The organism is Bacillus cereus group sp. BfR-BA-01331 (genome assembly GCF_022663915.1).
GTDB lineage: Bacteria > Bacillota > Bacilli > Bacillales > Bacillaceae_G > Bacillus_A > Bacillus_A mycoides.
Map to the genome: position 1 here is coordinate 1 of NZ_JAKUGJ010000010.1, position 115,343 is coordinate 115,343.

A 115,343-nucleotide genomic window follows, 5' to 3' on the forward strand; every position below is an offset into this window, starting at 1 on the left:
ATTAGGCACGCCGCCAGCGTTCATCCTGAGCCAGGATCAAACTCTCCAATAAAGTTAGTTTGTCTAGCATCTAAAAATAAAAATTGACGTTCACGTTGTTTGTTTCGTTCAGTTTTCAAAGAACTTGTCTGCCGCTTCAAAAGCGACTTCATCATATTAACATCTTCATTTTTCGATGTCAACTATGTTTTTGAATTTCTTTTTTGTCGTTTTCTGCGTTTCCGCATCGGCGACGTTTATTAATATACCATCATGGTTTTTAAATAACAAGTATTTTTTATAAAAAAATACAAAAAGTTATCCATCCTACTTTCTTCTATAGAAAGAACCCTTATCCTTTCTACTAAAAACATTCATTTTGATTGTATACAAGTTACTATACACTGTCATCCACCAGGCAGTATTTCACAATAACTTCCTAACCTTTAGTCTTCTCCTTTTTTAATTTTATAATTACCATAGTTCTACTTAAGAAAGACAAATAATCATTTAAATGTAGAGTAACAAAAAACGTGGCCACTATACTAGAGCAAAACTTTAATTCCTGATTTTTCTCTCCAATCAGGAATTTTGCTTCCACAAATAACAAACTTCCCCTCGAAATATTAAATTAAGATTATTGTTAGAATTTTTTTACATTTAATTAATGAAAGATATCCAATTTTTGTTATATAGTAAGAAAGTGCCCACAAAACTATAAATAAACTAATGGAGGAATTATTTTATGGATAGGTTAACAAAATTTTCATTAAAAAACCGAGCCGCTATTATTATCATGGTTTTTCTCATTTCCATACTCGGTGTTTATTCCGGCTCTAAATTACCTATGGAATTTTTACCAAGCATCGATAACCCTGCAATAACTGTTACGACATTATCTCAAGGGCTCGATGCTGAAACGATGACCAAGGACGTAACTGATCCCCTTGAAAAACAATTTCGTAATTTAGAACATATCGATGGCATCACTTCTTCCACACATGAAGGATTATCACGCATCGACATTGCATATACATCCAAGGCAAATATGAAAGACGCGGCACGCGAAGTCGAAAAAACAATTAATACGATTAAATTACCTAAAGATGTAACTAAACCTGTTGTTAGCCAATTAAACACTTCTATGATTCCACTCGCTCAAATTACCATCCAGAAGCAAAACGGATTTTCAAAAGCTGACGAAAAACAAATTGAGAAAGAAATCGTACCTCAACTCGAAAGCATTGATGGTGTTGCCAATGTTATGTTTTTCGGAAAATCAACTTCCGAATTATCCATCGTACTTGATCCTAACCAACTAAAAGATAAAAATGTAACATCACAGCAAGTATTAACAGTTTTACAAGGAAAAGAAACTTCCACTCCAGCCGGAGCAATTACCGTTAATAAGGCAGAATACAATCTTCGTGTCATCGGGGATATAAAAAATGTAAATGACATAAAGAACATCACCGTTACACCTCAAGTAAAATTACAAGATGTTGCTCAAATTGAATTAAAACAACATTACGATACAATCTCGCACATAAACGGGGAAGAAGGAACAGGATTAATCATCATGAAAGAGCCGAGTAAAAATGCGGTTGCAATCGGAAAAGAGATTGATAAAAAGATTAAAGATATAAGCAAGCAATATAAAAATCAATTCTCTATTAAACTTTTAGCTTCAACTCATGAGCAAGTTGAAAATGCTGTTACTAGTATGGGAAAAGAAGTAATCCTTGGGGCAATTGCTGCAACTCTCATTATCTTAATCTTTTTACGCAGCTTCCGAACAACACTCATCGCTGTCATTAGTATTCCATTATCTATTTTATTAACACTATTTTTACTCCATCAATCTAACATCACACTTAACATTCTAACTCTTGGTGGCTTAGCCGTTGCAGTTGGACGTCTCGTCGATGATAGTATCGTTGTCATCGAGAATATTTTCCGTCGTTTACAAAAAGAATCTTTCTCTAAAGATATTATTCTCGATGCAACAAAAGAGGTCGCCGTCGCAATTACCTCTTCTACTTTAACGACAGTCGCCGTTTTTTTACCTATCGGTCTCGTATCGGGAGTAATCGGAAAACTAATGTTACCTATGGTGTTAGCAGTTGTGTATTCTATACTTTCTTCCTTAATTGTGGCATTAACGGTCGTTCCACTTATGGCTTTTTTACTGCTCAAAAAAACAAAACGTCGCAATTCACATTCTTCACCGCGATATGTCGCTACATTAAAGTGGGCTCTTTCTCATAAGTTTATCATTCTACTCACTTCTTTTTTATTATTTGCAGGATCAATTGCAGCCTACATACTACTTCCGAAAGCGAACATAAAGTCTGAGGACGATACAATGCTTTCCGTTAACATGACATTTCCAGGTGATTATGATTCTGAAGCTAAAAAACAAAAAGCCTTTGATTTCGAAAAGAAACTCCTCTCTAATTCTGATGTAACAGATGTTATTTTGCGAATGGGATCTAGCGCAGAAGATGCACAATGGGGACAGACAACTCAAAACAATCTTGCAACTATATTTGTAGTCTTTAAAAAAGGATCTGACATCGACCAATATATTAAAGAATTAAAAAAGGATCATACAGCTTTCGAACCAGCTGAACTTGATTATATAAAAACGAGTTACTCTGATTCCGGAGGCGGAAACAACTTACAATTTAACGTAACCGCTACTAACGAAACAAATTTAAAAAAGGCCGCTAACATCGTCGAAACAAAACTAAAAGGTATGGACGATCTCTCTAAAGTAAAAACAAATATGGAAGACTCTAAAAAAGAATGGCAAATTCATATCGATCAAACAAAAGCGGAACAACTAGGTTTAACACCAGAATTAGCAGCACAACAAGTATCATTCCTTATGAAGAAATCTCCTATCGGGGAAATTTCAATCAATAATGAAAAAACAACTATTATGATAGAGCATAAAAAGGCATCCATTAACAAACAAGAAGATATTTTAAACACAAACATACTCTCACCTATTAACGGACCTATTCCTTTAAAAGACATTGCAACTATTTCAGAAAAGCAACTTCAAACGGAAATCTTCCATAAAGATGGGAAAGAAACGATACAAATTACTGCAGAAGCTTCAAGTGAAGATTTAAGTAAAGTAAGCGCAGAAGTAAATAAGGCTATAACCGACTTAGATTTACCTAACGGAGCAAAAGTAAATATCGCAGGCGCTACCGAGTCTATGCAAGAGAACTTCACAGATTTATTCAAAATTATGGGGATTGCAATTGGGATTGTATATTTAATTATGGTTATCACCTTCGGGCAAGCACGTGCTCCTTTCGCGATTTTATTCTCTTTACCATTAGCTGCTGTCGGCGGTATTTTAGGATTAATCATTTCAAAAACACCTGTTGACGTAAATTCATTAATCGGCGCATTAATGCTAATCGGGATTGTCGTTACAAATGCTATTGTATTAATAGAAAGAGTGCAACAAAATCGGGAAAACGGTATGGAAACAAGAGAAGCCTTACTAGAAGCAGGATCTACTAGATTACGCCCAATTATTATGACAGCTATAACAACAATCGTCGCTATGCTACCACTCCTCTTCGGGCAATCTCAAGCAGGAAGTATGGTATCGAAAAGTCTGGCCGTCGTTGTAATCGGTGGTTTGGCAGTCTCAACCGTTCTTACATTAGTAGTCGTTCCCGTTATGTATGAACTATTAGATAAAATCGGGAGAAAAAGACGTTCCCGTAGAAAAATAAGTACTTCTACAGAAACACCTGATATTTAAACTAAAAGGCGTTATCTTCAATTATGAAGATAACGCCTTTTTTATCCCTCTACCTATCCATAATATAATCCATCACTTTTTTACCATAATTCTCTCGCGGCTCTCCAGAATCCACAATAAGATATTCACCATGTAAAGGCCTTTTACTGCCAGCCAGACATTTTTGAAATGCTACTTCTGATTCTACTTTTGTAATTTGACTTATCTTACGTTCACGGGTTTGTAACCTACGATTAATTTCTTCTATATTATTAAGATAACATTCAATATATTTATATGTAGCACCATACTTCCGACATAAATCTATTCCTTTTTTAACCATCCCTTCGTAGAGACACGGACTATCTAATATCACACTGTGCTCTTGCTCCAACAAAAAATCGATCAGTTCCCACTCAATATCATAGGAGATTCCCCCAACCACTTTTGGTTCAACACCTTTTTCCTTTAATGATTTTAATAAAGCTGATTTCACGACGTCATGATCTACAATAACAGCACCTGTTAATTTAGCGATATACTTAGAAAGTGTCGATTTCCCAGATCCAGGAAACCCCGACATTTGCAGAAAAAACACTTCCAACCCCCTCCCTATTTTCAGCCGAATTTCTATATATTAAGTTACCTATTCGGTCACTCTTCTTCTTTTCCTGCCAACAACAAAATGACCGTAAAAAAACTCCCTGTTTTATAAACAGAGAGTTTTCATCTTCAAATTATGCCACTTTTACCTTCTTCGTCGTTTTACTTTTTCTTTTCGCTCCTGTAAAACGCTTGTGTAATACAGATGCTACGAAACGAGAAATGATATTAAAGAGTAATACCATAATAATTAATACAGCTGCAGATTTTGTTGCAATTAACTTCGCATCTGGGATAATCCCTTCAGAGTTTAATTTCCAAATGTGAACAGCTAACGTTTCAGCTGGTCTAAATGGATTTAAAGGATGCGAGGGGCTCGAGAAGTCCGCTGCTGAATTTAAAATAGGTGATGTTAAACCCGCTGTATAAATTAGCGCCGCAGCTTCACCGAATATACGGCCTGCCGCTAAAATAATACCTGTAATGATTTGTGGTAACGAAGACGGGATAATGATGCGGGCAATTGTTTGCCATTTCGTTGCACCTAGTCCAAGACTCGCCTCTTTTACATTATGAGGAACTTCAGAAATCGCATTTTCACAAACACGTGTTAAACCAGGCAAATTCAAAATAGTTAAAGCAAGAGCTCCACCCATTACTGTATATCCCCAGCCTGTCATGGTAACAAATACTAATAAGCCAAATAGTCCAACAACAATAGAAGGTAAAGACGCCATTGTTTCAATACATAAACGAACAAAACTTAAAAAACGACCTTGTTTTGCATACTCCGCTAAATATATTCCAGCCCCTAATCCAAGAGGAATAGATATAATAAGTGTTATAACAAGCATGTAGAAAGAATTGAATAACTGTGGACCAATTCCCCCACCAGCTCTTGTATTGCTTGGTTCTCCGAATAAGAAACTAGGATCCCAAAATCCCCATCCCTTTTGTAGAATTTCGTACATTAAAAAAGCCAGCAAAGCTACAACTAAAGCTGCAACCCCATAAAAGATACCTGTCCAAACTTTATTTACCGTTCTTGCATTCATTATTATCGCTCACCTCTTTGACCAATCGCTCGAATTACTAAAATAAACAGGAATGAAATAACAAGTAAAATCATTGCTAACGTCCATAGCGCATTGTTCCAAGCTGTTCCGTTCAATGTATTCGTCATATCCATTGTTAGAATACCAGTTAACGTTGCTGTTGGACTATATATTCCTTCCGGTAATTTAATCGTGTTCCCGATTACCATTTGAACCGCTAACGCTTCACCAAAAGCACGCGCTAACCCTAAAACTATACCTGTTAAAATTCCTTGTTTTGCAGCAGGAACAATAATTCGGCTAATCGCTTGCCATTTCGTCGATCCTAGACCGTAAGAAGCTTCCAAGTAATCAAACGGAACAGAGCGTATCGCATCAGAGGCAATACTAGCAATAGTAGGTAAAATCATAATACTCAGGACAATAATACCCGCAATTAAACTAAAGCCCACTCCACCGAATGAATCACGTAATAGAGGAACCAAAATCGTAACCCCTAATAATCCGTATACAACTGATGGAATACCAACTAATAATTCTAAAACAGGCTTTAATACTTTATTCCCAAACTTCGGCGAAATTAAATTCATGAATATAGCAAGAGCTATAGCAATTGGTGCACTAATGATAACAGCACCTAACGACACAAGTGTCGAACCGACAATAAAGATTACAGCACCATACGTACCTTGATCAGCATTTGGATTCCATTTTGTCGAAGTTAACACCTCAGAAAACGAGATACCACTTTGCGTGAAAGATTGAATTCCTTTGCCGCAAATAAACGCAATAATAGCTAATGTAATAAAAACAATAAAGATACCGCAAAACGTAACAAGTGATCTACCTATATATTCACTCTTTACGTAATTAATTTGTTTTTTCCCCTTCATCACAGGACAGACCCCACTTCATAGATTGCATTGAACAGGACTGACCTTGCAGCCAGCCCCATAAAATTTTATTACTTATTTAATTTAGACATTGGGATGTAACCCATATCTTCTACTTGTTTTTCGAAATCTTTACCTTTTACATAATCAATGTAAGCTTTTGTCGCTTCTTTTGCCTCACCTTTAGTTACCATGTACTCGTAAGACCAGAATGGATATTTACCAGCAGAGATGTTCTCAATCTTCGGTTCAGCACCATCAATTTTCACAGTTTGCAATGCACCTTTCTTATCGCCAACCATGTAAGACATTGCTAAATAGCTGATTGAACCTGGAGTAGAGTTAATCGCTTGTTCTACTGCACCGTTAGAATCTTGTGTTGTACCAGTTCCATCATTAATTTTAGCTTCTTTCATAACTGTTTTTTCAAATGTAGCACGTGTACCAGATGAAGCTGGACGATTAATTACATTGATTTTTTCATCTTTTCCGCCTAACTCTTTCCAGTTCGTCACTTTTCCAGTGAAGATATCTTGTACTTGTTTTGCTGTTAAGTTATCAACTTTTACATCTTTATTTACGACAAGCGCGAATGCAATACCCGCTACCTTGTTATCTACTAATTCTTTTGCTTTTTCAGCATCTTTTATTTTATCTCCAGCTGGAACATCTGAGTTACCAATTTGTACCGCACCAGATGCTACTTGGTTAATCCCAGTTCCACTACCGCCACCTTGAACTTGAATAGAAACTTTTGAATTTTTCTCCATGAATTTCTTTCCAGCTTCCTCCGCAAGAGGTTGAAGAGCTGTAGAGCCAGCCGCTGCAATCGTACCTGATAATTCTTGTTTTGCATCGCTACCTTTAGCAGCTTCCTTATTATCCGTACTTTCTGCTTTTCCACATCCAACTAATGCACCTGCAACAACTAAAGCCGCTAAAGAAAATTTAATACCCTTTTTCATAACCATGTCTTGTACCCCCATTTGGATTATCACTTTTCGAATTCATCTTCTTTCGAACACAAATTCATTGTAGGACAACAATATTATGTGAGTGTTAAGCAATTTTTAAGTTTAAGTAAATAGAGATAACATCCCCTAAAAGCTAGACATTCCAACATTTACAGTTGAAAAAGCCAACAAAACCCACACTAAACACGTAGTATTGTAAATTTAATCTTAACAATGTAAATTCAATGTAAATGATTTTCTTTATTTTTCCCTTTAGGTTAAAACTATATTTACAATTCCCCTATATTTTTAAGCTTTTACACTCTTACTTTATTTACATTAAGAAGAATTCCAATAATATTTTTCGGTACAACTAAATAAATTGGAACAATTCTAAAAATATTTGAATATTTTTAAAGTACTAATTGACAGCATCATTAAATGTAGTCTACTATATTAGTATCAAAAAGTTTACCTAAGGAAACTTTTTAAACTAACACTAAAAATATAGAGATGAGGTAACTTTTATGGTATCGGCTAATACTAAACCCCTTTCCGAATTCAGAACAGGGGAATTTGTACAAATTGAGAAGATACAATTAGAAGGAACTATGAAACGACGTTTATTAGATTTAGGCTTTTTTCCTGGAGCGACAATTAAAGTATTACAACGCAGCCCACTTGGAGACCCAGTCGCTTATCAAGTAAGCAACACAACTATTGCACTGCGTAGTGAAGAAAGCTCCCTTATTTTCGGGGTATTAATAGGAGATGATTTCAGATGAGTAACCATCGCATTGCGTTAGCTGGTAACCCGAATACCGGGAAAAGTACATTATTTAATACTTTAACAGGCTTAAAACAACATACTGGAAACTGGACGGGAAAAACTGTTTTAAAGGCTGAAGGGGAATATAAGCATGGCGGAAATATATATACAATAATAGATTTACCTGGAACTTACTCACTGTATTCAAATTCGGCAGATGAAGAAGTAGCACGAGATTATATTATATTTGAAAAACCAGAAGTAACTGTAGTTGTTATAGACGCAACTGCAATGGAGAGAAATTTAAATTTAGCACTCCAAGTGATGGAAATGACAAACGATGTGGTCATTTGTATTAACTTAATTGATGAAGCGGAGAAAAAAGGAATCATTATTGACGAAAAGAAATTAGCAAAATCACTCGGTGTACCTGTAGTGAAGATTTCCGCTCGCAACCGAGTAGGCATTGGTCATTTGCTAAATGTCATCGCTAAAGTAGCAAATAAAAAACTCATTCCAACACCAATTAAAATTACTTATAATGAAAAAATCGAAAATATGATTCAAGAATTAGAACCACAAATTTATAAAGTGTTCGGTGATACGTATCCAGCACGTTGGATTGCGTTACGTATATTAGATGGAGATAAAAATTTCTTAACTACACTCCAAAAACACCATAATGAACCACTTGTAAGGGAGGTCGTAATGAATGGAATCTCACTCAGCCAGTAAAGCACTTCCATTAGACTATATTATTCAACATGCACAGACACTCTCAAAAGAAGATATACGAGATGATATTGTCGGAGATATTTATCGAACATCTGCAAGCATATGTAAAGAGTCTGTTCAATATACAAATACTGATAAACTGTATCGTTCTGAAAAACTAGATAAAATTTTCACATCTCCCATCTGGGGATTCCCAATTATGCTCGGTATTTTATCTATTATTTTTTATCTTACAATTGCAGGCGCTAACGTACCCTCTGATATGATTGCTGAATTCTTCGGATGGGCAGAAGGATATTTAACATCTTGGTTCCAAGCAGCGCATGCACCTGAATGGTTACATGGCATTTTAATACTTGGTTTATTCCGTGGTATCGGTGCTGTTATAAGCGTTATGTTACCACCTATGGCAATCTTTTTCCCTATGTTCGCGCTATTAGAAAACTACGGATATTTACCACGTGTCGCATTTAACATGGACCGCTTATTCAAACGATCTGGTGCACATGGCAAGCAATCTTTAACAATGGCAATGGGATTCGGTTGTAATGCAGCTGCCATTATGTCAACACGTATTATTGAATCACCACGTGAACGTATGCTTGCAATCTTAACAAACAACTTCGTTCCATGTAATGGGCGCTGGCCTATGTTAATTTTAATGGCTTCACTATTTATGGCTGCTGGTTATACCGGTAGTATGCAAACACTTGTTACTGCTGGCGTTGTAGTTGGAATGGTTGTAATTGGTGTCATTATGACATTAACCGTTTCTTGGGTACTATCAAAAACAGCTTTAAAAGGCGTTCCGACTCACTACACACTTGAGTTACCACCGTACCGTAAGCCAAAAGTTTGGAATACAATTGTACGCGCAACACTCGATAAATCAATATATGTTTTAAAACGAGCTGTAGTTGTAGCTGCCCCTGCAGCTGCATTAACTTGGTTACTTGCTAATATTTTCATCGGTGACACAAGCTTACTTATGTATTTTGTAAACTTCCTAGATCCATTTGCTAAAATGTTAGGACTTGACGGGTTTATTTTAGCTGCATTCATTCTTGGGCTACCAGCTAATGAAATTGTCATCCCGATTTTATTAATGTCTTACTTATCAACTGGCGCTTTAACTGAAATAGATGATTTTAATCAAATTAAAAATCTATTCTTAGAAAATGGTTGGACTTGGTTAACAGCTTTAAACACAATGTTGTTCTCACTCCTTCATTTCCCGTGTGGAACAACACTAGTTAACATATATAAAGAAACAAAAAGTGCAAAATGGACATTCTTATCGTTCGCAATCCCTACTGTTATTGCCATTGTTGTGACATTCCTCTCTACACAATTGGTACATTGGTTAGGGCTTGTATAAAAAACAAAGCATACATAGAAGGTATCCCCCTTCACATATGCTTTGCACGAAAGAAACCTGAAATTATTCAGGTTTCTTTTTTTCTTTCCACGGCTGAGCTCCATACGTTGTGATTTTTTTATGAATGGAGTATATGGCTCCCGGAAGAATCGCCATTAATATCGTGCAACTAATTCCTAGTCCAGTAAACAACTTAAATCACCTTATTTCACTCTCTTCGGTAAAGCTGAACCTGAATGCTCAATTGTCGGATGAACATGAACAGTAACCTCAGCATTACTAAAATAATTTTCACCTTGATCCCAATTCTTATCTATCTTCTTCCATTCTTTATAATTATGCCGCTTATATACTTCCCCTAACGCTAATACATCTACCTTATATTTTTTTTGAACAAGCTTAATAGATTTTTGGATACGCTTCTCCATTTCCTCCGCAATGGTTTTCTTTAATCGCTTTTCATTCATAATTTGTTTATGATCACTAAAATGCAACTCTGCTAAGGTCCCTTCCAAAGATAAATGGATATCAAACTTCGGTTTTGTAGCATTTTCCATAGATACTTTAATCTTTCGGTGCATCTTATGAATTTCGTATGTAACAAGCTGACCTTGTTTACGGATAGTATAGAACCCTCCAATTTTTTTACCTATTACATAATTCATTCCTAATGTTTCTTCTCCATTCAAACTACCTACACACTTATTATCTTTTCCACGAAACAACGCTGCCCCGTTCATTTGTACCCCCTGCTTTGTTAGTTCGAGAATAGGTAATACGAAACTTTGGTTAGTAATCATTTTTTGCTGTACCTCACCAATTCTTGCAGCTTCAATCATTTGAGCATTTTTCGGAGGATGCTCAGCTAACATATCAATATACTGTGCCGGTAAGTTCTCAGGCTTGGCACTCTGCTTTAAAATAGCTTCTGCATTTTTCTTAGAAACGAACAAACGAATATTTCTTCTCATCTCGTGATCACGAATATATACATCTAACGTATTTTGTAAAACATATGGATTCGCTAGTAAATCTTTAGAAAAAATTATCACTTGTATATGCGGAAAGAATAATGAGCGACTAATTTTTTTAGCAATAATTCGTATTTGCTCAAAGACACTATCTGCTTTCGCACTAACATTAATATAATTTTCACTATCTCCACCGCCTTGGCCACCTTGTTGTGCTAACTTACTCGGAAGTACCATCTGATACGTCCCTTTCATAATTGGATTTGATTTCTTTGCCTTCACAATATCGTAAGCTGCGCCTACTACAAATCCTCTTTCTTCTATTTCTTCTAGCTCAGAGCACCCACTTATAGATCCAGCTAAAACCATAACCATTATAATTTTAAGAAGGTGTTTCATTTCTACCATTCCTTCTTTTTATTTTATATACAATAAAAACTAACAAAGGCGCTAACACGACAAACCCCATATCTATCCAAGCTAAATAAGTCCCATAACTTGACAAAGCATTCAAATTACTAGGTATCATATTCGCCATAAAAATAATCGGAGCACTTACAAAAATGAAAATATGTTTCTTCACTTTCGGAAACATAGCACAAAATAATAAAGATGCGACGTCATAATACATTGCTGTAGTGTTATAAATAGTGATAATCCAAGTAGTAAAAAAAATGGCATCAAATCTTTCTAAAAAACCTCCACCAATTTCAATTTCTTTACCCAATTCAATTGTTGGATACGTCAATCCACGGGTTGTCATATACGTAAAAACGCTAATACAAGTTACATAAATTAAAATGTATGACAGCACATTTACCATCACTGCTTTTGCAACTGCCATTGGCGCTTTTTTCGCTGTCTTATCGTTCAACATCACAGCATAAAACAGAGCTACCTCAAATCCGATAAATGTGAAAATAGAATTTTTAACTCCTATAGCATATTGAGTTGCGTTCGTTTGAAAAGCCGGTAGTAAATTGTTTATTTCCATTAAATTTACATTCAATAAAGAAAGCAACACTATCGCAATGAACACGATAGGTAAAAATAGAACATTTAACCTTACTAAAGCCGCTCTCGATCCCGCTACTCCATAAATAACAACTAATAAGAAGAAGAAAGAGAGTAGCTGTATTGGTGTATCACTAAATAAATATGTTTGTGAAATAATTGCAATCATTCGCGATTCATATGCGGTCAAAGCAGCAAATGTTAATACTAAAATGCTACTAATTGTGTATGCAACAGGCTTCGTCAAATGTGCACTTGTATATTGAACAAAGTTTTGTTTTGGGAATAAAATAGCTATCCTCGTTACAAACCAACCTAAAACCGCACATATCAATCCACCCAAAAGCAAAATAATCCAACCATCCGAAAATAAAGTTTGGTCAGCAATATCTCGAGGCATAGATAATGCACCTATACCGATAATTGTTGACGATACCGCAAAACCAAGTTCCCGAGATCCAATTTCTTCATCCCCATATTCAAATGGCTTCAATTACTCTCGCTCCTTTGGACGTAGTGTAGAATCTTTCGTTTGTAAATATTCTGGCCTCTCTTTTAACATTGATTTTGGTAGACGAACCAATTCTTCTTCCCAATCTTTATAAAAAGCAGGGGCAATAGGTGTTGTATACGGTACCCCAACACTCTTTAAATTTGTAATATGGATCGCAAGTGCAATAAGAGCTAAAATGATTCCGTATAACCCAAAAGCAGTTGCAGCTAACACGAAGACGAAAAGTAAAATTCGAAATGTAATCGTAATGCTATATACAGGAAGTGAAAATGTAGCAATTGCGGTAACCGCAATAATAATTACTAAAAATGGATTTACAATCCCCGCATTTACTGCCGCCTCTCCAATTACAAGACCGCCTACGATGCCAATTGTTTGTCCCATCGGTTTCGGAAGCCTAATCCCGGCTTCTCGTATTAATTCCATCGTTAATGCCATCATTAACGTTTCTATATAAGCAGGAAACGGTACCCCTTCTCTCGCTCCCGCAATGGAATAAGCTAGTTTAGATGGAATAAGCCCTTGATGATACGATACAAGCGCTACGTACATGGCAGGTAATAAAACAGCAGCAATACCTGATCCCATGCGTAACATTCTTAATAACGTTCCAATTATCCAACGCTCATAATGATCTTCTACAGATTGAAAAATATCAACAAATACTAGTGGAGCTATAAGAGCAAATGGTGACCCATCTACTAAAATGGCCGCTTTCCCTTTCGCCAATGCAGCCACTATATTATCTGGTCTTTCTGTATTTAAAAACTGCGGAAACGGCGATAAATTATTATCTTGAATTAATTGCTCAATCGTTCCTGTCTCAAAAATGACATCTGTCACTATTGATTGAAGACGCCGATCTAGCTCGTTTACGATGTAAGGGTTAATAATATCCTCTATATATACTAGGGTTACTTCTTTCTGCGATCGCTTCCCCATAATATAAGATTGAAACCGTAACTTCGGATCACGTAAACCACGGCGAATTAACATTTTATTCACATTAATATCTTCATTTAACCCAACCCTCGGTCCACGAATTAAATCTTCTGTCACTGGCGGTTCTAGACTTCTTTTCTCCCAAGCCCTACTGTTAACAACAATAGCCGTTTGAATATTATCAATTAATATGACTGTATCTCCTGCTAAAACCGCATTTATAATATCTGGAAAAGTCGTCTTCATACCGACTTCTGCAATAGAAATAAAACGATCCAATAATGTCTGAACCACAGCTGCTTCATTTGGTATTTCTTCATATTGAAGTGTACGAACTACATATTTATAAACATTATCCTTATCTGTCAATCCACATAAGAAAACAACCGCACAACGTGTAAAACTACCAGCAAGAGCAACTTCTCTAATTGTTAAATCATTAGGTGAACCTAACTCATCTCTAATTTCCTTCATAACTTCAAACAAGTTACCTTTTAGCTCTAACAATTTCCCCACCTAACTTCCTTTTCAACAAGTTTTTAGTTAGATTCCGCTAATAGAAGAAAATATATACAAAAAAGAGCTATCTCTTTTCGAAGATAGCTCTAACATACGAATTACTTTTCTACTATTATATTGTCGGTCTTTACAGATACATTTCTTGTGAATCCACTAACTACAAACATCACAATAATGTTAACTAACAACGCGACTATACCTACATTCAAATCTTTCATATACTGCGGGACACCCGGGAACATCGTAGCTATAGTAGAACCAGATAAGGTGATATATGCGACAATTAACAACCCAATTACCATCCCCGCAATCGCACCTTGTTTCGTAATAATTTGACGAGGAAACAAACTACATACAAGCGCAGGGAAAAGTTGCGTAACTATACTGTATCCCATTAAAAGAAGAGCCCCTATCGTTTCTCCCCCTTTAAATGTAAACAATACTGCAACAAGCGTTACAACAGGTACAAATAACTTAGCTACTTTTGCAACTTGTCTATCTGAAGCAGATGGCACCATTGTTCGGTAAATATTTTTTGCTAACAACGTAGATGCCGCCATAACAAGCATGGAACCTGGAACTAATGCCGTTAACACTCCTGCACTACCAATAATCCCAATAAACCAAGGATCAAACGTTTGAAGAGCCAGACGGAATAATGAAAGATCTACATCCGCTCCCTTTAACCCTGGAACTTGCAAGATAGCAGCAAAACCTGCAAAGAACACAAAAAGCAAAACTAAAGAATAGAGAGGCATAATTGCTGCATTTTTCCTAAATACTTTTTCACTTTTCGCTGAGAAAGCTGAGGCAAATGTATGAGGCCACATATAAAAACCGAGAGCCGTTAATATAATAGTAGAAACAAACCAAGAAATACTCATTCCCTTTTCAGGTAAAGATAAAAAACCCGGTTTTGCAGCTTCTACAGCTTCAAACATCGGTTGAAATCCTCCGTAATAGTGATACGGTAAATATATACCTAAAAACATAACGATGAATAGTATCATAATGTCCTTCAAAGCAGCTGTCCAAGCCGATCCATGTATACCTGAAACCATTACATAAATAGTTATAACAATAGCACCAATCCATACCGCAATAACAGGTGTCACTCTTCCATAGGAAGCTTCCGAAACGATAATTCCTAATCCCTTTAATTGCAAAACAAGATACGGGATAATCGAAATAACACCAATAATTGAAACAATTACCCCAAGCGTCTTACTCCTGTATTTCTTCGCAAAGAAATCTGATTGTGAAATGAGGTTATGTTCTTTTGCATACTTCCAAATTGGAGGCAATAAGAAATACGATAAAATATAAGCTAATGCACCATACCCTAAAATATAAAATGTAGGAGCTCCTTTACTATAAGCCCAGCCACTTCCTCCTAAAAATGTGAACGTCGTATAAATTTCCCCTGCCATAAGGAGAAAAACGAAAATAGTTCCAAATCCTCTTCCTCCAACTGACCATTGTTCTAAATTCATATCTTTTCCATGTTGTGCCCGAATTCCTAAAAATAGTGCGAGAAACAAAAATATAATAATGATAAATAATGCAGTCATTTTACGTCCCCCTTATTAGCAGGATCGAATACGTACACAAGACCCATACAAAGAGACGTAATGAGCACTGATAATAGTACCCAAAATAATAAAAATGGCATCCCCCATACGTAAGGAGTGACCGAATTTGCAAATACTGGTCCAACTACTAAACAAAGAACTGGAATAAGTGCTAGCACGTGTATTTTCTTCATCTCATTCTCCTTTACTTATAAAATTCATAATGGATGATACAAAGACTTCCACTCCAATTGGTAATGCGTCTTCGTCAATTGTAAAACGAGGGTGATGATGCGGATATACAATTCCCTTCTCTTCATTTCCTGCCCCTATAAAAAAGAACGTCCCTGGTGCCTTTTGTAAAAATGCTGAAAAATCTTCTCCTGCCATCGTTGGTTGTAAACGAACAACCCTTTCTCTTCCATAAAGCTGTAATGCTGTATGTTCAATAAGCTCTGTAACTTCATAATCGTTCACAACTGGGCGATATCCATATTCATAAGAAAATGTATACTTAGCACCGTAGGATTCTGTAATATGTTTTACAATCCTTTCAAGCTTCTTCTTTGTTTCTTCTCTTAATTCATGCCTTAAACTTCTCACTGTCCCTTCAATCTCCGCTTGTTCCGGGATAACATTATGAGTTGTCCCAGAATGAAATTGTGTAACAGATACTACGAGAGAATCTAACGGATTCGTGAGGCGAGATACAATTTGCTGAATTTGCGAAACTACTTGCGCACCAATGGCGATACTATCAACTGTTTCATGCGGAATTCCAGCATGCCCACCTTTTCCCTCTATCGTAATTTTAAAAACGTCCGGCGCCGCCATCGCAGGACCATAAATTACACCTACTTTTCCAACCTCTAATGACGCCCAAAGATGAGCACCAATAATGTAATCCACACCTGTCATCACTCCCGCTGCGACCATTTCCTCTGCACCGCCCGGAAAGTTTTCTTCTGCATGTTGAAATAAAAAGCGAATCTCTCCTTTAACTTTCTCTCTTTCCTCTACCAACTTATGTACTACACCAAGCAATATTGCCATGTGACCATCGTGACCACACGCATGCATCACACCTGGATATATAGAAATAAAATCAAACTTATTTTCTTCATGAATAGGAAGAGCATCCATATCAGCACGAACCGCGATAGTTTTACCAGGCTGCCTACCAATTAACCTTGCCATTACACTATATTTAGTAGGCCTTGAGACTTCTAAATACGGGATTTCCCGAAGTATGTCGAATACAAATTGAGATGTTTTTTCTTCTTGAAAAGATAACTCTGGATACTTATGAAAATGCCTTCTCCACTCAATCAACTGATTCTTTGATAAAACAAGTTCCTTTGCGACATCCATTTCTCTTCTCCCCTTCTTTACCAAGTTAAATGTTATTATAGCGTGAATTGTTAACTTCTGAAAGAATTTTCAGAATTTTCTATAACGAATATTCAAAAAGAAAAAGCCATCTCAAGATGACTTTTCATTTTATCCCGCTATTTGTGGGCAGTAAAACTCCCAACTCAAAATTCGGCTGGAGCAAAGAAGCTAGGTGGGAGATTAACTGCCCGTAAACGCCCGATTGGTGAGGGCTGATAATCAGTGGGGGATGAACAAAACCCCCACTGATTATAGTTTCATTTTATAAAATAGTAATTGCTTGTTTCCCCATTTGCTCCCATGCCTTTTCAAATTCAGCACGAGGAACAGCTTTTCGTGGATTGTTTGCAAGAGGATCATTTACGTATACAAAGTTTTGATCATATCCAATTACTACAACACTATGCTCATAATATGTAATTTTCACTTCACCTGAACTCGTATTCCATGTTTCAAAACTACTTTCGGCTAATGGTTTAAACGTTGTATTAATAATTACCCATACTGGAGAACCAGAACTAATTACTTTATATAGATCTTGCACGTCTCTACCCGTTAAATTAATTACTTTTTCAGGAACATACTTTTCTGCTAAATTAAAAATCGGTTGATTATATACACCGTATCCCGGCTCAGCTTTCGTGTAAATATTTCCAACGAATCCCTCATACGGATTTCCATGCAAACCATCTTGTTTAAATGGAACGCGATGAATTTCACTAGCAAGTTGCATCTTATCTACTTGTACACCTTTATGTTGTAGTAGCATAGTTAAACTTGTCACTTCACAACCTCTAGGTAATTCAGGTAACTGTCTAATAAACGGAACCTCTGTAATCATTGCACTTTCTTTCATCTCAGAGAAAAGGTCTAACCGAAATTCTTGTGCCTTTTTCATAATTTTATCTTTCTCGAAAAAGAACACGACAGCAAATATAATACCGAAAATAAAAATATATTTTAACTTTTTCATCATAAACCAAACTCCATTATATCAATTATTTTAAAGGCACAACTCCTATCATTGTACCTTTCTTCTTACTAGTTTGCTAGAAAGATTCTGTGAATTATTATTCACAAATACCTTTTTAAAATTCCGATTGTTTGAAATAGAAAGAAAAAATATAATTTTTCAGAATTTTTTACTAGAAAACAAAATTATTAACCTAGTGAAAGAATCACGTTTCCTTCACTAGGTTAATAAACATTCTAAGGTATTTAGTCATAGTTAGTTTTTCCTTTACATACTCAGTTCACAACAAAATAAACCAAGTATGTTTTTCACCCCCACTAATGATTAAAAGCACCGAATAAAATCTAGTTAAAACATACAAAAAAATATGGGGGGAGGGACATATGAATCAACAAGTAGAACAAGCAGAATTAAAATACCGCACACCACTTTATCCAATAGTTCCAATCGTAGCTTTCTCACTCAATTTCCTTACATTTGTTAGTTTAGCTTTCATTCCAGATCAGAGAATTGCTCTTTATTGCGGGGTTCCATTTATGATCATTTGTTACATTTATACCGAGTTAAAGTTTCGGAAAGTTGTCACATTTGAGCAAAAAAGAAATATAACTTAGGTAACAAACTGAATATATTAAAAATTCAGTAATTTTCCTTATGATAAGATAATTTTTTTCTATTTATTGGGTATGTTGGTATAACTTTATTTATCTTAAAATTCTCACAATCACGTTTTTATTTGGAAAATAGTTTACAATGTTATCAAGTTACAAATGATATTCACCTTAAAAAGCGTGCATTTGTGTCTATTTTTTAACAATATAACAAAAACTATTGCCATCTATAAATTAATAGGTTTATATTGTTTTATTGGCATAGTTTCAATCCAAGGAGAAAGGAGATTTTCAATCGTGCAACTAAAGAAAGCATTTTGGAAGTTGGCTTCGCTTCTTCCGTTATCATTACTTCTGTTCCTCGGTGGCTGTGATAAAAAACTCGCAGTATTAAATCCGCAAGGACCTGTTGCAAAAGCACAGTATGATTTAATTGTTTGGTCATTCTTGCTTATGTCATTAATTATCGCAATTGTATTCATCTTGTTTACAGTCATCTTGATTCGTTATCGTGAAAAACCAGAGAATATGGACTATGAGCCACCTGATCAACATGGTAACACATTATTAGAAATCATTTGGACAATTATTCCTGTTATTATCGTTATCGCATTATCGATTCCAACAGTTAAAGCAACTTATGCTTCGGAAGAGGTTCCGCAAGAGTCCAAACATATTAAACCAGTTGAAATTTATGTTACATCTGCAAACTGGAAATGGTTATTTAGTTACCCGGAGGAAAAAATTGAAACCGTTAACTATTTAAACATCCCAGCTGGTGTACCAATTCAATTTAAACTGACTTCTGTAGGTCCAATGAATGCTTTCTGGGTACCAGAACTTGGTGGTATGAAGTATACAATGGATGGCATGATCATGGACTTATATTTACAAGCTGACAAACCAGGTTCTTACCTAGGTCGTAGCTCGAACTTCTCTGGTGAAGGATTTACTCACATGGAATTCGAAGTTGAAGCAAAAACTAAAGAGAAATATGATAAGTGGGTAAAAGAAGTACAAGAAACTGCCCCTAAATTATCAGAAAAGAAATACAACGAAATTATTAAACCTGGTGTAGTGGGGCGTATGACGTTCTCTAGTCACCACTTAAGTTATGTAGATCCAAAATCACTTGAATATTGTGATTACAACTACTACAAAAACAAAAAATAATAGCTATTATTCCAACAGATTGGAGTGAACACAGTGAAGCTTGATGAATTTTTTGTCACAGGTGACCCGATTATTTACGGAGCTGACGCTTCTATCGTTCTTGTGACATTAGCGATTCTTTTCGTACTAACAAAGTACAAAAAATGGAGATGGCTTTGGGATGAGTGGTTGACAACTGTTGACCATAAAAAAATAGGGACCATGTATATTATCTCTGCCGTTATAATGTTATTCCGTGGTGGTATGGATGGTTTAATGATTCGTGCCCAGTTAACATTCCCGGAAACAACTTATTTAAACGCTGAACACTATAACGGAATCTTTACAACACATGGTACGGTAATGATTCTTTTCATGGCAATGCCATTCGTTATGGGATTAATGAACCTTGTAGTACCATTACAAATTGGTGCTCGTGACGTTGCATATCCGTTCTTAAATGCTTTAAGTTTCTGGTTATTCTTTGTCGGAGCAATGTTATTCAACATCGCTTTCGTAATCGGTGGTTCTCCAGACGCTGGGTGGACTTCTTACTTCCCAATGGCAGGTACAGAGTTTACTTCTGGTGTAGGAAATAACTACTACGCAATTGCATTACAGATTTCAGGTCTCGGTACGCTAATGACCGGTATTAACTTCCTTGTTACTATCTTAAAAATGCGTACACCTGGTATGAAATTAATGAGAATGCCAATGTTTACTTGGTCAATCTTAATTACAACAATTATCATTATTTTCGCTTTCCCAGTATTAACAGTTGCTCTTGCATTAATGACATTTGACCGTCTATTCGATGCTCACTTCTTTACGATGGCGAGCGGCGGTATGCCAATGTTATGGGCCAACCTATTCTGGGTATGGGGTCACCCTGAAGTATATATTGTTATTTTACCGGCATTCGGTATTTTCTCTGAAATCATTAGTACATTCTCACGTAAACGTCTATTCGGTTACAGTGCGATGGTGTACTCGATGGTTGCAATTTCTTTACTAAGTTTCGTCGTATGGCTTCACCATTTCTTCACTATGGGTGCAGGTCCAGCGGTTAACTCATTCTTCTCGATTTCGACAATGGCGATTTCGATTCCAACCGGTGTTAAGATCTTTAACTGGTTGTTTACACTGTATAAAGGACGTATTCGTTTTACAGTTCCAATGCTTTGGTCATTGGCATTTATTCCAAACTTCGTAGTTGGTGGAGTTACAGGGGTTATGCTTGGAATGGCAGCAGCTGATTATCAATACCATAACAGCTACTTCCTAATTGCTCACTTCCACTACGTATTAATCGCAGGTACAGTATTCGCTATGCTTGCTGGATTCACATACTGGTATCCAAAAATGACAGGTCATATGTTAAATGAACGCCTAGGTAAATGGACATTCTGGATCTTTATGAGCGGATTTAACATCTGTTTCTTCCCAATGTACTTCTTAGGTTTAGACGGTATGACTCGTCGTATGTACACTTACTCTGAAAGTCTTGGATGGGGCTGGCTAAACCAAATCGCATCTGTTGGTGCTGTAATGATGGCTATTGGCTTCCTAATCCTTTGCTATAACGTAATTTGGAGTGCACGTCACGGTGAGCGTGACACAACTGGAGATCCATGGGACGGCCGTACACTTGAATGGGCAACTCAATCTCCTGTACAACATTACAACTTCGCGAAACTTCCTGAAATTAAAGAAGCTGATGCTTTCTGGTTCATGAAAAAACGTGGAGAAACAATTACACCAACAGCAGATGAATTAAAACCAATTCACATGCCAAGTAATTCTGGTGTGCCTATTATTGCGTCTTTATTCTTCGGTCTTGCAGGTTTTGCATTAGTATTTAGCTGGTTCTGGATTGCAGCAATCGGTGGTATTGGTATTTTAGGTTGCTTAATCTATCGTTCATTCGATTATGATGATGGCTACTACGTAAGCGTTGATGAAATTAAAGAAACAGAACATATAGCATGAGAGGTGAAATGACATGGCGGCTTTAGATAAAAGCTTACCTTTGGAATATCAATCCGAGCAAAGTAGATTGAATATCCTAGGATTCTGGATTTTTCTTGGGGCTGAAATTATGCTGTTCGCAACACTTTTCGCCTCTTATCTAGTCCTTGCTGGTCGTACGGCTGATGGCCCAACACCAGCGCAATTGTTTGAAGTTAAAACACTTTTAATTCAAACACTGTTACTTTTAACAAGTAGCTTTACATGTGGGATCGCAATTCACGAAATGCGTAAACACAATCAAAAAGGAATGTTAGCTTGGTTTATCCTGACTTTACTTTTAGGTGCAGGCTTCCTATTCTTTGAAATTGAAGAATTCATTTTGTACGTTGGTGAAGGTGCAACGATTCAAACAAGTGCTTTCTTATCGGCATTCTTCGTTCTTCTTGGAACGCATGGTGCCCACGTAACAGGTGGTATCATCTGGGCAACTTGTGTTATTATCCAAATTTTAAAACGAGGTTTAACACCAGTTACAGCTCGTAAAGTATTTATTATCAGCTTATACTGGCATTTCCTTGATCTTGTTTGGGTCTTTATTTACACACTAGTTTACTTGAACGGGATGGTGGCGTAAATGGGTCAAAATAACAACCAAGCAAACGAGCATGGGCATAGCGGATTCCCATGGTCACACGTTTTCGGATTTATTTTATCGCTTGCACTAACGTTTCTAGCGTTATACGTGGCACTTTACACAAACCTGCCACTTTCAACGATATTAACAACTATCATCATAATGGCAGTTGCGCAAGCGTTATTACAATTAATTATGTTCATGCACTTAAAAGAAGGAGAAGGAAGAATTCAAGTTCTTACAATGATATACAGTTTCTTCGTTGCAACTGCAACAGTTGGTCTTACTGTATGGATCTTCTTCTCAATGTAATTTGCATGAAAAAGACTGCTGGGATTCCTCAGCAGTCTTTTTTTATCCCCTATTAACGAGCAGTAAGACCCCCACTGATTAAAGTTTCACTTTATCCCCTCCCCTATTACATCCACATTACGGAATTAACAACAAAATCATGAAAAATATACTTATTATGACAAATGTTAAGAAAACTCTTTCTTTATGAAATCGAAACCATATCCGTTGCTTTTCTTCCTATTATATGGCTAAATAGTTACTATATTTATTTGAAGGGAGAGAACGCAATGGAACATCATTCTTCTGTTCTATCACTTATGGTTGTCGTCGCAATCGCGTTTTTCGTTCCCCTTTTGTTACAGCGCTTTAAATTAAACGCACTTCCTGTCGTTGTTGCAGAAATCATCGCAGGAATCTTTGTAGGTAAAAGTGGATTTAACATCATTGAGCCAGACATGTGGCTTCAAGTCTTATCAACACTAGGATTTATCTTCCTAATGTTTTTAAGTGGTTTAGAAATTGACTTTTCGATCTTTAAACAAAAAGGGAAAAAGAATACGACAAACGAACCGAACACATTCCAAGCAGCAAGCATTATCTTCTTGTTTATTTTCATTTTATCTTATGCCCTATCATTAATATTCGTATGGCTAGGATTCGTAGACAATGCAATGTTCATGACTTTAATTATTTCAACTATTTCTTTAGGTGTTGTCGTACCAACATTGAAAGAAAATAACTTAGGAAAAACCGCAATCGGGCAAATCATTTTATTAGTCGCTGTTATTGCAGACTTAGTTACAATGATTTTACTCGCTGTATTCGTCGGATTAAATTCCGAAAGTGGCCAAAGCATGTGGCTTCTACTTCTTCTATTCGGTGCTGGTATTGTAATTTACTTTGTCGCAAGACGTTTTAAAAATATTCCATACCTAGAAAGCTTAAAAGCCGGTAGTGTACAAATTGATACACGAGCTGTTTTTGCACTCATCTTAATATTAGTTGGATTATCTGAATCTGTTGGGGCAGAAAATATTTTGGGAGCCTTTTTAGCAGGTGTACTCGTATCTTTATTATCACCAAATGAAGATATGGTTGAAAAACTTGATTCCATCGGATATGGCTTCTTCATTCCTATTTTCTTCGTAATGGTTGGTGTAAATCTAGAAGTATGGTCTATTTTTAACGAGCCTTCTAGTATGCTAATGATCCCAATTCTAATTGTGGGACTCTTTATTTCAAAACTGTTGCCATCACTCGTCTTACGAAAATGGTACCCACGCAATATCGTACTCGGAAGTGCTATTTTGTTAACATCAACACTTTCTTTAGTTATCGCGGCTGCACAAATCGGTGAAAAGCTAGGCATCATTAGCCCAAGTTTATCAGCATCTCTTATTTTAAGTGCAGTTATTACTTGTATTTTTGCACCTATATTATTTAAAAAGATGTTTCCAAAAGTCGAAACACCAAAACCGAAAGTATCTATTATTGGTGCAAGCAGAATTACCCTTCCGTTATCACTTGATTTAAAACGTGAAGATTATGACGTGACACTATATATGATACGTCAAAATAAAATAAATGATGAGGAAGCGAAATCTCATGACTTCCCTATTGTAAAATTAGATGAGATTACTATTCAATCTTTAATGGAGCAACAAGCTTTCGAAGCAGACCGTGTTGTTGTTGCGACAAGTGATGATGAACAAAACTTATTATTAGCAGAACATGCAAAAGAATTAGGTGTTGAACACGTCATCGCAAGTGTAGAAGATCCCCTTCTACAAGAAAAAGCGACTCAAGAACATATCGCTGTATTCTCGACTATTAACTCTACACGTATTTTATTACGTGCACTTATTGATAAACCGAGTCTCGTTCGCTTGATTACAACAGCAAATGAAACGGTGCGTGAGGTTGAACTACGAAGTAATAAATATAATGGCTTAGCACTTCGTCGCCTTCCGTTTCTAGGTGATGTACTTGTCATTCAAATTTACCGTGGTAATAAAGCATTAATACCACATGGTGATACGAAGTTACAGCATGGCGATACTTTACTTGTAACGGGTTCAAAAGAACATATTGATACAATGAAAAACATATTAGAATAGAAAATGTCCCTCACATAAATGAGGGGCATTTTTTTCAATTTCATATGGTAAAATGTTACTATCACATATTATGGGGATGAATCACATTATGTCTATTTCAACTTTAGCTCTCTTATTATTAGCAGAAGTACTCGTCGCCATTATTCTCATCGGTATTAGCATTGAAATTTGTAGTTATGGATGGAAAAAATCGAATGGAATTAAGTACTTTTGTCTCTTAATTTCACTCCTTCTCGGAACAGCTAGCATACTAGGACTTCTCGTTGCACCCGCATATTTCTTCTTACAACTTATAGAAAAAGGCTTATAAGAAAGGATGATATTATGATTACAGTGAAACATATTGATGCATCTGAAACATACTTATTACGTCAAAAGGTTTTGCGTCCCAATCAATCATTAGAAGATTGTAAATACGATTCAGATTACGAAACAGACGCCTTTCATTTAGGTGCATTTTTATATGATGAACTTGTTAGTATCGCCTCTTTCTCTAAAGAAATACATCCTGATTTACAAGCTGGTACCCACTATCGTCTACGAGGAATGGCAACATTACCTAATTTCCGAAACCAGCATGCTGGCAGCTCCTTAACCCGTAAAGCTGAACAAGTCCTCCAAGAACGCGAAGCAAATATTCTATGGTGTAATGCCCGAATTACCGTAGCGGATTATTACAAACGATTAGGCTTCCATGAGCATGGTGAAATCTTCGAGATTGATCCAATAGGACTACATAAAGTAATGTATAAAGAAATATAAGAAAAGCTTTCTGCATATTGCAGAAAGCTTTTCTTATATTTCATTTTCACTTTTTATTTTTTTCATATATATGTATATAAACAAACTAGGAACTAAAAAACAAGCAAACATAATAAGTCCTGTTATACTAATTTCCTTCATTGAAATATCCGGCGTTACAATGATACAAATAGCTAACAGTCCAATAACAATCCCTACTGGAATGAATAATAGTTTCATAAAATAACTACGGGATACTCCCCCTGTATGTTCATACACTTCCACCGAATTTTTTAAGTTTAAAAAATTAATAACTATTATCCCGCCCATAAATACCATTAATAAATCCGAAACACTTTCATATCCTGCCCCTTGCAAGACATAGCGGTAAAAAACAATACTTAGTATTACGATATTTTGTAAGATGAAAGCCAATCTAACATGTTTTAACCCCTCGATCATTAAACGTTCATCTTTCATGATTTTCACCCTATCACTCCTTTTCCTCCCAAAACAAATCATTCAATGTTTTATCTACCACATAACAAATTTTCAAACATAAATCTAAAGACGGGTTGTATTTCCCCTTCTCAATTAAACTAATCGTTTGCCTTGTAACGCCTACTTTTTCTGCTAATTGTTGCTGTGTTAAATCTAACTGAACACGCGCGACTTTTATTTTACTTACAGCCATTCATGTTCCTCCTCTACCTTTATAGTAACATATATATTCCATTAAGTAATTTATATTTTACGTAATTGATTTGTTTTTTTCACTTTATTATACACAAAAAAGGAGCCCCTCATAAGAAGCCCCCTTTCCTATCTCTATACTATAAGAATAAATGACATCCAAATAAAATTGTAAATAAATATAGTAACGGATGTACTTCCATCCCTTTCCCCTTCACAATTTTTAATACTGGATACACTAAAAATCCAATTGCAATTCCATTTGCAATACTAGACGTTAACGGAATACCAACGAAAATTAAAAATGCTGGTAATGCATCTTCAAATTCATTCCAATTAATATCACGAATGCTTTGTGCCATTAAACTACCTACAATAATTAATGAAGGAGCTGTAATAGCAGCTACACTTGATAAAGACGCGATAACAGGGCTGAAAAATGCCGTTATAATCGTTAGACCAACAACTACAATACCTGTTAATCCAGTTTTACCACCTGCAGCAATACCAGCTGACGATTCAATCGTTGCTGCTGTTGGGCTTGTTCCGAAGATAGAACCTGTCGTTCCGCCAATCGCATCTGCAATAAACGCTTTGCCAAAACGTTTCTCTGTATTATCTGTAATTAAACCAGCTTGTTTAATTAAACCGAGTAATGCACCTGTCGTATCAAATAAAAGTACAAGTAAAAATGAAAATACAACACCATATAATCCATACTGAATTACATCTGAAAAAGCATTGATTGGATTTGAAACGATAATACCTTCTGGTAAATGAGGCATCGCTACAATTTTATCCTCAAACTTCAGTTGCCCCGTAAAGAAGGCGATAATTCCTGTTACAATCATACTAATAAATAATGCACCACTCACACGTAATACCATTAATACTGCCGCTAAAATTAAACCAATTAAAGTTAAAATAACGGCTGGAGAATGAAAATCACCAATCGTAACTAAGTTAGATGGATGATCCACGATAATTCCAGATAGACGTAATCCAATAAAAGCAATAAATAGTCCAATTCCACCTGCAATTGCATGTTTTAAACTGTCAGGAATTGCGATAATTAGCTTTTGCCTAAATGAAGTGAAAGATAATAAAAGAAAAATGATACCTGTTACAAATACTGCCGAAAACGCAATGACATACGTAATCCCCTCTGCCTGTTGAACGACAGAATAAGCAAAATATGCATTCATCCCCATAGCTGGAGCAATAACAATTGGATAGTTAGCTAAAAACGCCATACATAGCGTCCCAATAACTGTCGCAATAATAGTTGCCGTAAACGCTTGATCAAATGGTACACCTGCATCAGATAATATTTTCGGATTGATGACAAGAATATACGCAAATGTAAAAAAAGTTGTGATGCCCGCTAAAAGCTCTTGCTTCACAGAAGTGTTATATTTTTGTAATTGAAACATGGCTATGTACCCTTCCTACACCTGAATTATTATCACACATTCTTTTCTTACTAGTATGTGAGAAAATATAATACTTAATCTTAACAATCAATAAAAAGAAGAGTCAATATATTCTCTAATAGTGAGAATTTTAAGTTTAAGTCTGACAAGTTCAGATGTAGTACAGTTCATTTTGATTATTTTTGTAGCATAACAGATAGAAATGTTTTATAATTTGAAATAGTTAAATATTTAGGTAGCTCATTCTACAAGGGGGATTCTTCTTATGCAGCACACAAACAAATCTGGAACTTTAAATCGAGGTTTAAAAGAACGACATATTACTTTAATGTCACTCGGTTCGGCTATTGGCGTTGGGCTATTTTTAGGATCTGCTTCTGCTATTAAACTAGCTGGTCCTTCCATCTTACTAGGTTATATGATCGCTGGACTCGTTATTTTTTTCATTATGCGAGCGCTCGGAGAAATGGCAATTGAACAACCGGTTGCCGGCTCTTTTAGTAAATATGCTAATGATTATATCGGCCCACTTGCTGGCTATATTACTGGTTGGAACTACTGGTTCTTATGGGTTGTTACTTGTATGGCTGAAATTACGGCGGCTGGAATTTACATGCAGTACTGGTTCCCAGATATCCCGCGCTGGACTTGGGCACTACTCGCTCTATTATTAATGAGCGCTTTCAACTTCTTATCAGTAAAAGTATTTGGAGAACTTGAGTTTTGGTTTGCTCTCATTAAAATTGTCACAATTATCTGTATGATAGTGATTGGCTTTGGTATTATTCTATTCGGATTTGGAAATGGCGGCGTTGCAACTGGAATTTCAAATCTTTGGGAGCATGGAGGTTGGTTCCCAAATGGCTTCTCTGGATTATTGCTTTCCTTACAAATGGTATTATTCGCTTATTTAGGGGTCGAACTTATCGGGGTTACAGCTGGTGAAGCTCAAAATCCAAAAAAGACACTTGCAAAAGCAATTGATAACGTATTTTGGAGAATTTTATTATTCTACGTTGGAGCTCTATTCGTTATGATGGCAATTTATCCTTGGAACGAATTTGGTGAGAAAGGAAGCCCCTTCGTACTAACGTTCCAGCAAATCGGTATTGCAAAGGCAGCAGGTATTATTAACTTTGTCGTTTTAACAGCGGCTCTTTCATCTTGTAACGGTGGTTTGTTTAGTACAGGGCGTATGCTATTTACTTTGGCACAACAAAAGAAAGCTCCTGAAAGATTCGGTCGTTTAAATAAAAATGGCATTCCAAGTCAAGGTATTGTAGCAACTGCGATCGTTTTACTTATTGGCGTTATATTAAACTATCTCGTTCCTGCAAAAGTGTTTACATGGCTAACTAGTATTTCAACTTTCGGAGCAATTTGGACTTGGGGTATAATATTAGTCGCTCAAATTAAATTCCGTAAAGGATTGCCAACTGAGAAAAAAGACAAGCTAACGTATAAAATGCCTTTACATCCATTAAGCTCTTACTTCTCACTTGGCTTCCTTGCACTTGTACTAGGTATTATGGCGTATTCAGAAGATACACGAATTGCATTAATCATTGGCCCAATTTGGCTTATCGGCTTAGCTATCGTGTATTACATGAAAGGGTTTCATAAGATCGATGAAACACCTAATTCAAAAATTAGTTAAACCTATGGTCTCTTCCTAATTTACTAGGGAGAGATTTTTTCATTATTCACACAAATATTTCTCAATCGAATTAACGTTATCTTTACACTATTTAATATTTTCTATCTTTATTTTTACAGAAAAATAAATTACATTATTAAAGCACATATATTTATTATTAGGGGGATTCTTCTATGAAGAATAAAAAATGGATTCAATTTTCTTTAGCAACAGCAATTACAATCAGTTTAGGAAGCGCTTATGTTCCATCTACTTATGCCGAAAGCTCTGTAGATCCAGCTCCTGAAATTGCTGCAAAAATTGTAAATCAAAACAATGGGAAAAAAGTATTATTCGATAATACGCACGGTCAAACTGCCGGGACGGCTGATTGGGTTATTGATGGCGGCTTTTCTGATTTCGGAAATGGCATTGCCCAAAACGGATATCATGTAAAAGAACTTCGTAAATCAGCACCTATTACATACGAAGATTTAAAAAACTACAATGTGTTTATCGTTCCAGAAGCTAATATTCCTTACAAAAAATCTGAACAAGATGCAATGTTACAATACGTGAAAAATGGCGGCAGTATCTTCTTCATTGCCGATCATTATAATGCAGATCGTAATAAAAACCGTTGGGACTCTTCCGAAGTATTCAATGGATATAGACGCGGTGCTTGGGATAATCCAGCAAAAGGAATGTCAAACGAGGAAGCAAATTCACAAGCTATGCAAGGAGTCGAAAGCTCTGATTGGCTATCCAATAATTTCGGTATTCGCTTCCGCTATAACGCACTTGGTGATGTTTCAGCTAAAAATATTGTTTCACCTGAACAATCATTCGGAATTACAGAAGGTGTATCATCTGTAGCCATGCATGCCGGCTCTACTCTTGCAATTACAAATCCAAAACTAGCGAAAGGCCTTGTATATCTTCCAGAAAATCCATCAAAATGGAATAACGCTGTTGATAGCGGCGTTTATAACGGTGGTGGCGTTGCAGAGGGTCCTTATGCTGCTATCGCAAAAGTAGGACTTGGAAAAGCTGCCTTTATCGGTGACTCTTCTCCAGTTGAAGATGCGACGCCAAAATATGTTCGTGAAGATTCTGGCCAAACAAAGAAAACTTACGATGGTTATAAAGAAGAAAACGATGCTGTTCTATTAGAAAACATCGTGAATTGGCTAGCGAAGCAAGAAACATTTACAAGCTTAGATCAAGTAAGTGGTTTACAACTTGATGCACCTACAGCTCTACAAACATTTGAACAACCAAGTTTATCAACAGAACCACAACCAGAACCTTGGAGTGCACCAAGTCAAGGTTACCAGTGGTTCAATACAAATACTTTCAAACCAGGTTCATACGGCTATAACGGTGCAGTGACAACGAGTGATTACGTAATTACTCACCCTAGCATTCTACCAAACAATGAAGTGTTCCAAATGACGATTCAAGTAAATAACTTATTACCAAATACAACGTACAATAATTATTCTTTAGGTATTTTCACAACTGGCGGAACACAGGTAGCAAAAGTTCAAAATACAAATGGCACTTGGCCATCTGCTTTTGGATATAGCAGTACATTCTCTTTCATAACAAATAACCAAGGATCTGCTGAAAAAATTGTGAACGTACAACTTGCCCCAAATACAACTGGACAAGCAACACTTCGCCTAAGACAAAACACAACAGCTAAATATAATGAGGCTGTAACGATTGGTAAGAAGTAAAGTAAAGTAAAAGAAAAGGCAATCCGTAAAGGGATTGCCTTCTTCTCACTTCTCTTCTTTTGAGAAAAACATTCTTGAAATAACGATACCTATACTACCTACGATTAAGAATAACACCGCTCTAATCATCATCGACACCTCTGGTAGGTCGAGAAGGAATAACTTCCCTACTGTTACTACTAATACGACTAAGCCCGCATATAATATTTCGTTCATCTGTCTATAACGGCCAAACCAAACTGCAAATAAAGCATATACCATCCATAATAATGATACAGATACGCTAATTATACTTCCATCTGTAGAAAGAACTTCACCGATCCTAGTAATTGTAATAAATACAATAACCATTAACGAGTAGAGCGCTATAGAGTACACATATTTACCAAAACTCGCTAACACTTCTTTCGCTTGTCTCATGCAATAATAGAACGTTCCTATTAAAATAATATGAGCGACAAACCCTGCTGAAATGAACTCATCAAACGGGCTAAAAATCGTCTGTACCATTCCAATCGCATAAATCGTTGCACCTACATACAACTTAATATTTTGCTTTAATTTAATAGCAGTAACCATACCGAGGAAACCTTGTAACAATAATACGATCGCTGCATTCACCAAACTATACTCGTATAAAATCGCTAAACTAAATGATCCCATTGCAAAGCCAAATATTAGATTTGAAAATACAGAATGTTTATTCTTCCTATATTCAAGTACAAACATAACAGCATGCACAAATGCACTTATAACTAATCCCCACGTTGTAAATTCAGGAATTTGAGAAATGGCTAAAATAAAGAAAACTGCATTCGCACTAAATATCGCCAATCGTGCTTCTTGTATAAAACTTCTCTCCGAAAACATATGCCAAAATAATAGTAAATGAATTGCACCGTATACAACTGTTAACTGTACTTGCACATTCTCTACTAATATTGACATAACAACAAAGAAGACAAATAGGACAATTGCCGCAACAACATAAGAAATCATATACAAGTACTTATAACGGTTTCTCAATGCATACCATAATAGGCTAATTGTTAATATCGTCTCATAACTAAAGAAAATATACGTATTAGGAGTCGTACTATTTAACAAGAAAGGAACAAAAAATGCTCCCACCGCCACGAAAATAGCGAGATATTCCGATCTATATCTTTTCGCTAAATAAATCCCTAAAATAACCCATACAATATTACAGATAAACGCAATACTTGCAGGAATAAACTCATATAAATAATGTGCCGCAAACGTTGTTAAAACAATTCCCGTAATACTTCCTCCAGCTAATACTAACCCTAACGCTTGCCGCTCTCTTTTAATTTGTATATCTCCTACGTAATACAAACCGGCAGATAGTACTATACCAAACAAAACTCGTATCGCTGGTGTCAATAATCCGGCATCTACCCCTGCTTTGAATAACCAAATAACGCCAAGTAGCATAATACCGACAAATATGCGTGGTAACCACGTTTGACAAAACTTTATAATATTAAATGGTTCTGGTTTAAATGCAGATATATCTACTTGTTTCACCTCTGGCTCTTGCATGGACTTCCTCGTCTTAACTACATCTTCTTGTAACTTTTCATTACTTACCGCTTCAATATATTCTTTCTTTTCCTTATTAACATTTTGCTGAACTTTATCTACTTCTATTTTTCTTTGTTTCGCTTTCAATTCATAAAGTGTCTCTTGCATCGTTTCAATTGCCGTTTCGAGTGCTTCTATTTTCTTGTTTAAATCCTCCTTCATATGCTCCCCCCTCATCACTCATGTAAAAGCTATATATTACCAATTACCTTTATCATACTATTAGTCTATTCATGTTCGATACCATTTTTCCAAAAAAGAAAGGTGTTTTCCGAAATAGGAAAACACCTCTTACTTATTTCTTCTTATTTATAGCAATACTAGCAATCATACCGAGGCAGGCACCTACAAATGCCGGAACGATCCAACCTACACCTTCTGTATAAAACGGAAGCATTTTTAGTAGTGGTGTCCATTTATTCATCAGTACACTTTTGTTTAAAATATCAATCGCACTAAATACCGCTACGAGTCCAATCGTTACCGAATATACGTATACATACTTTCCAATATACTTATGGAATAACCCTAAAATAATAAGCGTTAGTGCAACTGGATAAATAAATCCAAGAATCGGTACCGATACTTTTAAAATTTGCGTTAATCCTAAATTAGCTAAAACCATACTAACAAAACTTAATATAAATGCCCAAACTTTATAAGATACTTTCGGAAATACACTTGTGAAAAATTGACTACAAGACGTAACAAGTCCGATTGAAACACATAGACAAGCGACAGTAAAAATAAGACCTAATAAAACTAACCCACCTTGTCCAAATAATGTAGTCATAACTTGTGCTAACACTTTCGCACCGTTATCAAATGTACCCAATGAACCACTAATTGAACCAACATATCCAAGAATGACATAAATAATAGTTAGTAATAGTCCTGCTCCAATACCAGCAATACTCATATATTTCGCTAAACCTTTATCATCCGCTACACCTTTTGCACGCAGAGCATTTGCAATAACAATCCCAAATATTAAAGCTGCTAACGCATCCATCGTTAAATATCCATCTAAAAATCCTTGGAACATAGGAGCTTGTCCATAATTTCCTGCAGGCTCTTTCACACTGCCTACTGATGTAAACATACTTTTTATAAATATAATAGCAATCATACATAATAATAAAGGCGTTAACACCTTTCCAAACAAGCCCATTAATTTAGACGGTGATAAACTTAACCAGTAAACAATACTAAAGAAAATAGCCGTGTACAATAACAAAACTACACTACCCGTTTCTGGGAACAACTGGCCTGGCCCCATTTCAAAAGCTAAACTTCCTGCACGTGGTATACCAAGACCTGGTCCAATAAATAAGTACACAATACACGGAAAAATAATTGCAAATGAAGAATGAACCCTGCCTGCTAACGTTTGAAAACTCCCTGCTTTCGCAATAGCGATAACACCTAATATAGGAAGCCCTGTTGCTGATATAATAAAACCTAACAATGCAATCCATACATGTTCTCCTGCTTCATATCCAAGGAAAGGTGGAAATATAAGATTTCCGGCCCCAAAGAACATAGAGAATAACATAAGACTAATAAGCAAAATTTCTTTTTTCTGTAACAATTTCATTTCTTTCTCCTTCTTCAATTTTACCTTACATGAAATCAATTCCACAAATAAAAAATGCGGTAATCCGCTTCCTTACAAAGAAAACATAGTCCATAGTCTATCACAAAAGAAACACCCATTCTATAGCTATTTCCCTTTTCAAATTTCTTCTGAAAAATCAACCTTTATTGACTTATAATAGTTAATAAGGTAAAATATTAATCATACAATACTATTAACTTTGTTTTTTGCTTGTGTCAGGAGGAAAATATTATGGAATCAGCGATACAACTAGAAAGAGAACAACAAAGAAAAAAGAAACATCCTCCAGGTTTATACCTACTCTTCTTTACAGAAATGTGGGAAAGGTTTAGTTACTATGGATTACGAGGATTATTAACATTATATTTAACAACAGCTTTAGTAAGTGGTGGTCTTGGGTTTAGTCCCGCTTGGGCACTCTCTATTTACGGATTTTATACTGGTGCTTGTTATTTCACACCATTGATCGGTGGATACTTAACGGACCGTTTTCTAGGCAAACGAAAAGCCATCACAATTGGTGGTATAACAATGGCAATCGGTAACCTTACACTATTTGCCTTGCAAAACCAAGTCGGTCTATACCTCGGATTAGCGCTTATTATTATTGGTAATGGATTCTTCAAACCGAATATCTCTACACTTGTTGGAGAATTATACGAAGAGCACGATCCAAAACGTGATAGTGCATTTACAATATTCTACATGGGTATTAACGTCGGTTCATTTTTAGCTCCACTCGTTTGCGGATTTTTATCAGAAAATTTATTTAAAACAACAGTGGACGGTGTTGTTCATTTCGGATTCCGTTACGGTTTCTTAGCCGCTTCAATCGGAATGATCATTGGACAAATTTTATTTACAACACTATCAAATCGCTTCCTTGGTGATATCGGTAAAAAACCAACTCGCGATTTGCAAACGGCTGCTGGACAACAAACAATAGGAAATACACCGTTAACAAAAAAAGAAAAACAACGTACAACAGTTATCGTCATTTTAACATGCTTTGTTGTCTTCTTCTGGGCTGGATTTGAACAAGCTGGTAGTTCGTTAACATTATATACAAACAAATTTGTAGACCGCTCTGTGTTCGGATGGGAAGTTCCAACATCTTGGTTCCAATCGGTCAATCCGTTATTTATTATTTTACTTGCACCAGCTATTTCAGCATTATGGGCGAAACTGGCAACTAGAAAAAATGGTGACATGAAAATCCCAACAAAAATGGGACTTGGTATGATCTTACTCGGTATCGGTTATATTGTTCTTGTTATCGCTACGTTAAAAACAGGCAGTGACGAACATAACATTACAGAAAAAGCAAACTTACTATTTATCGTCTTTACGTATCTTTTCCATACGTTAGGTGAGCTATTCTTATCACCTGTCGGGCTATCAATGGTTAGTGCTCTCGCTCCAGTAAAACTTGCTTCTTTATTAATGGGAGTATGGTTAGCAAGCTCAGGTATTGCTAATATTTTAGGCGGACAGCTTGCAAGCTTCACAACTTCACTTGGATATGCTGAAGTATTCACAGTTATTGGCGCTGTGGCGATCGTTTTAGGTTGTGTTTTATTATCAATTTCTAAGAAATTAGTGAAATGGATGGATTAAAAAAGAAGGTTCACTCTTTAAAGAGTGAACCTTCTTTTTTCTTTATTTCTTAGCCTTTGTTCCTACTAAATCACCAGCAACAACGTAACGCTTAGAATTATCCTTAACGGATACACATGTAATAAGCGTTATTTCATCTTTCCCATGATCCTCGACAACTTCCCATTTATCAGGAGTTACTTCAGATACACCAGTAACCGCATATTCATATTCGTTTTCATTATCATACAAATACATTTTATCGCCTTTTTTTAAAGAGGCTACATCACTAAATAAAACACCTTTTTTAGACATGTTATGTCCTGCTAATGCATAATTCCCTTTTCCCATTACTTGATTTTCTTTTACTGTTGCTGCACCTGATAATAGGTTTTTCTCAGTAGAAGATTTTAAAACAGGAAGTTCTAATGAAACACTCGGAATCGAAATACGACCAATTACTTGTTTCTTATCTAATGATGCACTCGCTACTTCTGCCAAGTCTGGTTGATCAATTTTCGAAGCATCTACAAATTCCGTCTCATGTTTTTCATAATCCATTTTTTGAACAGCTTGCACATTCGCTGTCTGCTTCTTTTCAGCCTGATATCCATCATAAAATGGCTTTCCGATTAACACACCACCTACAACAAATAGAAGGATTGCTACTATACTATAAATTCTTTGCTTATTCATATACAATTCCTTTCCGTTACAAAATCTTACTCTATATAAAATGATAAGATAATATTGCTATATGTACAAGTGTAAGATGAAAAGAAACCTTCTTGCCGATGCAAGAAGGTTTCTTTTTAAGCGATTTTATTTCGATATAAGGATACGTGAAAAATCGTCATTTGAATAAAGAAAATACTAAATGCAATATATATTGGATATGCAGGAACATATAGATTAGCAATTGGAGAAAGAGTTAAAAAACCAACCGCACAAGGCAACACGTACCATAGTGACATAAATGTAGTACGACAAGCCTTTTCTGTAATTGCCTTTTCTCTCTCATCCTCTTGAGGAAATAATAGTGGAAACATCCAATACGAGAGCTCTTTATATTTTTTCTTTTGAATTTTATAAAGAACAGTCGATACAATACCAAATATTAAAAGTAATCCTAGCGGCATTAAACTCAGTGAAATTTCAGATGGTACTCTCTCCGTTTGAATAAAATTAGCGACTTCAATAGTAAAATAATACAACTCAATAAACGCCCAACCTGCTAATACCATTAAAAGTACATTTAGCATATAAGAAAATACGAGTCTACTCATCCTCTTCCCCCTCCTTATTTAAAACAAACACATCTTCCATCTTTAACTCGAATACATCACAAATCGTCAATGCTAGTAACAATGAAGGAACGTAATCCCCCTTTTCAATTGCTGCAATTGTTTGTCTCGTCACTCCGACTTTTTCCGCTAATACACTTTGTGTAAAATTAAAACGCGCTCTTAATTCCTTCACCCTGTTTAAAATGGTCAATTTTACCACCTCTCACCATTATTGTATGCTATTCTTAACAAAATGTAAACTCAACTTAACATTATTTCCACAAAAAAATCCAACTCTACGTATTGTAAAGTTGGATTTCGTTTTAGTTTAAAATTGTAACTTTAACATTTTTTCTGCCCCAATTACTAGACGAAGCTTTATCCGGCATTAAAACATCGATTTTGTGACCTTTAATCGCGCCACCAGTATCTGCTGCAATTGCAATTCCATAGCCTTCAACATTTACAGTAGATCCTAATGGAATAACAGATGGATCCACCGCAATTAATTTCATTCCTGGGTTTGCAGTTAGATTATAACCTCCCCATGCAGAATATACTTGTTGACCTGCTGCATAACCATTTTCAGATGGATCTGCTGTATAAGCTGTTGCGTGTACATACATTTCTTTTCCGCCAGCAGTTACTTTAGGCTGTTCAGGCTCTACTTTCGAACTATTATTAGCAACTGGTTCAGCTGGTTTATTAGCTTTTTCTTGCTTTTGCTTTTCAGCAACTTCCGCTTGCGCTTTCGCTAAAGCTTCTTGCTCAGCCTTTGCAGCTGCTTCCGCTTTTGCACGCTCTTCCGCTGCAATTCTTGCCGCTTCTTGTTCACGAGCGATTGTTTCTTGTACTGCCTTCATATTTGATTCAATTTTAGCCTTTTCTTCTGCTGCTAAATTAAGTTGGCTTGCAACCTGATTATATTTAGCTTGAACTGTTTGTAAGTTATCTTGACGTTTTTTCAAGTTATCTTGCAAATCAGCTTGTGCTTTTGCTAATTTTTGTTTATCTACTACTAAAGATGCTTCTTTTTCATCAATCTCTTTTTTATCTTCTTCAATTTGACGAAGATCTTGTTCTTGTAGACGTAAAATTTCTTTATCTGCTTCTAGAATAGTCGTAACTGCGTTCATACGTTGTATGAAATCTGCAAAGTTTTTTGATTCTACAACAACTTCTACTACTAAACTCGTATTTGAGCTATTTTGAACAGAAACCATACGTTTTTTCATAATATCCTTACGAGCAAGGACTTTATCTTCTAAAACGACAATTTCGTTCTTTTTTTGTTCAATCTGCTTATGTGTTTCATCGATTTTCCGTTGAATAGCAGCTTGATCCTCTTTATTTTTTGCAATTGTATTATTTAAATTATGTAGTTCATTTTCGATACCTTGAATTTCTTTACTAACAGCTTGCTTCTCTTGCTCTTTCTTCTGCATATCTGCATCGTTTTGCTGCAATTGCTGTTGCATGTTGTTAAGTTTCTCGTCGTTTGACTCTGCTTTTACAGCGACTGTACTAGAAAGAACGATAATTCCTGCTAATACTAGACTACTGATTCGCTTAAAATAGTTCATAATCCGACTCCCTTCTTATACAGTTATACATGATTTATTTTACAGTTTGTTTACAGGACCATTAAATACAGTTTATTTTTCATGACAAAAAAAGAGAATTGTGAACAAAATGTAATAGATTCTTAAATATTTAACAATTCCTATATTTAAAAATTATAAAAGATGCTAAAATCCAAATATAGAGAAATTAAAAATCCCAAAGGCGGTTGAATTAAATAAAATGTTTACTCAAAAGAAATCACTCCAACATAAAATTGATCAACTAGAAACTCATATACATGAACTAGAAGCAGAATTAAAACAAAAAGATGTGGAAAAACAAGAAATTATATCTTCTATCCATAATCGTGTAAAAAGCGTTATGCAAGAGCACGAACTTGTAAATAGCCAACATCATACACTCCAAAACTTAATTCAACAATTGAACGCATGCTTTGAAAATGTTTCTATGCGCACTACACATTCCAACGAATTAAATAACGAAATGCTACAAAAAGAGCAAAGCTTAATTCAATCTATTGAAGAAATTATCGATTGCTCTAATGAAGGAAAAGAATCCGTTCATCGCTTACTCATTGTAATTAATAGATTAGGTGAACAATCTCAACGTACTTCTAATAGTATGAATCATTTAAGCGAACGCTCTAAAGAAATTGAACAAATTGTAGAAGTGATTCAAAACATTGCAGCACAAACAAATTTACTAGCGTTGAATGCAAGTATTGAAGCTGCACGTGCTGGAGAACACGGTAAAGGATTTGCTGTTGTTGCTAATGAAGTAAGAAAACTAGCTGAAAGTACAGCTGAAAGTACAAAAAACATCGGTAACTTAACGAAAAAAATTCAAGAAGAAATTGAAAAAGCATATGAAAATACAAAAGATAATTTACATTTAGTTGATGAAGGTGTTGAAATGAGCGCTGATACTAACGCTAGAATTGAAAATATTTTAATGATGATTCAAACATTACAAAGTGGCGCTACAAATGTTATTAAAGCTATCGAAAACCAAAAATCTTGTAACGATGATATATTACGAGAATTTGCAAACACACAACAAATGTTCCAAAAATTAAACACTACTATTATGAATCATATTAATGATGCTGAAAAAGTCGATGTTCAATTATCAAAAAGTATTCAAAAAATAGTAGGTTTTCAGTAATGTAAAAAACCCCCTATGACGTCATAGGGGATTTTTATTATATTTCGAATATTATTTTCTTCTCAATATTCACTCTCTCTTTTGTTATAATAGAAAAGTTATTTCTTTCGACTAATACACAAGGAGGATGTTATGGAACAATTTTATTACATTTTAAAATATTTAATTCTTGGTCTATTCCAAGGACTAACAGAACCAATTCCGATTTCTTCAAGCGGTCACCTCGTTTTAGCACAGCATTTGCTAGGACTAAAAATAGAAGGGTTTAGCTTTGAGCTACTTGTTAATTCAGCTTCATTATTAGCTGTATTACTTATTTATAGAAATGACTTAATTCGTCTAACAAAGAATGGTCTATCTTATATATTCACAAGAGCAGAAGATGCAAAATCAGATTTCTTCTTTATTATTTACCTTGTTATTGCAACCATTCCAGCAGGTGTAATTGGAGTTTTATTTAAAGATTATATCGACCACTATTTAAAAGGTGTTAAAATGGTTGGGATTTCCCTTCTTATTACTGCTATCGGCCTTTGGATTATTCGAAACTTGCGTGGACGTAAAAATGATGGCGACCTTTCTATGAAAGATGCAATCATTATTGGTCTAGCACAAGCTTGCGCACTAATTCCTGGTATAAGCAGATCAGGTGCTACAATCGTGGCAGCAATGTTACTTGGTATGAAGCAAGAAACAGCTCTTCGCTTCTCATTCTTACTATACATTCCTGTTAGCTTAGGTGGTTTATTGTTAAGTATTACAGACATTGCAAACGATCCAAATTTAGATACATTATTTGTACCTTATATTGTTGCTTTCATCGCAACATTTGTCATGACATATATTTCATTAAAATGGTTTATGAACATTATGGCAAAAGGAAATTTAAAATACTTCTCTTTCTACTGTATTATCGTAGGTGTGCTAACTATCATTTTCTTATAAAATGAAACTTTAATCAGTGGGGGTTTTGTTCATCCCCCCTGCTGCCTAACTTCTTTGCTCCACCTGAATTTTGAGGTGGGAGTTTTACTGCCCACAAATAGCGCGATAAAAAACCACTTACTGCCCTCATACAGTAAGTGGTTTTTCCTTATGCATAAACTTTCTTTTCCTGACAATACAAGCGAATAACATGTGTATTTTTTTGAAATAAATCATGTGTTAAGCGAATAATAATAAAATTTCGTTTTGTATTATCATCATGAACAAAAATCTGTTCCCCCTCTTGAAAACGCCATGTGCTTTCAAAAGTTGTAATATGATCCCCGCTTACCGAAAAAAGCTCATATTGCATATCATGTACCCTCTTTCAACTTGTATAATCATAATATCTTTATATTAAACTTATTATAGCTTAATCTATTTTAAATTTGTAATTTTTTCTATTTCGAGCTATTTCAACTTTGTTTTACATTCTTTTAAGCGCTATAATGATAAACGAAATTTCATTGAAAGGAGCTTCATTTTGACTGCATATTTATTTCCAGTAAAAACAGCTTTTATTTTATTTCCTATTTTAGCAATGTTTCTATTAATTCCTTTTTTAATATTTAATTATCGAAAATATGGTTATTTAAATAAATGGCGCTCATTTATTTTATACTCATTATTACTTTACTTATTAAATGCCTATTTTCTTGTTATTTTGCCGTTACCACAAACGTATGATACTTGTAGCCTACAACCCGCTAATACACAGCATATGCAACTCTCACCATTTTATTTCATACAAGAGATTAGTAATCATACATCGGCAATTTTAACGAAACCTACTACTTATTTCTTGTTATTAAAAGAATCTGCATTTTTACAAGTTGCTTTTAACGTTCTATTAACCGTTCCATTCGGTATTTACTTACGTTATTATTTCCAACGTAGTTTCTTCCAAACAGTGTGCATTTCTTTTTGCCTTTCACTGTTCTTTGAATTAACACAAGTAACTGGATTATATGGTATTTATAATTGTGCATATCGCTTATTCGATATCGACGATCTGTTTTTAAACACACTAGGCGGCGTAATCGGTTTTATCATTGCGCCAATATTTACGTACTTCCTGCCAAAAACAAGCGAATTAGATAGTCATATTGATTTGGAAACGAAACCAGTCGGATTCGTTCGTCGTCTCATCGCTATGCAAATTGATTGGATCTTCTTATCTATCGTTGTACCTTTCATTAAAAACAAAGGAAACTCACTATTTATTTCTAACATCCAATCTTATACAAATGTATACGAACTCCTTTTCATCGCATGTTCAATCTTAATTTACTTTATTATCATCCCATACTTTACAAATGGAAGAACAATAGGGAAAGCGTTGCTTCGTATTTACATTAAAGGACAAGCAGAGCGTATTACACTAAAAGAATTATTCATTCGTTACGGTATATTCTATTTCATTTTAGGTGGAATCAATTACATTCTTTCTAGTAGCTCTATTTTAAATCATACAGAGTCTTTAGTATTACTAGTTATACTGTTATTCCAATTTGTAATTAACGGGCTATTTATTATTCATGTTTTATTACATGTATTTAGTAGTGATAAATTACTATTTTACGAGCGTATTAGTCATACAAGAAATGCAATTACACTTAAAAAAGCTGACAAATACTAATTTGTCAGCTTTTTTTCATAATCGTAAATAACTTTTCTGTATAAGGGCTTAAAAATATTCCTGTTTCATCTAGTGACTTCCTCACTTTTAGAAACGAATGCAATTCTGGATATATATTTTGCAATTTTTCGTACGTTAACGTATGCATTTTCCCCCAATGTGGGCGCCCTTCATACTTTAGAAAAATTTTCTCCACTTCACCAAAATAAGCGGCATACTTCATACCTTTATACATATGAACAGCTATATACGCTGAATCTCTTCCATATGCTGGACTGAGCCATATATCATCACCTCTCACGTAGCGGCATTCAATCGGGAAGTGCACCTTATACTTTTTCTTTTCAATAAGATTTGAAATTTCTTCTACAACAGCTCTCATATACTTTGAAGGGACACTGTACTCCATTTCATAAAATGGAACTGTACGTGATGTAGCGAACACTTCATAGCTTGGTCCAATTATTTTCGTGTTCGGTACAGCCTTAGCTGATAATCGGCTTACTCCTTTACTTATAGAAGGAAACCATTTACACCCTTTAGATAATAAAGAGAACATCCTATTTTCAAGTAACTCCACCTTTAGTTTATGCCATTTCAAATCACTTTCTTTACTCGTTGTTTCGTTTGTAAATTTCACTTGTACTTCATCTGAATAAGGAAAAACGAAAAATTCAAAATGACGATTCTTCTTATATTCTTCTAGTTTGTTCATTACAGTAGACAATGATTGTTTTTCACTTTCATAAACAAGCGAGTACGCTGGGATAACCTTCAATTTTATCTTTACAATGATACCTAGCATTCCAAGCGACAACTGAAATGCTTTCCAATATTCAGCGTTCTCGGCTTCTGAACAAACTATACTCTCACCTGTTGATAAAACTGCCGTGATCTCTATAACTTGTGTTGATAAACTCCCAAATGTAACACCCGTCCCATGAGTCCCCGTACTAATCGCTCCTGCAATAGATTGTGAATCAATATCCCCTAAATTTTCTTGCGCATAACCTTTTTCCTGAAGTAACTTCCCTAAATCATGTAGCTTTGTTCCCGCCCATACTTCGGCAACCTTCTTCTCTGCATCAATATTCACAATGCCCTTCAATTCATCTAAAGAAACTAAAATTTCTTCCGTTTGCACAAGAGGTGTAAACGAATGACCTGAACCGACAACACGAATTTTCTTTCCTTTTTTTCGTGCAAGCCCCACAACTTCTACTACATCTTGTATACTTTTTGGATACATCGTATAATGCGGCGTTCCTTCTACATTCCCTGTCCAATTTCTCCATTTTTGTCCCTTTATAGAAAGCATTGTCCATCCCCCCGATATGTTGAATACTCTCCAACAATTTCCCCTTGTTTAATGCGATACAAAATAGGAAAACGCTCACATAACTCCCCAGCTTTACTATGACGAAACAAGATAGAATCTCCTATATCCACTCGTTCCTCGCCGTTATAAAAAATTGGCGTTTGCACTTCACCAGCACCTTCTAAAGCTAATAGTTTTGCACCATGCGGCATCCAAACCTCAGGCTCTTTATCTTTACCAACTGCACCTGAGGCAATATATCCGCCACCTAGGCAAGTATAAATAAAAGGATCCGGTTTACGTACAACTGGTAAAGCAAATCCGGCAGCTGGCTGAAATTTTACTTCTTTATAATAATCAAACAGTTTAGGAGAGTAAAAGGCGGATCCTACAGTCATCTCCGTAACTGCGTTATCTTGCTCAGTTGTTTTTATACTTCCCGTTCCTCCCCCATTTACAAATCTTAGTTCACTACCAAGGTTTTGTATTTCTTTTACGATACGTCCTCTTCTTTCTTTAACCTCTAACACTGATTTCTTCTTTAAATACGAAACAGCTTTACTTTTCATCCATTGATTCGGTATATGATCCCCCACCCCGGCAATTTGAGCTTCATATCCCATTACACCATCTAGTATTAAATATGATGAGCCCTTCACCTTTTCTACTATTTTCAAAGCGCTCTGCACATCTTTTACCGGGGATCTTTTTACACCAAAATGAATTTTTAAAAAACGACTACTCATATCAATATCCAAACAAACGCGAAAACACCCTTTAGACTTCTCAGCAATCTTTTCTAAATAAGTAATATGGTCTTCACAATCCACCATACAAGTTATAATGTGCCCTTGCTTTGTTAGCAAACTAATTTCATGTAAAGCTCTTTCATCATAAACAGGATATCCGAGCAATAAATCATTAAATCCTTGTTCAATTAAAAACAAAGCTTCTCTAGGAGAAAAACACATAATACCTTGAAACCGATTATTTGCAGCTAAAATCTTTTTCATAACTGGAACAGAGCGTAATGATTTACTCGCTATACGAATTTTCTTATCTCCACTTAACTCTATAATCGATTGAATATTCCTCTCTAAAGCCACTTCATCTAAAAATGCACACGGTAATGGAACTTCCTTAAAAATTCCTCTATCCACATTTTTCTCTCCTCTTCTATATATGTCTTATACATATTGGAAAGAAAAAATGATTTTCCTGTTTTCAAATAAAAAAAGTTTCTTCTTCACGAAGAAACTTTTTTAAGACTACTCTACTTCATAGAAATAGTCGCCTCTACTGGATAATGATCAGAATAATCATCATACGTATATTTTTTGAACCATGATGTAACAGACCACTTTGGAGATTTCACTTGTAATACGTTATTCTCTACGAATGATGGATTCGCATGATCTTTACTCGCAATAATATAATCTAAATGTTCAGCAGGTGCATCTGGATAATTGTATTTCGCAATACTGTTTGTCGTCGCATCCCAAGTTGCTGTATGTCCTATATAAGATGGAACAGACGCATGTAATGTTTTAAACATCGATGCATACTCTGAATTGCTATTATTCTCAGCATTTATTTTATTTACATTCATATCACCACCAATTAACACATACTCGTTATTTGGTATATTTTTATTTTTAATAAACTCTTGAATTTCTCGTAGCTGTTTTGTACGTACAGATGCTGGCGAAGTATTTCCACACATACTATCTTCAGCTTGTAAATGAGTCCCAATCACATGTACAAAACGATCATTTTTCTTAACTTTTGTGTATACAAATCCTTTATTTGATAAGTTATCTGGTCCACAGCCTTTTTCAAATAAATATTGAATCTTTTCAACAATTGGCCATTTACTCACAATCGCTACACCTCCATCTTCAGGAGTCGAAGATGAATAATTTCCTAACGTCTTATCCCACTCACTTCCACTACTACGACCTAATACTGCCGTTTGATTTGGATATTCTTTCTTCAAATTTCCTAATAAGCGATTTGAAGCACTATTATCAAACACTTCATTTAATATAACAACATCCTGATTCTTTATATAATCTGCCGCTCCAATTAAATCAGCACGCTCATTTTGTCCCCAGTTCGGATATAAGTTTGTTGATAGCATGTACACATTATGCGTCATCACTTTCAAAGTATTATTTTGATTTGTAGACGTTTCTGCTTGAGCTGAAGATCCTCCGTATAAAACTCCTAAACCAATCCCAAAGCTAAGTACACCTTTTAGCAATTTACTTTTCACAATTCATATCCTCCGTTTACTGTATAGTGATAAAAAGGCCAAATACTCTATTCTGAGATTTGACCTTTCTCCAATACTTAACGATTTCCGTACGTATCAAACCAAAGCTGAATGTATCCAGCAGTTACACGTTGCGCTTCCATTAATCGCTTACCAGTCATTGGTGTAACTTCAGCGCGCCATTTGTCGGCATAACTTTGTGATACAGCAGCTTGCACGAACCAACTTTTCGTATTACTATTTACGATACTAGGGAAATCTTGTTTCGCAGCTACCGCAGCACCATGAATCCAATCTTCAGGGTTTATACCTTTCCAATTCCAATATCCATTTCCGTCCGTTACTTTGTAATTATCTTTTATCGTATCTACAAAGTTTTCATATTTAGAATGGAATCCTTGTGGATAAGAAATATTCGTAAAGTTTGCTGCATGCATCGGTTGATTTACATCCCCTAAATAATGAAGAGATAACCCTAAATAGAAGAATGCTTGTTTCATATCTTTATTTTTATAAGATTCACCAGCTAATTTAAAATACTTAGCTCCAGTTTCCTTCGCTTGCTTTGCAAGTGGAATGTATGTACTTCCATCGTCTGGATCATAGAAATGTGACGCAAATGTACTATTGTCATAATAAGGATTTTCATAATCAGCAGAATAAATGCCATTTTCTAAATCTGTGCGCCATTCATTTAATAGCGCTACTTCATCTTGTCTTACAAGTGTTGTATTACGAGACATAATATCAATAGCACGGTTTACAATCCATAAATGAGAATTTACACCTTCTGAGTGTTTATCTTCCGCAGACCAATACTGAGTAATAATCGCTCTACTTTCTTCATTCTTTTCATGTGCAAAAGCTACATTTTGTAATGGCGCTACTAACGTAATAGCTGCTGCTAAAGCAAGTACTTTCTTTTTCATCTGAAATCCTCCATTTTATAATAGAATTATTGTAAAGATTTTTGTTAGGATCCTACGATGTCTTACGGTTAACCTATGACTAGAATATCCCACCTTTCGTGAAAATTCTATCAATAAATTAAAATATGCAGATGTTCATATCATTATAACTTTATACATAGTGAATATAATGAATGAATGCTCTTATATTGTAATAAAGTATTGTTAATCTACTGCAAATGATTGTCTAAACTAATGTAAAAAAAGAGTAAAGCATCCACATGCTTTACTCTTTTTTTCTATTCGATAATATACTTGGCAGCTGTACATTAACTGCCAATTTATGAATAAATCCAAATACTAGTCCAATCCCAATAAATATGTATAAGATTGTAAATACCTTTCCGAAATCAGTTTGCGGACTAAAATTCCCATCACCGACAGTCGTCAACGTGACCACACTAAAATATAAAGCATCAAGAGGACGTAATCCTTCAACTGTACTATAAAAAATCGTACCAGATGTTAATGTTAAAAATGTTAATACGAATAATACTTGAAATTCTTTATCTTTCCACGCTCGTAAACAAGCTTTTAACATCCGTTTCAATGTCAACATAAATGAAAGCATTAGACTTCCCCTTCCAAACAAAATACCTTTAGTTAAAGGAAAGTCTATCACCTTTCTGTATAGAAAAAAAGTAGCCCTCTTCTATTTCTAGAAAAGGGCTACTTTTTACTATTCTCTATTATTTAGGTGAAACAAGAATTTTCACTTGTGTTTTATCTTTTACAAGTGCTTCAAATCCTTCTTCAACAACTTGATCCACTGTGATTTTTTTCGTAATTAATTTCTCTGCTTGAATTTGGCCAGAGCTAATTAATTTAATAACAGCTGGGAAGATATGACGGTATCCAAGAATACCGATAACTTCTTTTTCTTTTAGTACAAGGTTGTTTGGCGTAATTGTCGCATCTTTTTCCCACACACTAACAATTACAGTTTGTCCTTCAAAACTTGTACTTTCAATCGCTTGACGAAGTACTACTTCGACACCTGTTACTTCAAAGCTCACATTTACACCTAAACCATTTGTTAAGTTACGAATTTCTGCTAGTACATCTTGAGTTGCTGGATTTAATACGTAATCAGCACCTGCTAATTTAGCTACCTCTTGACGTTCTTTAGAAAGTTCCACTGCGATAACAGGAGTTGCTCCTGCTGCTTTTGCTGCTTGGATTACAAGAAGCCCAATCGGACCACAACCAAATACCGCTACAGCTTCTCCCTCTTTTAATTTACTTTGACGTACTGCATGAACTGCTACTGCTGCTGGTTCTACAAGTGCACCTTGTTCATACGTCATTTCATCAGGAATATGGTGGACCATATCTTCTGGTACTACTGTATATTCAGAGAAACCGCCGCCTTCTCCACCAAGACCGTGGAAAACAAGTTGTTCACAAACATTGTAATGTCCGTGTTTACAAGCTTCACATTTACCACAAGAATAAATTGGTTCTACAACGACGCGATCTCCCACTTTATGAGAAGTAACGCCTTCACCGATTTCAACTACCTCACCACTAAACTCATGACCTAAAATAACCGGTGCTTTTACGTGTGTTAATGGGTGCTCTTCTGTTGGAATAAAAATAGGTCCTGCTAAATATTCATGCAAGTCTGTTCCGCAGATACCACACCATTTAACTTTAATCTTAACTGCTCCTGGTCTTACAGTTGGTTCTGGTACTTCTTCTACTCGTACATCACGTTGATTATGCCAAAGTAGTGCTTTCATTTTATACATCCCTCTCTACGTATATACTTAACCTGGTGAAGTTTACAAATCTATTATAATACTTCTATCCATATATTTCAAAAAAACAATCTCATTTCCACTAAATTTTAACAAATAACGTTCAATATTTTGTCACTTTGTACTTTTTTCCACATCTGTTAATGCTAATTTCATTGCGGTTGAAATTAGCATTATGCCATAATAGCATAGGAGAGGTGAATATCGCTTGAAATATTTTATTTACTTTATTGTTATCGTAGCGTTTTTAGATACATTTTCACAATTACCTATTATGAGTACTTTCGCTCAAAGTCTTGGAGGAACCCCTCTTGTTATCGGGCTAGTTATCGGTATGTACTCATTCGCTAATATGATCGGTAATATTATCGCTGGAGCCGCTGTCGATAAATTTGGTGCAAAAAAAATCCTTTATATAAGCATGGGAATTACGAGTTTCATAGTCTTGTTATACACCGTTGTTCAAAGTGGTGAACAACTATTAGTTGTGCGCTTTATGCACGGTTTTAGTGACGGATTTTTAATTCCTGCTGCCTTTACGTTTTTATCAAAGCAAACGAATTCAGCAAGGCAGGGTAAAGCAATGGCTCTATCTGGTGCCGCTGTTGGAACAGCTGCAATCGTAGGACCTGCTTTCAGCGGCATTATGAAAGCAACAGCTGGTATAGAGTGGGTGTTCATTACTATTTCTATTTTAATGGTCCTTGGTACAATCGTATCTCTATTCTTCTTACCAAATAACGTATCAAGAAAAGATACATCAAGAACACAAATGATGAACAAAGAAGATATGATGGAACTATTGAAATCAGAACCGTTATTACAAGCATATATTGGTGCTTTCACACTAATGTTTTCACAAGGGATTGTCACTTATATGTTACCAGTAAAAGTTGAGGCATTAGCACTTAAAGCATCTACAACAGGCATGATGTTAAGTGTATTCGGCATTACCGCTATCCTCTTCTTCTTACTGCCAACAAATCGCATTTACGATCGATTTAATCGTTCCAAACTAATGCTAATCGGGATTGCAGTAATGGCACTAGCGTTATCTTTACTCGGATTATTTACAACAAAAGGCATGCTCTTTATCGTTATGATGATTTATGGAATTGGATTCGCTATCCTCTTCCCAGCAATTAATGCTTTACTTGTTGAAAATACAACAGATAGTAACCGAGGGAAAGCATTCGGATTGTTTTATGCATTCTTCTCGTTAGGAGTTGTTGCTGGCTCCTTTACAGTCGGAGCAATCGGGGCATCGCCTAGCGTCAGCTTCGTTATCGGAACTGCATTCTTGTTAACATTTGCTGGAATGATTTTTGTAAGAAGCAAAGTAAAAAAGACAATGATGGGTTAATTCCATCATTGTCTTTTTTTAAAATGCATATTGATATAATCCGTAATATAACGGAAAAGTTGGGATAATGCCAATTAATTTAAATACAAAAGGTAATGGCTCATCTTTCTCTTCATATAATCGTAAAACAAAAACTGCAGTTAACGTCCAAATGATGCTAAATACGAAGATGCATTGCCAAACGATCGGCGTCAATATTTGTACATCAAAAACAAATCCAAATAGTCCTATCCATGTAATAATAGACACTACAAAATCAAACTTTTGAATCGGTGTTTGAAACATCCCTCTCACTAGCGAAGTAATAGCTAATATCGCTACAATTACCAAATAAATTTTCCACAACATAATGATAATCTCCTATTCAATTCAACTTTTAACTTTCAATAAACCATATTTAATGAATAATATGGCATTATATTTTTCATAGAAATAATACAACGGATAACAAAATAAGAAGAAAATAAGTACGGTTGGTACATTGTCTATAATAGAAAAATGTTTTACTAGCAATTCTTTAATACTCTCTCCAATAATAATAAACAGTGGGATAACACAGATTGCCGCTAATATTAAACATGGTGTTATCCTCATTTCTTTCAGCTTCACCTTACAATGCGGACACCTTAATGAAAAAGGATGTGGGATGTCGATAATATGTTGTGCAGTAATATTCTCTTCACATTGTGGACATGCAATTGTTTCTTTCATTTGTCCCCCCTCCTTTCTACTCATCAAAAAAGAGTTCTATTAAATAGAACTCTTTTTATTGCCTAATATATATTACTTTTGTATATAACCAAATATCAATGTAAATAAACTTGCATATAAAAGCAATACTACTTTCTCCTTTTAAAAAAGAAAATGAATAAATATCGACGATACTTCGACAATTTCCTCGGAAATATTTCTTTTCCACACATAATTTGATACACTACATATGGATAAACACTTGTATTACATAAGCTAAAATAATAACTTAATGTACAAATAAAAGGGCACACTCTTCATATGAAGAGTGTGCTTTTATTTTATCCCGCATTAACGTCTAATCCAAACAGCACCTGCAGACTTATCATCTGCTTGTCCAACAACTTGGAATTTAAGGCCAAGGTTTGGAACTTTGCGTCCTGCGTCAGCAATTTGCTTATTACTGTATACCTTTGAATCATCAAACGTTGTAACACCTTGTAATCCAGTATAATTAAACTGTCCTCGTGTAAATGAATTTACACTCCATGAAGGTGTTTGATCAAATGAAAATGCAGCATCTGCAATTTGAATTCCAGTATTACCGTATGCTGGTTTCCCACCTAAATTTCCAACAATCGCTTCTGGATGAGAATCTACAACACCAAGGAAGCCTTCACCTGGATGTAACCCAACCCAGTTATCTTTGAAACTATCATCTGCATACCAAACGACAAGACCTGTATTATATACCGGACCTTTTCCCGCTTTTAATCCATTATCTGATCCAGCATAGTTTCTCCACTCTAGATAATAATAATGAGGTTTCTGTTCTGTCCCATCAGAAACAACGAATCCATTTAACTTCATTTTAGACTGTCCTTCTGCGTCATCTGAAAATACTACTTGTCCATCAACTGTTACATTTACATTATCCATTGCGAAACCTTTATATGTTAAAGCTGGATCTGTAATATAGTCGAATTGTAGTTTAACTCTCTTCCCTTTAAATTGACTTAAATCATATGATTTATCAATCCATTTTCCATCTGTTGTATCTTTATTTTCTTGGACTATGTTTTCTCCCAATCTATCAATTAATGTTTTCGTTCCATCTTCAGTTACAGCATGTACTTCGATGAAATCACACTCTGCTTCTAGTTCATAATTCGCTTTATAATCAAATTTCGCATTTGTTCCTTTTGTTAAATCAAAGAATGGTGTTTCTAATGTCGTATGCATATCATCTCCTCTTGTACTATAATATGCATGCTTTCCAAACTCCGGTTTAATTGTTTCAACACTTTTACCTGGTAAGTTAACACGTACGACACCTGGACGATTGGATTTCGTAACACTTTGATCAATATATGTAGGAACGCCTACACCACTCTTAATTTTATCGTAATCTACTTCTAAAATTTTCGCCCAGTTTCCACCCATATTCTTTTGTAAGAAATCTTTATTTTGTGGTGAAAAACTAGTTGGCTCTGTTCCTGCGATTTTTCCTGTCCAGCTACCTCCACTCATTAATGACCAAGCTTCGACAGGTGATCCCATTCCAGTATAATTCGTATCATACTCATCTGGTAAACCAAGGTCATGTCCAAATTCATGTGCAAACACACCTACTGCACCGTCTTCTGGTTCAATTGTGTAATCATGAGCCGCTACTTTTCCACCAAAGTAATCTACCTTTGATTTTGTACCTTCAATCGCTACTGGATCTGTTGCTAATTTTGAACGATGTGACCAAATCGCATCATCACCTAATTTACCGCCACCAGCTTCTTGACCAACACCAGCATGGATTACCATTAAATGATCAATTACACCGTCAGATTCATTTTGATTACCATCACCATTTGTATCATATCTGTCAAATTGATCAAATTGAGATAAATCTAATCCTTTATCCGCTGCAGCTTTTAATGCTTCTTTCACTAAATCACGCGCACCTTTTGGTCCTTTATTATCGTGACCGCTACTACCATCAGCACCATAATCAGCGGCTTTACCTGGAACAGTTAACCACTCTGTTACATATCCGTCTGTCGTATAACTACCACCAGACTGTTCTTCATAATATTGCTTAAATGTTTTTACTTTCGAACCATCAAACAATGTGTAAGGCTCATTACCAAATAACATTTTTTGATAATGCTCTCTACTAAAGTCTTTCGAATACATATAACCTGGTGTTTGCTCAATATTATTATGTTTATAATCACTAAATTCAACGAGTAACACTAACACTTTATCATTGCGGACAGGTCCACTATATGGAGCTTGTTTCGCCTTAGAAGTTGGAACTTTCCCATCTAATTGCTTTTTATTTGGCTCTGGCTTTTGCTCAGGGCTAACATTTTTTTCAGCTTTCTTTACTTTTTCCTTTTCTTCCATCTTCTTCTCTTTTACCTTTTTCACGAAATCAGATGCTTCTTGATTCGCATCGGGAAGAATCTCTTTATTCGCCTGATCCCCTTGTTTCTTTTCAATATATTGTTCTACGGCCTTTTTTGTCTCTTCTTTAGACGATGCTGGATTAATTGTTCCTCTTTCTTTCAGCGCTTCCGCTAAACGATCTTCTTGAATTAAGTTATGATCAATTGGCGTTGTAGACACACCTTCTTTTGCTGACGTTTCTGCATATGCTAACGGAGCACTCATTACAGCTGAGCATCCGATGAGTGTTGCGATCGTTAATGATGACAACACTTTAAATAGCGCTTTTTTTCTCATTTTAATCATCCCCTTGTATCAATCTTAAACTTCAGATAAAAATATGTAATCTATCCTCCCTTGTATAATAAAAGACATGATTCTATAAGAAATAAGCTTTCTGTTATAGAATCATGCCCTCCAGTTTTCTGGTCAGACCCTCTATCTTTTTATGTCGAAATGTGAAAAATAAAGAGTGATTTGTATATATTAAATAGCTTATATTAAAAATTTAAAAGACAATATGCAAAATTGCATGAAAATTCTTTCAAACGAAAAAAGAACCCAAGTTAATTAAACTTGGGTTCTCCATTTCGTATTATTTCTCTTGTGTTTTTTCCCAATCAGCTAAGAATTTCTCAATTCCTTGATCTGTTAATGGGTGCTTCACTAATGAAGCGATTACGTTTGCTGGAATTGTTGCAATATGTGAACCGTTTAATGCTGCTTCTGTTACGTGAACACTGTGACGTACAGATGCTGCAATGATTTCTGTTTCAATGCCGTGAATTGCAAAGATTTCTGCGATTTGGCGAATTAAGTCCATACCGTTATGACCGATATCATCTAGGCGACCTAAGAACGGTGAAACGTATGTCGCACCAGCGCGAGCTGCAAGTAATGCTTGCACTGCTGAGAATACTAATGTAACGTTTGTACGAATTCCTAAATCTGAGAATGCTTTTACTGCTTTTAAGCCTTCTGTTGTCATTGGAACTTTTACAACAACATTTGGAGCGATTTTTGCTAACTCTTTTCCTTCTTCAATCATTTTATCAGCTTCTAAGCTAATTACTTCTGCGCTTACAGGTCCTTCAATAAAGCTGCAAATTTCACGAATACGCTCATGGAAATCTACGCCTTCTTTTGCTACAAGTGATGGGTTTGTCGTTACTCCAGCTACTACGCCTAATGCATTTGCCTCTTTAATTTCGTTAATGTTTGCTGTATCAATAAAAAATTTCATTTGTTATTCTTCCTTCCTAATTTTCATTTTATATTTATTTATTTTTTCTTAATAAGCTCTAATTCAATCGGAATAAATTTGTCCACTTTTTTACCTTGTGTTATCTCTTTTGCTGTTTCCATCGCCTTCTCTCCGATTAATTCCGGTTTTTGAGCGACTGTTGCTGCCATACGCCCATCTTTAACCGCTTTTACAGCATCATCCGTTGCATCAAATCCAACAACGACTACATCCGTTTTACCAGCAGATTTTAATGCCTCAATTGCGCCTAATGCCATTTCATCATTATGAGCAAATACCGCTTTAATATCGCTATTTGCTTGCAAAATATTTTCCATAACGGATAACCCTTTTGCACGATCGAAATCAGCTGCTTGTTTTGCTACTACTTTTAAAGACTTATCAGCTACGTTATGGAATCCTTTCCCACGCTCACGAGCAGCAGACGATCCAGGTATTCCTTCTAACTCAGCGACATTTGTTCCTTCACCAACTACTTCCCGAATGTAATCACTAGCCATTTGACCACCTTCTACATTGTTGGAAGCTATGTGAGAAACAACTTTACCTGAATTTGCAACTCGGTCTACTGTAATAACAGGAACATTGGCCGCATTGGCTGCACTTACCGCTGAAGCAACAGCATCTGAGTCGGTTGGATTAATAACAATTACATCGACACCTTTTTGAATTAAATCTTCAACATCGTTTGTTTGCTTCGCTGCATCATTTTGTGCATCAACAGCAATTAATTCAATGCCGCTATCTTTTGCTTTCTTTTCTGCACCTTTTTTCAACGTGACGAAAAATGGATTATTTAAAGTTGAAACAGAAAATCCAACTTTAATAGTTTTATTTCGACCTTTATCGCTAGAATCCTTTGCCCATTCTGGTGGCTCCATTGAACAACCAGCAGTAACTACCATGATGCATGCAACGAGTATCAGTAACCATTTTTTCATGAATTGCCCCTCCATTACGCTTCTTTTCGACGATCAATTAGTACAGCTAGTAAGATTACAAGTCCTTTTACAACTTGTTGGAAGAAAGAAGATACACCTAATAAATTTAAACCGTTATTTAGTACACCAATAATAAGCACACCGATGAATGTACCAACAATCCATCCTCTTCCACCTGAAAGACTCGTTCCTCCTAACACAACTGCAGCAATTGCATCCAATTCGTAAGAAGTACCAGCAGTCGGCTGTGCAGAATCTAACCTTGATGTTAAGACAATACCTGCAAGCGCTGCCAAAATTCCGGAAAGACCGTAAATCATTACTTTAATTCTCGTAACATTAATACCTGATAAAGCTGCCGCTTCTTCATTTCCACCAATCGCAAACGTACGGCGACCAAACGTTGTTTTCTTTAAAATAAAGTACAGTACTGCAAAAGCGATCATCATTGTAACGGCTGGCACAGGAATACCAAGGAAATAACCACGGCCAAACATTTGGAACATTAAATGATCACCAAGACCAGTGATCGGACGTCCGTCCATATAAACAAGCGTCAACCCACGAAAAATAGTCATTGTTGCTAAAGTTGCAATAAACGGAGCTACTTTTCCCTTCGCAATAATGATACCGTTTACAATCCCCATTGCAAGACCTGCTAATAATCCAACTGCCATTGCAAGGAACGGATCCATGCCACTTGCCATCATTCCGGCAACAAGTGCACTTGATAATGCTAAAATAGAACCTACCGATAAGTCAATACCCCCTGTTAAAATAACGAAGGTCATTCCAAATGCAATGAGTGCATTAATCGATACTTGGCGCAGTATATTAAATAAATTTGGAATTTCAATAAATGCTGGATTTAAAGCTGTAATTACTACGATAATTAATACTAATCCGATTAAAGAACCAAGTTGTTGTAATACATTCCCCTTCTTAGCCATATCTTACTCTCCCCCTGTAGCTAGTGCCATAATAGACTCTTGCGATGCCTGATCTTTCTCTAAAATACCACCGATTTTCCCTTCATGAATGACGAGAACACGATCACTCATTCCTAAAACTTCTGGAAGCTCAGACGATACCATAATAACGGAATCTCCTTGCTCGGTAAGCTTATTCATAATAGAGTAAATTTCTTTTTTAGCCCCAACATCTACACCTCTCGTTGGTTCATCTAAAATGAGTAACTGCGGATGAATACCTAACCATTTTGCAATTACAATCTTTTGCTGATTTCCACCCGAAAGAGATTTTACAGCTTGCTCTCCGTTTGCTGCTTTCACATTAAGAAGCTTCATCATATCCTCTGTAAATTGCCGTTCTAAACCTTTATTAACAACGCTTCCCTTTGAAAGACTTTCTAAATTTGGTAAAGCTAAATTTTCACGAATCGAAAAATCTAACACAAGCCCTTCAGATTTTCTATCCTCTGTAATAAAGGCAATTCGTTGTCTAATCGCATCAATTGGACTATCAATTTTTACTTCTTGTCCATTCATAAAAATCTTTCCTGAATCGAGCGGTTCATATCCAAATATTGCTTTCATGATATCCGTGCGACCAGCTCCCATCAAGCCCGCAACACCAAGGATTTCACCTTTTCTAACTTGAAACGAAACATTTTCAAATTTCCCCTTTTTCGTTCCGTTACGCATTTCAAAAATCACTTCGCCAATTTGACTATTTCGCTCTGGATAACGTTGACCAATACTGCGCCCCACCATCATGCTAACTACTTCATCAAATGATGTTTCCGGAATTAATCTCTTCCCTACATATTCTCCATCACGCAAAATCGTAATGGCATCACATATTGAAAAAATTTCTTCCATCCGGTGTGAAATATAAACGAATGAAACGCCCTCTTTACGTAATTTATTAATAACAATAAACAGCGTTTCAATTTCGCGATCTGTTAATGCTGCTGTAGGTTCATCCATAATAATAACGCTCGCCTTTGTCATTAATGCTTTAGCAATTTCAATAATTTGCTGTTGTCCAACAGATAATTCACCTGCTAGCATAGCGCCTCTCACATGTAGACCAAGATCTGCTAATTGTTGCTGGGCAATCGCATTCATTTGACGCGTACGTAAAATGCCCGTTTTCCCATACATTAACTCTTTGCCAAGAAACATATTTTCAGCTACCGTTAAATTCGGTAATATGTTCAACTCTTGATGGATAAATGCAATACCATACTCTTCAGCTTCTTTCGCATTTTTAAAAGTTCGTTCTTTCCCATCAATCATGACTGTTCCACTGTCTTTTTTATATACACCTGTTAAAATCTTCATGAGCGTCGATTTCCCCGCTCCATTTTCCCCCATCAATGCATGGACTTCTCCTGTTTCAATCATAAACTGTGCGTTTTTTAGAACAGGATTACCACTGAACGCTTTTGAAATGTTCTTCATTTCAATATGCATTCTCATCACATCCCTCTATTAAAAAATCACGCCTGCATGTAAAATAACATTCGCATAAGGCGTTGCTTCTCCTGTACGAATAATCGCCTTCGCTCTCTTTGTATGCTCTTTAAATTCCTTATGAGACACATATTCAAATGCTGGCTCTATTAATCGCATCTCAATTTCTTTATTTACCTCTGCATTATTCATAATAACTTCTTCTGCTAACGTCACTTTTTCAATTGCCATATCATCAGCAACAACTTGTAATACGTCTAAAAAACTAGGTTTTCCGATTTCAACTGCTAAATCAATCCGTTTTACTCCATCAGGAATAGGTAACCCGCAGTCTGCAATTACAATCGTATCTGTATGTCCAAGTGAAGCAAGGACCGCCGCAATTTCACTATTTAATACACCGTGTTTTTTCATCCGACAATCACCTGCACTTCACGTACTCTATCTCTCGTTGGCATACCGCCCTGTGCCCCAAGTTTCGTTACAGAAAGACCACCAGCAATGTTCGCAAAACGAATTGCTTTTTGAAGTATTTCTCCTTCAGAAAGTGCAACTGCTAGCGCGCCGTTAAATGTATCACCAGCTCCAGTCGTATCTACTACGTCTACAGCAATACTTGGAACTTGAACAACTTCCGTTCCGTTATGGAAACGAACACCGTTAGACCCTTCCGTCATCAATAGCTTATTTGGATATTTCGCAAGTAACTCTTCAATTGGTGATGTGAAATCATTTAATACGATGCGACATTCATGTTCATTCGGCGTAATATAAGTCGCTTTTTCTAAAATATCTTCTGATAAGATTTGTGCTGGAGCCGGATTCAACATAACTGGAATTTTATGCTCCTCACAAATAGCTAGAACGTATTTTACTGTTTCAAGCGGAATCTCTAGTTGAAGAACAACCATATCTGCTTTTACAAGAAGGTCTTTTGAACGATCTACAATCGACTCATTTACAAGAGCATTTGCTCCTTGTACGACAACAATACTGTTATCCTCTTCTGCTAAAACGATATGAGCGATTCCTGTCGTCCTATCTGTAACCGGTACCACATAGTCGATAAAAATGCGTTCGTTCTCCAAATTTTTTCTAACTACTGTTCCGTAATCATCATTTCCTACTGCACCAACCATCGCTACATTTGCTCCTAATCTAGCTGCAGCAACTGCTTGGTTGGCCCCTTTTCCACCTGGGATCGTATGAAACGCTTCACCAATTACCGTTTCTCCTGCTTTCGGCCGTATTTTTGAAACAGCCACTAAGTCCATTGAAATGCTACCTACTACTGCAATATTTGGCATCTGTCTCATCTCCTTACTTCGTTGTATTTCTTTCTATAATTTCAATCGGTAAACGATAGTGTTTCTCTTCTAATGGATTTCCTTCCATCTGCTCTAACAACAATTCTGTTGCAATTTTCCCCATCTCATAAATTGGCTGTGCAACAGTTGTAATAGATGGATACATCATTTCTGTTAAAGAAATTCCATCGAATCCGATAATTTGTAAATCGTTTGGAATAGAAATTCCCTTTTGAAGTGCAGCCTTTACAACGCCAATTGCAATTAAATCATTCCCAGCAACAATTCCATCAATATGCGGATATTCTTCTAATAATTCCACCGCTACCCGTTCACTATTAGCTGGATCGAATGTACTCTCTGCAATCATATAAGAAAGATTATTTTGCGTAATAACGTCTACAAAACCTTCAAAACGTTCATTGGCTGTACTCACATCACGAGGTCCACGAATATGTGCAATATGCTTACACCCTTTGTCTATTAATAACTTTGTCGCCGCCTGACTCCCTGCATAGTTATCTGCATATACAGTAGGAATGCGCTCATTAAACATACGGTCAATCGCAACAACTGGAATAGACAAATTCATGTAATTAACACTATTTTGTGGATTCGTTGCTACAATAAATCCGTCCACATTATTTTGTCTAAGCACATCAATGTATTGCTTCTCTTTTTCTAAATTTTCATCAGAGTTACAAAGTACAACTGTGTAACCTTGCTTATGTGCTACATCTTCTACAGCACGTGCAACTTCCGGAAAGAATGGATTCACGATATTTGGAACAACTAAGCCAATTAAACGAGACTTTTTATTATATAAAGAACGCGCTACTGTACTAGGTTTATAATCTAGCATTTCAATTGCTCGCTCTACTTTTTTTAATGTATCCTCATGAACATATCCATTTTTATTTAACACTCTGGAAACGGTCGCAACAGATACCCCTGCTAATTTTGCAACGTCTTTAATCGTACTCATTCTCTTTTCTCCTCACTTCATGTAACCGTTTACAGAAAATAATATAACGCATTTATAAAAATACGTCAATCATTTCTAACTAAAAAGCTTTTAAGGTTATACTCAAAAAAAGCATCGCCTTATGGCGATGCTTTTTTATTACGAATATGATACAGTTTTTTCCTTTTCTTCTACAGCAGGCTCTTCAGCACCTTTTTTACGATCAGACAGTTTAATTTTCTGTAAGAAAATCGTAAAGATAGCACCTACTACGATAAATACCAATCCTGTTAAGAATACAGTATGAAGTGAGTCCACTAAAGAGCCTTTCAAAATTGGTACGATGCTATTAGAAAATGCTTCTGGCATTTGTTTTAATGCCTCTGGACTAAATAGCATAGAATATAAACTTTGTGGATCTGTATGAATCATATCTTTAAATTTTGTTACCATTTGTCCCGCTTCTTTTGGGAATGTGTCTAATACAGGTACTAATTTATTTGTTAACGTTGTGCCTGAAGTGTTATTCATAATTGATCCTAAAATTGTAATCCCAAACGTTCCACCGATTTGACGGAAGAATTGACTTGATGATGTTACAACGCCAAGATCTTTTTTCGGGAAGCTTTCTTGTAATGCTAATGTTAATATCGGCATAACAAGACCCATTCCTAAACCGATAACCATCATATAAGAAGTAGCGGTAAGCTTAGTTGTGTGCATATCCATCGTTGTTAATAACCAGAAACCACTAGCCATAATAAGCATCCCTGTAATAATTTGTGGTTTCACACCAATTTTTAATACAAGCTGACCACCAATAATACTCATAACGATCATTGTAATCATCATCGGTGTCATAATCGTTCCTGATTCAGCAGCACTTACGCCTACAATTCCTTGCATAAAGAACGGTACGAACATAATTGCTCCAAACATTCCGATACTCATAAAGAAACCGATCGCATTCAGTAGTGTAAATGTGCGGTTTTTAAAGAAGTGCATTGGTAAAATTGGTTCTTCAGCCTTCGTTTCAACGATAACAAAGCTAACAATACCAATGGCAGCTAGTGCAAATAACCCGATAATTTGCCAAGAACCCCATGCATAATCTTTCCCGCCAAATGTTAACGCAAGTAATAAACTTACAACACCGAGAATCATCGTGAAGATTCCAGCGATATCAATTTTAATTGGTCCTGTTTGTTTATGTGCTTTTAATCCCATTGCAATGAAGATTGTCGCTAAAATACCAACTGGTAAGTTAATATAGAATACCCATCTCCAGTTCACTGCGTCTACAATCCAACCACCAACTTGTGGTCCAATTACAGAGGCAAGACCGTATAGAGCTCCAAAAATACCTTGCCATTTAGCACGTTCTTTTCCCGTGAACATATCTCCGATAATAATCATAGCCATTGGCATCATAATACCGCCACCAAGACCTTGAATACCACGGAAAATAATTAATTCTGTCATACCGTTTGCCATACCACATAACGCTGAACCAACCATAAAGATAATTAATCCTGCTATATATACGTTACGACGCCCAAGTAAATCCGCTAATTTACCTGCAATCGGTACAACCGTTGTTGATGTTAACATGTAAGCTGTTGTTAACCATGTCATTAAACTTAATCCACCTAGTTCACCGACGATACGCGGCATTGCTGTACCAACGATTGTTCCGTCCAATGCAGCAAATAGCATTGCGATTACTAAACCGATTAACAACAACTTTCTATTCTGATTTTCTTGTTGCTCCATGTAATCTCCTCAATTCCTCTTAGTTTTTCTCTTTTTTCTCTTTTTTCTCTTTTTTCTCTGGTTTCCCACAAATAATTGTTTCTAGCTTTTCAAAGAGGCGCAACAAATCTTCCCTCTCTTGTAATTCTAAGTGTGAGAAATATTTTGCAATATGCTCATTACGAGCCGCCATCGCTTCTTCTACTGTAGCTTTCCCCTTCTTCGTTAGCTCAATGACAACAACGCGGCGATCATTATCGTCGTGATAGCGCTCTACTAACCCATGATCAATTAAACGATCAGTCATTACTGTAATCGCACTCGGTTTCACGTACATTTTCTCCGCCAATTGTGTCGCTCTTGAAGCTCCGTAATGATCTAAAATCTTTAAAATATAAAACTGCGGTGGTGTAAGTCCTGATGCTTGCATTTGTTCTAATAGCTCTGTTTGCATTTTCTTTCCTATAGCGAATGTAAGAGCTTGAATCTTATCAATATGAGTCATATCATTTGGCATGTTATCCACCTCTTATTTAAGCAATAAAATATTTAACGTATTTAAATATTAATCCCACAAACAAAATACGTCAACAACTTTCTTTATAAAAACGTTTACATTATTGTCACAAAGTTGTATAATTTTCGTCGAAGTTAATATTGACAGTCACGGAGAATCGGAGTATATGGCTATGAATCATAAAAAAGGGAACTTTTTTATATTTCATAGCCTTTTTGTATTCTCTCTGTCTTAAAACGCTTCCAATTAATTAGGGGAGGATTTTCATTTTATGTTTTTCACACAATTATTTAAACCTGCGCCCCACGCAGAACGCTTACCAGCTGATCGCACTGATAGCGAATACCGCAAATTGCGTTTGCAAGTATTCTTAGGCATCTTCATCGGTTATGCGGGTTACTACTTTGTTCGAAAAAACTTTTCACTCGCAATGCCATACTTAATCGAACAAGGCTTTAGTAAAGGGGAACTTGGGGTTATCCTTTCAGCAGTATCTATCGCTTACGGATTAAGTAAATTTCTTATGGGTATCGTATCCGATCGTTGTAATCCTCGCTACTTTTTAGCAGCTGGGCTATTTTTATCCGGTATCATTAATATTATTTTCGGCTCATTTTCTTTCATTACAACGAGCATTATACTTATGTTTGTACTTCAGTTTTTAAATGGATGGGTACAAGGTATGGGTTGGCCTCCTTGTGGCCGTACGATGGTTCACTGGTTCTCCGTTAGTGAACGTGGTACAAAAATGTCTATTTGGAACGTCGCTCATAATGTCGGCGGCGCGCTTATGCCCTCTCTCGTTACATTAGGCTTATATTTCTTTGCAAATGACTGGAAAAGTATATTTTACTTCCCAGGTATTCTTTCAATTTTAGTGGGGATTTATGTATTAATTACGATGAGAGATACACCTCAATCTTGCGGATTACCTTCTATTGAAGAACATACTGGGGAATATCCATCAGATGAAAAAGTAGCGGACCGTGAACGCGAACTTTCGGTAAAGGAAATTTTATTTACATACATATTAAACAATAAGTTTTTATGGTACATCGCTATCGCTAACGTTTTTGTTTATTTCGTTCGTTACGGCGTTGTAGACTGGGCTCCTACTTATTTAGTAGAAGAAAAAAGCTTTACTCATAGTAGCTCACGTACAGCTTATGCTCTATACGAATGGGCTGGTATTCCAGGTACACTTCTTTGCGGATGGATGAGTGATAAACTATTTAAAGGGCGCCGCGCACCTGCTGGTATTCTATTTATGGTCGGTGTATTCATTGCCGTTCTTGTTTACTGGCTAAATCCTGCTGGGCATCCAATCATTGATAGTATCGCACTTGTTTCCATTGGATTTTTAATTTACGGACCTGTTATGCTAATTGGTCTTCACGCGCTTGACTTAGCACCCAAAAAAGCTGCTGGAACTGCCGCTGGGTTAACTGGGTTCTTCGGTTACCTAGGGGGAGCTACTTTTGCTAGCGCAGCTATGGGCTTTATTGTAGATGGATTCGGATGGGACGGCGGATTCATTTTGCTCCTTGCTTCTTGTGTGCTTGCAATGTTCTTCCTTGCTCTTACTTTAAATACAGGATCTACAAAACAAAAACAAGCTTAAACACTAATATTATACTTACAAAAAAAGAGAGACAGTTCTTTCCAGAACACCTCTCTTTTTTCTACATATAGTACTTTTTTATTACAAATAATTTATCAATCCAACCCATAATTGTGAGCGTTTTAAAAGGGTTTTTATCCTTATATTACTGCATCCCATCTCTATATAAAAAGATTTTTGAATATTTACTCTTGTCAAACATTGTCACTTTATATTAAAATAGCAACAACATACTAAATATTTAGTCTTTTCAGAAAAGATGGAGGGATAACCATGAAGAATCCACTTCTTCGCATTGAAAACTTACAGACTTCCTTTCGCATACAAGATCAATATCATGCAGCAGTTGATAACGTTTCGTTAACTGTCCATGAAAATGAAATTGTCGCGATAGTTGGTGAATCCGGTTGCGGAAAAAGTGCACTTGCCCTTTCCATTATGCGACTGCATAATGAAGCAAATACAAAATTACAAGGGCAACTTAACTATAGAGATAAGGATTTACTTACTATGTCGACCGCAGAGATGAATAAAGTACGCGGATCAAACATCGGTATGATTTTCCAGGAACCTCTTACAGCACTCGATCCTCTTATGACAGTTGGAAAACAAATCGAAGAAAACTTAGACTACCACACAAACCTTTCGAAAGCAGAAAAGAAAGAACGCACCTTAGAACTACTCCATCAAGTTGGTATTCCAAAACCAGAATTTACATATAAACAATACCCTCACGAATTATCTGGCGGAATGAGACAAAGAATTGTTATCGCGATTGCGATTGCTTGTAACCCAGCACTCATTATTGCGGATGAGCCAACAACGGCTCTTGACGTAACCATCCAAGCACAAATTTTAGACTTACTAAAATCTATTCAAGAACAAACGAAAATGGGCATCATTTTAATTACACATGATTTAAGCGTTGTTGCCGAAACAGCTGATCGTATTGTCGTTATGTATGCAGGACAAGTTGTAGAAACAGGAACAGTAGAAGAGATTTTTAATAACCCGCTTCACCCATATACTCGTTCTCTATTAAACTCAATTCCATCTGCGTATGCGGAAAAAGAAAAATTGCATGTAATTCAAGGCGTGGTTCCTTCGTTAGCGAAGCTTCCTCGCACTGGATGTCGATTCCAAGCTCGAATCCCTTGGGTTAGACCAGATCAACATGAGGAAAATCCTGTTTTACATGAAGTAAAACCAGACCATTGGGTACGTTGTACCTGCTATAAGCACTTCAACTTCCAACATAAGAAAGGAGATGACGTAACTCATGGCACTGCTTAAAGTAGAAGATTTAAAAGTACACTTTCCAATTAAAGGTGGTATTTTCGGTCGCACATTAGACTACGTACGTGCTGTTGATGGCGTAAGTTTTGAATTACAACCTGGTGAAACGTACGGAATCGTTGGTGAATCAGGTAGTGGTAAATCAACAACCGGTAAAGCAATTATGCACTTAACGAAAGCGACAGGCGGTAGCATTCATTTTAATAATAGAGATTTAACGAAATTAAGTCGCTCTGAGTTAAGAGAACAACGAAAAGATATTCAAATGATTTTCCAAGATCCATATTCATCTTTAAATCCAAAGAAACGCGTTATGGATATTATCGCTGAACCACTTCGGAATTTTGAGAAGCTCTCACCAGATGAAGAGCGTAGAGCTGTTCAAGATTATCTTGATAAAGTTGGGTTAAATCCTGAGTCTATTTATAAATACCCACATGAATTTTCCGGTGGACAAAGACAGCGGATTGGTATTGCACGCGCACTTACATTAAAACCAAAACTTATTATCGCGGATGAACCAGTATCTGCACTTGACGTGTCGGTACAAGCGCAAGTTTTAAACTTCTTACAAGATTTACAATCTGAACTAGGATTAACGTACCTATTCATAAGTCACGATTTAGGAGTAATTCGCCATATGTGTGACCGCATCGGTGTTATGTATCGCGGGCGCATTGTTGAAGAAGCAACTAGTGCAGAAATTTATAATAATCCACAGCACATCTATACGAAACGCCTAATATCAGCTATTCCTGATATTCGTCCAGAAAACCGCGAACAACAACGTAAATTACGTCGTGAAGTAAGTACGGAATACGAGAGATCCTACGAAAATTATTTCAATGAAAACGGTCGTGCTTACGATTTAAAAGCAATCTCGCCAACTCACCGGGTGGCATTACCATAAGGGAGTGATAAAACATGTGGAAATTTATATTACGCCGGGTTTTAGTAATGATACCGCAATTATTCATATTAAGTGTACTCGTCTTTACACTTGCTAAGGCAATGCCAGGTGATGCATTAAGTGGCGCTGAGCTAGCAAACCCAAAAGCGGATCCAAAAGTGATTGAAGAACAACGTGAGAAACTAGGTTTAAATGATCCTCTTCCTACTCAATATGTACACTGGATTTCAAATGCTGTACAAGGGGATTTCGGTATTTCTTATGCTCATAAATTGAAAGTAACAGATATTATTGGGGAACGTCTTGGCAATACAGTACTGTTAGCTCTTCTTATTCTTATTCTTACTTACTTAATTGCTATTCCACTTGGGGTTATAAGTGGACGTTGGAATGATACATGGGCTGATCGACTCATTACACTCTATAACTTTTTAGGATTCGGTACGCCACTCTTTATTTTTGGATTAGTAATGTTATTCTTATTCGGCTTTTTATATCCAATTTTCCCTACGAGTGGTAGCGTTGATCCACAAGTTGCAGCCGGATCATTTGATTACTATTTAAGTAAATTCAATCATATGATTTTACCAGCTTTATCTGGGGCATTAATTGGAACAGTAGGAACTGTACAATATTTACGAAGTGAAATTATTGATACGAAACATAAAGATTTTGTACGCACGGTAAAAGCAAAAGGTGTACCAGAATCTAAAGTATATTCCAGACATATTTTACGAAATTCATTTTTACCAATTGCAGCATTTTTAGGATATGAAATTACAGGTTTAGTTGGGGGCTCTATTATTCTAGAAAATATTTTCGGCTACCCAGGAATTGGACAACTATTTTTCCAATCTATCACTCAACGTGATTTCAGTGTCGTAACTGCTCTTGTATTATTTACTGGATTCGCAACGCTACTCGGGACTCTTCTTTCCGATATTATTCTAAGCATCGTTGATCCACGTATTCGTATTGATTAATGGAGGTGAAGAAACGTTATGTTAGCAAATCCTGAAAAACAAACTGAAGTCATTCATTACGAAAAGAGCCCTTCTGGTTTCTCCATTATGTGGCGAGAATTTCGTAAAGATAAACTAGCAATGTTTTCCCTATTCTTTTTAGCTTTAATATTAATAGCCGTTTATGCAACTTCATTTATTATGAAGCAAGAAGATATCGTCCGAGTTGATCTGTTTGCTATTTATGATCCTCCTTCTGCTGAACATTGGTTAGGAACTGATTATGGAGGCCGCGATATTTTCGGACAATTAATTATTGGTACACGTAACTCCTTTACAGTGGGTTTAGCCATCACTCTTTTAGCAACCCTTATTGGTCTTACGATGGGACTAATTGCTGGCTATTTTGGAGGTATTGTAGATAACATCATTATGCGTTTCATCGATTTCATGATGATTTTACCATTCTTAATGATTGTTATCGTGTTTATCTCACTCGTTCCAACTTTCAATATTACAACATTTATTCTCATAATGACCACCTTCTTATGGGTCGGAAAAGCAAGACTTATAAGATCTAAAGTATTGACTGAGAAGGAACTTGATTATGTATCTGCATCAAAAACGTTAGGAACACCAAATTGGAAGATAATCTTCCAGCAAATATTACCTAATTTAAGTTCTATTATCATCGTAAATATTACATTAAATCTTGCTGGTAACATCGGGATTGAATCTAGTTTAACTTACTTAGGTTTCGGTCTACCAGAGAGCACACCAAGTCTTGGTACACTTGTAAGTTACGCAACAAACCCAGATGTATTGCAAGAAAAGTGGTGGATTTGGTTACCCGCATCAATCATGATTTTAGTGTTGATGCTGTGTATAAATTTTATTGGTCAAGCGTTAAAGCGTGCGGCTGATGCGAGACAAAGAAAAGGATAAGGGGTGGAGAAGTTATGAACAAACCAAAACTGTACAAAGTATTAAGTACACTTGCTGCTTCAACATTATTACTATCTGCATGTGGGGGTGCTGATAGCGGTAGTAAAAAAGCAAACACAAAAAAAGTAGAAACAAATAAATTTAGTGCTGCTGTAAAAAATGACGGTAAAGAAATTAAAGACGGATCATTAACTTATGGACTCGTTTCAAATTCACCTTTCGCTGGTGTTTTAAGTAGAGTATTGTATGAAGTTGCTCCAGATTCAGAAATTATGGATTTCTTTGATGAACAATTATTAGCTACAGATAAAAACTGGGAAATTACAAATGAAGGTGCTGCAACTTATACAATTTCTGAAGATAAAAAAACAATTACAATTAAAATTAAAGATAATGTAAAATGGCATGATGGTAACCCTTTAACGGCTGAGGATTTAGAATATTCTTACTTAATTATCGGTAATAGTAAATATACAGGTATTCGTTACGATACACAAATGCAAATGATTGAAGGTATGGAAGAATATCACACTGGAAAAGCTGACAAAATTTCTGGTATTAAAGTAGTCGATCCAAAAACAATTTCCATTACTTATAAAGAAGTAAACCCTTCACTGAAAACTGGTATTTGGACATATCCTACACCTAAAAAATATTTAGGTGATGTACCAATTGAAAAACTAGCTGAATCAGATAAAATCCGTCAAAATCCAATTGGATTCGGTCCATTTAAAGTGAAAAAAATCGTTCCTGGTGAATCAGTTGAGTATGAGCGCTTTGATGATTACTGGGGTGGCAAACCTAAGCTAAAAAATGTAACATTAAAAGTTGTAAATCCATCTATTGTTAGTGCATCTCTGAAAAAAGGTGATATTGATATTGCATCAATTACTGCTGATCAATATCCGAACGTAAGTAAATTAAAAAACACACAACTAATTGGTAAAACTGACCTTGCTTACACTTATATCGGATTTAAGTTCGGACATATGGACAAAGCAAAGAATGAAGCTGTAATGGATAACGATAAGTTCAAAGACGTTCGTTTACGTCAAGCGATGGCATATGCAATTGATAGAGAAAAATTAGGAGAAAAAGTATATCACGGACTTCGTGTTCCAGCTAACTCTCCAATTCCACCATCTATGCCAAAGTACCATAATAACAGTGTTGGCGCATATAACTTAGATGTAGATAAAGCGAAAAAAATATTAGATGAAGCTGGCTATAAAGACAAGAATGGTGATGGATTCCGTGAGGATCCAAAAGGTAATGAATTTAAAATTAACTTCCTAGCTAGTAACGGTAGTGAGACAAGTGAACCACTTGCAAAATTCTATATTCAATCTTGGAAAGATATCGGCTTAAAAGTAGAACTTCTTGATGGACGCTTACACGAATTTAATGCTATGCGTGATATGATTAAAAAAGATGATCCGAAGGTTGATATTTTCTCTGGTGCTTGGAATACTGGCTCTGACCCTGACCTTTCTGGCCTATGGGGCAAAAATGCCGGATTCAACTACCAGCGCTGGGTAAATGATGAAAATACGAAGTTATTAGACGCAGGATTATCAGAAAAAGCTACTGATGAAAAATATCGTAAAGAAATATACGATAAATGGCAAAAATTAATTCATGACGAAGCACCGATGATTCCAATTCATTACACATTTGATTTAACAGGTGTTAATAAGCGCGTAAAAAATTATGATGTCAACACTGAAGTAAATCAAATAACTTCACATTGGAAAGACGTTACTGTAACAAGTGAGAAGCCAGAAGTAGAAAAATAATCATAAAAATAGCTCTTAGCATCTACATACATGCTAAGAGCTATTTTTTATTTACAATCCTTTTCTTACTATTTATAACAACCAATTCCTTCCCTACTATAAAATCAAAAAATTTGATGAATCATCTTTATTAAAACAGCTAACGTAACAGATCCAGCAAATCCACCTAAACAAATTAAACTTACCCCTTGGCTATAAGACAAATTTTGAAATGATTTCATACCTTCCATCCTCCCTATGTCCCCATTGATATTCTTATTGTATCAATGGGAAAAATTTCATAACATCGATTTCGCTGACAACTAACTTACAAATTTGTAAGTTAGCAATTTCCCTCTAAACTTATATCTAGTATTTCCATAATCTCCCCCTCTATACATCAAAAAAGACCTCGAATTATATCAAGGTCCTGCTTACACTACAGAATATCTCACTTTATTTTATAATCATAACCGGGCATTTCACACGCTTTGCTATTTTATGACTTACACTACCAAGCACCATTTCTTGCAGTGTATTTAGCCCTCTACTCCCAGCAATAATAAGATCTATATCCCCTGTATTTACATATTGAACAATCGTATCTCCTGGATCGCCATGTAGAATCGTAATTTTGTAGGAAATGTTCTCTTTCTTTAATAAACCCTCAATCTCTTTTAATTTATCTTTTCGACTAGCTGATATTGTTTCTAAATCCGTTTGTCCTTGTATAATATCTGACTTTGCCGTTCTATTATCTACTACGTACACAACTTCAACATGTGTTTCTTCGTTAAATTTCGCAATATATGTTGCATGCTCGGCTGCTCGAAGTGCATGTTCAGAACCATCGCATGCTAATAAAATTTGTTTGTACATATGCTGAATCCCCTTTTCGTTATCCTACCCGTATTATATAATAAAGCCCCCTAAAAAGGAGGCTTCTAACTAGCAATTCTCTTATTATAAGTAGCTAAATTCGCAACGAGCTTCGAGCTACGTTCATTTAACCCTGTGATCCTTACTTTCACACCGCTTTGTTCATACTTCATTATAACTTTATCAATTGCCGCTACCGCTGAATCATCCCATACGTGTGCGTTAGTAAAGTTCATCTCAATTTCTTTCACATCTTCATTGTATGAAAAAGCATTTATATACTCTGCCGTAGATGCGAAGAATAGTTGGCCGTGAATTTCGTATATTTTCTTATTTTCAATATACAAATGTTTCACGTGAATCTTTGCCATATTGAATGCAAATAAAACTGCACTAATTATCGTTCCGATAATTACACCTAATCCTAAATTATGTGTAATTAGGACAATCACAACTGTTACGATCATAACAAATGCGTTTCCTTTTGGTACTTTATGAATCGTCGCTACAGAGTTCCAATCAAACGTCCCAATCGAAACCATAATCATAACTGCAACTAAAGCTGCCATCGGAATATGAACAACGTAATCACCTAAAACAAATAGCAATACGATTAAAAAACCACCGGCTACAAGCGTCGATAATCTCCCTCGACCACCTGATTTAATATTAATAACAGATTGTCCAATCATTGCACATCCTGCCATTCCTCCAAAAAACCCAGCAACAACGTTCGCAATCCCTTGTCCACGTGCCTCTTTATGCTTATTACTTTCCGTATGTGTCATATCGTCTAAAACCGACGCCGTTAATAATGACTCTAGTAAACCTATAACCGCTAGCATAACTGAATACGGTAAAATAATTGCTAATGTCTCAAGTGTAAATGGAACATCAGGAATACTAAAGAACGGTAATTCTTTCGGTAAGCTTCCCATATCCCCTACTGTTTTTAACTGTAATCCGCTCATAAGTGCAATGCTTGTCACAATAATAATTGAAATAAGTGTAGACGGAACAGCCGTCGTAATACGTGGAAATAAATATATAATTGCAAGTCCTAATGCGACAAGTGCATACATTTGCCAAGTTACATTTTTAAAATGTGGCAGTTGTGCAGTAAAAACTAAAATTCCAAGTGCGTTTAAAAAACCACTCATAACAGATTTAGGAACAAACTTCATAAATGAGCTAAGTTTGAACACTCCGAAAATAATTTGAACAATACCTGTTAATATTGTCGTAGCAAATAAATATTGCAAACCATGATCCTTTACAAGAGTGACCATTAATAACGCCATCGCACCCGTTGCCGCCGAGATCATCCCTGGTCTTCCGCCGACAAACGAAATTGTAACCGCAATACAAAAAGCGGCGTATAACCCAACGGTCGGATCTACACCTGCAATAACAGAAAAAGCTATCGCTTCAGGAATTAATGCTAAAGCAACAACAACCCCCGATAGCACGTCCCCTCTCATATTTGAGAACCATTCATTTTTTATAGTTTGAAACAAAGTAACACTCCTCTACTCTTTTATCATTTGATTTTCTCCATAAGAAAATCAGGGCCGACTGCACGAAGGCTATTATATAACGAGCAAAGGATGTTGTGCTATGTAAAAGTTTCCTAAAGAAAAGACGCTACCTTAGCAGCGTCTTTTCTCATTTCATTAATGTCCACCGTGACCTTGACCACTTTCCTGAACAATTTCTAACCTCTCATCCAATATACCTTGTGTTTCAAATGAAATATCACTACTACTTCCTAATAGGAAACCATGGTTATATGGTCCAAGTGTTGGATCATCTTTAAACTTCGGCTGAATAGTAGCAAGGAAGTCATAAACTGGTTGTGAAGCTTTTCCTTCCTCAAGCAAAACAACAGGGGCATGCTTACCCATATGTGAAAACGGTGCTCCCGCAATTGCTAAGTCTGGTGTTTTGCTTGAAACAAATGACAAACCGTGACCTGGTTTTGTGAATCCCCAGCCAAATTTCGTTTTTTCATCTTTAAATTTCGCAAATGCAACTGAATTTTCTGTTGGAGTCTCCCGACTAATACGGGTCACTTTTCCGTATTTATTTAACTCTTTTTCTACTTCTTTCGAAACGATTTTTTCTGGTCCTAACACATATATATTTGCTTTATCTTTTCTCATTTTTAATGCCTCTATCGTCGCTTCTGGCACCTTATCTTTTTCTACATATAAAAGTGGTTCTGGCATATGAGAAATCCAATTTACAGCTGGTGTTGTATATAAACGTCCTTCTTCTTCAGACGAACCGATAATAACGCTATTTGGATAATTTCCTGTTATATCGGCATATTCTTTATCAACATCTTTAGCAAATTTAGCTGGGTCCGTTTCTTTTATTTGCTTTACTTTATATTCTTTTAATTGCTCTAGGCTAGCTGCCCCTACATTCCCCATCACCATAATTTGCGTTCCATCTTTCGTTCCGAGCGGATTTAATCGTTTTATTTCTTTTAACGTCATTTCGGGTACCTTTTCTTTTTCTATAAATAAAATCGGTCCGTTATTCGGATGATGAATAAGATCCGCACTTGCAATACCTAATTGCCACTCGTTCACTGGCACTAAAATAATAGCGCCTGGCTGATTCTCTTTATGCGTTGCTGGCCATATCGTTTGCGAAGTTAATACTGCCATTTGCAGAGGATCATTTGTATTTAATCTCGTTACATTTTTTAAACTTGTCGTTAATAAATCATTCGATGCACCTTGATTCATTTCTTTCGGCGCAGTTACCTCCTGATTCATTTTCATCTCCTTTTGCTCTGTTTTCTTCTCTTCTGTAGATTCATGATTTTTATGATCTGTGTTCGTTTGTCCGCATGCCGCAAGACCGACTGCTGCAATTATTGTTATCCCAAAAATTCGGGTCATCTTTTTCACTATATCGCCTCCGTATTATTCGTTTTCGAGCCAATATTATTACCTAAAATGGAATTTCAACTTTACAATAACAAGCAATTCTGAAGAAATTATGCAGATGCATTATAATCTGCACCATTTCTTCATGATTTTGACTTACAATTTAAGTAATAACTACAAATGCGGAGGTACTCTATGATCGATATACTACTCGTAGATGATGAACCGAGAATGCTTGAATTATTAACGCTTTATCTTACTCCAATCGGATATAACTGCGTATGTGCAGTATCCGGAGAAGAAGCTATTTCACATATAGAAAATCGAAACTTCAAATTTATTTTACTCGACATTATGATGCCAAAGATGGATGGGTGGGAAACGTGCAAAAGAATTCGATCATTTAGTAACGTTCCTATCATTATGGTAACTGCTCGTGATCAAACGGTAGATGTCATCCAAGGGTTAAAACTTGGAGCAGATGATTACGTGACGAAACCATTCCACGAAGAGGAGCTCTTCGCAAGAATTGAAGCTGTTTTACGCCGAACCAATCAACATGCACAAATCCAATATCACGGCATTTTATGGGATGAGGCCAAGCATTTCATTTCTGTCCATAATGAAGAACTTCTTCTCACCCCAATCGAATTCTCTTTACTCGGATTATTTTTACGTCATGTGAACTACGTATTAAGCCGTGATCAGCTCATTGAACGAATTTGGGGGTTAAATACAAATACCGAAGATAGAACAGTCGACTCACATATTCGTAACTTACGTGATAAATTACGAAAAGTAAATTTCCCTATTGATCACCATTTAAAAACTGTTTACGGAGTAGGATATCGATGGATTGATATTGAAAACTAAGGAGCAAAACGATGAAGCGAATTTCTATTCAACTCGGATTTTATTTTCTAATTGTTACACTTTTAATCGAAAGTGTTCTATTTGTCTTGCTCTATTATAGCCTTGTAAACAATAGAGTAAATGAAGAAATGACTGCTTTATTAAAGCGCGGAAATAGTCACCGAGATGTCCTTGAAAAATATTTTGACAGGCAAACAATCTCCCATGTTGCTTTAATGGAATCCGAAGCTGAAACAACTGTTATTATTACAAATGCAAATAAGGAAATACTAGCTAAATCCAATGAAATAAATACTACTATAAAAAAACATATTGAAGGAATGCAAACACGAACAGATCATGATGGAGCAATTATAGAGAATCATTGGAAAACATCTAATTATATATGTACAGTTAGCCCAATTGTAGTGGCAGGAAAAACGGAAGGCTATGTATATATGTTTCTCGGGACGGAATCAATCGAAGAAATGGTTAACGGGCTCACACGGCAATTCATTATCGCTGGAGTCATTACTTTCCTATTAACAGCCATCACCATTTTTCTATTATCACGTTTGTTAACAAAGCCATTGTTACACATGAAACAAGCGACTGAAAAAATGAGTAAGGGCGATTTATCCGTTTCATTAACAACTACTCGAAATGACGAAATTGGTGAACTAGCACAATCTATCCAAACTCTCGCAAATGATTTACATTATATGAAAACAGAGCGAAGTGAATTTCTAGCAAGTGTTGCTCACGAATTACGAACACCATTAACGTACGTAAGAGGTTATGCTGACATTGCATTAAAAGAAAACACACACCCAGAGCAACGTTTACGATACTTATCCATTATAAAAGACGAGTCTGATTATATTACAAACTTAGTTCAAGATTTATTTTCACTCGCTCAAATGGAAAAGCATAACTTTTTCATTCAAGTACAGGAAGTGAATTTACACACCTTCCTTACTCGCATCACTGAAAAAATAAATGTGATGTACGGAGCAAAACAAATTAAAGTTGTTTTCACATGTCCTTCCTCATTCTTAGTAAAGCTAGATGAGCAACGCTTTGAACAAGTTATGGCTAACATTTTAAATAACGCGTATAGACATTCAAAAGAACATTCTCATATTAATATTTCTGTTACAGAAGAACATAAACATATTTCCATCAAAATTAAGGACAAGGGAGAAGGTATTCCCCCTGAAGACCTCCCTCACATTTTCGATCGCTTTTACCGTGTTGATAAAGCGCGCTCTAGAGCTACAGGAGGCACTGGTTTAGGGCTCTCCATCGTAAAAGAAATTGTAGAACTACACGGCGGGAATATTACTGTCACAAGTGAAATTGATCACGGATCTTGCTTTACAATTTCATTGCCATCTATATAGAAACACGACTATCATCAATAGTCGTGTTTTCTTATCCTTTAGGACTTTACTTTATAATATAAATTTACGAATTGGCCAAAACGTCTCGTATCCGTTAAAGTTAAATGAATTTCCGGGTTCTCTTCTTTAAATAACGGAACTCCAGAACCTAATATGTGAGGTGTAATCGTAACAACATATTCATCAATTAAATTATTCTTAAAAAATCCTCTCAGTAGACTCCCTCCGCCGACCATCCATATTTTAGATCCTTCCTGCGATTTCAACCTTTTTGTAAACTCCACTACATCTTCATTTACAAACTCTACATGTCCGTTTGAACCTTTTTCTGAATTAGAAAACACATAACATTTTTTATCTAGATACGGGAATGTTTCTGTATGCTCTACCACATAATCGTACGTTCTCTTTCCCATAATTATCGTATCAATTGTTTCGTACATTTCTGTATAACCGTTGTCTCCCTCACCTTCTGTTTCCATTAACCACTCTAAATCATCATCTTCTTTCGCGATAAATCCATCTAAGCTCGCTGCAATAAATAAAACAATTTCACGTGACATATCTTTTCCTCCTTACAGCTTCTATTGATAAAATCATCTTATAAGCACTATACTAACCATAAAACATGACAACTTATGTCATGTTAAAAAAGAAAAAGGTGATATCCTTGTCAAAAGCAAAACGTTTACTAGACATTCTTATATTTGCTTCTGCGAAAAGAAAATTTACAGCTCAAGAAATAGCTGATGAATTTAATATTTCCGTTCGTACGGTCCATAGATATATTTTAGATTTAAGTGATATGGGATTACCCATTTACGCTGAACAAGGTCGTAATGGGGGATATAAAGTATTAACAAGCAGCATGCTTCCCCCCATTTTATTTACCGAAGAAGAAGCGGTCTCCATCTTTTTTGCTTTCCAATCTTTAAGCTACTATCGTAACTTGCCTTTTAATACAGAAATCAATTCTGTTACTCATAAACTGTATAGCTCTCTACAAAATGATGCGAAAGCTAAAGTTGATAAAATACGTTCTTATATCGCTTTTTGGAATCCGAAGAGAACAATTGAGACAACTTTTTTAAACGAAGTATTAACAGCGGCTATTGAAAATAAAAACTTACACTTTCAATACGAGTCTAAATCGGGGATTAAAACAAAACATGTTCATCCTATCGGTGTATATGCCCACGATGGTTTATGGTACTTGCCATCCTATGACTATAGTCGAAACAAAGTATTACTGTATCGCGTTGATCGTATTCTTTCTATATTATCAACAGAAGAAAATAAAGATACGTTCATGAATTTAGAAGAATGGTTCGAATCTAACTCTAACGTAGTACACACTCCTATCCAATTACATGTTTTACTAACGACAGAGGGCGTGCGCCAGTGTAAAAGCGTTCCCTACCTTGAAGAGTTCGTTATAGTAAACGAAGATGGGACAGGATATATAAATACAACAATTGATAAAGGAGAAATCAACTTTATTACCCCTTTATTTTATAGACTTGGAAAAGATGCAAAAGTTTTAGAACCGAAAGAATTAATAGATGGTTTACGCATACGCGCGAAAGAAGTTTTACATATGTATGAAGACTGAAAAAGCTGCTAAATATAAGCAGCTTTTTAGTCCCGTTGTTCCTATTATTTTATTATTGACGAATGTCAAACCACCAACGATTTTTCGAATTCATATTTTCAGTGTCACCAATCCCTCTGTAATTGAAAGCATCCAAAAAGATTGAATCTAGTTTATCCTCATCTACAAAATAACCTAAGTTAACTTTTACCGTTTCCCCTGGTGTGATACTGCCAATATTGTAAAAGCTTTTCCCATCTCCGTGAGGTTCTAAATAATCAACTTCGCCCGTCATAATATTTTTCTCTGCAATTCCATCTTCTTTAGCGTAGTTCCATGCATTACCTTCAGATTTAAGCAGTTTTATAGATGGATGCATATAGATTTCTTCTGTCGACTTTGTACCAATATTTTTCACTGTCGTTGTCAGGTAGACAAATTTAGGATGAACTAATTTTGTCTCTACTAATTTATCAATTGAATCTTTACCATTTCCAACTTTATATTTATCCCGTCTATATGGTATCAATTGTCCTGCTTGATCCAAAGCTTGATTCTCGCTTAGTCTTCCTAATCCCATTTCATTAAAGTTTTCTTGCTTAAAATCTTTGATCGAATCAAAAACTTCAACTTTTTCTATAACATATTCAAGTTTACTGTTATCCGTAATTTGCTCTATCGTTACTGGAATCTTTTTCCCTATATTAAATAGTCGTTTGCTATCTTTTTTCAAAGGAATAACCTTAGTTTTTTTAGGTTCATCTGCTTGACTAAAATACTTTTTATCATAATCTGCTATATGTGATGCCTTTTCTTTTGATGTGGGCTCAAGTGAAATGTTCCCTAACACATCCATCATTTGTTGTTCGTTTATATCGTTTCCAATATAACTTTGTAACATAATTCCCTCTTCCTCAAAATAGAGAAAAATCACTCTATTAAACATTAAATCTTTATTACCAGTTTCTCTATGGACAATTACTGCCTTCTTACCATTTATCTCTTTTTCTTCATAACTTTTCGAGTACAGAGTTGGAAAATCTGAATTCCCCCCCACTCTCCAAAGAGCGAATGAAAATCCACCCATTGCGTAGTTATCTTTAAATGAATATTTCATAGCAGAGTCATCGATTGCTTCCATATTTTCTGGTAATTTACCAACCTTCAACTTATACCACTTATCAATATTTTTCGATTCCTTATTCGTTACTGAAACATTTACTTCGTAATTTTGTTTTTGAACAATCATATTGTAGACTTTCACTGCACCAAAAACTGTTGTCGGCATGCCAATCAATAAGCAGGCAGCAGCGATTAACATGCGATGTCTTTTACGCTTTGTCTGTGGTTGCTCGCCTTTCAGCTTCATTTCCTCCATAAACAATTTCTTTTTGTGCGTATATGTATGTGAAAATTCATGTTGTTCATCCAATTTATCAAAATCATCTAAAGCAATTTTTTCAGCAAGGTCATACATTTCTTTGGAGTTCTTTGAATTCGTCATTTTGTATACCTCCTATAATACTTTGTACTCGTTTTCGAGCGCGCTCAAATTGCTTGCGGACATTAGCCTCTGTTATCCCCATTACACTTGAAATTTCTTGATACGTTAAGTTATAGAAGACTTTGTACTTAAACACTTGTCTGTTAGATTCATTTAGCTCTTTTAGCAATGTATCAATCTGAACCTCAGACATTATACGTTTTTCCCACTCTTCAATATTTTCATCTACCACCTCTGTTGATTCTCGTTGATATTCTTCTAAAAATGTTTCATGTCGTTTATTTTTCCGGTAACTATCAATCGCCTTGTTTTTCGCGACCCTCAAAATGTATCGTTTAAGCTCTTCAGTGCTCAAGCTATGGAGCTTTTCCAAGTTCTTATAAAGAGTAATAAACGTCTCTTGAACCGCATCTTCAGCCTGCTGAATATTATTTAAAATAGAATAAGCTACATAATAAATTTTTTGTTCGTACAACTCATATAGCTCTTCCATCTTTTCGTAATCTTTGTTTGTAACTTTCATATAATTCCTCCTCTCATTCTATATAACGAATGAGCGATATACTTTGTGACACTGCAGAATTCTTTAATAGATAAAATTAAATAATAGAATAAAGAAAAGCCCAATTTCTCTATTTTAACTGAGAAATTGGGCTTTTTAATATTAGAATTTTCCTGAATGTTCCCTTAAGAACATCCCTCTTACGCCTTTTTAGTAAGCAGTATTTGCTCTATCGCTTCTTTTAACAAATTCTGTGTCTCTTCAAAATTATAATTCTTCTTTTCTCCCGATTGCACCGTATAAAACTCAGCAAACGAACGCTCTTTATATCTCGGCACAACATGCATGTGATAATGAGTTAACTCGTTAAAGATTCCACCATTTTGGCAAATTGTAACTCCGTCTGGTTTATATAATAACTTAATAGCCTTTGAAATAAGCTTAGAAGCGTCCATAATCGCTTGCGCTACACAATCATCTAATTCGTCCACTTCTACAACATGCAGCTTTGGAACGATTAAAGTATGCCCTGTATAGAAAGGCGCATGATCTAAAAAACAAGTTACATAATCATCTTCATACACTTTATATATAATTTCTTCTTCATTTACTAATTTACAACCTAAACATTCCATCATTCTTCCCCCTCTGCCAAAAACATAAAAACGTGAGCGCCCTATTCTCACGTTTTTATGTTTCACTTTACTAATTCAATTGTTTCTGTAACTTTTATACTATCCTTTACAGATTGAACAATTGTGCAATTTTTCACCGCAAGTTGCAGTGCCTTGTCTAATTGTTCTTCTGTAATGTTCTCTGCTTTAATTTTATAGTACAAATGAACACTTTCAACTGGTTTTGATAAAGCTTCACTTCTACCAATTTCAGTTTCAATTGTAAACGTATCGTATGTAATACGTTTCTTTTCTAAAATTGTTTGAAAGACAATTGCACTACATCCTGCGATAGAAGAAACGAGTAATTGTAACGGTGAATACCCATTTTCTTTTCCAATCGCTAATGGACCATACGATAAATCTGCCTCTATATCATCATGCTTAATTTTTATTTTCATACTTCGCTTCCATCTCCACTTTCATCGGCTTCTTCCGTTTCTTACTCATATAATAATATATATAGCAGAAAATGATAAATGGAATACCACAATATAACGCCATTCGTTGTTCTGGAATAAACGCTAAACTAATAACAACGATGCTATTTGTAATTAAAGCTAAAATTGGAACAAGCGGGTATAGTGGTGTTCTATACTTTAAGTCCTCTAATTTTCCTCCGCCTTTTAAATACTGACTTCTAAAACGAAGTTGCGATAAAGCAATAATGATCCAACTTGAAACAGCAGATAAACCAGCTATAGATAATAAGTACATATATACTGTATCTTCTGCAAGGAAGCTTGTTAATAAAGAAAGGCCCGCTACTGCAATTGTTACGACTAACGCTGTAATCGGAATACCACGTTTATTTACTTTCTTGAAAGAAGTTGGTGCCATTCCTTCATTTGCAAGTGACCATAGTATACGCGTTGCTGCATATAACCCTGAGTTCGCTACAGATAGAAGAGCTGTAATAATAACGAAGTTCATAATATCAGCTGCATATGGAATACCGATTTTATCAAATACAACTACGAATGGGCTTTCAATTATCCCTGCTTCTTTCCAAGAAATTAACCCTACTAAAATTGTCATTGTTAAAATGAAGAATAACATAATGCGCCATACTGTATTACGAATTGCGCGTGGAATTGTTTTTTCAGGATTCTGACTCTCTCCTGCTGCAATCCCGATTAACTCTGTTCCTTGGAAGGAAAAGTTAACTGTAATCATCGTAAGAAGCACTGCGGCTAGTCCATTTGGGAATAGCCCACCATCACTTACAAAGTTAGAGAAAAGAGGCGCTGCTTCTTTTCCGTCATATGGTAAAAATCCTAGTAATGCGCTACCACCAAGTAGAATGAATGCAATAATTGTAACTACTTTAATACTAGAGAACCAAAACTCTAATTCAGCATAACTCTTCGCTGATATTGCATTTGAAGCATATAAAATAACTCCGAATACGAGACACCATACCCAAACATCAACATTCGGAAACCATCTTTTCATCATTAAACCGATCGATGTTAATTCTAATCCTACTGTTACTGCCCATCCAATCCAGTATAGCCAACCGATCATAAATCCAGTTCCTGGTCCAATAAACTTCGTCGCATACTTTTGGAAAGATCCTGAAACTGGCATTGCTACCGTTAGCTCTCCAAGACAAAGCATTGTTAAATACATAATAAATCCGCCCACTAAATATGAAAGGATGGCTCCCCCTGGTCCAGCCTGATTAATGGTGTAACCTGAACCTAGAAAAAAACCAGTTCCGATTACACCACCTAGTGCGATCATAAATAAATGTCTACTCTTCATCGTACGATGTAATTGCTCATTCGTTGTTTGCTGCATCTTAATCCTCCCCCTACAAGTACCCCTATCTCTTTTTAAAATTTTCTGATAATAAAAATATACACGAAAGCGATTACAATTTCCATATAAAATTAAAACTTTTCTGATAAAACAATATAAAAATTCAAATATTAAGAGCTCGCAATACTAATTTGAGGAAAAAAAGGATTTATAAGGAAAAAACTCTTACATTTTTTTGTAAGAGTTAACGTATTTCTAATCTTCTAGATAAAATTGATAAACCGTAGTTTACAACAAAATACATACAGGCTGCTAGTATAAATGTCGGAATCATATAATTTACATTCTGCCCGCTAATAATTTGAGCATTATGCATAAGCTCTGGCAATGATATAACAACTGCTAATGACGTATCCTTTAACAATGAAATAAATTGACTAACAAGCGGGGGGACCATTCTTCTTAATGCTTGCGGCAAAATAATATGCCAAAGCGCTTGCACATACGTTAATCCAGAAGACCTTGCAGCCTCAATCTGCCCTTTTTCGATAGATAATAGACCGCTTCGAACAATTTCAGATATCATTGCCGCTTCAAATATTGTTAAAGCAACAATTGCAGCTGTTATAATTTCTAACTTCAATCCCGCTTCCGGAAGTGCAAAATACGTAAAAAATATAATTAAAAGTAGCGGTAAATTTCGAATGACTTCCACGATAAAGCCTAATATTTGTGAGACGACAGGTATTTTCGTATAGCGCAATATTCCTATTACACTACCAATAATAAAGCTAAGTACAATTGCTATGAGCGCTACCTCTAACGTTATGAGTAATCCTTTTAATAAAAAGAGGATATGATCACCTGTTATCGCTCCTTTAAAATCCATTTATACCGCCTCCTTTGCCAAGCGTTTTTCTAAATAACGCACTAGCATACTTAGCGGAATTGTTAATACTAAATAAAACATCCCGACAAATATATATACATCAAACGTAACGAACGTCTTCGTTGAAATTAAGTCTCCTTGATACATTAAATCCGTTCCAGCAATAATTCCGAGTATTGAAGAGTTTTTTACTAAATTGAGAAATTGATTTCCTAGAGGAGGAATGACGATTTTCATCGCTTGAGGTAAGACGACATGATACATCGCTTGCGTATAAGTTAATCCTGAAGAACGTGCTGCTTCCATTTGACCTTTCGCGACTGATAAAATACCAGCACGAATTACTTCCGCAATAAAAGCCGCTGTATAAACTGTAAGCGCAACTGTCCCTGCTACAAAACCGTTGAAAGTAATTCCTATTACAGGCAAAGCAAAATAGAAAATGAATGCAATTAATACGAGTGGAATATTTCTAACAAACTCTACATAGGCAGAGCCAATCCAATTCAAAATACGAATAGGTGAAATTCGCATCACTGCCATAATAATTCCTAAAACAAAACTTCCTATTAGCGCAACTACACTAGACATAACCGTATATTTAAATCCTTCTAAATACATATCAATGTTATTCGTTAATATAGAAAAATCAGGCACATATTCTCCCCTCTTTCTTTACAAGAAGAGGATGAGTACTCTCATCCTCTCACTCTTACTATTCATCACGAGAAATAAAGTTTTATTTTACTTCTCTTGTTTTTGACCAATCCATTTTTCATACAATTTATCGTATTCTCCATTCGCTTTCATATCTTTTAATAAACTATTAATCTCTTTCGTTAAATCGTCTGCACCTTTTTGTACTGCAATTCCATATGGTTCATCCGTGAAAATTTTCCCTACAACTTCATAATTAGAATCTTGTTTTGCCATTCCGTAAAGAATCGCATTATCTGTAGTTAAAACATCGCCTTTACCTGCTTTTAACGCTGTAAATGCCTCACTATAATTCTCAAACTCTAATACTGTTGCTTCTGGTGATTTTTGGCGAATGTTATTTGTAGATGTTGATCCTTTTACAGCTAATACTTTAACGCCTTGTTTTATATCATCAATGCTCTTAATATTGCTTCCTTTTTTCACAAGTAACGATTGTCCTGCTTTAAAATATACATCTGAGAAATCTACTTCTTTTTTGCGTTCTTCCGTAATTGTCATTGTCGCAATAATTGCATCAATATCACCATTTTTCAGCATCGGAATACGTGTTTTAGACGTTACTTCTTTCAGCTCTAGTTTCTTTTCATCACCAAGAATTTTTTTCGCAAGTGCCTTCGCGATATCAATATCGAATCCTTCTACTTGCCCTGTTGAAGGGTTTTTCAATCCAAATAAATTCGTATCATTCTTCACTCCAACTACTAACTTCCCGCGCTTCTTAATTTGCTCAACAGCTCCGCCTTGCTTCGTATTCGTTTCTTTCGCCTCGTCTTTTTTCCCCCCGCACCCAGCAACAATAAACACGAATAAACATGAGAATACGATTAGGGTAAACAACTTTTTCATCTTAAGCATGAAATTCCTCCTTTAATGATTTAATACCCGGCTTAAAAATAGACGTGCTCTTTCTTGTTCAGGATTTTCAAAAAATTGTGATGGTGTTGTATCTTCGATAATTTGACCGTCATCCATAAATAAAATTCTATCTGCTACCTCACGTGCAAATCCCATCTCATGTGTGACGACGACCATCGTCATTCCTTCTTTAGCCAGCGCTTTCATAACATCAAGCACCTCTCCGATCATCTCTGGATCAAGAGCGGACGTAGGCTCATCAAATAGCATAATTTTCGGTTGCATCGCGAGCCCTCTAGCAATAGCTACCCTTTGCTGTTGACCCCCGGATAATTGATGAGGATATACACCTGCCTTCTCCGGGATTCCTACTTTCTCTAAATAAACCATCGCTGTTTTTTCTGCTTCTTCTTTTGAAGTTTTATTTACTTTAATTGGTGCTAGTGTAATATTTTGCAGAACTGTTTTATGTGGGTATAAGTAAAAATGCTGGAAGACCATACCAATATTTCGGCGTAATTCATTCATATCTGTTTTTTTATTGTGTACGTCTGTATTTTGTACGATTAACTCTCCATCAGTAATCGCCTCTAACTGATTTATACACCGAAGCAATGTACTTTTTCCTGATCCTGAAGGACCAACAACTACTACCACTTCACCTTTTTTCACTTGCACATTAATATTTTTCAAAACTTGGAAGTTACCATAATATTTATTTACATTACGAAACTCTATCACCATACTCCCCCCTCTCCTAAACAAAGCATGTACATTCTTTTTATATTCAAAAATAGGCAAAAAAATAACTTTCATCTTCATTTTGTCCATAAAAAAGAGCAAAGGGATTTCCCTTTGCTCCTTCATTTCTATTCTCTTAAGATACTTCTTCTTTCTTGTCTTTCCCGTATTCATGCTCCCAGAAATCAGCATTTTTAATTCCTAATTTCTGCGGATCGAACACTGGATCTTTTCCTTCTTTTTTCTGCTTTTCATAATCCTTTAATGCGATCAATGCCGGTTTTTGTAATAATAGAATCGCAATAATGTTAACCCATGCCATAATTCCTACACCAATATCTCCTAAAGCCCATGCTGTTTCTGCTGTTTTTACACAACCGTAGAATACAACTCCTAAGAATACAAACTTTAGTACGATAGACATCCAAGGACGGTCTTTATCACGATTTAAGTAAGCTATATTCGTTTCTGCAATGTAGTAATAAGCCATAATTGTTGTAAATGCGAAGAATAGTAAAGAGATTGCTACGAAACCGTTTCCAAATCCAGGGAAAACAGATTCTACTGCTGCCTGTGTATAACCAGGACCTGGCTGTGCACCATTTAATTTATTGACGATAAAGTTTTTTCCGCTTGCATCAAATACGTTATACATGCCTGTAATAATCATCATAAATGCTGTTGCTGAACAAACAAATAATGTATCAATGTAAACGGAAAATGCTTGTACTAACCCTTGTTTAGCTGGATGCGATACTTCAGCAGCAGCTGCTGCATGGGCCCCAGTTCCTTGCCCTGCTTCGTTTGAATAAATACCACGTTTTACACCCCAAGAAATTGCTAAACCAATAATCCCGCCAAAAGCTGCTTCTAATGCAAATGCACTTTTTAAAATTAACATGAAAGCGTCTGGTAGTTTTTCGATATTCATACCTACAATTACACAAGCTACTAAAATATAGCCAAGCGCCATAAACGGTACTACAACTTGCGCTACGTTAACAATTCGCTTAACTCCACCAAAAATAATAAGTGCTAATGCCGCTACTAATACCGCCCCGGATACAGAAGTATTAATACCAAAAGCTGTTTCTAGACTTACAGCAATACTATTCGCTTGAACACCTGGAAGCAGCATTCCTGTTGCAAGAATTGTCGCTGCGACGAACACTAATGCGTACCATTTAACACCTAGTCCTTTTTCAATGTAATAAGCAGGACCACCGCGGAATTGCCCTTGATGCTTCGTCTTATATATTTGTGCAAGCGTCGATTCTACATATGCAGAACCAGCTCCTAGAAAGGCTACCGCCCACATCCAAAATACAGCGCCTGGACCACCAAAGGCAACAGCCGTTGCAACACCGGCAATATTTCCGGTTCCAACGCGCCCTGATAACGAAAGTGCTAACGCTTGGAACGAAGAAACACCCGCATCAGACTTTTCTCCCTTAAATGTAAGCTTCACCATTTCCCCTACATGTCTTACTTGTAAAAACCTTGTTCGAATGGAAAAATATAGACCTACTCCTAAACATAAATAGACAAGTGCTGGACTCCAAACAATATTATTTATCCAACTTACGATAGCTTCCAACTTTCCCCCTCCTCCTTTATAAAGAATATTCAGAATATATATAAAATTATAAGTGTATACCGAATCTATAACAATATTATTTTAATAAAGTAAACATATTTTTGTATAAAAAAACAAAGTATATATTTATTTTATATACTTTGTTCCCTTATATCTGTATTATATATTCACTATTGCCTCTTGCTTTATAATTCTTTCATACAACTCATCTGATAACTTTTGAAAATCCTCTGGCATATCTTTCCCCTTAAATTTCTTTTGAAGCGTACCGTATAGGCCTATATCACGTAACCGTAAAAATAACGGTAACGATTCATACCAACTATCCGCCAGCCTGTGCTCATATTCGTACCCCTTTCTTAACACTTGTAACTGTTTACGAGCAAATTCAGTCTTTTTCTCCAATGTCCACGGTGTAAAAAGAACAGAGTAATAAAGAACCATTGCTAAATCATGAATGAAGTAATTATAGGCAGCGTCATCAAAATCAAAGATTGTTAGCCCTTTTCCATCATAATGAAAATTACCTGGATGAATATCGCCATGCATAAGGCCAAACGTATCTCTTTCGATTGGAAGAGCCTTTATTTCATCCATTAATACAGTGGCAATCCCTTTCACCTTCGCATCTTCTAATCCGCTAACAATGCTACTTTCATCCTCTTCCCACGTATCACGGTAGTCAGTTTTAGGATAATCCATTGTAAGGCGATGCAGTTGTCCAATCGCTTTTCCCCAAGCTTCAAAGAAAGCATCTCCCCAATAAGCCGATTCTTCTCCTTTTACTTGCTCACCTTTTGCATATGTAAATAAAGACGCGAAAAAGAAAGTGCCATCTTCCGCTCCAATTTCTTCTACAAGATTTTGAGATATTGAATTAAGAGGTCCCGCCACTTTCGCCCCATGCTCCGCAACATACCGTAAAAAATCTAGTTCGGCCTCTACCTCTTTTTTAGAACGATGAGAAGAATGAGTTAAGCGTAATACGTAATCTTCATTATTTTTACCCTTCGCCTTAAAAATATAATTTTCAAAATCACCAAGTGGCTTTTCTTCCACCGTTACATGATATGCCTTTGCTGCTCTTGCTAAAATTTCATTCGTAAAAACACGTTCTACCGCTATTTCCATTTGTATCCCTCCTATATATCTTCTTAATTCGACATAAATGTAAGAAGTACTGCTATGAAATTAAATAGTGCGTGTGCAATCATAGCCGATAAAATAGAATTTGTTTTTTCATATAACCACGCAAATACTACTCCGCTTAAAAAATTCACCGGTAATGTGTTATATGTTGGAATATGAACAACGGTAAATATTATTGAACTTATAATCACCCCGCCCCATATGCCATATCTATCACGAAAAAACGTATAAAAAACACCTCGATATAAAATTTCTTCATAGATTGGTGATATAACTGCTGCTCCAATTACCGCGATACAGAACGCATATATTGATTTATCATTTTGGATCGTCTCCGTTTTACTATTTTCAAAAGAAATCCCCAGTTTCTCCATTATCATTAATACACCAATACTAACGACAATCAAAGAAATAACCGCTACAAATGTCCACAAGAAATCTTTCCATGAAAGCTTCCGAATTCCAATATCTTTCCACGACAGTTTATATCTTTTTATGCAAAAAAGATAAACTACAAACGTAAATATCACTGCCATTATAAGTCCCATTAATACTCCAGCATATAATGAGTTCCCTAGTATTTTTAAAGCATAATCATAAAAAAGAGATTCAATCATTACTGGTACAATCAGAAATACGAAAACAAATAAATATAAAATTTCTTTCCATCCCCACATACATTTTAAAGTCATCTACACCATCCCCCTATATCCTATTTTCTTTAGTATAAAAGATGACGTAACGTAACTTTCAAGCTACTTTTTTTAAAAGAATATAAGCATAATTTTTTCATAAAAAGCAAAAATTAACAGTGATAATTCAATTCTAAAAGGGTGGGCCTTATGACAGAGCAAAGCAATAACCAACAAAAAAATAAAACGAAGCATATGTTTCCATCACTTTCGGAAAATGTTAATTACATTGAAAATAAGCTCTGCCATTCTGATGATATAAAAAAATTAGATGTTCCTTTTCAAAATGGAAAAGGAACAATCTTATATATCGAATCTTTAGCAGACCCAAATTTACTTCATCAATTAGCTCTTGAACCATTATTAACTCGATCTGATTTGTCTTTAGAAAAAGCTTTTTCTACATTGAATATGAAAAAAGAAACAAATTTAAATTATGGTGTGCAACTTTTATTACAGGGTAAATCATTGTATTTCCATGAACATGTCGAAAGTTTTTGTACTTTTGAAACAGCTTTATCTTTAAAAAGGGACATAAAAGAGCCTGACAATGAAGGTGTTGTACGCGGACCACATTCTGGTTTTGTAGAAGATTTAGCTACTAATTTAGCCTCCGTACGGAAACTAATTAAGAGTCCAAATTTAGTCGTTAAATATTTTATCCTTGGTGAAGAGATGCACACGAAAGTAGCAATTGTTTATATGCAAAATATAGCTAATGATGATCTCGTCACAGAAGTAAAAAGAAGATTAGAAACGATTAAGACAGACGCACTCATGCCACCAGGCTACATACAAGAATTTATAGAAGATACGTCTTTCTCACCATTCCCACAGCAATTAAATACAGAGCGTCCAGATAGAACTGTTGCTAATTTAATGGAGGGACGAGTTGCTATTTTATCAGATGGAGATCCGACAGCACTTATCGTTCCCGTTACATTATTTGCTTTTTATCAATCACCAGATGATTATAATAACCGCTGGATTGTCGGTTCCTTCGTACGAATGATCCGCTTAGTAAGTTTCTTAATCGCTTTTCTCTTACCAGCTATATATATCGCAACCGTGGCGTTTCATCCTGATGTGTTGCCACTCGAACTCGTTTATACAATTAAAGCTTCATTAGAGAAAGTACCGCTTCCTCCGATTTTTGAGGCACTCTTAATGGAATTGATCTTCGAATTATTACGAGAAGCTGGTATTCGTCTGCCGAGCCGCGTTGGACAAACAATCGGTATTGTAGGTGGTTTAGTAATTGGTGATGCAATCGTAAAAGCCGGCCTCGTTTCTTATACAATGATTATCGTTGTAGCTTTAACTGCAATTGCATCTTTTCTCGTTCCATCAAACGACATGAGCTCAGCGGTTCGAATTCTTCGTTTTCCGTTAATGATCCTTGCTGCTATATTCGGATATGTAGGGATTTCATTTGGCTTAATTATAACTTTCGTTCACTTATGTCAGCTTCATTCTTTTCATACACCATATCTTTCTCCTCTTGCACCGATGCGAATAAAAGATATGAAAGATTCTTTTGTAAGACTTCCAATTTGGTCATTTTGGGAACGACCACATGATCCAAAGCCGAAAAAAATGCAACGACAACATGTAACAAGAGAGGATGAGAACGGTGACAAACACGCAAAGTAAAATTTCACTTGTTCAATTTACCTTTTTCGTTATTCAATGCCAAATTGGAGTTGGTATACTTTCTTTACCAAACCGCCTTCACCCCATTGCGAAAGGCGGTGGGTGGATTTCTGCTCTCATCGCTGGTCTTACAATTCAACTTATTATTATACTTATGTGGCTTTTCTTAAAACGCTTTCCTGATGCAGATATGTATGAAAGTGTTTGTATGCTATTTGGTAATAAAATCGGAAAGTTATTAGGTTTTTTTTATGTTTTTTATTTTACTCTTATCGGTATGACCGTCATGTTAAACGCTTGTAACGTCATTAAAGTATGGGTCTTACAAGCCACCCCTTGGTCTGCAATTCTCATACTATTTACAATAGCTTGTTGCTACGTAGCCTATAATACATTTAAAGTGATTGTACGATTTTATGTCATGGCTTCTATTCTTATTATCCCAATGGCACTTTTAATTGCACTTGGGCTCACACGAGCTGATTTTTCTTATATTTTTCCACTTACAGAGGCTGGATGGTGGAATATTATTCAAGCATCTAAAGAAACAATTACAGCAATGTATGGCTTTGAAATTATTCTTATTGCTTTTCCAAAAGTAAATGGTAATCCTGTAGCAAGACTAAAAGCGATTTCTATTGCTAATGGATTTGTAACGCTTTTTTATGCTTTTACCGTCTGGATTTGCTTTATCGTATTTAGTCCAAAGCAAATTGAGCTTATTCCAGAGCCAGTTGCTTACTTGTTACGCTCCTTGCATATTGGGATTGTAGATCGGACTGATTTAATTTTCATACCAATTTGGATGATAACTGTTGTAGCTTCTATTGCTAGTTATTACTGCGCTGCTTCAATCGGAATTGGGCATATATTCAACCTTGCTAATCATAAAAAAGCTGTCCCTATTGTTGGACTTATTTCTTTTAGCGTCGCCTTATTTATAGACACACCTGAACAATTAAAAGTCATTGCAAATTTCACTGATAAATTCACCTATATTTTCATCGTTGTCCTCCCTCTTTTATTTCTACTTTATTCTGTAATAAGAAATAAGAAAGGAGAGCAGTATGTTCAAAAAAAGAGTTAAATTATTTTTTATATTATGTGCTAGTTCATTCCTTTCTGGCTGTTGGGATCAAGAACCATTAAGAGAAGCACGATTAGCTTATAGTCTAGGCTACGATATTACGGAAGAAAATAAGCTTCAGCAAACCATTGAACTTGTAAAGAGCTCAAGTGGTGAACAATCTGCATTCGAAAATGAAGTACATTCAGCAACTGGTCATAACGTACGAGATACTAGCGATGCACTAAAAAAAAACGTAACAGGTAACATTCGTTATTTTAAATATGGTGTACAACTGTTAGGAACAAAAATACAAAAAAAAGGTCTACTTCCATACTTAGATGTTGCTTTTCGCGACCCAACGAATCCAACCGCATTAGTAAAGCTTATTGCAGTTGATGGCGAAACTTCTAAAATACTCGAGAAAAAAAAGGTAGGAAACTTATTAATTGGAGATTTTTTAAAGAAAAAGATCAAAAGCTTAGAAGATATGAGTGTTTTTCCGAAAGAAACTTTAGAAACAACCGTAACAAAGATGCTAGACCCTGGTAAAGACTTCACCCTACCCTCGATAAAACTAAAAGGAAAAGAGATTATAACAAATGGAATAGCCTTATTTAATAAAGATAAATTAACAGGCCTTTTACCTTCTCGGCAATCCGTACTCTTCGTATTGTTAATGGGGAATATGGGGGACAGCGCACATATTACACAAAAGCTTACAGGAAGTGATTCTTCTAACACAGCAGATTATTTAGCATTTGAAATTAGAAATGGGAAACTAAAAAGAGAATTAAACATAACAACTGACAAAAAAGGAAATGTTTACGCCCATCTAAAACTGAAACTGCAAGTAATCGCCCTTGAAGCCCCAAGAGATAATCTTTACAAGATGGATGAAAGAAAAAAACTAAATAAAGAACTGTCTAAACAGCTTACGAAAGAAGCTCAAAAGATAACGAAAAAGTTACAAAAAGCAAATTGTGATGCTTTTGGGATTGGCAGACATCTTATCGCTTATCATCCTGATTTATGGAAGAAAAAAAATTGGAATAAAGATTATGCAAAAGTAAAATTCAAACCAGAAGTAGACGTGAACATTTTATATAGCGGTGTCTTAAAATAAAAGGTTGTATGCCCCGCGGGCATACAACCTTTTTATTTTGTATATCGATATACTATTGATTCATAAGGTCTTAAGTTAAGATTTGTAATATCTCTGCTTGGATCTTTATAATTTGATACTACTACTTCTTGTTTCATACAATCCAATTGAACATGAACTGGTACAGAATACGTTATTTCTTCTCCGTAGAAGTTATTTATAACAAGTAATACTTCATTATTTACAGTACGTGTATACGCCCAAATGTTAGGATGATTTTCATCTAAAACATCATATTTTCCGTCTGTAATTATATCGTATTTTTTTCTAAGTTCAATTAACTTTTTATAATGATAAAATACAGATTCTTTATCTTCTAATGTCTTCTCTACGTTTATTTCTTTAAAGTTTTCAGCCACTGAAATCCAAGGTGTACTTGTTGTAAAACCACTATTCACCTCTCCATTCCACTGCATCGGAGTACGTGAATTATCACGAGATTTTTGTTTTAAAATCCCTATAATCTCTTCTTTTGATAATCCTTCTTCTAGCTTTATATCATATATATTTAACGATTCCACATCACGATATTGCTCGATGGACTCGAATTTAGGATTCGTCATACCGATTTCTTCACCTTGGTAAATGTAAGGCGTTCCTTGCAACATATGCATAGCTGTCGCTAACATTTTCGCAGATTCATTTCGGTACTTCTCATCATCACCAAACCGTGAAACGATACGAGGCTGGTCATGATTACACCAGAATAACGCATTCCATCCTCCGCCCTTTTGCATTTCAATTTGCCAATTAGACATAATTTCTTTTAATTTAATGAAATCAAAATCAGCTTTCGTCCACTTATCGCCATTCGGATAATCTACTTTTAAATGATGGAAACTAAACGTCATGCTTAGTTCATTGCGCTCAGGATTCGAATATTTAATACAATTATCAATTGTCGTAGATGACATTTCTCCAACTGTAATTACATCTTTCCCTTCAAAAACATTTTGGCTCATCTCTTGTAAATATTCATGGACGCGCGGACCATCTGTGTAATATTTACGCCCATCACTTGTAGCCGTGGTGCCTTCATCACTTAAAAATCTTTGATCTTTTGAAATTAAGTTAATAACATCGAGGCGGAATCCTTTTACACCTTTCTCCAACCAAAAGCGCATCATATCGTACACTTCTTCACGAAGCTTTTCATTTTCCCAGTTTAAATCAGCTTGCGTCTCATCAAATAGATGTAAAAAATATTGCCCTGTTTTCTCATCATATTTCCAAGCAGATCCTCCAAATTTAGACTGCCAATTATTCTTTTCATCACGCCAAATATAATAATTTCGATACGGACTATTCTTATCTTCTTTTGCTTCTTTAAACCACTTATGCTCCGTTGAACTATGATTTACAACGATATCAAGCATGATTTCAATGTCACGTACTTTCGCTTCTTTTAAAAGCTCTTCAAACTCTTCCATCGTCCCGTAAGATGGATCAATGCTGTAATAATCACTTACATCGTATCCATTGTCATTTTGTGGTGATCGGTATATCGGTGTTAACCAAATATAATCTACTCCGAGTTCTTTTAAATAATCTAGTTTCTCTGTAACCCCTTTTATATCACCGGTTTCTTTATTGTAATAGCTATTAAAGCTCTTCGGATAAATTTGATAAACTACACTTTTATGCCAATCCTTCATGCTTAATTTCCTCCTACTTCTGTTTTACTCGTTTCGCAAATAACCATGTTAACGTAAATGGGATTACAACTGCGATGATCATCCCTACAATAAACATTGGAATCGATTTCGGAATGATAGAAATAAATGCTGGCAATCCGCCAATTCCGATTGCTGGTGCCAATACACCATTTAATGTAATAAATATCGCTGCTATAGCAGACCCAATAATCGCTGCATAGAACGGGAATTTATTTCTTAAATTCACACCGAACATCGCTGGCTCTGTAATACCGAAGTACGCTGAGATTGCTGATGTTGATGCCATACTTTTATCATTTTGATTTTTAGAAATCCAGAACATCGCTAGTGCCGCACTACCTTGTGCAATGTTAGAAAGAGCAATCATCGGCCAAATAAATGTACCGCCGTGCTGTGCAATTAGCTGTAAATCAATTGCAATAAACATATGATGCATTCCTGTAATTACGAGCGGTGCATATAATGCTCCAAATAATACTGCTCCAACTACTGGTACCGTTTCATATACGCCAACTAATCCAGCCGTTAATAAATCGCCAATATGACGTGTAACTGGACCGATAATTCCTAACGCTAACACACCCGTTACAACGATTGTTGTAATTGGTACAACTAATAATTGAATTGCGTTTGGCACATGTTTCTTTAAGAAGATTTCAACTTTACTTAATACGAATGCTGCTACTAAAATGGGTAAAATTTGACCTTGATACCCTACCTTTTCAATTTGGAATAGCCCTAAAATATCGAAGTACTCAATCTTTTGTCCCTCTAAGCCAGTCGCTGCTTTTCCATAATCCCACGCGTTTAATAAGGCCGGATGCACAAGCATTAATCCCATAACAATCCCTAGTATTGGACTACCACCAAAGCGCTTCGTTGCTGACCAACCAACAAGTGCCGGTAAGAATACGAATGCTGTATTGGCCATCATATTAATTAAATCCCAAAGCCCACCTAAGTTCGGATATACTTCTAATAAATTTTTCCCATCAAAAAATAAGTCCTTTGCCCCTAACAGGTTATTAATCCCCATTAGTAAACCTGCCGTAATAATTGCTGGCAAAATCGGCATAAATACATCTGAAAATACTTTTACAAACTTTTGAACTGGATTTAATTTTTTATCCCCTGAACCTTTTACGTCAGCTACTGTCGATTCTTCCATACCTGCAAGCGTTATCAATTCAGCGTATACTCGATCGACATCACCTGGACCAATTACAATTTGAAATACCCCAGCGTTATGAAACGCTCCCTTTACTAATGAAACAGACTGTAATTTATCATTATCTATTTTATTTTCATCTTTTAAAGCGATACGTAGCCTCGTTACACAGTGCGCAGCTTGTTCAATATTGTCTTTCCCACCAATATACTGCAACACTTCTTCTGCTGTTTTACGATAGTCTTTCCCCATATTCCCGTCCCTCTTTTCTTTTTTTGATACCGTTTACACTTACATATTAACTCGTATATATAAGTTAGTCAACACTCGTATATATAAGTTGATGATTTTTTTTATAAATAAAGAGATGGAACGATTATTTCGCTCCATCTCTTTATTTTCTTCGCGCCACATCCGAAAAGTGAAAAATATCTAAGCGGTGACGTGATTCCGTATATTCGAACTGACTCCCATCGTATAAATGAGTAAAGTTTTTTACAACGACAACATAGTCTGTTCCATTTAAATCTAAATACTTTCGGTCATCATCTGTACATGGTTGTACTTCAATTACCCGCTGTGAATAGCTGATATGTAGCCCTAATTCTTTCTCAATGTATTTATAAATCGATGTAGTTGCAATTTCTCTCGTTAATCCTGGAATATATTCCGATACAAAATGGTTTATATCTAAAATTACTTTTTCTCCATCAATATTTCGTACACGTTTAATATGATCTATTTCCGTTTTTTCTTTCACGTTTAATAGCTTTGCTATATCTTGTGTCGCTTTCATTTTCTCTATTTCCACGACTTCTGTAATACAATGACGTCCTAAACGTTCATTTTCTTCTTGAAAACTTACAATACCACCAAAGTTAAATTCAATGTTTTTGCGCTTTAATACAAAAACACCTTTTCCGTGTATTTTTTGAACATATCCACGCTCTTGCAATAAATCTACAGCTTTTCTTACAGTACCCCTACTTGCCTCATACTGCTTCATTAATTCCGTTTCTGATGGAATTTTACATCCTTCTTTTAATTGTTTATTATCAATAGACTTGCTGATTTCTGTATAAATTTGTTCATACTTACTCATCATCTACAATAGCCCCTTGTCACCTTCTAGTTCTATATGTATTATACCACGCTATACTCTTCTGCCAATCTCTCACTTATTTTCCAGTACAAGAAAACTATAGGTAAATATTTAGTCTCTAAAACGTATTTTTATAAATTTTTCTTTTCATTCAAAAAAACATGTAGTATACTAACTTCAAAATCAGAGGAGAAAGGGAGCAAAGAACTATGCTTACTTATACAACTGTAGTTACATTTGCACAAAAACATCATCATCATACTTAACCCTTGAAACCTAGCGGAAAAATTACGCGTAGGTACAAGGGTTATTCCCGTTGTACCTACGCTTTGGCAAAGAGCCATGTAGGTATTTTTTATCTACATGGCTCTTTTTTTATTGCCAAAAATGCTAGTAAAAAATGATGTTTAAGCAAAACTTACTACAAAGGAGTTAACAAAAATGGAAACGAAAAAATGGGGATTATGGATTTTAACAGCTTTTGTTATCGGGAATATGGTTGGCGGTGGCGTATTTATGCTCCCAGCAAATTTAGCACACGTATCAGGTCCAATGGGATCTACACTGGCATGGAGTATTACAGGACTTGGTGTATTTATGATTGCACTCGTATTTGGAAATTTAGCAATTCGTAAACCAGAATTAAAAGCAGGACCACAAAGTTACGCCCAAGCAATGTTTACTTCTCAAAAGACAGGTAAAGTTGCAGGATATAGTATGGCTTGGGGATACTGGGCTGCTAACTGGGCTGCTACAGCATCTGTAATTATTTCCTTTGCAGGCTATTTATCAACATTCTTCCCAGTTTTACAAAGTAAGCAAATTCTCTTTTCAACAAACGGATTTTCATTAGAACTTGGAAAAGCTTTAACCTTCATAGTATGTAGTATGATGCTATGGGGAATTCAATATATTCTTTCTCAAAATATTGATAGAGCAGGAAATATGAACCTTCTTGCAACAATCGCAAAAATCATCGGATTTACAATGTTTATTGTAATCACATTATTCATTTTCAATGCCTCTAATTTCGGGGACGGTCAAACATTTATGAATGAAGCTGGACAACCTATTTCGTTGGGTGGACAAATAAATTCCGCTGCTATTGCAACACTTTGGGCGTTTATCGGTATTGAGTCAGCAGTTATGCTCTCTAACCGTGCAAAATCTCAACACGATGTTAAGAAAGCTACGATTTTCGGATTAATCATCGCTCTTCTTATTTACATGGCAATTACTCTACTAACAATGGGCGCTCTTCCACAAGACGCTTTAAAAGAGTCTCAAAAACCATTAGTAGATGCATTAAATCTAGCAATTGGTACTAAAGGCGCTTATATAATGGCCTTACTCGCACTCGTATCTTTATTCGGCTCTACTGTAGGATGGATCGTTGTTAGCTCAGAAGTACCTTACCAGGCTGCTAAAAATGGACTTTTCCCTAAGTTTTTCAGTAAAACAAATAAAAAAGGTAGTCCTTCAAAATCATTATTTATTACAAATGTGATGACGCAAATTTTCTTATTCTCAACGATTTCTGGTACTGTTTCAGAAGCATATAATTTCGCTATTGTTGTAGCGACATTAGCATATTTAATCCCGTACCTCGTTTCTACCTTGTACCAGTTAAAATTAGTTATTACGGGGGAAACGTATGATATAATGCCTGGATCTCGAGTAAAAGATGGGATCATTACTGCATTAGCATTTTTATATTCCTTATGGGTTATTAAAACGGGAACTGCTGATTTAAAAACATTCTTCTTAGGCATTGGTTTGTTTGTATTAGGTCTTATTCTTTATCCAGTTTTAATGAAAGATTCACAAAAAAAACAATAAAAAAGAGAAGCTTTTCGCTTCTCTTTTTTTATTAAAAATCAGTTAATAACTTTTCTTTTAGTTCCCCTATATCTAACGGTTTCGCATAATAAAAACCTTGTACAAAGTCGCAACTCATTGATTTTAATAAACTTTCTTGTTCTACCGTTTCTACCCCTTCAGCAACCACTAATAAATTTAAACTATGGGCGATTTCAATAACCGATTTTACAATCGTTCGCTCTGGTTGTGCATGATCATAATGAAACTCACGAATAAAATTACGATCAATTTTCACAATATCAAGTGGTAGTTGTTTTAAATAATATAATGAGGAATACCCTGTTCCGAAATCGTCTAAAGCAATTAAAATTCCCATACTTCTTAATTCTTGTAATGTAGCAATAATATAATCAAAATGACGTACAGCTATACTTTCTGTTATTTCTAATATTAAACGATTTGGCGGAAACCCTGTTCGCTTCAATATACTACGAACAGATAAAATAAATCGCTTTTGCATCAATTGTTGTATTGATAAATTAACAGATAACTTCAGTCCCTCTTGATAATCTGGTAAAGTTTTAAACAGTCGACATGACTTTTCTAGTACCCAGTCTCCTAGTTTTATAATAAGTCCACACTCTTCAGCTACAGGGATAAATTCACTTGGCGAAATAGGACCTTCTTCTGTCTTACAGCGTACTAAAGCCTCAATACCATTACATTTCTTTGTTTTCAAATCAATAATGGGTTGTAATGCCACTTTTAATTCTTCGTCACGAATCGCTTTTTGCAAAGCAAATTCTATTTTCATTCTACGGTTTATTTTCGCACGTAATTCATCTGTAAAGAAGCACGCCACATTTCTTCCTTGCTCTTTCGCACTATACATGGCTAAATCCGAATTTTTTAATAACGTTTCAACGTCTTTTCCATCTTGCGGATAGGAACAAAGTCCTAGACTAGCTGAAATATATACTTCATGACCTTCAAGCATAAATGGCGCTTGAAAGCATGACAACACGGATGTCGCTAACTGCCTCATCTCATCATGTGTATGAGTTTTTGTTAACAGTACAAATTCGTCGCCACCAAGCCTAGCTAGAACATCTTTCTCTCCTAGCACATAATGCAACCGTGAAGCAACTTCGCTTAAAAGTAAATCTCCTATCATATGACCTAACGTATCATTCACTAATTTAAAACGATCTAAATCAAAGTAAATCATGCCAAACTCTATTTTCTCTGCAATCATCTTATTTACAGTCGTAATTAACTGTAAACGGTTCGGTAAACTTGTTAACGCATCATGATAAGCAAGTTCCCTATAACGACTTTCGCTTAATCGTAATCTTTGTTCTGCTTCTTTCCTACTACTTATATCATTTCGAATTGCAATAAATTGATAAGGTTCTCCCTTTTCATTTAAAAATGGAACAATTGTTGTTTTAACCCAATAATACGTACCATCTTTTGCTTGATTTCGAATTTCCCCCGTCCAAACTTTCCCACTCAAAATACGCTTCCATAGGATTTGAAAAAATGCTTTCGGATGATATCCGGAATTTAAAATACGGTGATCTTTTCCTATTAACTCTTCTCTTTTATATTTTGAGATTTTACAAAATTTATCATTCACATATGTAATAAGACCATTTCGGTCTGTAATAGCAACAATTGAAGACTCATCTAATGCTAATTTTAAATCTTGCAATGAAGAGTCATATAATGCATGACCTCTTTGTTCTAGCATGCGCACCTCTCCTTGCTTCCTATCTGACTAAAACACAACTCGTTTCTCTTCATAGAAATAGAGATATTTCATTTTCTAACAATACGCCTTTACATAAAATGAAACTTTAATCAGTGGGGGGTGTCCATCCCCCACTGATTATTAGCCTTCACCAATCGGGCTTTTATCTCCCACCTAACTTCCTCACATTCACCGAATTTTGAGGTGGGAGTCTTACTGCCCGTTAATGCGGGATAAATCACAATTTTTTTCTAAATAGGCCGATTAAAATAACATAATATTATTTATAAAAAAAAGCAATATGGTGCTGTTTTAATTATAGTAGAAGCTTCTCATCTCTCTACTTATCTAAGCTTATTATACAGTATTCTCTTACATTCTTTGAATTTGTAAAGTGACAATTTCATCACTATTAGCCTCTGCTCCCTACTAATACGACCTCACACCTAACCTCTTTTATTTCATTAAATGTTAAGATGTAAATCTAACTGCCGATACATAATGAAATAGAGATTAATATACAAAATGCAACGATTCACGAATACTAATATAAAGTGAAACTTTAATCAGTGGGGGGTTTACTACCCACAAATAGCGGGATAAAGCCAAAATTTTCATTTAACATATTGAATTATAATAACAACATATTAACATATTTTCACCTTGTTTTTGGAAATATTTTATAAATAAAGTATTAAACTAAAAAAGAGGATATCCTCTTTTTTAGTTTAATACTGATATGGTATTTGCTGATAACCCGGGTATGGCATTGGATATGGTGCTGGATACGTTACTGGGTACGGTGCTGGATAGTAGCCTCCACCTGCTGCACCCGTTAATGCGCCAGCTGTAAGCCCACCTAACATGCCTCCAGCAAAACTTCCTGGGAAAAATCCTCCGCCCCACGAGCCTCCACCCCAGCCCCATCCACCACCGTGATGATGATGATGATCATAATGATTGTGCCCACCATGGTGATTATGTCCGCCATTATGATGGTGCCCTCCATGATTATGACGATAATACAATCCATTATTTTCTATATAATTCATTATTCCCCTCTCCTTTCCATTTCCTCACCTTAATAAGAAGAATTCGCGTAATATGGATAACCCTATCCTGGGCTTCATAATGCACCTGCTACAAATCCAGGAAAGAAACCTCATTCCCTTTCCTATATAAGAGGCAAGGTTTTTGTCCCTCCTACACTGATCATTAACCAGCAAATAGTGGGATAACAACGTAACAATATACTGTATGTAGGACAAATGCGGAAAGTATATGACAAATGTCTATATTTTGTAAAAAAAACAAAACACTTTATAATAAGGATGTCAGATTATATCTTCTATTTAAGAAGTCTATATTTAAGAAAGATTAGAGGAATTATATAGAAATGAAGAAACCTATCGTTCAATTATTATTAATATTTACAATCGTATCTATCGTTCTTTTCCTATTAAATACATCGGTTATTTCGTTATATACGTTTGTTGGTGCTCTATGGTCCATCACAATCGTAGGAATTTCATTCGTTATTTTTATCGAAAATAGATCACCCCAAAGCACCTTAGCGTGGTTTTTAGTATTAGCACTTCTTCCTGTTGTAGGTGTACTTTTATACTCTATTTTCGGGCGTAGCCGTTGGAGAAGAAAAAAACATCTTCATCGTTCAGAAGAACAAAGAAAATTATTCCGCGAAATATTAGAAGGAAGACGACTAGAATTATCACTCACAGTCCCATTACATGAACCTTCTATACATTTAACAGAAGTCGTACAAAAATTCGGAGGCGGGCCTGCCGCGGATAGAACGACAACAAAACTTTTAACAAACGGTGATCAAACCTTTTCAGAAATTTTGAACGCAATCGAGAATGCAAAACATCACATACATATTCAATACTATATTTATAAATCTGATGAGATTGGTAAAAAAGTACGCGATGCTTTAATACAAAAAGCAAAAGATGGTGTTATTGTACGCTTCCTTTATGATGGACTCGGAAGTAATACGTTAAGACGACGATTTTTACAACCTATGAAAAAAGTTGGAATTGAAATTGTCGAATTTGACCCTATTTTTTCAGCTTGGTTACTCGAGACAGTTAATTATCGTAATCACCGTAAAATCGTCATTGTAGATGGAGAAATTGGTTTTACCGGAGGGCTCAACGTCGGTGATGAATATCTTGGTCGCTCAAAAAAATTCCCTGTTTGGCGTGATAGTCATTTAAAAATAGAAGGAAAAGCATTGTATAAATTACAAGCCATCTTTCTAGAAGATTGGCTTTATGCGTCTAGTGGATTGAATACTTATTCTTGGGATCAATTTATGAATAGACAATACTTCCCAGGAAAAGAAATTCCGGATGCAGAAGGTGCGGTGCAAATTGTAGCAAGTGGACCAAGCTCAGATGATAAAAGTATTCGTAATACATTACTAGCTATTATGGGCTCAGCCAAAAAATCTATTTGGATCGCTACACCATACTTTATTCCGGATCAAGAAACTTTAACATTATTACGCCTAAGTGCAATATCTGGCATAGATGTACGTATTTTATATCCTGGTAAGAGTGATAGTATTATTAGCGATCAAGCATCTCAATCCTATTTCACTCCACTTTTAAAAGCTGGTGCTTCTATTTACAGTTATAAAGATGGATTTATGCATGCAAAAATTGTACTCGTTGATGATACAATCGCAACAATTGGAACAGCAAATATGGATGTACGTAGCTTTGAATTGAATTATGAAATTATTAGCGTACTATATGAATCCGAAACCGTTCATGATATTAAACATGATTTTGAAGAAGACTTTAAACACTCCAATGAAATTAAATGGAACTCGTTCCAAAAAAGAAGTATCAAAAAAAGAATATTAGAGTCCTTTATGCGACTCATTTCTCCTTTACTATAAGCAATCAATGTGATATTGATTGCTTTTTCTTTTATATTTCCCCCTTCTCCTTTTCTTTGCATACCATATTAAAACAAGTTATCATAAGATGTATTACTTTATGAAAATAATGTTAGGTGGGAAATACATGTTAGAACAATTTCATATACATTCTGATTTAAAACAGCAGCTTTCTACAATTCATGAAAAGAATAAACAAGAAGCTGGTGAAAATGCACATTTAATTGGCAAGAAAATATATAAAGCATCTGATAACAGCATTATTGAAGATGCCATTACAGCACTTTTACTTGGTAAAAACATTCTATTAAAAGGGCCAACTGGTAGTGGTAAAACCGTACTAGCAGAAACTCTTTCTTCTTTATTCCAAAAACCAATGCATAGCATTAACTGTTCTGTCGATTTAGATGTGGAAGGTATTTTAGGATACAACACATTACAAACGAAAGACGGCGCATCTGAAGTTACGTTCGTTAACGGTCCTCTTATGAAAGCAATGAAGAACGGTCATTTCTTATATATTGATGAAATCAATATGGCAAAACCTGAAACGTTACCACTTCTTCACGGCGCATTAGATTACCGTAAAATGATTACAAACCCATTTACACAAGAAGTTGTATACGGTGATGACGAATATCGCGTAATTGCTGCGATTAACGAAGGTTATGTTGGGACAAGTGAACTAAACGAAGCTTTAAAAAACCGTTTCGTTATTATTGAAGTTCCTTACATTCAAGGTGATACATTAAAAGAGCTATTACTATCTGAATCAAAATTAAATGATGTTGCAACAATTGAAAAGTTCGTTGCATTCGCAAGCGATCTTATGCCTTTAGCTCGTGATGGGCGCGTAAGTGAAGAAGCCGCTAGTATTCGTGGCATTATCGATGCATGTGATTTAGGTGTATATATTCCTGTTATGCGTGCAATTGAACGTAGTATTATCGCAAAATTAAACGATGAAACAGAACAAATGACTGTCCGTGAATTAGCAGAAAGTTATTTCTTTGAGGGATAATTCATGAGACAAATTTTTAGTGACAAAAAAATTGATGCGTCGCTGTTTCTACAAATGGAAAACTTAATGTATGCTCTTCTAAAAGAAGACGATGCCTATCTTGAGTATGGCTATAAAGCATACTACGACGAAATTGAAAAAAAGGTTGTCATTAGTCACTTTTGGGATGATCGAAAAGAAGAGGATACAGTAATCGGATTAAAAAGCGAAGTGTTCTTAAAGGCACTTGGTAATAAACATTACTCGGACATGACTTTAATTCGTTCTTATGCGATTGAGTTACAAGAATCGCCTCTAAAAAAGTTTTTAACACAATTATTTGTTCTATTAGAAGATTTACGTGTTGAGGAAATCGTCAAAAATTTACGTCCTGGCACAAAGCATATTTTTAAACGCCGAAAAGAAATGTATCGCAATTACTTTGGCTCACAAAATGAAATAAATCGTGTTCGTAACTATCACGGTGATCGTCTATTTTGTCTATGCTATCTTTCATTAACGAGTGATAAATATGAAATGTTTAATAATGAATATTTCGAGCAAATTGAATCAATTTTGCATGAAACATTCCAAGCTCGTAATACGGAAGATATTATGTATATTGTTGAGAAAATTCGCTATCGTTTAGAAGGACTTCTTGAAAGTGATATGCTTAATAATTATTTCGGACATGCACCGCTTTATTTATCTGTTATTACAGATGAGAAAGACAGTCGCGCTGAAAAATTAGCAAATGATGATACGCAGCTCCTAGATGACGATGATAACAAAAACAAAATGGATGAAAGCTTCTCGACATGGCACCGTGAAAATAAAAACAATGAAAACGAGAACTTTTTACGCTTTGATTTAGAAAGCGGAACAAAAACAAATATGATGGGTGATACTGCTCGTGAATCAGAAGATGGTGACCAAGCACTTGGTTCTGTACAAGGTACTTCCCAAAAAAGTACACAATCTAACTTTGATGGTGCTGATACAGAGGAAGCAAGAGCGTCTCATGCTTCTAGCCAAAACGACGGTGCATACGGCAAGTATAATGTGGGAGCTTCTCATACATTTAAAGAAGCTCGCAAATCGAATACTGATGAGAAAAAAGATTACCAAGCTATCAAATCAGTCGTTAATAAAGATGTAAAAGAATTAAAGAAAATTATCGAAAAAACAATTGAAAACAAAACGAATGCAAACAGTGATAAATATTACGGAAGGCTTCGTAAGAAATTCCTTCGTATTTATACTGAAAAGCAGCCGCGTATGTTTTATAAAAAAGGACAAGAATCACAAGAGCTCGACGTTGCATTCCAACTATTAGTGGACTGCTCTGGTTCTATGTATAACAAAATGGAAGAAACGAAGAAGAGTGTGGTCCTATTCCATGAAGCTTTAAAATCTTTAAAAATCCCGCACGCTATTAGTGGATTTTGGGAAGATGCTTCTAGTGCTAAACCTGAAGATAAACCGAACGTTATCCATGAAGTTGTTACGTATAAAAACTCAACCTTACCAAACGTCGGTCCAGAAATTATGCAACTTCGCGAAGAAGAAGATAACCGCGACGGGTATATTATTCGTATCGTTTCCGAAAAGCTTGCGAAAAGACCAGAAAAACATAAATTCTTACTTGTCTTTACAGACGGTGAGCCTTCTGCGCTAGACTATCAACAAGACGGTATTTTAGATACGCATGAAGCTGTCAAACTTGCTCGTAAAAGTGGTATGGAAGTAATCGGAATCTTCATCGAAGAAGGCGAAGCGAAAGAAGCAACTTATCAATTAATGAAGAACATTTATAACCATCACTTCTTAGTTGCAAATCATGCTGAAGATTTACGCCTGAAGATTAAACCATTGTTGAAGAAACTATTATTGAAGACGATTGAATAGAAAACAGGAGCCTTGTGGCTCCTGTTTTTTCGTTCACTCACTGTGTTTCTGGTTGAAATTTATATGGAATGGCTACTTCTAACAATGCTTCAAATCCCCCATCGTAGAATGGGAATCGTTCATTTGCGATTGTCCGATCCACCCACTCGATTGCGGAAATTTCTTCTTCATCTTCTGCACCAAGTTCACCTGTTACAATATTTGCTCGGAATGTAAAAAACAACGCATGATTCCCTGGTTCTTCAAAGAATTTTTCATTGATCGCAACAAGTCCACCTGCCGCAGCAGTTAAACCTGTCTCTTCTTTCACTTCTCTTACTAGTGCTTGCTCTAACGTTTCTCCTTTTTCAACAGCCCCGCCTGGCAATGACCAAACGTTTTGTTCTATATTATGTACCATTAATATTTTATCTTTTTCGCTATCGTGTATTAATGCATATACAACATCAACTCTTTGCATGTTGCTTTTCTCCCTTCCTAAAATAATTAAGAGCCAATTCCTAAGAATCGGCTCTTCCTATTAATTCATTACTAACTCAGATGCGAGCTTTTTTTTTAACTTAGCCAGCATATCAGTTGTCATTCTGTCTAAATCATATTCTGCTTTAAAGCCCCACTCTTTCATTGCTGCTGTTGCATCAATAGAGTTCGGCCAGCTATCAGCGATTGTTTGACGAGCTGGATCTACTGCGTAATCCATTGTAAAGTTCGGAATGTGTTTACGGATTGATGCTGCAATTTGCTCTGGTTCAAAGCTCATTGCTGTAATGTTAAACGCATTTCTATGAACTAGTTTATTTGGATCAGCTTCCATTAATGAGATGATTGCTTGTAAAGCATCTGGCATATACATCATGTCCATGTATGTTCCTTCTGCAATGTATGAGGTGTATGTACCTTTTTTAATCGCCTCATAATAAATTTCAACTGCATAGTCAGTTGTTCCGCCTCCTGGAGGAGCTACGTAAGAAATTAAGCCTGGGAAACGTACACCGCGCGTATCAACGCCAAACTTTTGATGATAATAATCACATAATAATTCTCCTGCTACTTTGTTTACCCCATACATCGTAGTAGGACGCTGAATTGTATCTTGTGGTGTATTATCTTTTGGCGTTGATGGACCAAATGCACCGATAGAACTTGGCGTGAAAAACTTACAGTTTAATTCACGTGCTGCTTCTAATGCATTTACAAGTCCGCCCATATTTAAATTCCAAGCAAATAACGGATTTTTTTCTGCAGTTGCTGAAAGTAAAGCCGCTAAATGAATAATTGTATCTACTTCATTACGCTTTGCAATATCATGTAATTTTTGTCCATCCGTTACATCTAACGTTTCAAATGGACCAGACGTTACTACTTCACTGTCTGTTTCACGAATATCTGTTGCAATAACATTTGATGCGCCGTATACATCACGAAGTTTCATTACTAGTTCAGAACCAATTTGCCCTAAAGAACCGGTTACTAGAATTTTTTTCATTTTTCCCACTCCCCATTTGCAAGCTATTCAAAAGATGTCGTTACTTAAATGATACCCATTTCTTTCCCTACTTTTTCATACTTACGAACTGCTTCATCTAGCATTTCTTTCGTATGAGCTGCTGTAGGCATATTACGAACGCGTCCCATTCCTTTTGCTACGGTTGGGAATACGATAGATTTTGCGTAAACGCCTTCTTCATTTAGACGTTTACTAAATTCTTGTGTTAATACTTCATCACCAATAATACAAGGTGTAATTGGTGTTTCACTTTCTCCAATGTTAAAGCCAAGTTCTTTTAACCCTTGTTTTAAATAGCGACCATTTTCCCATAAACGATCGTGTAACTCTGTGCTTTCCATTAAAATTTCAATTGATCTCATACAAGCAGCTGCATCAGCTGGTGTTAAAGCTGTTGAGAATAAGAATGGACGTGAACGCACTTTTAACCAATCGATTAAGTTTTGTTTCCCAGCTACATATCCACCAATTACCCCAATTGCTTTTGATAATGTACCGATTTGGAAATCAACTTTATCAGAAAGACCGAAATGTTTTACAGTGCCTGCACCTTTGCCAAGTACACCTGAACCGTGTGCATCATCTACATATGTCATTAAATCCAGCTCTTCTGCAATTTCAACAATCTCTGGTAATTTTGCAATATCTCCATCCATTGAGAAAACACCGTCTGTAATAACCATTAATTTATTATAAAGACCTGATTCTTTTGCCTCGATTGCTTTTTTGCGTAAATCTTCCATATCAGAATGCTTATAAACGATGATTTTCGCTCTTGATAGACGACTACCATCAATAATAGATGCATGGTTTAATTCATCTGAAAGAATCGCATCATTTTTATCCATAACAGCTGAAATCGCTGCCATATTACAGTTAAATCCTGATTGATAAGCAATTGCTGCTTCTGTATGTTTAAACTTTGCAATTGTTTCTTCTAATTTAATATGCAAATCTAAAGTACCGTTAATTGTACGAACAGCTCCTGCTCCAACGCCGTACTTATGAATTGCACCAATTGCTGCTTCTTGTAAGCGATTATCAGTCGCTAATCCAAGATAGTTGTTTGAAGATAAGTTAATATATTCTTTTCCGCCAATTGTAATAATCGGTCCATTTGGACTTTCAAGCGGATCAATTACGTTATAAAGCCCCTTTGATTTTAAATCCTCTAAATTTTCTTCTAAAAAGTTTGCAAGTGTTTTACTAGACATCGTGAAGCCTCCCATCGTTCATGTAAGCGGATTATTATCTTAATAGTTCTAATAATCCCTCTACTAGCTTAACACGTTTTCAGAATTTATTATAGAAAAATAGCTTAGAGAAACCGCTTACAATTTTAGATTATATATGATTCATTACGAGAAATCTATCATTTACTTTTCATATTTGATAGAATTAAAAAAATATTTAGGAGGCTTTTAAAATGGCATTTACTGAATCTGATGTATATAATAACGAATCGTTTTTAGAGCAATATATGCAGCGAAGATATCGAGAAAATAGTCCAAACGAATCCCTTGAAAAACCAGCATTCTTTCAGCTCATTGGCAATGTAACAGGAAAACAAATCCTCGATTTAGGTTGTGGTGATGCTAAATTCGGCGAAGAATTATTAGAACATGGATGCCACTCTTACACTGGTATTGAAGGCTCCGAGCTTATGTATGAAAAAGCTAAAAAACAACTAGAAAATAAAAATGGCACCGTTCATTTTTTAAACCTCAAAGACTACACATACCCTCCTTCTACTTTTGATTTAGTAACATCTAGACTTGCCTTACATTATATTGAACACCTTGATATCATTTTTCAAAATGTGTTTCAAACTTTAAAAACAAACGGAACCTTCACCTTTAGCGTTCAACATCCCGTTATTACCTCTTCATTTGAAAGCTTGCAAACGAGTGGTAAAAGAACTAGTTGGCTCGTCGATGATTATTTCAAAACAGGAAAACGAGTTGAGCCATGGATTGATCAAGAAGTTATTAAATATCACCGGACTACGGAAGAATATTTTACATTATTACAACAAGCCGGATTTACGATTACAAACTTAAAAGAAGCTACACCAAATCGAAACTGTTTTCAAGATGAAGAAGAATATGAACGACGTTTACGTATTCCCCTTTTTCTATTATTTTCTTGCCGAAAATAAAGTGAAACTTTAATCAGTGGGGGATGTTCATCCCCCACTGATTATTAGCCCTCACCAATCGGGCTTTTACAGGCAGTTGATCCCCCAACCAGCTTCTTTGCTTTCGCTGAATTTTGAGATGGGGATCTTACTGTCCTCAAATAGCGGGGTAAAAAAGACGATGAATCCTCATCGTCTTTTTTCGTTATCTCATCGCTTGAACAGCCTCTTTAAGTACACGTCTTCCTCTTCCATGTGGGATACAGAGCGGTGTCCCGAATAACGGATCAGCGCTTATTTGACACTCCATACGGAATACATCCCGAACTAACTTCTGGTCAATAACTTCTTCTGGTTTACCTTGCGCATATATTTGTTTATCTTGAATAGCTACAATATTGTCTGCATAACGACATGCCAAATTTAAATCGTGCAATACCATAACAATCGTTCTTTGCTCTGTTTCATTTAATTCGAATAATAAATCTAACACTTCAATTTGGTGCGTCATATCTAAATATGTAGTCGGCTCATCAAGCAAAATAATATCTGTATCTTGTGCAAGGGTCATTGCAATCCAGGCACGTTGACGTTGTCCACCTGAAAGGGCATGAACATCACGCTCAGCAAATTCTGTCATACCCGTTGCAGCAAGCGCTTTTTGTACCATTTCCTCATCTTTTTCGGACCATTGCTTCAGCCATGTTTGATATGGATAACGTCCTTGCTTTACAAGTTGCAATACTGTAAGTCCTTCTGGAGCTTGTGGCCCTTGCGGTAAAATTGCCATTTGGCGAGAAATTTGCTTCGTTTGCATACTTTGAATTGCTTGATTATCTAACAAAATGTCACCGGTTGTTGGCTTTAATAATCTAGCTAGTGAACGTAATAAAGTTGATTTCCCACAACCGTTAGAACCGATGAAGATTGTAATTTTCCCTTTTGGAATTTCTAAATTCAGCTCATCAATAATAATCGTTTCACCATACGACAGCGTCAAGCGTTTCGTCTCCAATGCTTTTTGCATATTAATCTCCCTTTATGAATTCCGACTTTTATAAAGTAAATAAATAAAATAAGGTGCACCAATTGCTGATGTAAATACCCCTGCTGGAATTTCAAGTGGTGTGAAAACTGTACGCCCAATTAAATCTGCAGCGAGTACTAGAATTGCACCGATAATCGCCGCAACTGGGAGCAATGCACCGTAGAAAGAGCCAACTAATCTTCGCGAAATATGAGGTGCCATTAAACCAACAAATCCAATTCCTCCTGCAAAGGCAACTGCCCCGCCAATTAAAGCTGTACTAAGTAACAACATAAATACACGCGACTTCGTTAAAGGAACACCAAGTCCCACTGCTATATCATCCCCTAGCTCTTGTGCATTTAAATGCCTCGCAGCGATAAATGATATTGTCGTTAAAATGAGAACCCACGGCGCAAGTACCATAACATTTTGCCATGAAGAACCGTAAACAGTACCTGTGATCCATACATTCGCTTGACTTGCTTGATAAATTGGTGCTAACAACATAAATAAAGTTGTTGCTGCTTTCGTTAATGCCCAAAATCCAACACCAATTAAAACAAGACTAATCGGTGATAACCCGTCATTTCTCCATGCAAATAAATATACAAACAACGCTACAATCGTTGCACCAGCAAAAGCTGCTAATGGCATATAATGAATGCTTACTGTTAGCGCATTATTTTTATCACTAAATATAGCTAAAAATAGTACAACTGCAACACTTGCCCCGCCCGTAATCCCGATGATATCAGGAGAAGCCAGTGGATTTCGAACGAGCCCTTGTAAAATACAGCCCGCTACAGCAAGTGCGATTCCTACAAGGATGGCAATTAAAATACGCGGCATACGAAATTTATTTACAACCATATTTGACATCGCATCGCCATTTCCCGTAATCGCTTGCCATACATCATAAGGAGCAATTTTCATATCTCCCATACCTGCACTCGCAAAAAATAATCCTATTAAAACAACTAGTAAACTAAACAAGACTAGAACAGCTCGTTTATACATTAAAAACGAGAGCCCACCTTTTCCTATACGAAACGGAATATACTTCTTCATTTGCTAAGCCCTCTCTTACGTGCAATATAAATAAAGAATGGGGCCCCGATAAATGCTGTCATAACCCCTACTGGTACTTCTTGTGGCATAATGACATATCTAGCTGCTATATCAGCTAAGAGTAATAGTATTGCACCTAACAATCCGCTATATGGTACTCTCCACCTGTGATCTACTCCAACAAGGAATCTGGCAAAATACGGAGTAACAATACCAATAAATCCAATTGGACCAGCGACTGCAACTGAACCACCAGACAGCAATACAATAATAAGTAGTACGAATGATCTCGTTAAAATTGTTCGTTGTCCAAGTCCTTTTGCAACGTCTTCCCCCATCATTAATGTGTTTACTTTCCCTGCCATCATAAGAGATGCGATCCAGCCTATTAATAAATATGGGAATACAGATTGTAAAATTTCTAACTTTCTTCCTTGCACAGATCCGGCAAGCCAAAATAACACTTCTTCAAATGCTTTTTCATTTAAAACAAGTAACCCTTGTGTTAATGATGAAAATAACGCACTGATTGCAACACCTGCTAACGTTAACTTAAGAGGTGTTGTCCCTTCTTTTCCTAAAGAACTAGAGGCGAATACAAGTACTGCTGCAACTGCCGCTCCTAAAAAGGCAATCCAAGTGAAAGCCGATAAAGACGTAACGGAAAAAAGTACAATTGCTACAACTATAAAGAACGCAGCGCCTGAATTTAATCCAATAAAATCTGGAGAAGCAAGCGGATTCTTTGTTAAAGTTTGCATTAAACAACCCGCAATGGCTAAACTAGCACCAACACTAGCTGCAATTAATGCCCTTGGTAGACGCACATTTTGAATAATAATATGTTCATTGGAACCATCAAAATGAAAAAAAGCATCTAACGCTAATTTCCAACTCGTATTTGTATACCCGAAAATAATACTTCCCCAAATACAAATAACGACTGCAATGATTCCAACAAATAATCCAATCCATTTTGCTTGATTTGTTTTTAATAACATGCAGCGTTTCCCCTTCAATGTATAATGATACGTTGTAAGTGTATTTCAACTTAATTCTCATTGTCAATGATAATGAGAATTATTTTCATTGACAAATGGACCATGAAGTATTACTATCATGCTTGCTATTGAAAAAACTTCTCAGTATGTAGGGGGTACATAATGAAATTTATGCGAAAGAACTCGTTTACAGTATTTGTATTTTTACTAGCCTTTTCATTACTTTTAAGTGCTTGTGGAAAATCAAATACTAAAGAGGAAACAAAAGAAGATACGAAAAAAGAAATGATTACAGTTGAACATGCAATGGGTAAAACAGAAGTTCCTGCTAATCCAAAACGTGTAGTTATTTTAACAAATGAAGGAACTGAAGCTTTACTTGAGTTAGGGGTAAAACCAGTTGGTGCTGTAAAATCTTGGACTGGTGATCCGTGGTATCCACATATTAAAGACAAAATGAAAGATGTAAAAGTTGTTGGCGACGAAGGACAAGTTAACGTTGAAACAATTGCTTCTTTAAAACCTGACTTAATTATCGGTAACAAAATGCGCCACGAAAAAGTTTACGAGCAACTAAAAGCAATCGCACCTACTGTCTTCTCTGAAACATTACGCGGTGAATGGAAAGATAACTTCACATTTTATGCAAAGGCTTTAAATAAAGAAAAAGAAGGTCAAAAGGTTTTAGCTGATTACGAAAAACGTATGAAAGATTTGAAAGGCCAACTTGGCGATAAAGTAAATCAAGAAATTTCTATGGTACGTTTTATGCCTGGTGATGTTCGTATTTATCATGGCGATACATTCTCTGGTGTTATTTTAAAAGAACTTGGATTTAAACGTCCTGGAGATCAAAACAAAGATGATTTCGCCGAACGTAACGTATCTAAAGAGCGTATTTCGGCAATGGATGGCGATGTATTATTCTACTTCACATTCGATAAAGGCAATGAGAAAAAAGGTTCTGAACTAGAAAAAGAATATATAAACGATCCTCTCTTTAAAAACTTAAATGCAGTAAAGAACGGAAAAGCATACAAAGTTGACGACGTTATTTGGAATACAGCTGGCGGTGTAATGGCTGCTAACTTACTACTAGACGACATTGAAAAACGCTTTGTTAAATAATTTCATTCTAACCAGCTCCCTCTTTTATGGAGCTGGTTTTTTCATTTCACTGAAGTGTCACATTATTTCATTTTGTATTTTTATTCCCGATATGTTATATTATAAAAGTAAATATAGAATATTTTCTCTATATCAGAATAAATATTCTAATCTAAATTTTCTGATTTATCATTATTTTACTTTATTTTAGAATTCAATTACTACATTTGAAAACGCTTATTATCTTGTTTTCAGGGAAAAATACAATAACGGTTGAAGAAAAATAGATTTTTTCATAAATTTTCTTGCTATTTCCATATAATTCTATTGACTTCTAAATATTTTGTGAATTAAAATAATTACATAAATATCCGTTATACAGGATTAGGGGGAAACAAACATGGATGCAGCTTTAAAACTAGACAAAGCTGGAGAGCAACAATCACCAAAAAAACATCCACCAGGATTATATTTGTTGTTCTTTACAGAAGCATGGGAAAGATTTAGTTATTACGGAATGCGTGGCTTATTAGTTCTTTATTTAACAACGAGCTTAGTAAGTGGCGGTTTAGGATTTGATAAAGCAGTTGCAGTTCAAATTTACGGTATTTTCACAATGCTTGTATATTTCACACCGATTATTGGTGGCTGGTTAACTGACCATTTCATTACGAAACGACATGCCATTACCATCGGCGGTATCATTATGGCGATTGGTAACTTCGTACTATTTTCAATGAACACGAAAACTGGACTATTTTTAGGATTAGGATTATTAGTTATCGGTAACGGATTCTTCAAACCAAATATCTCGACTTTACTAGGTCAATTATATAGCGACAACGATTCTCGTCGTGATAGTGCTTTCACTATCTTCTACATGGGAATTAACTTAGGAGCTCTTATCGCTCCATTCATTTGTGGTTACTTCACAGATTATAGATACGGTTTCTTAACAGCTTGTATCGGTATGATTATTGGACAGATTGCCTTTAATTTCTTAGCACCTCGTTACTTAGGGTCTATCGGAACAACTGTTGTCGGTAAAAAATCTAAAGAACAAAATGCAAAACCTATTGAGAAAAAACCTTTAACAACACAAGAGAAAAAGCGTACAACTGCAATTTTAATTTTAACTTGTTTCGTTGTATTCTTCTGGGCAGGATTTGAACAAGCTGGTAGTTCTTTAACACTTTACACAGATAAGTTCGTGGATCGTACAATTGGTGGATTTACAATTCCAACACCTTGGTTCCAATCTGTAAACCCACTATTCATTATCTTACTAGCATTACCAGTTTCTGCATTATGGATTAAACTTTCAAAAACAAAAAATGGTGATTTAAAAATCCCTACAAAAATGGCTTTTGGTATGATTTTACTAGGAATCGGGTACTTAGTTTTAACTTTAGCTGTTCTAAAAACTGGTAGCGATGAAGGTAACATTACAATGAAAGCAAACTTACTATTCATTGTATTCACTTACATGTTCCACACAATCG

Annotated in this window: 104 protein-coding genes and 2 pseudogenes (1 of these 106 running past the window's edge); 38 read left to right on the forward strand and 68 right to left on the reverse strand. The window is 35.7% G+C overall.

The window, feature by feature from the left end; genetic code table 11:
- Positions 1–724: 724 nt before the first annotated feature.
- Positions 725–3,769 (forward strand): efflux RND transporter permease subunit, encoded by a 3,045-nt coding sequence (locus MR155_RS18405; protein ID WP_242310807.1) that lies wholly within the window; start codon positions 725–727, stop codon positions 3,767–3,769.
- Between the two features lie 49 nt (positions 3,770–3,818).
- Here MR155_RS18405 and MR155_RS18410 read toward each other — a convergent pair whose 3' ends face one another.
- The 4 genes from MR155_RS18410 to MR155_RS18425 form a co-directional block, all read right to left on the reverse strand.
- A complete protein-coding gene (locus tag MR155_RS18410; protein WP_242310809.1) occupies positions 3,819–4,346 on the reverse strand; it encodes a P-loop nucleotide/nucleoside kinase family protein in 528 nt (175 codons plus the stop codon).
- A gap of 139 nt (positions 4,347–4,485) precedes the next feature.
- Entirely contained in the window at positions 4,486–5,406 is a 921-nt protein-coding gene (pstA, locus tag MR155_RS18415; RefSeq protein WP_219300024.1) for a phosphate ABC transporter permease PstA, read from the reverse strand.
- Between the two features lie 2 nt (positions 5,407–5,408).
- Complete coding sequence (gene pstC / locus MR155_RS18420) at positions 5,409–6,299, reverse strand: phosphate ABC transporter permease subunit PstC (RefSeq protein ID WP_219301280.1); 891 nt, start codon at positions 6,297–6,299, stop codon at positions 5,409–5,411.
- Between the two features lie 71 nt (positions 6,300–6,370).
- The gene (locus MR155_RS18425) at positions 6,371–7,270 is read right to left on the reverse strand and encodes a phosphate ABC transporter substrate-binding protein PstS family protein (protein WP_219300026.1); all 900 of its coding nucleotides are present in this window, start codon (positions 7,268–7,270) and stop codon (positions 6,371–6,373) included.
- Positions 7,271–7,779: 509 nt separating this feature from the next.
- Here MR155_RS18425 and MR155_RS18430 point away from each other — a divergent pair.
- Genes MR155_RS18430 through MR155_RS18440 form a run of 3 tightly spaced genes read left to right on the forward strand, consistent with a single transcriptional unit; the run spans position 7,780 to position 10,134 of the window.
- The gene (locus MR155_RS18430; protein WP_002090873.1) at positions 7,780–8,037 is read left to right on the forward strand and encodes a FeoA family protein; all 258 of its coding nucleotides are present in this window, start codon (positions 7,780–7,782) and stop codon (positions 8,035–8,037) included.
- Positions 8,034–8,756 (forward strand): FeoB small GTPase domain-containing protein, encoded by a 723-nt coding sequence (locus MR155_RS18435; protein ID WP_219300029.1) that lies wholly within the window; start codon positions 8,034–8,036, stop codon positions 8,754–8,756. The genes MR155_RS18430 and MR155_RS18435 overlap by 4 nt, the downstream gene beginning before the upstream one ends.
- Complete coding sequence (locus MR155_RS18440; protein WP_000443603.1) at positions 8,734–10,134, forward strand: nucleoside recognition domain-containing protein; 1,401 nt, start codon at positions 8,734–8,736, stop codon at positions 10,132–10,134. Before MR155_RS18435 ends, MR155_RS18440 begins: the two co-directional genes overlap by 23 nt.
- A gap of 63 nt (positions 10,135–10,197) precedes the next feature.
- Here the strand turns inward: MR155_RS18440 and MR155_RS31820 are convergent, their stop codons facing one another.
- The 8 genes from MR155_RS31820 to MR155_RS18475 form a co-directional block, all read right to left on the reverse strand.
- On the reverse strand, positions 10,198–10,326 hold the full coding sequence (locus MR155_RS31820; protein ID WP_012260330.1) for a hypothetical protein: 129 nt from the start codon (positions 10,324–10,326) through the stop codon (positions 10,198–10,200).
- 11 nt (positions 10,327–10,337) lie between these two features.
- A complete protein-coding gene (locus MR155_RS18445) occupies positions 10,338–11,504 on the reverse strand; it encodes a Ger(x)C family spore germination protein (RefSeq protein WP_242310810.1) in 1,167 nt (388 codons plus the stop codon).
- Positions 11,488–12,612 carry an endospore germination permease gene (locus tag MR155_RS18450; RefSeq protein WP_242310811.1) on the reverse strand — a complete coding sequence of 375 codons (1,125 nt, stop codon included), beginning with the start codon at positions 12,610–12,612 and terminating at the stop codon, positions 11,488–11,490. Before MR155_RS18450 ends, MR155_RS18445 begins: the two co-directional genes overlap by 17 nt.
- Positions 12,613–14,091 (reverse strand): spore germination protein GerLA, encoded by a 1,479-nt coding sequence (gene gerLA / locus MR155_RS18455; protein ID WP_113937938.1) that lies wholly within the window; start codon positions 14,089–14,091, stop codon positions 12,613–12,615.
- A gap of 101 nt (positions 14,092–14,192) precedes the next feature.
- Entirely contained in the window at positions 14,193–15,665 is a 1,473-nt protein-coding gene (locus MR155_RS18460; RefSeq protein WP_242310812.1) for a sodium:solute symporter family protein, read from the reverse strand.
- A complete protein-coding gene (locus MR155_RS18465; protein WP_002029838.1) occupies positions 15,662–15,859 on the reverse strand; it encodes a DUF3311 domain-containing protein in 198 nt (65 codons plus the stop codon). Before MR155_RS18465 ends, MR155_RS18460 begins: the two co-directional genes overlap by 4 nt.
- Before the next feature lies 1 nt (position 15,860).
- A complete protein-coding gene (locus tag MR155_RS18470) occupies positions 15,861–17,036 on the reverse strand; it encodes an amidohydrolase (RefSeq protein ID WP_113937935.1) in 1,176 nt (391 codons plus the stop codon).
- 283 nt (positions 17,037–17,319) lie between these two features.
- Positions 17,320–18,030: a C39 family peptidase gene (locus tag MR155_RS18475; RefSeq protein WP_033708611.1), complete on the reverse strand. Its 711-nt coding sequence runs from the start codon at positions 18,028–18,030 to the stop codon at positions 17,320–17,322.
- 407 nt (positions 18,031–18,437) lie between these two features.
- Here MR155_RS18475 and MR155_RS18480 point away from each other — a divergent pair.
- From MR155_RS18480 to MR155_RS18515, 8 genes and pseudogenes are all read left to right on the forward strand, one after another.
- Positions 18,438–18,644, forward strand: a pseudogene (locus MR155_RS18480) (amino acid permease); the annotation flags it as partial.
- Between the two features lie 294 nt (positions 18,645–18,938).
- Positions 18,939–19,814: a cytochrome aa3 quinol oxidase subunit II gene (locus MR155_RS18485; protein WP_002010605.1), complete on the forward strand. Its 876-nt coding sequence runs from the start codon at positions 18,939–18,941 to the stop codon at positions 19,812–19,814.
- 33 nt (positions 19,815–19,847) lie between these two features.
- Positions 19,848–21,782: a cytochrome aa3 quinol oxidase subunit I gene (gene qoxB / locus MR155_RS18490; RefSeq protein WP_002063826.1), complete on the forward strand. Its 1,935-nt coding sequence runs from the start codon at positions 19,848–19,850 to the stop codon at positions 21,780–21,782.
- Positions 21,783–21,795: 13 nt separating this feature from the next.
- Positions 21,796–22,398: a cytochrome aa3 quinol oxidase subunit III gene (gene qoxC / locus MR155_RS18495; RefSeq protein ID WP_002029841.1), complete on the forward strand. Its 603-nt coding sequence runs from the start codon at positions 21,796–21,798 to the stop codon at positions 22,396–22,398.
- Positions 22,399–22,710, forward strand: a complete 312-nt coding sequence (gene qoxD, locus MR155_RS18500; RefSeq protein ID WP_242248228.1) for a cytochrome aa3 quinol oxidase subunit IV — start codon at positions 22,399–22,401, stop codon at positions 22,708–22,710. It begins immediately after the preceding gene.
- Between the two features lie 269 nt (positions 22,711–22,979).
- Positions 22,980–24,809 carry a monovalent cation:proton antiporter family protein gene (locus tag MR155_RS18505; protein WP_088031275.1) on the forward strand — a complete coding sequence of 610 codons (1,830 nt, stop codon included), beginning with the start codon at positions 22,980–22,982 and terminating at the stop codon, positions 24,807–24,809.
- Between the two features lie 52 nt (positions 24,810–24,861).
- The gene (locus MR155_RS18510; protein WP_002010596.1) at positions 24,862–25,119 is read left to right on the forward strand and encodes a DUF4022 family protein; all 258 of its coding nucleotides are present in this window, start codon (positions 24,862–24,864) and stop codon (positions 25,117–25,119) included.
- 14 nt (positions 25,120–25,133) lie between these two features.
- Positions 25,134–25,571, forward strand: a complete 438-nt coding sequence (locus tag MR155_RS18515) for a GNAT family N-acetyltransferase (protein ID WP_219300043.1) — start codon at positions 25,134–25,136, stop codon at positions 25,569–25,571.
- 33 nt (positions 25,572–25,604) lie between these two features.
- Here MR155_RS18515 and MR155_RS18520 read toward each other — a convergent pair whose 3' ends face one another.
- The 3 genes from MR155_RS18520 to MR155_RS18530 form a co-directional block, all read right to left on the reverse strand.
- Positions 25,605–26,039 carry a hypothetical protein gene (locus tag MR155_RS18520; RefSeq protein WP_242310813.1) on the reverse strand — a complete coding sequence of 145 codons (435 nt, stop codon included), beginning with the start codon at positions 26,037–26,039 and terminating at the stop codon, positions 25,605–25,607.
- Between the two features lie 4 nt (positions 26,040–26,043).
- Complete coding sequence (locus MR155_RS18525) at positions 26,044–26,244, reverse strand: helix-turn-helix transcriptional regulator (RefSeq protein ID WP_002204406.1); 201 nt, start codon at positions 26,242–26,244, stop codon at positions 26,044–26,046.
- A 139-nt stretch (positions 26,245–26,383) separates the two neighbouring features.
- Entirely contained in the window at positions 26,384–27,676 is a 1,293-nt protein-coding gene (locus MR155_RS18530) for an NCS2 family permease (protein ID WP_002029772.1), read from the reverse strand.
- Positions 27,677–27,941: 265 nt separating this feature from the next.
- Between MR155_RS18530 and MR155_RS18535 the strand changes: the two genes are divergently transcribed.
- Both MR155_RS18535 and MR155_RS18540 read left to right on the forward strand, forming a co-directional pair.
- Complete coding sequence (locus MR155_RS18535) at positions 27,942–29,333, forward strand: amino acid permease (RefSeq protein WP_219300046.1); 1,392 nt, start codon at positions 27,942–27,944, stop codon at positions 29,331–29,333.
- 173 nt (positions 29,334–29,506) lie between these two features.
- Positions 29,507–31,054: a DNA-binding protein gene (locus MR155_RS18540; protein ID WP_242310814.1), complete on the forward strand. Its 1,548-nt coding sequence runs from the start codon at positions 29,507–29,509 to the stop codon at positions 31,052–31,054.
- A gap of 45 nt (positions 31,055–31,099) precedes the next feature.
- Here MR155_RS18540 and MR155_RS18545 read toward each other — a convergent pair whose 3' ends face one another.
- On the reverse strand, positions 31,100–32,821 hold the full coding sequence (locus tag MR155_RS18545; protein ID WP_242310815.1) for a DUF2339 domain-containing protein: 1,722 nt from the start codon (positions 32,819–32,821) through the stop codon (positions 31,100–31,102).
- Positions 32,822–32,954: 133 nt separating this feature from the next.
- Entirely contained in the window at positions 32,955–34,256 is a 1,302-nt protein-coding gene (gene brnQ1 / locus MR155_RS18550) for a branched-chain amino acid transport system II carrier protein BrnQ1 (RefSeq protein ID WP_242310816.1), read from the reverse strand.
- 252 nt (positions 34,257–34,508) lie between these two features.
- On the opposite strand from brnQ1, the gene MR155_RS18555 reads away from it, so the two are divergent.
- The gene (locus MR155_RS18555) at positions 34,509–35,894 is read left to right on the forward strand and encodes a peptide MFS transporter (protein WP_242310817.1); all 1,386 of its coding nucleotides are present in this window, start codon (positions 34,509–34,511) and stop codon (positions 35,892–35,894) included.
- Positions 35,895–35,936: 42 nt separating this feature from the next.
- On the opposite strand, the gene MR155_RS18560 is transcribed toward MR155_RS18555, so the two are convergent.
- The 4 genes from MR155_RS18560 to MR155_RS18575 form a co-directional block, all read right to left on the reverse strand.
- Positions 35,937–36,569: a class A sortase gene (locus MR155_RS18560; protein WP_219300054.1), complete on the reverse strand. Its 633-nt coding sequence runs from the start codon at positions 36,567–36,569 to the stop codon at positions 35,937–35,939.
- Between the two features lie 116 nt (positions 36,570–36,685).
- Positions 36,686–37,159 carry a hypothetical protein gene (locus MR155_RS18565; protein WP_000089016.1) on the reverse strand — a complete coding sequence of 158 codons (474 nt, stop codon included), beginning with the start codon at positions 37,157–37,159 and terminating at the stop codon, positions 36,686–36,688.
- On the reverse strand, positions 37,152–37,370 hold the full coding sequence (locus MR155_RS18570; RefSeq protein WP_002167109.1) for a helix-turn-helix transcriptional regulator: 219 nt from the start codon (positions 37,368–37,370) through the stop codon (positions 37,152–37,154). Before MR155_RS18570 ends, MR155_RS18565 begins: the two co-directional genes overlap by 8 nt.
- 112 nt (positions 37,371–37,482) lie before the next feature.
- On the reverse strand, positions 37,483–38,742 hold the full coding sequence (locus MR155_RS18575) for a 3D domain-containing protein (protein ID WP_002134418.1): 1,260 nt from the start codon (positions 38,740–38,742) through the stop codon (positions 37,483–37,485).
- A 661-nt stretch (positions 38,743–39,403) separates the two neighbouring features.
- Here MR155_RS18575 and MR155_RS32260 point away from each other — a divergent pair.
- Together MR155_RS32260 and MR155_RS18585 are read left to right on the forward strand one after the other, a co-directional pair.
- A pseudogene (locus MR155_RS32260) lies at positions 39,404–39,907 on the forward strand (methyl-accepting chemotaxis protein); the annotation flags it as partial.
- Between the two features lie 132 nt (positions 39,908–40,039).
- Positions 40,040–40,852, forward strand: a complete 813-nt coding sequence (locus MR155_RS18585) for an undecaprenyl-diphosphate phosphatase (protein ID WP_002010553.1) — start codon at positions 40,040–40,042, stop codon at positions 40,850–40,852.
- A gap of 148 nt (positions 40,853–41,000) precedes the next feature.
- On the opposite strand, the gene MR155_RS18590 is transcribed toward MR155_RS18585, so the two are convergent.
- The gene (locus tag MR155_RS18590) at positions 41,001–41,204 is read right to left on the reverse strand and encodes a hypothetical protein (RefSeq protein WP_002010557.1); all 204 of its coding nucleotides are present in this window, start codon (positions 41,202–41,204) and stop codon (positions 41,001–41,003) included.
- A gap of 171 nt (positions 41,205–41,375) precedes the next feature.
- Here MR155_RS18590 and MR155_RS18595 point away from each other — a divergent pair, with 171 nt between their 5' ends.
- Complete coding sequence (locus tag MR155_RS18595; RefSeq protein WP_219300060.1) at positions 41,376–42,530, forward strand: VanZ family protein; 1,155 nt, start codon at positions 41,376–41,378, stop codon at positions 42,528–42,530.
- Between the two features lie 4 nt (positions 42,531–42,534).
- On the opposite strand, the gene MR155_RS18600 is transcribed toward MR155_RS18595, so the two are convergent.
- From MR155_RS18600 to bdhA, 6 genes are all read right to left on the reverse strand, one after another.
- Positions 42,535–43,848 carry a D-arabinono-1,4-lactone oxidase gene (locus MR155_RS18600; protein WP_219300062.1) on the reverse strand — a complete coding sequence of 438 codons (1,314 nt, stop codon included), beginning with the start codon at positions 43,846–43,848 and terminating at the stop codon, positions 42,535–42,537.
- Complete coding sequence (locus MR155_RS18605) at positions 43,836–45,008, reverse strand: amino acid deaminase/aldolase (RefSeq protein ID WP_242310818.1); 1,173 nt, start codon at positions 45,006–45,008, stop codon at positions 43,836–43,838. The genes MR155_RS18600 and MR155_RS18605 overlap by 13 nt, the downstream gene beginning before the upstream one ends.
- A gap of 113 nt (positions 45,009–45,121) precedes the next feature.
- Positions 45,122–46,123 carry a sphingomyelin phosphodiesterase gene (gene sph / locus MR155_RS18610; protein WP_242310819.1) on the reverse strand — a complete coding sequence of 334 codons (1,002 nt, stop codon included), beginning with the start codon at positions 46,121–46,123 and terminating at the stop codon, positions 45,122–45,124.
- A gap of 77 nt (positions 46,124–46,200) precedes the next feature.
- Entirely contained in the window at positions 46,201–47,052 is an 852-nt protein-coding gene (gene cerA / locus MR155_RS18615; protein ID WP_242310820.1) for a phospholipase CerA, read from the reverse strand.
- Between the two features lie 265 nt (positions 47,053–47,317).
- Positions 47,318–47,662, reverse strand: a complete 345-nt coding sequence (locus MR155_RS18620; protein ID WP_000948239.1) for a potassium channel family protein — start codon at positions 47,660–47,662, stop codon at positions 47,318–47,320.
- Positions 47,663–47,780: 118 nt separating this feature from the next.
- Positions 47,781–48,833 carry a (R,R)-butanediol dehydrogenase gene (bdhA, locus tag MR155_RS18625; RefSeq protein WP_242310821.1) on the reverse strand — a complete coding sequence of 351 codons (1,053 nt, stop codon included), beginning with the start codon at positions 48,831–48,833 and terminating at the stop codon, positions 47,781–47,783.
- 226 nt (positions 48,834–49,059) lie between these two features.
- On the opposite strand from bdhA, the gene MR155_RS18630 reads away from it, so the two are divergent.
- Positions 49,060–50,214, forward strand: a complete 1,155-nt coding sequence (locus MR155_RS18630; protein ID WP_242310822.1) for an MFS transporter — start codon at positions 49,060–49,062, stop codon at positions 50,212–50,214.
- Positions 50,215–50,232: 18 nt separating this feature from the next.
- Here MR155_RS18630 and MR155_RS18635 read toward each other — a convergent pair whose 3' ends face one another.
- From MR155_RS18635 to MR155_RS18690, 12 genes are all read right to left on the reverse strand, one after another.
- A complete protein-coding gene (locus MR155_RS18635; protein WP_063225703.1) occupies positions 50,233–50,562 on the reverse strand; it encodes a hypothetical protein in 330 nt (109 codons plus the stop codon).
- Positions 50,563–50,583: 21 nt separating this feature from the next.
- Positions 50,584–50,925, reverse strand: coding sequence for a hypothetical protein (locus tag MR155_RS18640; protein WP_002029794.1), 342 nt, complete (start codon positions 50,923–50,925; stop codon positions 50,584–50,586).
- Between the two features lie 330 nt (positions 50,926–51,255).
- Entirely contained in the window at positions 51,256–53,646 is a 2,391-nt protein-coding gene (inhA2, locus tag MR155_RS18645; protein WP_242310823.1) for a M6 family metalloprotease immune inhibitor InhA2, read from the reverse strand.
- 298 nt (positions 53,647–53,944) lie between these two features.
- Complete coding sequence (gene fsa, locus MR155_RS18650; RefSeq protein ID WP_000667669.1) at positions 53,945–54,592, reverse strand: fructose-6-phosphate aldolase; 648 nt, start codon at positions 54,590–54,592, stop codon at positions 53,945–53,947.
- 38 nt (positions 54,593–54,630) lie between these two features.
- Positions 54,631–55,554, reverse strand: coding sequence for a ribose ABC transporter substrate-binding protein RbsB (rbsB, locus tag MR155_RS18655; protein ID WP_002090926.1), 924 nt, complete (start codon positions 55,552–55,554; stop codon positions 54,631–54,633).
- A gap of 14 nt (positions 55,555–55,568) precedes the next feature.
- Positions 55,569–56,504, reverse strand: a complete 936-nt coding sequence (locus MR155_RS18660; RefSeq protein ID WP_001074640.1) for an ABC transporter permease subunit — start codon at positions 56,502–56,504, stop codon at positions 55,569–55,571.
- A gap of 3 nt (positions 56,505–56,507) precedes the next feature.
- A complete protein-coding gene (gene rbsA, locus MR155_RS18665; protein WP_016093332.1) occupies positions 56,508–57,992 on the reverse strand; it encodes a ribose ABC transporter ATP-binding protein RbsA in 1,485 nt (494 codons plus the stop codon).
- Positions 57,993–58,010: 18 nt separating this feature from the next.
- Positions 58,011–58,406, reverse strand: coding sequence for a D-ribose pyranase (gene rbsD / locus MR155_RS18670; RefSeq protein WP_002090928.1), 396 nt, complete (start codon positions 58,404–58,406; stop codon positions 58,011–58,013).
- The gene (gene rbsK / locus MR155_RS18675; protein ID WP_002134392.1) at positions 58,403–59,299 is read right to left on the reverse strand and encodes a ribokinase; all 897 of its coding nucleotides are present in this window, start codon (positions 59,297–59,299) and stop codon (positions 58,403–58,405) included. The genes rbsD and rbsK overlap by 4 nt, the downstream gene beginning before the upstream one ends.
- A gap of 13 nt (positions 59,300–59,312) precedes the next feature.
- Positions 59,313–60,284 carry a ribose operon transcriptional repressor RbsR gene (gene rbsR / locus MR155_RS18680; RefSeq protein WP_242310824.1) on the reverse strand — a complete coding sequence of 324 codons (972 nt, stop codon included), beginning with the start codon at positions 60,282–60,284 and terminating at the stop codon, positions 59,313–59,315.
- 138 nt (positions 60,285–60,422) lie between these two features.
- A complete protein-coding gene (locus MR155_RS18685; RefSeq protein ID WP_242310825.1) occupies positions 60,423–62,036 on the reverse strand; it encodes an MDR family MFS transporter in 1,614 nt (537 codons plus the stop codon).
- A 19-nt stretch (positions 62,037–62,055) separates the two neighbouring features.
- A complete protein-coding gene (locus tag MR155_RS18690) occupies positions 62,056–62,532 on the reverse strand; it encodes a MarR family winged helix-turn-helix transcriptional regulator (protein ID WP_078176722.1) in 477 nt (158 codons plus the stop codon).
- A gap of 271 nt (positions 62,533–62,803) precedes the next feature.
- On the opposite strand from MR155_RS18690, the gene glpT reads away from it, so the two are divergent.
- The 6 genes from glpT to opp4A all read left to right on the forward strand — a co-directional run bounded on the left by glpT (position 62,804) and on the right by opp4A (position 70,062).
- Positions 62,804–64,153, forward strand: coding sequence for a glycerol-3-phosphate transporter (glpT, locus tag MR155_RS18695; protein WP_002090935.1), 1,350 nt, complete (start codon positions 62,804–62,806; stop codon positions 64,151–64,153).
- A gap of 273 nt (positions 64,154–64,426) precedes the next feature.
- The gene (locus tag MR155_RS18700) at positions 64,427–65,446 is read left to right on the forward strand and encodes an ABC transporter ATP-binding protein (RefSeq protein WP_002188317.1); all 1,020 of its coding nucleotides are present in this window, start codon (positions 64,427–64,429) and stop codon (positions 65,444–65,446) included.
- Positions 65,433–66,359: an ABC transporter ATP-binding protein gene (locus MR155_RS18705; protein ID WP_002204445.1), complete on the forward strand. Its 927-nt coding sequence runs from the start codon at positions 65,433–65,435 to the stop codon at positions 66,357–66,359. Before MR155_RS18700 ends, MR155_RS18705 begins: the two co-directional genes overlap by 14 nt.
- Positions 66,360–66,373: 14 nt before the next feature.
- Complete coding sequence (gene opp4B, locus MR155_RS18710; protein ID WP_002116173.1) at positions 66,374–67,342, forward strand: oligopeptide ABC transporter permease; 969 nt, start codon at positions 66,374–66,376, stop codon at positions 67,340–67,342.
- Between the two features lie 18 nt (positions 67,343–67,360).
- Complete coding sequence (locus MR155_RS18715; protein WP_016093335.1) at positions 67,361–68,266, forward strand: ABC transporter permease; 906 nt, start codon at positions 67,361–67,363, stop codon at positions 68,264–68,266.
- 14 nt (positions 68,267–68,280) lie between these two features.
- The gene (gene opp4A / locus MR155_RS18720; protein WP_242310826.1) at positions 68,281–70,062 is read left to right on the forward strand and encodes an oligopeptide ABC transporter substrate-binding protein; all 1,782 of its coding nucleotides are present in this window, start codon (positions 68,281–68,283) and stop codon (positions 70,060–70,062) included.
- Positions 70,063–70,166: 104 nt separating this feature from the next.
- Here the strand turns inward: opp4A and MR155_RS18725 are convergent, their stop codons facing one another.
- From MR155_RS18725 to MR155_RS18740, 4 genes are all read right to left on the reverse strand, one after another.
- On the reverse strand, positions 70,167–70,283 hold the full coding sequence (locus tag MR155_RS18725) for a DUF4027 family protein (protein ID WP_002188313.1): 117 nt from the start codon (positions 70,281–70,283) through the stop codon (positions 70,167–70,169).
- 214 nt (positions 70,284–70,497) lie between these two features.
- On the reverse strand, positions 70,498–70,920 hold the full coding sequence (locus MR155_RS18730; RefSeq protein WP_002010593.1) for a universal stress protein: 423 nt from the start codon (positions 70,918–70,920) through the stop codon (positions 70,498–70,500).
- A gap of 65 nt (positions 70,921–70,985) precedes the next feature.
- Positions 70,986–72,437, reverse strand: a complete 1,452-nt coding sequence (locus MR155_RS18735; RefSeq protein WP_242310827.1) for a SulP family inorganic anion transporter — start codon at positions 72,435–72,437, stop codon at positions 70,986–70,988.
- A gap of 156 nt (positions 72,438–72,593) precedes the next feature.
- Positions 72,594–73,841 (reverse strand): cell wall-binding repeat-containing protein, encoded by a 1,248-nt coding sequence (locus MR155_RS18740; RefSeq protein WP_242310828.1) that lies wholly within the window; start codon positions 73,839–73,841, stop codon positions 72,594–72,596.
- A gap of 174 nt (positions 73,842–74,015) precedes the next feature.
- Here MR155_RS18740 and MR155_RS18745 point away from each other — a divergent pair, with 174 nt between their 5' ends.
- Complete coding sequence (locus MR155_RS18745) at positions 74,016–74,693, forward strand: response regulator transcription factor (RefSeq protein ID WP_219300181.1); 678 nt, start codon at positions 74,016–74,018, stop codon at positions 74,691–74,693.
- A gap of 11 nt (positions 74,694–74,704) precedes the next feature.
- Positions 74,705–76,075 (forward strand): sensor histidine kinase, encoded by a 1,371-nt coding sequence (locus tag MR155_RS18750; protein ID WP_242310829.1) that lies wholly within the window; start codon positions 74,705–74,707, stop codon positions 76,073–76,075.
- 38 nt (positions 76,076–76,113) lie between these two features.
- On the opposite strand, the gene MR155_RS18755 is transcribed toward MR155_RS18750, so the two are convergent.
- The gene (locus MR155_RS18755) at positions 76,114–76,638 is read right to left on the reverse strand and encodes a dihydrofolate reductase family protein (protein WP_242310830.1); all 525 of its coding nucleotides are present in this window, start codon (positions 76,636–76,638) and stop codon (positions 76,114–76,116) included.
- Positions 76,639–76,703: 65 nt separating this feature from the next.
- Between MR155_RS18755 and MR155_RS18760 the strand changes: the two genes are divergently transcribed.
- Positions 76,704–77,687, forward strand: coding sequence for a helix-turn-helix transcriptional regulator (locus MR155_RS18760; protein WP_242310831.1), 984 nt, complete (start codon positions 76,704–76,706; stop codon positions 77,685–77,687).
- Positions 77,688–77,739: 52 nt separating this feature from the next.
- On the opposite strand, the gene MR155_RS18765 is transcribed toward MR155_RS18760, so the two are convergent.
- From MR155_RS18765 to MR155_RS18820, 12 genes are all read right to left on the reverse strand, one after another.
- Positions 77,740–79,170 (reverse strand): anti-sigma factor, encoded by a 1,431-nt coding sequence (locus MR155_RS18765; RefSeq protein WP_242310832.1) that lies wholly within the window; start codon positions 79,168–79,170, stop codon positions 77,740–77,742.
- Positions 79,136–79,693, reverse strand: a complete 558-nt coding sequence (locus tag MR155_RS18770; RefSeq protein ID WP_242310833.1) for an RNA polymerase sigma factor — start codon at positions 79,691–79,693, stop codon at positions 79,136–79,138. Before MR155_RS18770 ends, MR155_RS18765 begins: the two co-directional genes overlap by 35 nt.
- A gap of 179 nt (positions 79,694–79,872) precedes the next feature.
- Positions 79,873–80,373, reverse strand: a complete 501-nt coding sequence (locus tag MR155_RS18775; protein ID WP_242310834.1) for an HIT family protein — start codon at positions 80,371–80,373, stop codon at positions 79,873–79,875.
- Positions 80,370–80,747 (reverse strand): OsmC family protein, encoded by a 378-nt coding sequence (locus MR155_RS18780; RefSeq protein ID WP_219300197.1) that lies wholly within the window; start codon positions 80,745–80,747, stop codon positions 80,370–80,372. Before MR155_RS18780 ends, MR155_RS18775 begins: the two co-directional genes overlap by 4 nt.
- Positions 80,731–82,149: an amino acid permease gene (locus MR155_RS18785; RefSeq protein ID WP_002114084.1), complete on the reverse strand. Its 1,419-nt coding sequence runs from the start codon at positions 82,147–82,149 to the stop codon at positions 80,731–80,733. Before MR155_RS18785 ends, MR155_RS18780 begins: the two co-directional genes overlap by 17 nt.
- A 205-nt stretch (positions 82,150–82,354) precedes the next feature.
- Positions 82,355–82,999, reverse strand: coding sequence for an amino acid ABC transporter permease (locus tag MR155_RS18790; RefSeq protein WP_002134376.1), 645 nt, complete (start codon positions 82,997–82,999; stop codon positions 82,355–82,357).
- Positions 83,000–83,656: an amino acid ABC transporter permease gene (locus MR155_RS18795; RefSeq protein ID WP_002010508.1), complete on the reverse strand. Its 657-nt coding sequence runs from the start codon at positions 83,654–83,656 to the stop codon at positions 83,000–83,002. It abuts the gene before it with no gap.
- A gap of 87 nt (positions 83,657–83,743) precedes the next feature.
- Complete coding sequence (glnH, locus tag MR155_RS18800; protein WP_002125212.1) at positions 83,744–84,574, reverse strand: glutamine ABC transporter substrate-binding protein GlnH; 831 nt, start codon at positions 84,572–84,574, stop codon at positions 83,744–83,746.
- Positions 84,575–84,586: 12 nt separating this feature from the next.
- The gene (locus MR155_RS18805; RefSeq protein ID WP_313897560.1) at positions 84,587–85,441 is read right to left on the reverse strand and encodes an amino acid ABC transporter ATP-binding protein; all 855 of its coding nucleotides are present in this window, start codon (positions 85,439–85,441) and stop codon (positions 84,587–84,589) included.
- A 10-nt stretch (positions 85,442–85,451) separates the two neighbouring features.
- Positions 85,452–86,912 carry an alanine/glycine:cation symporter family protein gene (locus MR155_RS18810; RefSeq protein WP_002029764.1) on the reverse strand — a complete coding sequence of 487 codons (1,461 nt, stop codon included), beginning with the start codon at positions 86,910–86,912 and terminating at the stop codon, positions 85,452–85,454.
- 159 nt (positions 86,913–87,071) lie between these two features.
- Entirely contained in the window at positions 87,072–88,043 is a 972-nt protein-coding gene (locus MR155_RS18815; protein ID WP_219300203.1) for a phosphotransferase enzyme family protein, read from the reverse strand.
- 23 nt (positions 88,044–88,066) lie between these two features.
- Positions 88,067–88,753 (reverse strand): CPBP family intramembrane glutamic endopeptidase, encoded by a 687-nt coding sequence (locus tag MR155_RS18820; protein WP_242310836.1) that lies wholly within the window; start codon positions 88,751–88,753, stop codon positions 88,067–88,069.
- A gap of 150 nt (positions 88,754–88,903) precedes the next feature.
- On the opposite strand from MR155_RS18820, the gene gerKA reads away from it, so the two are divergent.
- From gerKA to MR155_RS18835, 3 genes are read left to right on the forward strand one after another with little or no spacing between them, the layout of a single operon-like run.
- A complete protein-coding gene (gene gerKA / locus MR155_RS18825; RefSeq protein ID WP_219300207.1) occupies positions 88,904–90,406 on the forward strand; it encodes a spore germination protein GerKA in 1,503 nt (500 codons plus the stop codon).
- A complete protein-coding gene (locus MR155_RS18830; protein ID WP_219300209.1) occupies positions 90,387–91,493 on the forward strand; it encodes a GerAB/ArcD/ProY family transporter in 1,107 nt (368 codons plus the stop codon). Before gerKA ends, MR155_RS18830 begins: the two co-directional genes overlap by 20 nt.
- Complete coding sequence (locus MR155_RS18835; RefSeq protein WP_219300211.1) at positions 91,474–92,598, forward strand: Ger(x)C family spore germination protein; 1,125 nt, start codon at positions 91,474–91,476, stop codon at positions 92,596–92,598. Before MR155_RS18830 ends, MR155_RS18835 begins: the two co-directional genes overlap by 20 nt.
- Positions 92,599–92,630: 32 nt before the next feature.
- Here MR155_RS18835 and treC read toward each other — a convergent pair whose 3' ends face one another.
- From treC to treR, 3 genes are all read right to left on the reverse strand, one after another.
- Positions 92,631–94,292: an alpha,alpha-phosphotrehalase gene (treC, locus tag MR155_RS18840; protein ID WP_219300213.1), complete on the reverse strand. Its 1,662-nt coding sequence runs from the start codon at positions 94,290–94,292 to the stop codon at positions 92,631–92,633.
- A 13-nt stretch (positions 94,293–94,305) separates the two neighbouring features.
- Positions 94,306–95,733: a PTS system trehalose-specific EIIBC component gene (treP, locus tag MR155_RS18845; protein ID WP_219300215.1), complete on the reverse strand. Its 1,428-nt coding sequence runs from the start codon at positions 95,731–95,733 to the stop codon at positions 94,306–94,308.
- A 142-nt stretch (positions 95,734–95,875) separates the two neighbouring features.
- Positions 95,876–96,586 carry a trehalose operon repressor gene (treR, locus tag MR155_RS18850; RefSeq protein ID WP_219300220.1) on the reverse strand — a complete coding sequence of 237 codons (711 nt, stop codon included), beginning with the start codon at positions 96,584–96,586 and terminating at the stop codon, positions 95,876–95,878.
- Positions 96,587–97,024: 438 nt separating this feature from the next.
- On the opposite strand from treR, the gene MR155_RS18855 reads away from it, so the two are divergent.
- The gene (locus MR155_RS18855; RefSeq protein WP_219300222.1) at positions 97,025–98,422 is read left to right on the forward strand and encodes an amino acid permease; all 1,398 of its coding nucleotides are present in this window, start codon (positions 97,025–97,027) and stop codon (positions 98,420–98,422) included.
- Positions 98,423–98,453: 31 nt separating this feature from the next.
- Here the strand turns inward: MR155_RS18855 and MR155_RS18860 are convergent, their stop codons facing one another.
- Both MR155_RS18860 and MR155_RS18865 read right to left on the reverse strand, forming a co-directional pair.
- Complete coding sequence (locus tag MR155_RS18860; RefSeq protein ID WP_242310837.1) at positions 98,454–100,157, reverse strand: putative bifunctional diguanylate cyclase/phosphodiesterase; 1,704 nt, start codon at positions 100,155–100,157, stop codon at positions 98,454–98,456.
- A 728-nt stretch (positions 100,158–100,885) separates the two neighbouring features.
- A complete protein-coding gene (locus tag MR155_RS18865; protein WP_016097214.1) occupies positions 100,886–101,209 on the reverse strand; it encodes a hypothetical protein in 324 nt (107 codons plus the stop codon).
- 344 nt (positions 101,210–101,553) lie between these two features.
- Between MR155_RS18865 and MR155_RS18870 the strand changes: the two genes are divergently transcribed.
- The 3 genes from MR155_RS18870 to MR155_RS18880 all read left to right on the forward strand — a co-directional run bounded on the left by MR155_RS18870 (position 101,554) and on the right by MR155_RS18880 (position 105,991).
- The gene (locus MR155_RS18870) at positions 101,554–103,083 is read left to right on the forward strand and encodes a cardiolipin synthase (protein ID WP_242310838.1); all 1,530 of its coding nucleotides are present in this window, start codon (positions 101,554–101,556) and stop codon (positions 103,081–103,083) included.
- A gap of 127 nt (positions 103,084–103,210) precedes the next feature.
- Entirely contained in the window at positions 103,211–104,104 is an 894-nt protein-coding gene (locus MR155_RS18875; protein ID WP_000892986.1) for an ATP-binding protein, read from the forward strand.
- Between the two features lie 3 nt (positions 104,105–104,107).
- Positions 104,108–105,991 carry a vWA domain-containing protein gene (locus MR155_RS18880; RefSeq protein WP_219300226.1) on the forward strand — a complete coding sequence of 628 codons (1,884 nt, stop codon included), beginning with the start codon at positions 104,108–104,110 and terminating at the stop codon, positions 105,989–105,991.
- A 37-nt stretch (positions 105,992–106,028) separates the two neighbouring features.
- On the opposite strand, the gene MR155_RS18885 is transcribed toward MR155_RS18880, so the two are convergent.
- The 3 genes from MR155_RS18885 to MR155_RS18895 are packed head-to-tail and all read right to left on the reverse strand — an operon-like array spanning position 106,029 to position 108,712.
- A complete protein-coding gene (locus MR155_RS18885; protein ID WP_219300228.1) occupies positions 106,029–106,451 on the reverse strand; it encodes an NUDIX hydrolase in 423 nt (140 codons plus the stop codon).
- 60 nt (positions 106,452–106,511) lie between these two features.
- Positions 106,512–107,477 carry an L-threonine 3-dehydrogenase gene (locus tag MR155_RS18890; RefSeq protein WP_002125175.1) on the reverse strand — a complete coding sequence of 322 codons (966 nt, stop codon included), beginning with the start codon at positions 107,475–107,477 and terminating at the stop codon, positions 106,512–106,514.
- 44 nt (positions 107,478–107,521) lie between these two features.
- Positions 107,522–108,712, reverse strand: a complete 1,191-nt coding sequence (locus MR155_RS18895; RefSeq protein ID WP_219300230.1) for a glycine C-acetyltransferase — start codon at positions 108,710–108,712, stop codon at positions 107,522–107,524.
- A gap of 212 nt (positions 108,713–108,924) precedes the next feature.
- Here MR155_RS18895 and MR155_RS18900 point away from each other — a divergent pair, with 212 nt between their 5' ends.
- Complete coding sequence (locus tag MR155_RS18900) at positions 108,925–109,656, forward strand: class I SAM-dependent methyltransferase (RefSeq protein ID WP_242310839.1); 732 nt, start codon at positions 108,925–108,927, stop codon at positions 109,654–109,656.
- Positions 109,657–109,840: 184 nt separating this feature from the next.
- Here the strand turns inward: MR155_RS18900 and MR155_RS18905 are convergent, their stop codons facing one another.
- From MR155_RS18905 to MR155_RS18915, 3 genes are read right to left on the reverse strand one after another with little or no spacing between them, the layout of a single operon-like run.
- A complete protein-coding gene (locus MR155_RS18905; RefSeq protein ID WP_242310840.1) occupies positions 109,841–110,662 on the reverse strand; it encodes an ABC transporter ATP-binding protein in 822 nt (273 codons plus the stop codon).
- Positions 110,663–110,674: 12 nt separating this feature from the next.
- On the reverse strand, positions 110,675–111,733 hold the full coding sequence (locus MR155_RS18910; RefSeq protein ID WP_113937889.1) for a FecCD family ABC transporter permease: 1,059 nt from the start codon (positions 111,731–111,733) through the stop codon (positions 110,675–110,677).
- Positions 111,730–112,734 (reverse strand): FecCD family ABC transporter permease, encoded by a 1,005-nt coding sequence (locus MR155_RS18915; RefSeq protein WP_242310841.1) that lies wholly within the window; start codon positions 112,732–112,734, stop codon positions 111,730–111,732. Before MR155_RS18915 ends, MR155_RS18910 begins: the two co-directional genes overlap by 4 nt.
- 162 nt (positions 112,735–112,896) lie before the next feature.
- Between MR155_RS18915 and MR155_RS18920 the strand changes: the two genes are divergently transcribed.
- Positions 112,897–113,862 (forward strand): ABC transporter substrate-binding protein, encoded by a 966-nt coding sequence (locus MR155_RS18920; protein WP_242310842.1) that lies wholly within the window; start codon positions 112,897–112,899, stop codon positions 113,860–113,862.
- 379 nt (positions 113,863–114,241) lie between these two features.
- On the forward strand, positions 114,242–115,343 hold the 5' portion of the coding sequence (locus MR155_RS18925; RefSeq protein WP_061674012.1) for a peptide MFS transporter. 248 nt of this gene lie beyond the right edge of the window; only the first 1,102 of its 1,350 coding nucleotides appear in the window; it begins with the start codon at positions 114,242–114,244; its stop codon lies off the right edge, out of view.

Excerpts from the sequence above, each read along its gene's own strand:
- MR155_RS18460 (WP_242310812.1), bottom strand. The coding sequence starts at position 15,665 with ATGACTGCATTATTTATCATTATTATATTTTTGTTTCTCGCACTATTT.
- MR155_RS18895 (WP_219300230.1), bottom strand. The coding sequence starts at position 108,712 with ATGTCTAGTAAAACACTTGCAAACTTTTTAGAAGAAAATTTAGAGGAT.
- MR155_RS18425 (WP_219300026.1), bottom strand. The coding sequence starts at position 7,270 with ATGGTTATGAAAAAGGGTATTAAATTTTCTTTAGCGGCTTTAGTTGTT.
- MR155_RS18620 (WP_000948239.1), bottom strand. The coding sequence starts at position 47,662 with ATGCTTTCATTTATGTTGACATTGAAACGGATGTTAAAAGCTTGTTTA.
- MR155_RS18440 (WP_000443603.1), top strand. The coding sequence starts at position 8,734 with ATGGAATCTCACTCAGCCAGTAAAGCACTTCCATTAGACTATATTATT.
- MR155_RS18465 (WP_002029838.1), bottom strand. The coding sequence starts at position 15,859 with ATGAAGAAAATACACGTGCTAGCACTTATTCCAGTTCTTTGTTTAGTA.
- MR155_RS18875 (WP_000892986.1), top strand. The coding sequence starts at position 103,211 with ATGTTAGAACAATTTCATATACATTCTGATTTAAAACAGCAGCTTTCT.
- MR155_RS18700 (WP_002188317.1), top strand. The coding sequence starts at position 64,427 with ATGAAGAATCCACTTCTTCGCATTGAAAACTTACAGACTTCCTTTCGC.
- MR155_RS18530 (WP_002029772.1), bottom strand. The coding sequence starts at position 27,676 with ATGTTTCAATTACAAAAATATAACACTTCTGTGAAGCAAGAGCTTTTA.
- MR155_RS18915 (WP_242310841.1), bottom strand. The coding sequence starts at position 112,734 with ATGTTATTAAAAACAAATCAAGCAAAATGGATTGGATTATTTGTTGGA.
- MR155_RS18900 (WP_242310839.1), top strand. The coding sequence starts at position 108,925 with ATGGCATTTACTGAATCTGATGTATATAATAACGAATCGTTTTTAGAG.
- MR155_RS18405 (WP_242310807.1), top strand. The coding sequence starts at position 725 with ATGGATAGGTTAACAAAATTTTCATTAAAAAACCGAGCCGCTATTATT.
- MR155_RS18585 (WP_002010553.1), top strand. The coding sequence starts at position 40,040 with ATGGAACAATTTTATTACATTTTAAAATATTTAATTCTTGGTCTATTC.
- MR155_RS18430 (WP_002090873.1), top strand. The coding sequence starts at position 7,780 with ATGGTATCGGCTAATACTAAACCCCTTTCCGAATTCAGAACAGGGGAA.
- MR155_RS18565 (WP_000089016.1), bottom strand. The coding sequence starts at position 37,159 with ATGAGTAGACTCGTATTTTCTTATATGCTAAATGTACTTTTAATGGTA.
- bdhA (WP_242310821.1), bottom strand. The coding sequence starts at position 48,833 with ATGAAAGCACTACTTTGGCATAATCAACGTGATGTACGAGTAGAAGAA.
- MR155_RS18640 (WP_002029794.1), bottom strand. The coding sequence starts at position 50,925 with ATGAAAGAAACAATTGCATGTCCACAATGTGAAGAGAATATTACTGCA.
- MR155_RS18785 (WP_002114084.1), bottom strand. The coding sequence starts at position 82,149 with ATGCAGCAAACAACGAATGAGCAATTACATCGTACGATGAAGAGTAGA.
- MR155_RS18715 (WP_016093335.1), top strand. The coding sequence starts at position 67,361 with ATGTTAGCAAATCCTGAAAAACAAACTGAAGTCATTCATTACGAAAAG.
- MR155_RS18545 (WP_242310815.1), bottom strand. The coding sequence starts at position 32,821 with ATGAAGGAGGATTTAAACAAGAAAATAGAAGCACTCGAAACGGCAATT.
- brnQ1 (WP_242310816.1), bottom strand. The coding sequence starts at position 34,256 with ATGAAATTGTTACAGAAAAAAGAAATTTTGCTTATTAGTCTTATGTTA.
- fsa (WP_000667669.1), bottom strand. The coding sequence starts at position 54,592 with ATGAAATTTTTTATTGATACAGCAAACATTAACGAAATTAAAGAGGCA.
- MR155_RS18920 (WP_242310842.1), top strand. The coding sequence starts at position 112,897 with ATGAAATTTATGCGAAAGAACTCGTTTACAGTATTTGTATTTTTACTA.
- MR155_RS18510 (WP_002010596.1), top strand. The coding sequence starts at position 24,862 with ATGTTACTATCACATATTATGGGGATGAATCACATTATGTCTATTTCA.
- MR155_RS18770 (WP_242310833.1), bottom strand. The coding sequence starts at position 79,693 with ATGAAAGTTACAAACAAAGATTACGAAAAGATGGAAGAGCTATATGAG.
- MR155_RS18790 (WP_002134376.1), bottom strand. The coding sequence starts at position 82,999 with ATGGATTTTAAAGGAGCGATAACAGGTGATCATATCCTCTTTTTATTA.
- MR155_RS18855 (WP_219300222.1), top strand. The coding sequence starts at position 97,025 with ATGGAAACGAAAAAATGGGGATTATGGATTTTAACAGCTTTTGTTATC.
- MR155_RS18835 (WP_219300211.1), top strand. The coding sequence starts at position 91,474 with ATGTTCAAAAAAAGAGTTAAATTATTTTTTATATTATGTGCTAGTTCA.
- rbsA (WP_016093332.1), bottom strand. The coding sequence starts at position 57,992 with ATGCATATTGAAATGAAGAACATTTCAAAAGCGTTCAGTGGTAATCCT.
- MR155_RS18685 (WP_242310825.1), bottom strand. The coding sequence starts at position 62,036 with ATGGAGCAACAAGAAAATCAGAATAGAAAGTTGTTGTTAATCGGTTTA.
- MR155_RS18575 (WP_002134418.1), bottom strand. The coding sequence starts at position 38,742 with ATGAACTATTTTAAGCGAATCAGTAGTCTAGTATTAGCAGGAATTATC.
- MR155_RS18525 (WP_002204406.1), bottom strand. The coding sequence starts at position 26,244 with ATGGCTGTAAGTAAAATAAAAGTCGCGCGTGTTCAGTTAGATTTAACA.
- gerKA (WP_219300207.1), top strand. The coding sequence starts at position 88,904 with ATGACAGAGCAAAGCAATAACCAACAAAAAAATAAAACGAAGCATATG.
- qoxC (WP_002029841.1), top strand. The coding sequence starts at position 21,796 with ATGGCGGCTTTAGATAAAAGCTTACCTTTGGAATATCAATCCGAGCAA.
- MR155_RS18445 (WP_242310810.1), bottom strand. The coding sequence starts at position 11,504 with ATGAAACACCTTCTTAAAATTATAATGGTTATGGTTTTAGCTGGATCT.
- MR155_RS18515 (WP_219300043.1), top strand. The coding sequence starts at position 25,134 with ATGATTACAGTGAAACATATTGATGCATCTGAAACATACTTATTACGT.
- MR155_RS18865 (WP_016097214.1), bottom strand. The coding sequence starts at position 101,209 with ATGAATTATATAGAAAATAATGGATTGTATTATCGTCATAATCATGGA.
- opp4B (WP_002116173.1), top strand. The coding sequence starts at position 66,374 with ATGTGGAAATTTATATTACGCCGGGTTTTAGTAATGATACCGCAATTA.
- MR155_RS18660 (WP_001074640.1), bottom strand. The coding sequence starts at position 56,504 with ATGGCTAAGAAGGGGAATGTATTACAACAACTTGGTTCTTTAATCGGA.
- pstC (WP_219301280.1), bottom strand. The coding sequence starts at position 6,299 with ATGAAGGGGAAAAAACAAATTAATTACGTAAAGAGTGAATATATAGGT.
- MR155_RS18860 (WP_242310837.1), bottom strand. The coding sequence starts at position 100,157 with ATGCTAGAACAAAGAGGTCATGCATTATATGACTCTTCATTGCAAGAT.
- rbsK (WP_002134392.1), bottom strand. The coding sequence starts at position 59,299 with ATGCCAAATATTGCAGTAGTAGGTAGCATTTCAATGGACTTAGTGGCT.
- qoxD (WP_242248228.1), top strand. The coding sequence starts at position 22,399 with ATGGGTCAAAATAACAACCAAGCAAACGAGCATGGGCATAGCGGATTC.
- MR155_RS18870 (WP_242310838.1), top strand. The coding sequence starts at position 101,554 with ATGAAGAAACCTATCGTTCAATTATTATTAATATTTACAATCGTATCT.
- MR155_RS18885 (WP_219300228.1), bottom strand. The coding sequence starts at position 106,451 with ATGCAAAGAGTTGATGTTGTATATGCATTAATACACGATAGCGAAAAA.
- opp4A (WP_242310826.1), top strand. The coding sequence starts at position 68,281 with ATGAACAAACCAAAACTGTACAAAGTATTAAGTACACTTGCTGCTTCA.
- treP (WP_219300215.1), bottom strand. The coding sequence starts at position 95,733 with ATGGGGAAAGACTATCGTAAAACAGCAGAAGAAGTGTTGCAGTATATT.
- MR155_RS18750 (WP_242310829.1), top strand. The coding sequence starts at position 74,705 with ATGAAGCGAATTTCTATTCAACTCGGATTTTATTTTCTAATTGTTACA.
- MR155_RS18590 (WP_002010557.1), bottom strand. The coding sequence starts at position 41,204 with ATGCAATATGAGCTTTTTTCGGTAAGCGGGGATCATATTACAACTTTT.
- glnH (WP_002125212.1), bottom strand. The coding sequence starts at position 84,574 with ATGCTTAAGATGAAAAAGTTGTTTACCCTAATCGTATTCTCATGTTTA.
- rbsR (WP_242310824.1), bottom strand. The coding sequence starts at position 60,284 with ATGAGTACGATTAAAGACGTTGCAAAATTAGCAGGGGTATCTGTTGCG.
- MR155_RS18815 (WP_219300203.1), bottom strand. The coding sequence starts at position 88,043 with ATGGAAATAGCGGTAGAACGTGTTTTTACGAATGAAATTTTAGCAAGA.
- MR155_RS18555 (WP_242310817.1), top strand. The coding sequence starts at position 34,509 with ATGGAATCAGCGATACAACTAGAAAGAGAACAACAAAGAAAAAAGAAA.
- rbsB (WP_002090926.1), bottom strand. The coding sequence starts at position 55,554 with ATGAAAAAATGGTTACTGATACTCGTTGCATGCATCATGGTAGTTACT.
- MR155_RS18435 (WP_219300029.1), top strand. The coding sequence starts at position 8,034 with ATGAGTAACCATCGCATTGCGTTAGCTGGTAACCCGAATACCGGGAAA.
- MR155_RS18540 (WP_242310814.1), top strand. The coding sequence starts at position 29,507 with ATGAAGAATAAAAAATGGATTCAATTTTCTTTAGCAACAGCAATTACA.
- rbsD (WP_002090928.1), bottom strand. The coding sequence starts at position 58,406 with ATGAAAAAACACGGTGTATTAAATAGTGAAATTGCGGCGGTCCTTGCT.
- MR155_RS18475 (WP_033708611.1), bottom strand. The coding sequence starts at position 18,030 with ATGAAAAAGTTAAAATATATTTTTATTTTCGGTATTATATTTGCTGTC.
- MR155_RS18880 (WP_219300226.1), top strand. The coding sequence starts at position 104,108 with ATGAGACAAATTTTTAGTGACAAAAAAATTGATGCGTCGCTGTTTCTA.
- MR155_RS18470 (WP_113937935.1), bottom strand. The coding sequence starts at position 17,036 with ATGGATGTCGCAAAGGAACTTGTTTTATCAAAGAATCAGTTGATTGAG.
- MR155_RS18705 (WP_002204445.1), top strand. The coding sequence starts at position 65,433 with ATGGCACTGCTTAAAGTAGAAGATTTAAAAGTACACTTTCCAATTAAA.
- MR155_RS18805 (WP_313897560.1), bottom strand. The coding sequence starts at position 85,441 with ATGAAGGAGCAAAGGGAAATCCCTTTGCTCTTTTTTATGGACAAAATG.
- MR155_RS18910 (WP_113937889.1), bottom strand. The coding sequence starts at position 111,733 with ATGAAGAAGTATATTCCGTTTCGTATAGGAAAAGGTGGGCTCTCGTTT.
- cerA (WP_242310820.1), bottom strand. The coding sequence starts at position 47,052 with ATGAAAAAGAAAGTACTTGCTTTAGCAGCAGCTATTACGTTAGTAGCG.
- MR155_RS18760 (WP_242310831.1), top strand. The coding sequence starts at position 76,704 with ATGACAACTTATGTCATGTTAAAAAAGAAAAAGGTGATATCCTTGTCA.
- MR155_RS18560 (WP_219300054.1), bottom strand. The coding sequence starts at position 36,569 with ATGAATAAGCAAAGAATTTATAGTATAGTAGCAATCCTTCTATTTGTT.
- MR155_RS18905 (WP_242310840.1), bottom strand. The coding sequence starts at position 110,662 with ATGCAAAAAGCATTGGAGACGAAACGCTTGACGCTGTCGTATGGTGAA.
- MR155_RS18690 (WP_078176722.1), bottom strand. The coding sequence starts at position 62,532 with ATGCCAAATGATATGACTCATATTGATAAGATTCAAGCTCTTACATTC.
- glpT (WP_002090935.1), top strand. The coding sequence starts at position 62,804 with ATGTTTTTCACACAATTATTTAAACCTGCGCCCCACGCAGAACGCTTA.
- MR155_RS18780 (WP_219300197.1), bottom strand. The coding sequence starts at position 80,747 with ATGAAAATAAAAATTAAGCATGATGATATAGAGGCAGATTTATCGTAT.
- inhA2 (WP_242310823.1), bottom strand. The coding sequence starts at position 53,646 with ATGAGAAAAAAAGCGCTATTTAAAGTGTTGTCATCATTAACGATCGCA.
- treR (WP_219300220.1), bottom strand. The coding sequence starts at position 96,586 with ATGATGAGTAAGTATGAACAAATTTATACAGAAATCAGCAAGTCTATT.
- MR155_RS18505 (WP_088031275.1), top strand. The coding sequence starts at position 22,980 with ATGGAACATCATTCTTCTGTTCTATCACTTATGGTTGTCGTCGCAATC.
- MR155_RS18730 (WP_002010593.1), bottom strand. The coding sequence starts at position 70,920 with ATGTACAAACAAATTTTATTAGCATGCGATGGTTCTGAACATGCACTT.
- treC (WP_219300213.1), bottom strand. The coding sequence starts at position 94,292 with ATGAAGGATTGGCATAAAAGTGTAGTTTATCAAATTTATCCGAAGAGC.
- MR155_RS18745 (WP_219300181.1), top strand. The coding sequence starts at position 74,016 with ATGATCGATATACTACTCGTAGATGATGAACCGAGAATGCTTGAATTA.
- MR155_RS18535 (WP_219300046.1), top strand. The coding sequence starts at position 27,942 with ATGCAGCACACAAACAAATCTGGAACTTTAAATCGAGGTTTAAAAGAA.
- MR155_RS18755 (WP_242310830.1), bottom strand. The coding sequence starts at position 76,638 with ATGTCACGTGAAATTGTTTTATTTATTGCAGCGAGCTTAGATGGATTT.
- MR155_RS18765 (WP_242310832.1), bottom strand. The coding sequence starts at position 79,170 with ATGACGAATTCAAAGAACTCCAAAGAAATGTATGACCTTGCTGAAAAA.
- MR155_RS18890 (WP_002125175.1), bottom strand. The coding sequence starts at position 107,477 with ATGAAAAAAATTCTAGTAACCGGTTCTTTAGGGCAAATTGGTTCTGAA.
- MR155_RS18635 (WP_063225703.1), bottom strand. The coding sequence starts at position 50,562 with ATGTTGTGGAAAATTTATTTGGTAATTGTAGCGATATTAGCTATTACT.
- MR155_RS18820 (WP_242310836.1), bottom strand. The coding sequence starts at position 88,753 with ATGACTTTAAAATGTATGTGGGGATGGAAAGAAATTTTATATTTATTT.
- MR155_RS18725 (WP_002188313.1), bottom strand. The coding sequence starts at position 70,283 with ATGAAATCATTTCAAAATTTGTCTTATAGCCAAGGGGTAAGTTTAATT.
- pstA (WP_219300024.1), bottom strand. The coding sequence starts at position 5,406 with ATGAATGCAAGAACGGTAAATAAAGTTTGGACAGGTATCTTTTATGGG.
- MR155_RS18600 (WP_219300062.1), bottom strand. The coding sequence starts at position 43,848 with ATGCTTTCTATAAAGGGACAAAAATGGAGAAATTGGACAGGGAATGTA.